The sequence below is a fragment of the Mycobacterium genavense ATCC 51234 genome (assembly GCF_000526915.1).
GTDB lineage: Bacteria > Actinomycetota > Actinomycetes > Mycobacteriales > Mycobacteriaceae > Mycobacterium > Mycobacterium genavense.
On record NZ_JAGZ01000002.1, the window covers coordinates 57,422 to 172,764 of the forward strand.

General features: G+C 64.9%; 91 protein-coding genes, 1 other RNA gene and 34 pseudogenes (1 of these 126 cut by a window edge). 64 read left to right on the top strand and 62 right to left on the bottom strand.

The window, feature by feature from the left end:
* Positions 1-128 carry the 3' end of a fluoride efflux transporter CrcB gene (crcB, locus tag T428_RS0104885; RefSeq protein WP_025735602.1) on the top strand. 241 nt of this gene lie to the left of the window's left edge, so the window shows 128 of its 369 coding nt (coding positions 242-369); its start codon lies off the left edge, out of view; it ends in the stop codon at positions 126-128.
* Positions 125-1,222, top strand: a pseudogene (locus tag T428_RS25645) (DUF190 domain-containing protein). Before crcB ends, T428_RS25645 begins: the two are co-directional and overlap by 4 nt.
* Positions 1,223-1,248: 26 nt before the next feature.
* Here T428_RS25645 and T428_RS0104895 read toward each other — a convergent pair.
* The 4 genes and pseudogenes from T428_RS0104895 to T428_RS25660 all read right to left on the bottom strand — a co-directional run bounded on the left by T428_RS0104895 (position 1,249) and on the right by T428_RS25660 (position 4,228).
* Positions 1,249-2,262: a hypothetical protein gene (locus T428_RS0104895; RefSeq protein WP_169733614.1), complete on the bottom strand. Its 1,014-nt coding sequence runs from the start codon at positions 2,260-2,262 to the stop codon at positions 1,249-1,251.
* Between the two features lie 70 nt (positions 2,263-2,332).
* Positions 2,333-2,959, bottom strand: a pseudogene (locus T428_RS25650) (GNAT family N-acetyltransferase).
* 35 nt (positions 2,960-2,994) lie between these two features.
* Positions 2,995-3,865, bottom strand: a pseudogene (locus T428_RS25655) (LLM class F420-dependent oxidoreductase).
* A 24-nt stretch (positions 3,866-3,889) separates the two neighbouring features.
* Positions 3,890-4,228: a DUF488 domain-containing protein gene (locus T428_RS25660; RefSeq protein ID WP_036467195.1), complete on the bottom strand. Its 339-nt coding sequence runs from the start codon at positions 4,226-4,228 to the stop codon at positions 3,890-3,892.
* 156 nt (positions 4,229-4,384) lie between these two features.
* Between T428_RS25660 and T428_RS25665 the strand changes: the two are divergent.
* A pseudogene (locus T428_RS25665) lies at positions 4,385-4,968 on the top strand (hemerythrin domain-containing protein).
* A 24-nt stretch (positions 4,969-4,992) separates the two neighbouring features.
* On the top strand, positions 4,993-6,396 hold the full coding sequence (locus T428_RS25670; RefSeq protein WP_051465127.1) for a protein adenylyltransferase SelO: 1,404 nt from the start codon (positions 4,993-4,995) through the stop codon (positions 6,394-6,396).
* Between the two features lie 62 nt (positions 6,397-6,458).
* Here the strand turns inward: T428_RS25670 and T428_RS25675 are convergent.
* The 4 genes and pseudogenes from T428_RS25675 to T428_RS34010 all read right to left on the bottom strand — a co-directional run bounded on the left by T428_RS25675 (position 6,459) and on the right by T428_RS34010 (position 9,898).
* Positions 6,459-7,285, bottom strand: a pseudogene (locus T428_RS25675) (LLM class F420-dependent oxidoreductase).
* Between the two features lie 144 nt (positions 7,286-7,429).
* Positions 7,430-7,606 (bottom strand): annotated as a pseudogene (locus T428_RS0104930) (DUF4267 domain-containing protein); the annotation flags it as partial.
* Positions 7,607-7,626: 20 nt separating this feature from the next.
* Positions 7,627-8,886 (bottom strand): sulfotransferase, encoded by a 1,260-nt coding sequence (locus tag T428_RS25680; protein ID WP_051465128.1) that lies wholly within the window; start codon positions 8,884-8,886, stop codon positions 7,627-7,629.
* Complete coding sequence (locus T428_RS34010) at positions 8,876-9,898, bottom strand: SDR family oxidoreductase (protein WP_051465129.1); 1,023 nt, start codon at positions 9,896-9,898, stop codon at positions 8,876-8,878. The genes T428_RS25680 and T428_RS34010 overlap by 11 nt, the downstream gene beginning before the upstream one ends.
* Before the next feature lie 372 nt (positions 9,899-10,270).
* Between T428_RS34010 and T428_RS0104945 the strand changes: the two genes are divergently transcribed.
* Both T428_RS0104945 and T428_RS25690 read left to right on the top strand, forming a co-directional pair.
* On the top strand, positions 10,271-13,156 hold the full coding sequence (locus T428_RS0104945; RefSeq protein WP_025735606.1) for an MMPL/RND family transporter: 2,886 nt from the start codon (positions 10,271-10,273) through the stop codon (positions 13,154-13,156).
* A gap of 39 nt (positions 13,157-13,195) precedes the next feature.
* Complete coding sequence (locus tag T428_RS25690; RefSeq protein ID WP_245604785.1) at positions 13,196-13,822, top strand: DUF732 domain-containing protein; 627 nt, start codon at positions 13,196-13,198, stop codon at positions 13,820-13,822.
* On the opposite strand, the gene T428_RS0104955 is transcribed toward T428_RS25690, so the two are convergent.
* Positions 13,819-15,864, bottom strand: coding sequence for a glycoside hydrolase family 172 protein (locus tag T428_RS0104955; RefSeq protein WP_025735608.1), 2,046 nt, complete (start codon positions 15,862-15,864; stop codon positions 13,819-13,821). The genes T428_RS25690 and T428_RS0104955 overlap by 4 nt on opposite strands.
* A gap of 167 nt (positions 15,865-16,031) precedes the next feature.
* Positions 16,032-16,705, bottom strand: a pseudogene (gene trhA / locus T428_RS25695) (PAQR family membrane homeostasis protein TrhA).
* Between the two features lie 240 nt (positions 16,706-16,945).
* Here trhA and T428_RS25700 point away from each other — a divergent pair.
* Positions 16,946-18,313: pseudogene (locus tag T428_RS25700) on the top strand (cytochrome P450).
* On the opposite strand, the gene T428_RS31660 reads toward T428_RS25700, so the two are convergent.
* Entirely contained in the window at positions 18,256-18,435 is a 180-nt protein-coding gene (locus T428_RS31660; protein WP_211243892.1) for a DUF732 domain-containing protein, read from the bottom strand. The pseudogene T428_RS25700 and the gene T428_RS31660 overlap by 58 nt on opposite strands.
* A gap of 148 nt (positions 18,436-18,583) precedes the next feature.
* On the opposite strand from T428_RS31660, the gene T428_RS0104975 reads away from it, so the two are divergent.
* The 6 genes and pseudogenes from T428_RS0104975 (at position 18,584) to T428_RS0104990 (ending at position 22,483) form a co-directional block, all read left to right on the top strand.
* The gene (locus T428_RS0104975) at positions 18,584-19,291 is read left to right on the top strand and encodes a CDP-alcohol phosphatidyltransferase family protein (protein WP_025735609.1); all 708 of its coding nucleotides are present in this window, start codon (positions 18,584-18,586) and stop codon (positions 19,289-19,291) included.
* Between the two features lie 181 nt (positions 19,292-19,472).
* Positions 19,473-19,871 (top strand): lysophospholipid acyltransferase family protein, encoded by a 399-nt coding sequence (locus tag T428_RS25705; RefSeq protein WP_245604786.1) that lies wholly within the window; start codon positions 19,473-19,475, stop codon positions 19,869-19,871.
* Between the two features lies 1 nt (position 19,872).
* The gene (locus T428_RS25710) at positions 19,873-20,523 is read left to right on the top strand and encodes a phosphatidate cytidylyltransferase (RefSeq protein WP_342666157.1); all 651 of its coding nucleotides are present in this window, start codon (positions 19,873-19,875) and stop codon (positions 20,521-20,523) included.
* The gene (locus T428_RS35635; protein ID WP_342666158.1) at positions 20,520-20,780 is read left to right on the top strand and encodes a phosphatidate cytidylyltransferase; all 261 of its coding nucleotides are present in this window, start codon (positions 20,520-20,522) and stop codon (positions 20,778-20,780) included. The genes T428_RS25710 and T428_RS35635 overlap by 4 nt, the downstream gene beginning before the upstream one ends.
* 137 nt (positions 20,781-20,917) lie before the next feature.
* Positions 20,918-21,268: pseudogene (locus tag T428_RS35955) on the top strand (ATP-binding cassette domain-containing protein); the annotation flags it as partial.
* Between the two features lie 18 nt (positions 21,269-21,286).
* Positions 21,287-22,483 carry an ABC transporter permease gene (locus T428_RS0104990; RefSeq protein WP_425411994.1) on the top strand — a complete coding sequence of 399 codons (1,197 nt, stop codon included), beginning with the start codon at positions 21,287-21,289 and terminating at the stop codon, positions 22,481-22,483.
* 18 nt (positions 22,484-22,501) lie between these two features.
* Here T428_RS0104990 and glnA read toward each other — a convergent pair.
* A pseudogene (gene glnA / locus T428_RS25715) lies at positions 22,502-23,938 on the bottom strand (type I glutamate--ammonia ligase).
* Between the two features lie 197 nt (positions 23,939-24,135).
* On the opposite strand from glnA, the gene T428_RS0105000 reads away from it, so the two are divergent.
* Complete coding sequence (locus tag T428_RS0105000) at positions 24,136-25,923, top strand: NAD-binding protein (RefSeq protein WP_025735611.1); 1,788 nt, start codon at positions 24,136-24,138, stop codon at positions 25,921-25,923.
* Positions 25,924-25,936: 13 nt separating this feature from the next.
* On the opposite strand, the gene T428_RS0105005 is transcribed toward T428_RS0105000, so the two are convergent.
* Both T428_RS0105005 and T428_RS0105010 read right to left on the bottom strand, forming a co-directional pair.
* Complete coding sequence (locus T428_RS0105005; protein WP_025735612.1) at positions 25,937-26,770, bottom strand: LLM class F420-dependent oxidoreductase; 834 nt, start codon at positions 26,768-26,770, stop codon at positions 25,937-25,939.
* A gap of 431 nt (positions 26,771-27,201) precedes the next feature.
* Positions 27,202-27,471, bottom strand: a complete 270-nt coding sequence (locus tag T428_RS0105010; RefSeq protein ID WP_245604791.1) for a hypothetical protein — start codon at positions 27,469-27,471, stop codon at positions 27,202-27,204.
* A 504-nt stretch (positions 27,472-27,975) separates the two neighbouring features.
* Between T428_RS0105010 and T428_RS34015 the strand changes: the two genes are divergently transcribed.
* A complete protein-coding gene (locus T428_RS34015) occupies positions 27,976-28,143 on the top strand; it encodes a hypothetical protein (protein ID WP_245604792.1) in 168 nt (55 codons plus the stop codon).
* A gap of 60 nt (positions 28,144-28,203) precedes the next feature.
* Here T428_RS34015 and T428_RS34020 read toward each other — a convergent pair whose 3' ends face one another.
* Positions 28,204-29,268 carry a hypothetical protein gene (locus T428_RS34020; protein ID WP_245604793.1) on the bottom strand — a complete coding sequence of 355 codons (1,065 nt, stop codon included), beginning with the start codon at positions 29,266-29,268 and terminating at the stop codon, positions 28,204-28,206.
* A 133-nt stretch (positions 29,269-29,401) separates the two neighbouring features.
* The gene (locus T428_RS0105020) at positions 29,402-29,710 is read right to left on the bottom strand and encodes an RNA 2'-phosphotransferase (protein WP_245604794.1); all 309 of its coding nucleotides are present in this window, start codon (positions 29,708-29,710) and stop codon (positions 29,402-29,404) included.
* Positions 29,711-29,804: 94 nt separating this feature from the next.
* Between T428_RS0105020 and T428_RS25725 the strand changes: the two genes are divergently transcribed.
* Entirely contained in the window at positions 29,805-30,722 is a 918-nt protein-coding gene (locus tag T428_RS25725) for an SDR family NAD(P)-dependent oxidoreductase (protein WP_084298631.1), read from the top strand.
* A gap of 32 nt (positions 30,723-30,754) precedes the next feature.
* Here the strand turns inward: T428_RS25725 and T428_RS0105030 are convergent, their stop codons facing one another.
* From T428_RS0105030 to pstS, 3 genes and pseudogenes are all read right to left on the bottom strand, one after another.
* Positions 30,755-31,111: a hypothetical protein gene (locus T428_RS0105030; RefSeq protein WP_156942858.1), complete on the bottom strand. Its 357-nt coding sequence runs from the start codon at positions 31,109-31,111 to the stop codon at positions 30,755-30,757.
* A 64-nt stretch (positions 31,112-31,175) separates the two neighbouring features.
* Complete coding sequence (locus tag T428_RS0105035; RefSeq protein WP_025735617.1) at positions 31,176-31,466, bottom strand: hypothetical protein; 291 nt, start codon at positions 31,464-31,466, stop codon at positions 31,176-31,178.
* A 274-nt stretch (positions 31,467-31,740) separates the two neighbouring features.
* Positions 31,741-32,831, bottom strand: a pseudogene (pstS, locus tag T428_RS25730) (phosphate ABC transporter substrate-binding protein PstS).
* A 242-nt stretch (positions 32,832-33,073) separates the two neighbouring features.
* Here pstS and T428_RS30910 point away from each other — a divergent pair.
* Together T428_RS30910 and T428_RS0105050 are read left to right on the top strand one after the other, a co-directional pair.
* Positions 33,074-33,613 carry a restriction endonuclease gene (locus T428_RS30910; RefSeq protein ID WP_025735618.1) on the top strand — a complete coding sequence of 180 codons (540 nt, stop codon included), beginning with the start codon at positions 33,074-33,076 and terminating at the stop codon, positions 33,611-33,613.
* Between the two features lie 188 nt (positions 33,614-33,801).
* A complete protein-coding gene (locus T428_RS0105050) occupies positions 33,802-33,963 on the top strand; it encodes a hypothetical protein (protein WP_156942859.1) in 162 nt (53 codons plus the stop codon).
* 1 nt (position 33,964) lies between these two features.
* Here T428_RS0105050 and T428_RS0105055 read toward each other — a convergent pair whose 3' ends face one another.
* The 4 genes and pseudogenes from T428_RS0105055 to T428_RS0105070 form a co-directional block, all read right to left on the bottom strand.
* On the bottom strand, positions 33,965-34,468 hold the full coding sequence (locus tag T428_RS0105055) for an N-acetylmuramoyl-L-alanine amidase (protein ID WP_025735620.1): 504 nt from the start codon (positions 34,466-34,468) through the stop codon (positions 33,965-33,967).
* A gap of 253 nt (positions 34,469-34,721) precedes the next feature.
* Positions 34,722-35,475: pseudogene (locus T428_RS25740) on the bottom strand (SDR family oxidoreductase).
* A 282-nt stretch (positions 35,476-35,757) separates the two neighbouring features.
* Complete coding sequence (locus T428_RS34025; protein WP_245604795.1) at positions 35,758-36,141, bottom strand: cupin domain-containing protein; 384 nt, start codon at positions 36,139-36,141, stop codon at positions 35,758-35,760.
* A 272-nt stretch (positions 36,142-36,413) separates the two neighbouring features.
* Positions 36,414-37,013, bottom strand: a complete 600-nt coding sequence (locus T428_RS0105070) for a GNAT family N-acetyltransferase (protein WP_025735621.1) — start codon at positions 37,011-37,013, stop codon at positions 36,414-36,416.
* A gap of 180 nt (positions 37,014-37,193) precedes the next feature.
* On the opposite strand from T428_RS0105070, the gene T428_RS0105075 reads away from it, so the two are divergent.
* Positions 37,194-37,424: a hypothetical protein gene (locus T428_RS0105075; protein ID WP_025735622.1), complete on the top strand. Its 231-nt coding sequence runs from the start codon at positions 37,194-37,196 to the stop codon at positions 37,422-37,424.
* 23 nt (positions 37,425-37,447) lie between these two features.
* Here the strand turns inward: T428_RS0105075 and T428_RS25750 are convergent.
* From T428_RS25750 to T428_RS0105150, 16 genes and pseudogenes are all read right to left on the bottom strand, one after another.
* Positions 37,448-40,370: pseudogene (locus tag T428_RS25750) on the bottom strand (MMPL/RND family transporter).
* Positions 40,367-40,792 carry an MmpS family transport accessory protein gene (locus T428_RS0105085; RefSeq protein ID WP_025735623.1) on the bottom strand — a complete coding sequence of 142 codons (426 nt, stop codon included), beginning with the start codon at positions 40,790-40,792 and terminating at the stop codon, positions 40,367-40,369. The pseudogene T428_RS25750 and the gene T428_RS0105085 overlap by 4 nt, the downstream one beginning before the upstream one ends.
* A gap of 266 nt (positions 40,793-41,058) precedes the next feature.
* Complete coding sequence (locus T428_RS25755; RefSeq protein ID WP_245604796.1) at positions 41,059-42,396, bottom strand: MFS transporter; 1,338 nt, start codon at positions 42,394-42,396, stop codon at positions 41,059-41,061.
* A gap of 72 nt (positions 42,397-42,468) precedes the next feature.
* A complete protein-coding gene (locus T428_RS32575; protein ID WP_156942861.1) occupies positions 42,469-42,627 on the bottom strand; it encodes a hypothetical protein in 159 nt (52 codons plus the stop codon).
* A 144-nt stretch (positions 42,628-42,771) separates the two neighbouring features.
* The gene (locus T428_RS35270) at positions 42,772-42,903 is read right to left on the bottom strand and encodes a hypothetical protein (protein WP_281173688.1); all 132 of its coding nucleotides are present in this window, start codon (positions 42,901-42,903) and stop codon (positions 42,772-42,774) included.
* Positions 42,882-43,163 (bottom strand): Rid family hydrolase, encoded by a 282-nt coding sequence (locus T428_RS25760; RefSeq protein ID WP_245604798.1) that lies wholly within the window; start codon positions 43,161-43,163, stop codon positions 42,882-42,884. Before T428_RS25760 ends, T428_RS35270 begins: the two co-directional genes overlap by 22 nt.
* 36 nt (positions 43,164-43,199) lie before the next feature.
* Entirely contained in the window at positions 43,200-44,087 is an 888-nt protein-coding gene (locus tag T428_RS0105110) for an aldo/keto reductase (RefSeq protein WP_025735624.1), read from the bottom strand.
* Positions 44,084-44,407 carry a hypothetical protein gene (locus T428_RS34030; protein WP_025735625.1) on the bottom strand — a complete coding sequence of 108 codons (324 nt, stop codon included), beginning with the start codon at positions 44,405-44,407 and terminating at the stop codon, positions 44,084-44,086. The genes T428_RS0105110 and T428_RS34030 overlap by 4 nt, the downstream gene beginning before the upstream one ends.
* Positions 44,408-44,873: 466 nt before the next feature.
* Positions 44,874-45,080 (bottom strand): annotated as a pseudogene (locus T428_RS34035) (alcohol dehydrogenase catalytic domain-containing protein); the annotation flags it as partial.
* A gap of 60 nt (positions 45,081-45,140) precedes the next feature.
* A complete protein-coding gene (locus T428_RS34040) occupies positions 45,141-45,530 on the bottom strand; it encodes a hypothetical protein (RefSeq protein ID WP_245604799.1) in 390 nt (129 codons plus the stop codon).
* A pseudogene (locus T428_RS25770) lies at positions 45,476-46,642 on the bottom strand (FAD-dependent oxidoreductase). The gene T428_RS34040 and the pseudogene T428_RS25770 overlap by 55 nt, the downstream one beginning before the upstream one ends.
* 101 nt (positions 46,643-46,743) lie before the next feature.
* A complete protein-coding gene (locus T428_RS0105130) occupies positions 46,744-47,178 on the bottom strand; it encodes a cupin domain-containing protein (protein ID WP_025735627.1) in 435 nt (144 codons plus the stop codon).
* Positions 47,179-47,291: 113 nt separating this feature from the next.
* Positions 47,292-48,212 carry an NADP-dependent oxidoreductase gene (locus T428_RS0105135; protein WP_025735628.1) on the bottom strand — a complete coding sequence of 307 codons (921 nt, stop codon included), beginning with the start codon at positions 48,210-48,212 and terminating at the stop codon, positions 47,292-47,294.
* On the bottom strand, positions 48,212-48,457 hold the full coding sequence (locus tag T428_RS0105140) for a hypothetical protein (protein WP_025735629.1): 246 nt from the start codon (positions 48,455-48,457) through the stop codon (positions 48,212-48,214). Before T428_RS0105140 ends, T428_RS0105135 begins: the two co-directional genes overlap by 1 nt.
* Before the next feature lie 174 nt (positions 48,458-48,631).
* On the bottom strand, positions 48,632-49,684 hold the full coding sequence (locus T428_RS0105145; protein WP_025735630.1) for an alpha/beta hydrolase: 1,053 nt from the start codon (positions 49,682-49,684) through the stop codon (positions 48,632-48,634).
* Between the two features lie 196 nt (positions 49,685-49,880).
* On the bottom strand, positions 49,881-50,234 hold the full coding sequence (locus T428_RS0105150; protein WP_025735631.1) for a hypothetical protein: 354 nt from the start codon (positions 50,232-50,234) through the stop codon (positions 49,881-49,883).
* Here T428_RS0105150 and T428_RS32580 point away from each other — a divergent pair.
* Complete coding sequence (locus T428_RS32580; protein ID WP_156942862.1) at positions 50,224-50,403, top strand: hypothetical protein; 180 nt, start codon at positions 50,224-50,226, stop codon at positions 50,401-50,403. The genes T428_RS0105150 and T428_RS32580 overlap by 11 nt on opposite strands.
* A 723-nt stretch (positions 50,404-51,126) precedes the next feature.
* Here the strand turns inward: T428_RS32580 and T428_RS35960 are convergent.
* Positions 51,127-51,936: pseudogene (locus tag T428_RS35960) on the bottom strand (3'-5' exonuclease); the annotation flags it as partial.
* Here T428_RS35960 and T428_RS32585 point away from each other — a divergent pair.
* The 3 genes from T428_RS32585 (at position 51,881) to T428_RS0105175 (ending at position 54,623) form a co-directional block, all read left to right on the top strand.
* The gene (locus T428_RS32585; protein WP_156942863.1) at positions 51,881-52,345 is read left to right on the top strand and encodes a hypothetical protein; all 465 of its coding nucleotides are present in this window, start codon (positions 51,881-51,883) and stop codon (positions 52,343-52,345) included. The pseudogene T428_RS35960 and the gene T428_RS32585 sit on opposite strands and share 56 nt — an antisense overlap.
* 479 nt (positions 52,346-52,824) lie before the next feature.
* On the top strand, positions 52,825-53,124 hold the full coding sequence (locus T428_RS0105170; RefSeq protein WP_025735633.1) for a hypothetical protein: 300 nt from the start codon (positions 52,825-52,827) through the stop codon (positions 53,122-53,124).
* Positions 53,091-54,623, top strand: a complete 1,533-nt coding sequence (locus T428_RS0105175; RefSeq protein WP_084298632.1) for a serine hydrolase domain-containing protein — start codon at positions 53,091-53,093, stop codon at positions 54,621-54,623. Before T428_RS0105170 ends, T428_RS0105175 begins: the two co-directional genes overlap by 34 nt.
* Before the next feature lie 10 nt (positions 54,624-54,633).
* Here T428_RS0105175 and T428_RS31670 read toward each other — a convergent pair.
* A pseudogene (locus tag T428_RS31670) lies at positions 54,634-55,299 on the bottom strand (M15 family metallopeptidase); the annotation flags it as partial.
* A gap of 322 nt (positions 55,300-55,621) precedes the next feature.
* Between T428_RS31670 and T428_RS25775 the strand changes: the two are divergent.
* From T428_RS25775 to T428_RS25785, 3 genes and pseudogenes are all read left to right on the top strand, one after another.
* Positions 55,622-56,344: an SDR family NAD(P)-dependent oxidoreductase gene (locus T428_RS25775; protein WP_051465130.1), complete on the top strand. Its 723-nt coding sequence runs from the start codon at positions 55,622-55,624 to the stop codon at positions 56,342-56,344.
* A gap of 17 nt (positions 56,345-56,361) precedes the next feature.
* Positions 56,362-56,849 (top strand): annotated as a pseudogene (gene msrB / locus T428_RS25780) (peptide-methionine (R)-S-oxide reductase MsrB).
* A pseudogene (locus T428_RS25785) lies at positions 56,846-57,085 on the top strand (peptide-methionine (S)-S-oxide reductase); the annotation flags it as partial. The pseudogenes msrB and T428_RS25785, both read left to right, overlap by 4 nt.
* A gap of 654 nt (positions 57,086-57,739) precedes the next feature.
* Here the strand turns inward: T428_RS25785 and ssrA are convergent.
* The 9 genes and pseudogenes from ssrA to prfB all read right to left on the bottom strand — a co-directional run bounded on the left by ssrA (position 57,740) and on the right by prfB (position 64,913).
* Positions 57,740-58,105, bottom strand: a transfer-messenger RNA (tmRNA) gene (gene ssrA / locus T428_RS31675).
* Between the two features lie 156 nt (positions 58,106-58,261).
* Positions 58,262-59,108 (bottom strand): annotated as a pseudogene (locus tag T428_RS25790) (maleylpyruvate isomerase family mycothiol-dependent enzyme).
* A 316-nt stretch (positions 59,109-59,424) separates the two neighbouring features.
* Positions 59,425-60,237, bottom strand: a pseudogene (locus tag T428_RS25795) (EamA family transporter); the annotation flags it as partial.
* Positions 60,234-60,743 carry an SsrA-binding protein SmpB gene (smpB, locus tag T428_RS0105210; protein WP_025735638.1) on the bottom strand — a complete coding sequence of 170 codons (510 nt, stop codon included), beginning with the start codon at positions 60,741-60,743 and terminating at the stop codon, positions 60,234-60,236. The gene smpB and the pseudogene T428_RS25795, both read right to left, overlap by 4 nt.
* 2 nt (positions 60,744-60,745) lie before the next feature.
* The gene (gene ftsX, locus T428_RS0105215) at positions 60,746-61,639 is read right to left on the bottom strand and encodes a permease-like cell division protein FtsX (protein WP_025735639.1); all 894 of its coding nucleotides are present in this window, start codon (positions 61,637-61,639) and stop codon (positions 60,746-60,748) included.
* Positions 61,639-62,328: a cell division ATP-binding protein FtsE gene (gene ftsE, locus T428_RS0105220; RefSeq protein ID WP_025735640.1), complete on the bottom strand. Its 690-nt coding sequence runs from the start codon at positions 62,326-62,328 to the stop codon at positions 61,639-61,641. The genes ftsX and ftsE overlap by 1 nt, the downstream gene beginning before the upstream one ends.
* Positions 62,329-62,372: 44 nt before the next feature.
* The gene (locus tag T428_RS0105225; RefSeq protein ID WP_025735641.1) at positions 62,373-62,846 is read right to left on the bottom strand and encodes an Rv3103c family proline-rich protein; all 474 of its coding nucleotides are present in this window, start codon (positions 62,844-62,846) and stop codon (positions 62,373-62,375) included.
* A complete protein-coding gene (locus T428_RS0105230; protein WP_025735642.1) occupies positions 62,843-63,817 on the bottom strand; it encodes a mechanosensitive ion channel family protein in 975 nt (324 codons plus the stop codon). The genes T428_RS0105225 and T428_RS0105230 overlap by 4 nt, the downstream gene beginning before the upstream one ends.
* On the bottom strand, positions 63,807-64,913 hold the full coding sequence (gene prfB, locus T428_RS0105235) for a peptide chain release factor 2 (protein WP_025735643.1): 1,107 nt from the start codon (positions 64,911-64,913) through the stop codon (positions 63,807-63,809). The genes T428_RS0105230 and prfB overlap by 11 nt, the downstream gene beginning before the upstream one ends.
* A gap of 183 nt (positions 64,914-65,096) precedes the next feature.
* Between prfB and T428_RS0105240 the strand changes: the two genes are divergently transcribed.
* On the top strand, positions 65,097-66,458 hold the full coding sequence (locus T428_RS0105240) for an FAD-dependent oxidoreductase (RefSeq protein ID WP_025735644.1): 1,362 nt from the start codon (positions 65,097-65,099) through the stop codon (positions 66,456-66,458).
* Between the two features lie 6 nt (positions 66,459-66,464).
* Here the strand turns inward: T428_RS0105240 and T428_RS25800 are convergent.
* A pseudogene (locus T428_RS25800) lies at positions 66,465-66,667 on the bottom strand (hypothetical protein).
* Positions 66,668-67,127: 460 nt separating this feature from the next.
* Here T428_RS25800 and T428_RS25805 point away from each other — a divergent pair.
* Both T428_RS25805 and T428_RS25810 read left to right on the top strand, forming a co-directional pair.
* A pseudogene (locus T428_RS25805) lies at positions 67,128-68,270 on the top strand (PPE family protein).
* Between the two features lie 43 nt (positions 68,271-68,313).
* Positions 68,314-69,407: pseudogene (locus tag T428_RS25810) on the top strand (PPE family protein).
* Positions 69,408-69,484: 77 nt separating this feature from the next.
* Here the strand turns inward: T428_RS25810 and T428_RS0105260 are convergent.
* Positions 69,485-69,805 (bottom strand): hypothetical protein, encoded by a 321-nt coding sequence (locus T428_RS0105260; protein WP_025735645.1) that lies wholly within the window; start codon positions 69,803-69,805, stop codon positions 69,485-69,487.
* Between the two features lie 118 nt (positions 69,806-69,923).
* On the opposite strand from T428_RS0105260, the gene T428_RS0105265 reads away from it, so the two are divergent.
* Positions 69,924-70,352 (top strand): pyridoxamine 5'-phosphate oxidase family protein, encoded by a 429-nt coding sequence (locus tag T428_RS0105265; RefSeq protein WP_025735646.1) that lies wholly within the window; start codon positions 69,924-69,926, stop codon positions 70,350-70,352.
* A gap of 5 nt (positions 70,353-70,357) precedes the next feature.
* Here T428_RS0105265 and T428_RS0105270 read toward each other — a convergent pair whose 3' ends face one another.
* Together T428_RS0105270 and T428_RS0105275 are read right to left on the bottom strand one after the other, a co-directional pair.
* The gene (locus T428_RS0105270) at positions 70,358-70,762 is read right to left on the bottom strand and encodes a group III truncated hemoglobin (protein ID WP_025735647.1); all 405 of its coding nucleotides are present in this window, start codon (positions 70,760-70,762) and stop codon (positions 70,358-70,360) included.
* Positions 70,763-70,764: 2 nt separating this feature from the next.
* Positions 70,765-72,153: a WS/DGAT/MGAT family O-acyltransferase gene (locus T428_RS0105275; RefSeq protein WP_025735648.1), complete on the bottom strand. Its 1,389-nt coding sequence runs from the start codon at positions 72,151-72,153 to the stop codon at positions 70,765-70,767.
* 305 nt (positions 72,154-72,458) lie between these two features.
* Here T428_RS0105275 and T428_RS25815 point away from each other — a divergent pair.
* The 6 genes and pseudogenes from T428_RS25815 (at position 72,459) to T428_RS0105310 (ending at position 79,703) form a co-directional block, all read left to right on the top strand.
* Positions 72,459-74,767 (top strand): annotated as a pseudogene (locus T428_RS25815) (nitric-oxide reductase large subunit).
* A 2-nt stretch (positions 74,768-74,769) separates the two neighbouring features.
* Complete coding sequence (locus T428_RS0105285; protein ID WP_025735649.1) at positions 74,770-75,393, top strand: hypothetical protein; 624 nt, start codon at positions 74,770-74,772, stop codon at positions 75,391-75,393.
* Entirely contained in the window at positions 75,390-76,187 is a 798-nt protein-coding gene (locus T428_RS0105290) for a slipin family protein (protein WP_025735650.1), read from the top strand. The genes T428_RS0105285 and T428_RS0105290 overlap by 4 nt, the downstream gene beginning before the upstream one ends.
* Positions 76,188-76,218: 31 nt before the next feature.
* A complete protein-coding gene (gene hisN, locus T428_RS0105295; RefSeq protein ID WP_025735651.1) occupies positions 76,219-77,001 on the top strand; it encodes a histidinol-phosphatase in 783 nt (260 codons plus the stop codon).
* Between the two features lie 77 nt (positions 77,002-77,078).
* A pseudogene (locus tag T428_RS25820) lies at positions 77,079-78,472 on the top strand (acyl-CoA dehydrogenase family protein).
* A 22-nt stretch (positions 78,473-78,494) separates the two neighbouring features.
* Complete coding sequence (locus tag T428_RS0105310) at positions 78,495-79,703, top strand: acyl-CoA dehydrogenase family protein (protein ID WP_025735654.1); 1,209 nt, start codon at positions 78,495-78,497, stop codon at positions 79,701-79,703.
* 104 nt (positions 79,704-79,807) lie between these two features.
* Here the strand turns inward: T428_RS0105310 and T428_RS25825 are convergent.
* The 3 genes and pseudogenes from T428_RS25825 to T428_RS35275 form a co-directional block, all read right to left on the bottom strand.
* Positions 79,808-80,666, bottom strand: a pseudogene (locus T428_RS25825) (oxidoreductase).
* A 28-nt stretch (positions 80,667-80,694) separates the two neighbouring features.
* On the bottom strand, positions 80,695-81,966 hold the full coding sequence (locus T428_RS0105320) for a PPE domain-containing protein (RefSeq protein ID WP_025735655.1): 1,272 nt from the start codon (positions 81,964-81,966) through the stop codon (positions 80,695-80,697).
* A 94-nt stretch (positions 81,967-82,060) separates the two neighbouring features.
* On the bottom strand, positions 82,061-82,192 hold the full coding sequence (locus T428_RS35275) for a hypothetical protein (protein ID WP_281173689.1): 132 nt from the start codon (positions 82,190-82,192) through the stop codon (positions 82,061-82,063).
* Between the two features lie 296 nt (positions 82,193-82,488).
* Between T428_RS35275 and T428_RS31685 the strand changes: the two are divergent.
* A pseudogene (locus T428_RS31685) lies at positions 82,489-83,137 on the top strand (response regulator transcription factor).
* 2 nt (positions 83,138-83,139) lie between these two features.
* On the opposite strand, the gene T428_RS0105330 reads toward T428_RS31685, so the two are convergent.
* Positions 83,140-84,384 (bottom strand): sensor histidine kinase, encoded by a 1,245-nt coding sequence (locus T428_RS0105330; RefSeq protein WP_245604800.1) that lies wholly within the window; start codon positions 84,382-84,384, stop codon positions 83,140-83,142.
* 122 nt (positions 84,385-84,506) lie between these two features.
* Here T428_RS0105330 and T428_RS0105335 point away from each other — a divergent pair, with 122 nt between their 5' ends.
* The 27 genes and pseudogenes from T428_RS0105335 to nuoN all read left to right on the top strand — a co-directional run bounded on the left by T428_RS0105335 (position 84,507) and on the right by nuoN (position 111,097).
* Positions 84,507-85,505, top strand: coding sequence for an acrylyl-CoA reductase family protein (locus T428_RS0105335; protein ID WP_025735657.1), 999 nt, complete (start codon positions 84,507-84,509; stop codon positions 85,503-85,505).
* A 22-nt stretch (positions 85,506-85,527) separates the two neighbouring features.
* Positions 85,528-86,493 (top strand): NADPH:quinone oxidoreductase family protein, encoded by a 966-nt coding sequence (locus tag T428_RS0105340; RefSeq protein WP_025735658.1) that lies wholly within the window; start codon positions 85,528-85,530, stop codon positions 86,491-86,493.
* A gap of 173 nt (positions 86,494-86,666) precedes the next feature.
* Positions 86,667-87,759, top strand: a pseudogene (locus T428_RS25830) (homogentisate 1,2-dioxygenase).
* Positions 87,756-88,941, top strand: a pseudogene (locus T428_RS25835) (alpha/beta hydrolase family protein). Before T428_RS25830 ends, T428_RS25835 begins: the two co-directional pseudogenes overlap by 4 nt.
* Positions 88,938-90,143, top strand: coding sequence for a CaiB/BaiF CoA transferase family protein (locus T428_RS0105360; RefSeq protein ID WP_025735661.1), 1,206 nt, complete (start codon positions 88,938-88,940; stop codon positions 90,141-90,143). Before T428_RS25835 ends, T428_RS0105360 begins: the two are co-directional and overlap by 4 nt.
* A pseudogene (locus tag T428_RS25840) lies at positions 90,140-91,036 on the top strand (hydroxymethylglutaryl-CoA lyase). Before T428_RS0105360 ends, T428_RS25840 begins: the two are co-directional and overlap by 4 nt.
* Positions 91,036-91,657, top strand: a pseudogene (locus T428_RS25845) (TetR/AcrR family transcriptional regulator). The pseudogenes T428_RS25840 and T428_RS25845 overlap by 1 nt, the downstream one beginning before the upstream one ends.
* 10 nt (positions 91,658-91,667) lie before the next feature.
* Positions 91,668-92,905, top strand: a pseudogene (locus T428_RS25850) (acyl-CoA dehydrogenase family protein).
* The gene (locus T428_RS0105380) at positions 92,902-93,882 is read left to right on the top strand and encodes a phosphotransferase family protein (RefSeq protein WP_025735662.1); all 981 of its coding nucleotides are present in this window, start codon (positions 92,902-92,904) and stop codon (positions 93,880-93,882) included. Before T428_RS25850 ends, T428_RS0105380 begins: the two are co-directional and overlap by 4 nt.
* Entirely contained in the window at positions 93,879-94,217 is a 339-nt protein-coding gene (locus T428_RS0105385) for a DUF6285 domain-containing protein (RefSeq protein ID WP_025735663.1), read from the top strand. The genes T428_RS0105380 and T428_RS0105385 overlap by 4 nt, the downstream gene beginning before the upstream one ends.
* Before the next feature lie 9 nt (positions 94,218-94,226).
* Complete coding sequence (locus T428_RS0105390; protein WP_025735664.1) at positions 94,227-94,646, top strand: nuclear transport factor 2 family protein; 420 nt, start codon at positions 94,227-94,229, stop codon at positions 94,644-94,646.
* A gap of 37 nt (positions 94,647-94,683) precedes the next feature.
* Positions 94,684-94,923, top strand: a complete 240-nt coding sequence (locus tag T428_RS34050; RefSeq protein ID WP_342666185.1) for a YceI family protein — start codon at positions 94,684-94,686, stop codon at positions 94,921-94,923.
* An 86-nt stretch (positions 94,924-95,009) separates the two neighbouring features.
* The gene (locus T428_RS0105400) at positions 95,010-95,411 is read left to right on the top strand and encodes an Rv3143 family two-component system response regulator (protein ID WP_025735665.1); all 402 of its coding nucleotides are present in this window, start codon (positions 95,010-95,012) and stop codon (positions 95,409-95,411) included.
* Positions 95,412-95,647: 236 nt separating this feature from the next.
* Positions 95,648-96,025: an NADH-quinone oxidoreductase subunit A gene (locus T428_RS0105405; protein ID WP_025735666.1), complete on the top strand. Its 378-nt coding sequence runs from the start codon at positions 95,648-95,650 to the stop codon at positions 96,023-96,025.
* A gap of 8 nt (positions 96,026-96,033) precedes the next feature.
* Entirely contained in the window at positions 96,034-96,588 is a 555-nt protein-coding gene (locus T428_RS0105410) for a NuoB/complex I 20 kDa subunit family protein (protein WP_025735667.1), read from the top strand.
* Complete coding sequence (locus T428_RS0105415; protein WP_025735668.1) at positions 96,585-97,313, top strand: NADH-quinone oxidoreductase subunit C; 729 nt, start codon at positions 96,585-96,587, stop codon at positions 97,311-97,313. Before T428_RS0105410 ends, T428_RS0105415 begins: the two co-directional genes overlap by 4 nt.
* On the top strand, positions 97,313-98,638 hold the full coding sequence (gene nuoD / locus T428_RS0105420) for an NADH dehydrogenase (quinone) subunit D (protein ID WP_025735669.1): 1,326 nt from the start codon (positions 97,313-97,315) through the stop codon (positions 98,636-98,638). Before T428_RS0105415 ends, nuoD begins: the two co-directional genes overlap by 1 nt.
* Entirely contained in the window at positions 98,635-99,417 is a 783-nt protein-coding gene (gene nuoE, locus T428_RS0105425; protein ID WP_051465132.1) for an NADH-quinone oxidoreductase subunit NuoE, read from the top strand. Before nuoD ends, nuoE begins: the two co-directional genes overlap by 4 nt.
* The gene (nuoF, locus tag T428_RS0105430) at positions 99,414-100,748 is read left to right on the top strand and encodes an NADH-quinone oxidoreductase subunit NuoF (protein ID WP_025735671.1); all 1,335 of its coding nucleotides are present in this window, start codon (positions 99,414-99,416) and stop codon (positions 100,746-100,748) included. Before nuoE ends, nuoF begins: the two co-directional genes overlap by 4 nt.
* Complete coding sequence (locus tag T428_RS0105435; protein WP_025735672.1) at positions 100,748-103,165, top strand: NADH-quinone oxidoreductase subunit G; 2,418 nt, start codon at positions 100,748-100,750, stop codon at positions 103,163-103,165. The genes nuoF and T428_RS0105435 overlap by 1 nt, the downstream gene beginning before the upstream one ends.
* A gap of 8 nt (positions 103,166-103,173) precedes the next feature.
* Positions 103,174-104,433: an NADH-quinone oxidoreductase subunit NuoH gene (nuoH, locus tag T428_RS0105440; protein WP_025735673.1), complete on the top strand. Its 1,260-nt coding sequence runs from the start codon at positions 103,174-103,176 to the stop codon at positions 104,431-104,433.
* Positions 104,426-104,971, top strand: coding sequence for an NADH-quinone oxidoreductase subunit NuoI (gene nuoI, locus T428_RS0105445; RefSeq protein WP_025735674.1), 546 nt, complete (start codon positions 104,426-104,428; stop codon positions 104,969-104,971). Before nuoH ends, nuoI begins: the two co-directional genes overlap by 8 nt.
* Complete coding sequence (locus T428_RS0105450) at positions 104,968-105,744, top strand: NADH-quinone oxidoreductase subunit J (protein WP_025735675.1); 777 nt, start codon at positions 104,968-104,970, stop codon at positions 105,742-105,744. Before nuoI ends, T428_RS0105450 begins: the two co-directional genes overlap by 4 nt.
* Positions 105,741-106,040, top strand: coding sequence for an NADH-quinone oxidoreductase subunit NuoK (gene nuoK / locus T428_RS0105455; RefSeq protein ID WP_025735676.1), 300 nt, complete (start codon positions 105,741-105,743; stop codon positions 106,038-106,040). Before T428_RS0105450 ends, nuoK begins: the two co-directional genes overlap by 4 nt.
* Positions 106,041-106,050: 10 nt before the next feature.
* The gene (gene nuoL / locus T428_RS0105460) at positions 106,051-107,937 is read left to right on the top strand and encodes an NADH-quinone oxidoreductase subunit L (protein WP_025735677.1); all 1,887 of its coding nucleotides are present in this window, start codon (positions 106,051-106,053) and stop codon (positions 107,935-107,937) included.
* The gene (locus T428_RS0105465) at positions 107,934-109,505 is read left to right on the top strand and encodes an NADH-quinone oxidoreductase subunit M (protein ID WP_169733617.1); all 1,572 of its coding nucleotides are present in this window, start codon (positions 107,934-107,936) and stop codon (positions 109,503-109,505) included. The genes nuoL and T428_RS0105465 overlap by 4 nt, the downstream gene beginning before the upstream one ends.
* Positions 109,502-111,097 (top strand): NADH-quinone oxidoreductase subunit NuoN, encoded by a 1,596-nt coding sequence (gene nuoN / locus T428_RS0105470; RefSeq protein ID WP_025735679.1) that lies wholly within the window; start codon positions 109,502-109,504, stop codon positions 111,095-111,097. Before T428_RS0105465 ends, nuoN begins: the two co-directional genes overlap by 4 nt.
* A gap of 287 nt (positions 111,098-111,384) precedes the next feature.
* Here the strand turns inward: nuoN and T428_RS35965 are convergent.
* The 4 genes and pseudogenes from T428_RS35965 to T428_RS35970 form a co-directional block, all read right to left on the bottom strand.
* Positions 111,385-111,810 (bottom strand): annotated as a pseudogene (locus T428_RS35965) (hypothetical protein); the annotation flags it as partial.
* A gap of 336 nt (positions 111,811-112,146) precedes the next feature.
* Positions 112,147-112,644 (bottom strand): hypothetical protein, encoded by a 498-nt coding sequence (locus tag T428_RS0105480; protein ID WP_025735681.1) that lies wholly within the window; start codon positions 112,642-112,644, stop codon positions 112,147-112,149.
* Positions 112,631-113,023 carry a helix-turn-helix domain-containing protein gene (locus tag T428_RS0105485; protein WP_156942884.1) on the bottom strand — a complete coding sequence of 131 codons (393 nt, stop codon included), beginning with the start codon at positions 113,021-113,023 and terminating at the stop codon, positions 112,631-112,633. The genes T428_RS0105480 and T428_RS0105485 overlap by 14 nt, the downstream gene beginning before the upstream one ends.
* Positions 113,024-113,561: 538 nt before the next feature.
* Entirely contained in the window at positions 113,562-115,037 is a 1,476-nt protein-coding gene (locus T428_RS35970) for a PPE family protein (protein ID WP_211243893.1), read from the bottom strand.
* Positions 115,038-115,343: the final 306 nt, after the last annotated feature.

Below are 115,343 nucleotides of genomic sequence, written 5' to 3' on the forward strand. Positions count from 1 at the left end.
GGATGCTGGAAACTCAGCGCCTCGGCGAGGAGCGACGGACGTGGGCGGCGGCGGCCAACATCGTGGTCAGCGTCGTGCTAGGCGTGGCCGGCGCACTGCTCGGACAATGGTTGGCAGAACAGCTATGAACCAGCCGTGCCTGAAGTTGACCGCGTACTTCGGCGAGCGCCAACGCATCGTCGGCGACGGCCGGCGCTTTCTGGCCGACGCGATGTTCGATGTGTTCGGCGCCAACGATGTTGCGACCAGCGTGATGCTGCGCGGTATCGCCAGTTTCGGGGCAAGCCATGAGCTGCGCACCGACGTGTCGTTGAGCCTCTCCGAGGACCCTGCGGTGGCGATCGCCGCGGTCGACGTCGAGCCCAAGATTCGCTCCCTGGTCGACGAAGTCGCCGCACTGACCGGCCGCGGGCTGCTGACGCTGGAACGCGCGCGGCTGGTGACCCGGCAACGGGGTACCGACGCGCTCGGGGACTTCGGCGCGCACAACGGCGACGCCGCGAAACTGGCCGCGTACGTCGGCCGATAGGAACGCGTCGCCGGAAAGGCCGCCTACTACGCGGTCTGCGACCTGATGTATCGGCACGGGATCGCCGGTCCCATAGCGCTTCTCGGTGTCGACGGCACCGCACATGGGCAGCGCCGGCGAGCCCATTTCTTCGGTCGCAACGTCAACGTCCCGATGATGGTCATCGGTGTCGGGTCCACCGAGCAGGTTTGTGCCGCCGCGACGGAATTGGCCGACGTGTTGGCCGAGCCGCTGCTGACGGTCGAACGGGCGCGATTGTGCAAACGCGACGGCCAGATGTTCGCGCGCCCACAGAAGCTGCCGACAACCGACGACCAGGGCCGCACCCTGTGGCAAAAGTTGATGGTGTACACCGCCGAGGCGACTTGGCACGACGCGCTGCCGATCCACCGTGCACTGGTGCACCGCCTGATCCGGTCGGGAACGGCACGCGGCGCAACGTTGCTGCGCGGCATGTGGGGATTTCACGGTGACCATAAACCGCACGGAGACAGGCTATTTCAGGTCGCCAGGCGCGTTCCGGTGATGACCATCATCGTCGACACACCGGAGTCGATCGCGCGCAGTTTCGATATCGTCGACGAGCTGACCGGGCGCCACGGACTGGTGACGAGCGAAATGGTTCCGGCGGTGCTGTCGCTCGACGAGACACGACGCCTCGGCGACATCTCACTGGCACAGCACGACTACTAAAGCCAAACCCGTTCGCGGGCAACCTCTTAACGGTGGGGATGACACGGTGGAATGAGTGCGTTGTCCTCGTCGATGAGATGGCCGACGAGGGTGTGGTAGGTGGTTTGTCGCCTAAGCATCTCCTCGGTGGAGGGGCTTGCGAACGAGTCGCCGCGCGCCGCGGTCACCACCGATACCGCGTCGGTGGAGATCTCGGCGATGCGTTGCAGGTGCGGTGCGAGGTCGGGCGCTGACGCCTGCCGCGAGTAGCCGACAAGCCGATCTGACCAGTCCCGGTACCTGTTCAGGCCGGGGCCGCCTGGAGCGATCAGCAAGGCGTCGAGCATCTCGGGATTCGCATGGATGTAGTTCACGACCGCCTCGGCGGTGCGACAGTCACGGCTCGGCTGAGCCTGCTGATACACCGCGAAAACTCCGGCGAGCACGGCGACGATGACGACCGCCGTAAGGGCCAGGCGTAACCGCAGACCTGGCGGCGGGGCGGCGGTGTCATGCGCCTGGGCCAGCACCGCGAGTGCCTGCGGGCTGGAATCGGCCGCGGCACGCAGCAGTTCGAGGCGTCCCGGTAGCCGGCGCGCTTTATCGACCGCCCAAGCCATTCGAGCCGCCACCAGCAGGGCCAATCCGCTCCAGGTCAGTCCGGCGCGCATGTCGTTGCCGACGAACTCCAGCACCGCGGCCACCACCCACAGGGCCGGCACGGCCCATGCCACCCGTCGCTGCCAGACCGGCACCCGGCGCCGGTATGCCATCGAAAGGTCACCGATGCGGATGGCGGCCGCCAACACGGCCGGGTCCGCCGGCGCCTCACCACCCCGCAGCGCCTTGACCGCTTGGGAGCGTTGCGCCAGGTCCAGCCCGGTCACGGCCCGCGCGTAGCTTTGCCGAATCGGACACCGGGCGCGGGTTATCAACGCGGTCACGACCACGCTGAACACCAGCACCGACAGCAGCGGCCAGACCCATCCGGAGGCGGCAAAGCCGGGCAGCCCCAGCCCGCAGATCACCGAAAGTGCGATCGTGAACGTCGCGGCGTTCACCAACCACAGCACCCACTACGGTGCCACCACCAGCCGAGCCCACATGACCACTCACTGTCGCAGAGACAGCTTAGCTTTCGCGAGCCCGGGGCACGTCGTCTGGCGCACGCGGCAGGACGTACAAAGCCATCCGCCGGTTGGACATGTCGTGCTCGCCCAGAAAGACGCAGCCGCCTCGCTCACAGAACTTGCGCGCCAACACGTTGCGGTGGTCGGGATCGAACATGATTCGGCGACACTGCGGTTCAAGGTTGAATATGCTGACCAGCAAGTGCGGCAGCAGGTAGCTGACGTGTCCTTGACTCAGGTAATCCAAATCGGCCACGGCGACGTGTAGACCCAAATCGTGGGGGTCGTACTCGTATCGGGTCGCGATGGAATCCTTTGCTGCCCGGTACAGTTCGAGGTAGCCGCGGTCAATCCCGTCCAGGCTCGCCACCAACGGGCGAGAGAAGCTGCTGTCGAGTTGCGCACGCAGGTACTGACGCCACCGCTCCGCCGGCCAGGGGTACTCTCACGATTCGGCCAGATGCGGTCGGTTCATCCACTCGGAGATCATCTCGGCGTCGGTGTCCGGATCCGCCAGCCGCAAGCCGTACGGCTCGGGCAGTTGCGGCACCGGCGGCGGCGCGACATCCCGGACCTCGGCGCTGATGTCGGTCAGCTGCCGGGGCAGGATCACTTCAGAGTCTGTCATGTCTTCCGTGCAGCCTACCCCGAATCGTCGCAGGCCTAACGGCGATTCGCGATCCACCGATCGGCAAGCGCGGCAACCCAGTCGGTGACCGCATCGGCGCGCTCCGGCGGAGTGGCGACCAGGACCAGTTCGTCGACGCCCAATTCGGCCAACGCGTCGGCGTCGCTTTCGCGCGGGTTACGAAGCGCCACAGCCAACCGCAGCTCGGCACGGTCGCGACCTGCCTCGTCGCGCAGCCGATCCAGCTTGGCGAGGCACTCGCGCACCGCCGCCACATCGTCGAGGTTGAACCTGTACCAGCCGTCTCCCCAGGCCGCCACCCGCCGTAGCGCAGGATCACTGTTGCCGCCCAACATGATTGGGATGCGGCGCTCGCGAACCGGTTTGGGATTCACTCGAATCGAATCGAAGCCGACGAACGTGCCGTGGAAGGACGCGACGTCGTCGCGCCACAGCGTACGCATCGCGGCAACGTATTCGGCCGTGCGCGCCGCACGTTCTCGAATGGCACTCCAAGGGCGGCGAATTCCTCCTTGGACCATCCGACGCCCACGCCAAGCGTCAGCCGCCCGCCGCTCAGCCGATCCAGGCTCGCGGCCTGCTTGGCCACCACCACCGGATTGTGCTCGGGCAGCAGTAAGACGCCGGTAGCAATCGTGATCCGAGACGACGCGGCCGCGGCGAATGCCAGCGTGACCACCGGATCAAGCCAATCCGCTTGTGGGGGAACGGCAATGACACCGTCATCGGAGTACGGATAACGTGAGGCGGATCGATCGGCCATGACGACGTGCTCGCCCGCCCAGAGTGTGGCGAGGCCGCATTCGTCCGCACATGAGGCGACGGCGTCGATCACCGCCCGATCGGCGACGGACCCATTCCTAATGCGTGCAATCCGATTTGCATCGCACGATCGTCTCACGCCGAGTTTCAGCGGCCTTTGAGCAACTTCGCCAGGACCGCCGCGTGGCTTCCATCCAGGTCGCGGGTGGCGCTGACCAGGGTTACCACACCGCGGTTGGCCAGCTTGCGCAGCTCGTCGAGCGCGGTGTTGCCGGCCAGTTCGGCCCGGTAGCGCGACGCGAATTCGTCGAAACGTTCGGGCCGGTGGTGGTACCACTCGCGGAGTTCTTTCGACGGCGCGACGTCCTTGCACCAGATGCCCACGCGGGGGTCGTCCCTGCGGATACCCCGCGGCCAGATGCGATCGACCAGGACGCGCTGACCGTCGTCGGGGCCGACGTCTTCATAGATGCGCTCGACCCGGATGCGGCTTTGGCGCCCATTCCACCAGGGTAGCTATTGCGAAAAAGGGTGGTGATCAGCGTACCGGCGTTTATGTACACCTCACCCGGGTACGCATCAATGGACGTCGCCCAGCCCGGCGCCGACGGCCTTTCCCTCATCTTGATTCCGGAGGTACCCGTGACCGACATGATCATCGAATCCCCCGACGAAGTGGTCGCATTCCTCAAAGCGCAGCACAATCTGATCGAGGACATGTTCGACGAGGTGTTGTTTGCGTCGGACCCCGCGGCGCGCGAGGAACCATTCACGGCTTTGCGTCAGCTGCTGGCCGTCCATGAGACGGCCGAGGAAATGGTGGTGCATCCGCGGGTGCGGCGCGACGCCGATGCTGGGGACGCGGTCGTCGACGCGCGGCTCGAGGAGGAGCACGAAGCCAAACAACTGCTGTCAAAGATCGAAGAGCTGGACATCACTTCGGACGAGTTCATCGACGAACTCGCGAAGTTGCGCGAGGCCGTTCTCGATCACGCCGAAAACGAGGAAAACAACGAATTTCCGTATCTGGAGAATTTCCGTATCTGGAAAAGGTGCTCGATGCGGACGATCTCAAGCGCATGACGATAGCGGTGAAGGCGGCCCAGGCGATTGCCCCGACGCATCCTCATCCCGGGGTGGAGTCGGCGAAGCTGAATTTCGCACTAGGGCCGTTCGCGTCGATGCTCGACCGCGCCCGCGATGCGCTCCGCCACGTCATCGGCTGACGGGATGCTCGTAGTCTCGATGGGGTGAGCGTTGCTTCGGAGATCCGCGTCCCCCTGCAAGACCGCTTCGCCCGTGAACTGCCCGAGCTGGGCATACGTTGGCGATCCGAGACCACCCCGAACCCGCAGCTGCTCGTCCTCAACGAGCCGCTGGCCGCCAGCCTCGAGCTCGACGCGGCGTGGCTGCGCAGCACCGACGGCCTGCGATTCCTCGTCGGCAATCTACTGCCGCCCGGCGCGGCTCCGGTGGCGCAGGCCTACGCCGGGCATCAGTTCGGCGGTCTTGCGCCCCGGCTGGGCGACGGGCGCGCGCTGCTGCTGGGTGAGCTGACCGACGAGCACGGACGGGTTCGCGACATCCACCTGAAAGGCTCGGGCCCGACCCCGTTCGCCCGCGGTGGCGACGGCCTCGCGGCGGTAGGCCCGATGCTGCGCGAATACGTGATCAGCGAGGCGATGCACGCGCTGAACGTGCCGACGACACGCGCGTTGGCCGTGGTCGCCACCGGGCGGCCGGTGCAGTGCGAGACGGCTCTGCCCGGCGCCGTGCTGGTGCGCGTCGCCAGTAGTCACCTACGGGTCGGTACCTTCCAATACGCCGCCCTGACCCGCGACCACGACTTGTTGCGGCGCCTCGCCGACCATGCGATCGCCCGCCACCATCCCGCGGCAGCACAGGCCGAGCACCCCTACCGCGCGCTGTTCGAAGCAGTGGTCCGGGTCCAGGCTTCGCTGATCGCGCGATGGATGCTGATCGGGTTCGTCCACGGCGTGATGAACACCGACAACACGACGATCTCCGGCGAGACGATCGACTACGGTCCGTGCGCGTTCATGGAGGCCTACGACAGCGACACGGTCTTCAGCTCGATCGACCACTGGGGGCGTTACGCCTACGGCAACCAGCCCACGATCGCCGGATGGAATCTGGCCCGGTTCGCCGAGGCCCTGCTTCCGCTGCTGGCCGACACGATCGAGGAGGGAATCGCGTTCGCCGAGCAGACATTCGGCGTTTCCCAAACCGAGTACGACGCCACCTGGTCGTCGGGCATGCGCGCCAAGCTCGGCTTACCTACGACCGTCGAAGCCGGGACGCTGACGTCATTGGTCGTCGAGTTGCTGGCCCTGCTCACGGAAAGCCGTGTCGACTACACCTCGTTCTTCCGCCAGCTCGGCCAGGCGGCGCGCGGGGATGCCGAATCCGCGCGTGGTCTTTTCATCAACCTCGCCGGGTTCGACGAGTGGATGTCGCGCTGGCGGGCGTGGGGTCCCGACGCCGAGTCGATGGATCGCGTCAACCCGATCTACATTCCGCGCAACCACCTGGTCGAGGAAGCCCTGGCCGCCGCGACGGCCGGCGAGTTGGGTCCGGTTCAGCAGCTGCTGGGCGCGGTGCGGGCTCCCTATGACGAACGACCCGGACTCTAGCGCTATGCGAGTCCGGCGCCAAAAGCCTTCGGCAAATACCAAACCTTCTGCGGCACTTAGCTTTACGCTAACTTGGCGGTCTCGGCCTGTAGCGCGTCCAAGTGGCGGAGCGTCTCGTCGCGGGGTGCGGTCGGCAGGTCCAACAAGACGTGTTCCAACCCCAAATCGCGACAGCACGTCAACTCTTCGGCGGAGGGTTCGCCCCCGTGGAAGTGGACGATTGGTACGTCCTGGCCGGCCACCTCGCGCAACTGGTCAATCTGCGGCGCGAGTTCCTTCGGTGACGGCGTCATCGAGAGCCAGCCCGCGTTGAGCCGGGCGATAGGTTTGAAGCCGGCCGGCCCTCCGCCCAGATATAGCGGTGGATACGGTTGCTGTATCGGCTTGGGCCAGCTATAGATCGGGTCGAAGTCGACGAATTTTCCGTGGTATTCCGCTTTCTCCTGTGTCCAGATTTGGATCATCGCATCCAGTCGTTCGTCGACAACCCGTCCGCGCACCGAGGGATCGACCCCGTGGTCCGCAATTTCTTCGCGCAGCCAGCCCACGCCCACCCCGAAGCGAAATCGCCCCTGCGACACCGCATCTAGCGATGCGACCTCTTTAGCGGTGTGAATGGGATCGCGCTGCACAACCAGCGCGATCCCGGTGCCCAACAGCAGATCGTGGCGCTGACCGCCGCGGCGGTCAGCGCCACGAATGGATCCAGCGTGTGATAGTACTTTCGCGGAATCGGGCCACCGCTGGGGTAGGGGGTTTTGGCATCGACCGGGATGTGCGAATGCTCGGCCAGATAAAGCGACTCGAATCCGCGCTCCTCGAGCGCGCGGGCCAGCTCGACCGGGCCGATGCCCTCATCGGTCACGAAAGTTAGGACACCGAAACCCATTGTTTACTCCCCTCGTCGCGGTCATCAGTCAACCGCATTAAGGCCCGCGTGTCACTTGATCGGATCCCGAGTGGGCCGAAGTCGTGCGAGGTTCGATGCCGGGTGGGCAATGGGCGGGCCTACCGGGGTGAAGTGGGGGGTGCTCAGCCCGCCGATCAGGGCGTCGCGGTAACCCATCGATCGCAGCAACAGTCGCGCGGTCGGGATCGGCTCCCCCGGGTCACCCCACAGCTTGTTCGCCCCGAGGGGATCGACGAGGAAATGGACACCTGAGGCGAGTCGGATGCTGCCCGCTATAAGTGCGGCACGGTCGATCGGCATGGCCGCAGCCTATCTCTGTCTCACTGGGCCGCGGAAACCCCGCCCGTTTCCGCGCCGACGGCGTGTTTGGCAAGGCAGGCCGTACCGGGAGCACAGCTTTCGACGACCGCTTGCAGTTCCTCGGCGGACAGCCGCGCAGAGGCGCCGGTGTACTTCGAGTCGATGACGCCGGCGCCGCATTCCAGCCACTTCGGGTCAACCTCGACATCCAGAAAGCTCGCCAGCTGCGCCAGCGACGAGTGGGTGTCCGCTACCAGATCCGCGTAAGACAGCGGAAGGTAGCGGTCCGCGGACAGGTGGGCGAGCTCGGCCTCGCCGGTGACGATCAGCTCGCTCCACATCCGGCCGAAGCGGGCGATGGGCAGGTTCTGACCCATCAAGGTGTCGACCTCGCAGGTGTCGCCGACCAGAGACGCGAGCTCGATCGGTATCGCCGTGGGATCCAGCCGCAGGCCGGAGTGTCGACGCTCCGGGTCGAGATCGAGAAGGTCCAGCGCGTCTTGGATCAGCGCCATCAAACGGAATCCGGTGTGCTCGCTCATCGAGACCGCGGTGTCGGGACCGTTGCGAAACAGGTGCACGAACTTCGCGTCCGGGAAGGTCTCGCGCAGCCACGGGACACTGCTCAGCGACATGGCTGACCGTTCCACGACGACAGTCCCGCCGAAATGCTTTGCAAGCCAAGAGAAGAGCTGTTCATAGTGCATCCGCGACGTCTGCCCCGGCCACGTCGGAACCTCCGCCGCGAGCGCGTCGAACACACCATCGGGGTCCGAGGACAGATGCGGCAGCGTCATCATCGAGATCGCGGGAATCCCGGTGGTGTTCGCGTCGAACCGGGTTCCCTGCAGTCGCGGATAAATGAACTCCGGCATGGCCGAACCACCGCGGACCATGGAGTCGAAAATCGGGTGCGGTTCGGCCAGCATCCGCCAGAACTGTTCGCCCGACAGCGGCTGGTCGGCCACCGACGAGGCGCGCATCGATAGGTAGAACTCGTTGAGGCTGAGCACATCTGGGTGAGCGGTGAGGATCCGCGACAGTGCGGTCGATCCGCTTCGTCCCACCGTGACTATGAAAGTCAAACCCCGAATCGGGCGCGCCGCGTCGGCGCTGTGCACGCTGACGTCGAATGGACTCCCGACCGACACTAGGGGCGCCACCGCCTCCCGGGGTTGGTGCTTCTCGCGTTTGAACGTGAGGTAGCGCTTGTACCGGCCCACGCTGCCCAGCAGATAGTCGAAGTCGACGATGGTCTCGCGGTGCGGCTCACCGATCACGGCTCGGGCATTGGTCGTGTCGTAAGTCCGACTGTGCGCCAGGTAGGGAAAGAAGCCGCTGGCCCACCGCAGGCGTCGTTCCAGCAGATTGGGGTCCTCGATCGGGCCGTCGACCAACGTCAGCGGTATCGGTGAGAGCGTTGAACAAGTCCACCAGCGTTTGCACCCTGACGTCGTGGTGGTGGACGACGTGGTAGGTGCTCAGGCCGTCGGGGGCCAGCCGCATCAGGCGGACCATCTCGTCGGCGGCTTCGTCAGCAGGCATGTAGTTCAGATGGCCGTTGAGATCGCCCCTAAGCCTGATCGACATCTTGGTGCGCATTGGCCGCCCAGACACGGAGAACAGGCGCATACCGCTGTCCGCGGACGTCGATAGAAAGGACAGCGGATGCAGGGGGAAGTCCGGATGCGGCGGCCGGTCGACGATCAGAGCGCTCGGCCGCAGCACCACGACGCGGCGCCCGGTGCGCTGCGCCCAATCCCGCACCAGCGACTCGACCTCGAATTTGGACTGCTCGTAGTTGTTCTCGATGCCTTCGTCGTCCGCCAGCTCCGACTCGCAGATCAGACCCGAGCGGCGCTTCCCGACGACGAAGGCGGTCGACACGTGGAACAGATCTGGTGCCCGTGATCCGGCCTCGGCCAGTTCGAGGATCCGGGTCGTTCCGCCGACGTTGGTTCGGCGCAGGTCGGCGAGATCGGCGTCCAGCTCTATGCTGCCGGCGCAGTGCAGGATGGCATCGGCGCTGTCGGCCAGCTCCCGGAATCGCTCGTCGGAGAGCCCCAGTTTGGGCGCAGCGAGGTCCACCGCCACGACGGTGAACCGGTCGCGCAACTCCTCCTCGGTCCACACCTGCCCATCGGTGACCGCGAGCGGTAGCGCCTTGCCGATCCGGGCGATAGGGTCCGACGGCGGCCGGGACAGCAGGGTGAACGTGTCGTCCCCGCGGAGGAGTTCACCCAGGATGTGAATACCGAGAAACCCGGTCGCGCCAGTGATCGCCCAATGCATTGACACCCGTCCTTGCGCGAAACTCCGCGCGGAAACAGCCCGATTGCCCCCCTCGTGAACTTACTGGCACATCAGAAATGCCGCCATCTGACACCGAGCTGGAAGCTATTGCCGCAGGTCATGGGCCTTGTGGGTGGGTTCGAGCGGTGCCGGTGGCCGCAGCCTGTAATACGTTTCCTGTCGCCGTCGATTCATCAATGAGAGACTTTGGAAGCGTTGCCTGGACGCCACCCGCTCTCGCGGCGGGTCGACGCACCACCAGAGGAGACGAAAACTAGTGACAGCAGCTGCTGGCGCACCCGGGGGGACGGCGCGCTTCAGCGGGAACACGCCTGATGTGAACGCCGACAACATCTGCTGGCTGAGGGCCGCATGAGCCATCCACGCGTGGACGGCGAACGCCGCACCCCCTTCGTCGCGCGGACGATCCATCGGTTGTCTGTGGCCATCGTCTTGGCGTGGCTGGCTCTTACCGTCGTCGTGACGATGGGCGTCCCCTCGCTCGAGAAGGTGGAGCAACAGCGTTCGGTATCGTTGAGCCCCAAAGATGCGCCGTCGATCCAGGCCATGCAGCGCCTGGGCCAGGACTTCAAGGAATCCAATTCCGACGCATTGGCAATGATCGTCCTGGAGAGCCAGCAGCCGCTGCGCGACGACGCTCACCACTACTACAACCAATTGCTGCAGCAATTGGCCAGCGACCCGGAGCATATCCAGCACATCCAGGACTTGTGGGGAAACCCCGTCACGGCCAGCGGCGCGCAAAGCGACGACGGCAAAGCCGCATACGTGCAGCTGAAACTCGCCGGCAATCAAGGCACGCGCCTGGCGAACGAATCAGCTGACGCGGTGCGCGACATCGTCAACAAGATTCCGCCCCCGGCAGGGGTCAAGGTCTATGTCACCGGACCCGCACCGCTGATTTCCGACCTGAACCACAGCGGTCAGAAGACGCTGCTCAAAGTCACCCTGGTGAGTCTCGCGGTGATCTTCATCATGCTGCTGCTGATCTACCGCTCACTCACCACCGTCATTGTGTTGTCGCTGATGGTCGGAATCGAACTGCAAGTGGCCCGGCAAATCGTCGCCTTCCTGGGCAGCATCGACGCCATCAGTCTTTCCACGTTCGCCGTTAATCTGCTGGTCACACTCGCGCTGGCGGCCGGGACCGATTACGGAATCTTCTTCGTCGGCCGCTATCAAGAGGCGCGGCAGGCCGGCGAAGATCCGGAGACGGCTTATTTCACCACGTACCGCAGTACCGCCAAGGTCGTCCTGGCTTCCGGGTTGACGATCGCCGGCTCGGTGTTCTGCCTCAGCTTCACCCGAATGCCCTATTTCCAAACGATCGGTATCCCTTGCGCGGTCGGCATGTTGGTCGCGGTGGCGATCGCCCTCACGTTGGTTCCGGCCGTTCTTGCGATCGGTGGCCGGGTCGGCCTGCTGGAACCCCGGCGAAGGCTCACCGATCGGCGTTGGCGGCGCATCGGCACGGCAGTCGTCCGGTGGCCGGGGCCCATTTTTGCCGCGGCATGCGCGGTCACGCTGGTGGGCCTGCTCGCCCTGCCGGGATATACGACCAACTACCACGACCGGGTGTATCTCCCCGACGACCTCCCGACCAACCAGGGATACGCGGCCGCAAGTCGGCACTTCCCTCTGGGCCGGATGTTGCCCGAGTTCGTGTTGGTCGAGGCCGATCACGACATGCGCAATCCGTCGAACTTCCTGGTCTTGGAGCGATTGGCCAAGGGTGTTCTCGCGGTTCCGGGCGTGTCCCGGGTGCAATCTGTCACCCGTCCGTCGGGAACGGTGATGGCGCACACGACGATTCCGTTCCGGTTCGGCGTGATGAACGCAAGCCAGTTGGTGAATCTCGAGTATCAAAAAGCTCGCATGAACGACATGCTCAAGCAGGCCGACGAGCTGAATAAAACCATCGCAATCACGACGACGCTGTATCGCCTGATTCTGCAGCTCAACGTCGTCACTCACGACCTGGCACTCAGAACGCACGAAGTCCAGCAGATCACGGGTGAGCTACGCGATCAGATCTCGAATTTCGAGGACTTCCTGAGGCCGATCCGCAGCTATTTCTACTGGGAAAAGCATTGCTACGACATTCCCGTCTGCTTCGCGATCCGGTCTCTATTCGATTCGTTCGACGGCATCGACGCGATCAACGACAAGCTGGGCGAACTGGTGATCAACATCGACAAGATCGATGTGCTGATACCAAAACTGGCCGCCGAGTTGCCGATTCAGATCGAAACCATGAAAAGCATGCGCACGATGATGCTGACCATGCACTCCACCATGACCGGGATCATCGGCCAGGCGGACTCGCAGGGCAACATCTCGACGGAGATGGGCGAGGCGTTCGACGCGGCGAAGAACGACGACACGTTCTACCTCCCGCCGGAAGTTTTCAAGAACCCCACCTTCCAAAAGGTCATGGGACTGTTCCTCTCGCCGGACGGCAAGGCCGCGCGGATGACGATTTCGGACCGGGGTGATCCCGCCACGCCCGAAGGCATCGCGCGCGTCCAGGCGATCAAGACCGCCGCCGAGGAGGCGTTGAAGTCGACACCGCTGGAGAACACCAGCATCTATGTCGGTGGCGTCTCCGCGACCTACAAAGACCTGCACGACGGGTCCCGATATGACCTCATGATCGCCGGAATCGCTTCTCTCTGCCTCATTTTCGCGATCATGCTGATGATCACGCGGAGTTTTGTGGCGGCAATGGTGATCGTCGGTACGGTGGTGACTTCGCTGGGGGCATCCATCGGATTGTCGGTGCTGCTTTGGCAGCACATCATCGGGCTCGGGTTGGAATGGCTCGTATTGCCGATGTCGGTCATCATCCTGTTGGCGGTGGGATCCGATTACAACCTGCTGCTTGTCTCGCGAATGAAAGAAGAACTCGGCGCCGGAATCAACACCGGCATCATTCGGGCGATGGGCGGTACCGGAAAGGTCGTCACGGCCGCGGGCCTGGTATTCGCCGTCACGATGGCCTCCATGGTCGTCAGCGACCTGAAGGTGATCGGCCAGATCGGAACCACGATCGGTCTGGGCCTGCTGTTCGACACCCTGATCGTGCGCGCGTTCATGACGCCCTCCATCGCCGCGCTGTTGAAGCGCTGGTTCTGGTGGCCGCTGAAAGTGCGGCCGCGACCGGCCAGTTACCTGCTGCGGTCCGAAGGGACCCGTCCGCAGGTCCGCGAACTGCTTGGCACCCGGGCACCCGACTAGCACCCCGACTCGTCGCCGGCGGCCCGTACCATGGCCGTCATGTCCGAGCCGGTTCCTGGTACCGACAAGACCGTCGGGCTCGACGGCAGTGAGACCGTCGCCGCGCCCACGGCCGCGGAACCCGAGGCGGCCACTTCGGCGAACTCGGGCGGCTACGCGTGGTCACGCGACGACGCCGACGACGATGTCCCCAGCGACGCGGCCAACCCGCGCCAATCGTGGCGTGCCACCTGGCGCACGGCCGCTGCGCTGTTCGCGGCCGGGCTGGTAATCGCGGGGGCGATCGTGCTTGGGCGTTCGCTTTTGACCAGTCATCCCAAAGCCGCGGCGCCCCCACCAACGGCGGCACCGACATCCACGACGGCCCCGGCCCCCGCACCGGCATCGACGACCGCCCCGTCTTCGATCGTGTCGACACCGGCACAGGACAACAAGTACATCCAGATTCTCAACGACCAGGGAATCTCGTTCGCCAACCCGGACGCCGCCGTTTACAACGGAAAGATGGTGTGCGAGAACATCCGTCTGGGCATGACGGTGCAGCAGGTAATCGCCGATTTCCGAGCGAGCAATCCCGCGCTGAGCGGCCACGCCGAGGCGTACGTGACCACCTCGGTCCACGCTTACTGCCCGCAGCACAACAACCTAGTCGGCAGCGGGCCCTAACCCGCTCGCGGGCCAGTCATCGTGTCGATGTGATAGCGGCTGGCGGTCCACGGCGGGCTGTCCGGAGCGGGGGTAAGCGTGATCGTGATGAGAGCTTTGCCCGCGGTGAGAGTTTCCGGCACCAAATAGGTGTCGTCTAGCCAACGGTGTGAACCATTGCTGCGTGGCTGCAACCAGTTTCGTGCGGGAACGCCATCGATGGCGACGCCTGCTGACTGGTAGCCGGTCTCCTGATCCGAGGTGCGGCGCACCAGGACGTTGCGATTGTCCGGATCGATTTGGACGTGGAATGTGATTGCGGCGGTGGTCGCGCGAACCAATCCGGCGATGGTTCGAGTGTCCTCGCTCCCCTCGTATTGGCTGATCAGTCCACGGTCGTCAGCGTCAGTGTCGTTGTAGCCGTGCAGAAATCGTCCGACGGGATCGCCGGTATTGACGTCGTCACCGGCAGTAATGGTGTCGTTCGGCTGGGCGTAGAGGAATGCCGTTGAGCTGTACTCGGGTTGGACCATGTTGCGCTTGCCATGCTCAATGCCGAATCGAATCGCCGAGTGGTAGCTGACAGCGTCGGCGAGCATCAGCCGGTAGACGGCGACACAGTAGTCCGCGCATCCGCCGGTTGTCGTGCGTCGATCCGGTTGACCGGTGAGAGGGTCGCTGTAGCGGGTCCCGCCCTTGAAATACCAACCACCTTCGTAGAAATACTCGGTGCCGGTGCCGTACCACTGTGGCGATGCGGAGCCGTCTGTGTAGGCACGTTCGGCACCCTCGAGAAAGTATGGGGCGTCATCGCCGAACGACGTCCTAATCCTCGAGCCATGGATCGCCTGGCTGACACCGACGAATTTTCCGTGGCCGTGTTCATCGGCGAACAACCAATCCTGACCGATCGTCGTTGGCCCGGCCCGCGAGCGCGCGGTGAAGTAGCCCGCACGGCCGCTGGCCAACGCGGGCGCCCATTGCGGGTCCGGAGTAGTGACGACATCGGTGTCGATTCCGGACACGGGATCAGCCGTGGTGTTGACCAGGCTGATGTGTGCGTTGCGCGCAAAAGGCATTGGCCACCAACATGATAACGATATCGATCCGTTGGACTGTGGCGTCGCAGCGAACATCAGCGATCGCACATGGTTGGCGCCCAGTCCCGCGCCAAAGAATTCGCCTAGCGGGGAGTCGACCATAGTGAGTCCGTCGAACTCGATCTGAAGCCGCAACCCTGAAAGGATTTGATCGGTCGGTTCCGGCAGCCGCATGTGCAGTGCGGAGATCATTCCCGACCCGACCGTTTCGCCGACCGTTCGCCCAGCACCAGCTGGAACATCGAGGGACTGATTAGCGTGTTCCGCAGCGGGTTCTGCCGGTTTGGGGTCGCTGATACCCGCGGCGCGCAGGGTGGCTATCACATCCAGCGCGGGGTCCGTTCTCGAGAAAGTACGCACGCCGTCGGCGGTGGAGAACCGGCGATAGTCGACGTGGTAGTACTCCAAATGCGAAGCGACGCTGATCCGCATCGACTGCCGATACGGCATCGGCACTTTGATGTAGACGCCACCTGGCGACTGCGCGGCGTTGGCGACCAGCGGCCACACGAATGGCGCATCCAGCGCGCCGTCGACCAACGACTGCAGCGGGGCGTCGACGACTGTCTGACCGTCCAGTTCGATGCGGATCGCGCCGATTGCACGCACGTTGCCGCCGTCGCGGGTGAACCAGATCGAATCGACTTCTCCGGCACCGTGATCCTCGGCAACCACGCAACCGGCACCGCCGGACGTCAGACATCCACCGCTGCCGTTCTTGTTGCCCGTGGAGATGTCGAAATCCCCACAGATGCGGTCGAAGCTCGACATTTGCAGCGTTTGCGCGTCGGCGCTCAGATACGGCAGCAGATCCAATCGCCGATACGTGTCCCAGCCCACCACTTTGCCGCGCACTCCCGGCGTGACCGGCTCGGCATGTAACTTTCCTGCTGCCCCGACGCCGCTGATCGCCAGCAGCAATGCGCACATCGCGGACAACGCCGCCCGAGCAGCCACCGGCATAGCAACAGAGGCTACTGCCCTCGCAAACGTCCCGGCATTGGGTCTTTGAACATACCGGCCGCGCCAGTATTAAAAGGGTTGGGCTAGACCATATCTGAAATGCACTATTGCGTGTCTAACGACGTGGCCCCACACTTCGCGATGCCGATGTGGCGGGAGTGACGTTCTTAAAAGACAGCGAACCACATCGCAATGTATTGGCAGATCGCCGCGACCGCGGTGCACACGTGAAAAAACTCGTGATAACCGAATGTCCTTGGCCACGGGTCGGGCCAGCGCAGCCCATAGAAGACCGCACCGATGCTGTACAGCGCCCCGCCGACGGCCAGTAACACGGTCGCGGCGACTCCGGCGTTATGCAGGATCAGCGGGGTGTACCAGATCGCAACCCAGCCCAGTAGCAGGTACAACATCACCCCGAGTCACCGCGGCGCCGACGGCCAAAACAGCGTCAGCGCGATTCCGGCCACCGCCCCGCCCCACACGATGGCCAGCACCACGTACCCGGTCTCGCGCGGCATGTCCAACCTGGCAAACGGTGTGTAGCTGCCAGCGATGAATACGAAGATCATCGAATGGTCGAGCCGTCGCATCCACTTTCTGGCGGTCACCGACTCCCAGGAGACGCGGTGGTAAATAGCGCTGACCGCGAACATCGCCGCAATCGCCAAGGTGTAGGTCAACGTCGAGTGCCCGACCCGCTTGGATCCAGGACCCACGACAACGCCACGAGCATGGTACCCGCAAAGAAGGCCCCTACGGCGCAATAGAGGTGAATCCAACCGCGCAGCCGCGGCCTGGTACGGGCATCGGCAGCGGGTCGGACGCCGACGTCGGCCACTGCGCAGAGAGGTTCGCGGGTAGCAGGCGTAACGACCGAATTTCCTTGGTAACCCAATCATCCCCCTCACCAGCGGCTCGGGTGCCGCTACGCGCTATTCAATCCCCGTTCTGGTTACATCCTGGTGCCGTACCGTGAGGAATCGTTGTGTCCCGCCTAGGGATTACCTGTACCGCGCGCTACCAGGCCACGGTAATATGTTCCGGCCACGACGTCGCGTCCCGCCCAAGGAGGATCGTTATCCGGACGAGCATCTGGTTTCGCTGGGTGGCGAGGTACGGTGCGCCGCGCGCCTTCTTGGCGGTGCAGGCTCGCCGCGGACAACCGTTGGCCCGGTTTCTACTGGGCCCCGGGCCCGCGGAGACGAAATGTATCGTCTGGTGGAAGACATCAGGCAGCAGGGCCGCCTGGTACGACGGCCGTTCGTGTGGGTGAGCGCCGACCACGAGATTTGCCGAATGGTGTTGCGTGATGACCGGTTCGGGGTCACCAACATCGTGAATGCGCCTCTGCCGCAGCCGGTCCCGGCCTTGCTGGACCGAACGGATCCCGGCCTGCCCAATCCGGTCGAGCGTCCGGCGATAATGATGTCGAACCCCCCGGATCACACCCGTTACCGGCGCTTGTTCGCCCAGAGCTTCACGCCTCGGGCCATCGACAGGCTCGGCGCCCGCGTCGAAGAGATCACCGGTGAACTGCTCGACGGCTTGGGGCGAAACCCACGGCCCGACCTGGTCGCCGACTTCGCGGCCGAACTGCCGGTGGCCGTGATCACCGAGATCCTCGGGTTGCCAGTCGATGCGCGCCCGCAGGTGCGCGAATGGGGGTACAGCCTGGCTCCCCTGCTGGATTTCGGTACCAGCTGGAAAATGTTCCTCGACGCCGTCGAGCGGCTGCGCAAAGTCGACCGTTACGCCGCGCAATTCATCCAGCAGGCCCGCGCGGGTGATGCGCGCGACGATCCGTTCGGCCGGGTGGCCGCCGGTGGGGAGCTGACTCATCGCGAATTCGCGGCCAACGCAGCACTTCTGGTGGGCGCCGGCTTCGAAACGACGGTCAACCTGATCGGCAACGGAATCGTGCTGCTGCCGCAGCATCCCCGTCAACTGGCCCTGCTGCGCGACGACCCGTCGTTGTGGCCGGCGGCAGTCGAGGAGATGCTGCGATTCGAAAGCCCGGTGCAGATGCTCGTGCGCACCGCCCGCCGCGACGCCAAGATCGCCGGCGAGCACATTCGTGCCGGTTCGATGTTCGTGCTGTTGATTGGGTGGCGCCAACCGCGACCCACGCGTGTTCAGCGACCCCGGCCGGTTCGACATCACCCGGTCCAATGCGAAAGATCACGTGGCGTTCGGCTCAGGGATCCACGGTTGCCTCGGCGCGGCCCTGGCACGAATTGAGGGTGCCATCGCCCTGCGCAGCCTGTTCGACCGGTTCCCGGATCTGCGCCTGCTCGAACGGCCCGAACCACTCGAGCTGGTCACTCTGCACGGATTCAAACGCCTACCGGTCGAGTTGAGCGCCCGGCCGGCCGGAGTAGGCGCGGTCCGTCAGGTAGCGCCGGCCGGACAGCTCTTGCCGACCCCGATGGCGGCGCTCGGCGTCTGATAGGTGATGCCGGCGTTCTTCAGCTCGGTCAGAAAGTTCGAATTTGTACCCGGATCGGCCTGTGCCGGGGCGGCAACGGCGATGGCAGCGGCAAAACTCGCAAAAACCATGACCCCTCGCATCGGTTCATCCTCCTACAGGCACGCGCCCTTGTCCTGCCGACGGTTTTTGGGATCGGTAGTCGCTGCGGGTCGATGTACTCATCGCAATCGCAAGGCCACCCAGGCCGCGAATGTGCAACAAATCGGCACGACACGAAAGGAGCCGGCCGTGACCAGCCTCTACGCGCTCAAGCCGTGGTTCACCAGGCGCTTGAAGCCGTTTGTCGACGCCGCTGTGGCGCGGCGGGTCTCCCCGGATGTGTTCACCGTTGCCGGCGTCATCGCCGCCGCGGCCGGAGTAGCGGTCGCGTTCGGATGCTGGCCGCTCGCGGCGCTGTTCCTGGTGCTGCGGCTGGCCGGGGCCAACCTGGACGGCGCGGTGGCGCGTGCCCGCGGCGTGAGCCGGCCGTGGGGGTTCGTGGTCAACGAGCTCGGCGACCGCACGGCTGACCTGTTCGCCTTCGCCGGCCTGGCGGTGTGGGCGGCCCGGCAGCACGGTCCCGGACTACACTGGCTGTCCTGGCTCGTGCTGCAGGTGCTCGTTGCCGCGCTCGCGGCGACGCTTCCGACGTTCGCGTCCCTGGCCGCGGCCGCAGCGGGCGCAACGCGGCGCAACGGCGGCCCGCTCGGCAAGACCGAACGATGCCTGTTCGTGGTGCTGGCCACGGCGTTTCCGGTCGTCATGCCGGTGCTGCTGGCGCAGCTGGTGAACGGTTCACTGATCACCACGGTGCTGCGGCTGCGGGCGGCCCACCGCGAGCTGAAACTTCAGCGCGTCGTCTTGGTCGAGCACATCGATGCGGTCACGCAGCCGATCAACACGATCACCCAACCGCTGAACCTCGTCACGCAACCCTTGACGGCAGTGGCGGCATGACCGCGAACCGGATGCCAAGCATGCTTCGGCACTGGCTCTGGCGGACCGTGTGCGCCGCGTCGGGCGGCCTGAGGGTCACCGGGCGCTTTCGCGCCACCGGTGGTTGCGTGGTCGTGGCCAACCACAGCTCGCACGCCGACACCGCGGTGCTGCTCGCGGCGCTTCCGCCGTCGGCCGGCGCGTGCGGGTTGCGTCGGCTCCGCTGGCCGGGATCCTGCCGGTACGGCGGTCCGGCGACGGCAACTACGCCGCGCTGCTCGCGGCGGCCAAACCCGCGCTGAAGGCCGGACGCGCCGTCGTCATCTACCCCGAGGGGACCCGGTCGACTGACGGCACCATTGGTGAGTTTCGTTCCGGTGCAATACGATTGGCGCGCGATTGCGGCGTGCCGATCATACCCGTCGCGATCGCGGGGACCGCCGACGTGCTGCCCAAGGACGGCCATTACTCCCCCGCCCCGATGCACGTCCACGTCGGCGCGCCGCTGGACCCGCACACCACGTCGACCGCGCAGCTGTGGGCACACGTGCTGGCTTTGCGCGAGGACAGCGTGGCCGACCGCTATGCGCTCGCATCCTGACATGGCGATCGTCGAGAACTACCTGTCGTTCGTCCGCGGGGATCGGCGGATGCCGCTCAACGTCGACCTGGGTCCGCTGCGCATCCACCTCTACTCCCGGGCCGTGTTTCTGCTGTGGGTTACGGTGGCGATCCTGGCGTTGGCGGGCATCGTCGTACTCGTCTCCCGCAAGCCGGAACTGATCCAGAAGTGGCGCACCTGGGCGCTCATCGCGCCCGCGGTCGGCATCCCGGTGTGTATCGGTCGCGGCACCACCGCCGTGTTGGCGGCGGCGCTGGCCGTCGTCGCGGTGACCGAGTACGCGCGACTGGCAAGGCTGCGCCGCGCGGATACCTACCTGCTCATCGCGCTGGCCGTCCTCTCCCCGGTCGCCGCGTGGTTGCGCCCGTCGCTGCTGCAGCTCGCGCCCGTCGTCGCACTGCTGTGCGCGGCGCCCTCGGTCCTGGGCGGCGACGTCGAACACGGCTCCAAGAGAACGGCTTTTACCGGATTCGCGTCATTGTGGATCTGCTGGTCGCTGTCTCACCTCGTCATGGTGTGGCACGACACCTATCTGCTGTGCTTTGCCGTCGCGGCCACCGACGTCGCCGCATGGTGTGGCGGAAAGGGGCTTCGCCGGATGGCTTGGGCGCGTCGGCCGTTTCCCCGTTGAGCCCCAACAAGACGGTCGGCGGGATGGTCGGCGCGATCATCGGCGCATTCGTCATCCTCACGCTGTTAGGCACCATTTCGATCAGATTGCTTGTCGCGGTGTCCGTCGGTGGTGTCTTCGGTGGCCTCCTGGAATCGATGTTGAAGCGGCAGGCCCGGGTCAAGGACGCCGGATGCTGGCTTCCCGGGTTTGGAGGTCTGCTCGATCGGATCGACTCACTGCTGGTGGTGCTCCCGCTGGCCTACTTAATCGGGTGAGGACTCAGATGACCTGCGCTACGACAGTGATCACCCCGCGAATCCCACCGGCCGCCACGGTCGGCGGCCTTGACGTACGCGACGTGAGTCTCACTCTGGACGGCAATCTCGTTGCATTGGACCGAATTTCATTCACCGCTCGGCCGGGGACGCTGACGGCCGTAATCGGTCCGTCGGGAGCAGGCAAGTCCACTCTTGCCAAGGTGATCGCCGGAGCTGCGAGGCCGACGGCCGGGGCGGTGTCGCTGGACGGGACAGCATGCGTGTTGTCGCACAACCGGATCGGGATGGTACCCCAGGACGACGTCGTGCACGGTCGGTTGACCGTCGGGCAGGCGCTGGAGTTCGCCGCGGAACTGCGGATGCCTGCCGCAACCGCGGCTTGCGACCGCCGTCAGGTGATCGCGGCAGTACTCGACGAACTCGAGCTCACACCGCACGCCGCGACCCGCATCGAAAAGTTGTCGGGCGGGCAACGCAAACGCGTTTCAATCGCCTTGGAGCTGTTGATACGTCCCTCGCTGCTGGTGCTCGACGAGCCGACGACGGGGCTGGATCCGGCGCTGGACCGCACCGTCATGGCGATGTTGCGTCGGCTTGCCGACGCGGGTCGCGTGATCGTGGTGGTGACGCATTCGCTGACCTTCCTTGACGTGTGCGACCAGGTGTTGCTGCTGGCGCCGGGTGGCAAGACCGCGTTCTGCGGTCGCCCTGACGAGATCGGGTCGGTCATCGGAGCCGTCGACTGGGCCGACATCTTCAGCATCGTCTGCGCCGACCCCGCCGGCGTTCAGCGTCGCTTCGTGGCAAGTGCCGGATCACAAGCTGAGATGACGATGGTTCGGCTCATCCGGCCCGCGGAGCCGACGCAACCCACACGCGCCGGCCGATGGCGCCAGCTGTGGACGCTCGCGCGCGGACAGGTCCGCCTCCTCGTGGCCAACCGCGGCTACTTCGTATTTCTCACCGTACTGCCGTTCATCGTCGGGCTGCTGCCACTGACCGTGGCCGGTCACGCCGGACTCGGTCGCGCGGATACCTCCGTGCCGTTCGAGGCCAAGCACGTGATCGCCTTGACGAGCTTCGCCGCGATCCTGATGGGCATCACACTCACCGCGCGCGATCTCGTCGGTGAGCGTGCGATCTTCCGCCGCGAGCAGGCAGCCGGATTATCTTCCACCGCATATCTTCTCGCGAAGATCGCGGTCTTCGGCGGAGTCGCGATGACACAGTCGGCGATCCTGGTCCTGATCGTTACGGCGCCCGGGATCGGCAAGCCCGGGCCGACGGGCACGGCGATCCTGGGTCGCCCGACGTTGGAACTTTTTGTCGGCGTCGCGGCAACATCGGTGACGGAAGTGGTTGCGGGGCTTTCGATTTCGACGCTGGCGCGTACCAGTGATCAGGTGATCGTGCTGCTGGCGATGACACTGATGGCGCAACTGGTGCTGGCCGGCGGGTTCATCCCGGTGACGAATCGACCGTTGTTCGAAACCCTGGCCTGGTTCACGCCCGGGCGCTGGGGCTTCGCGGCCACCGCGTCGACGGCGGATCTGACTCACCTCGTGGCGGGAATTGCCGACGACACCCACTGGCATCGCACCGCGTCGACATGGCTTTTCGACATGACCATGTTGGCGATGCTGGCCGTGCTCTTCGCCGGCGTCGCGTGGTGGCGGATCCGGCGCGAAGAGCGCGCCTGAGCCAGCAGCTCCGCTGGTTTAAACGTCGTAGTAAAGCTCGAACTCGTGCGGGGTCGGCCGGAGGTTGAAAGGGGCAAGCTCGTAGTCGCGCTTGTAGTGGATCCACGTCTCGATCAGGTTCGGCGTGAAAACGCCTCCCTCGGTCAGGTATTCACTATCCTCCTCAAGCCGGTCGATCACCGCTGCCAACTGGGTGGGAGCCTGCGGAATCTCCGCGGCTTCCTCGGGCGGCAGCTCGTAGAGGTCCTTGTCGACCGGCGGCGGGGGCTCGATCTTGTGTCTGATCCCGTCCAAGCCCGCCATCAACTGAGCCGCGAACGACAGGTACGGGTTACCCGACGAGTCGGGGCAGCGGAATTCCAGCCTCTTGGTCTTCGGGTTGCTCCCGGTGATCGGGATGCGTACACACGCTGAACGGTTGCGCTGGCTGTAGACCAGGTTGATCGGGGCCTCGTAGCCGGGCACCAGCCGTTTGTAGGAGTTGACGGTCGGGTTGGTGAACGCCAGCAACGAGGGGGCGTGGTACAGCAGTCCGCCGATGTAGTGGCGGGCCAGGTCCGATAGGCCGGCATATCCGGTGTCGTCGTACATCAAGGGGATGCCGTCGCGTCACAGCGACTGGTGGCAGTGCATGCCGGAGTCGTTGTCACCGAAGAGCGGCTTGGGCATGAATGTCACGGTCTTGCCTGCGTGCCAAGCGGTTTGCTTGACAATGTACTTGAACATCTGGTGGTCGTCGGCCGCGTGGAGCAAGGTGTTGAATTTGTAGTTGATCTCGGCCTGGCCACCGCTGCCCACCTCGTAATGGCCCTTCTCGAGAGCAAAACCGGCGTTGGTCAGGTGGGTGAGAATCTCATCGCGTAAATCGACGTAATGGTCGGTCGGCGCAACCGGGAAGTACCCACCCTTGGGGCGGACCTTGTAGCCGAGGTTGGGGGTGCCGTCGGACTCGTTGGCTTCTCCGGTGTTCCACCATCCTGACGTCGCGTCCACCTTGTAAAACGAGCCGTTGGTGCGTGAGTCGAAGCTCACCGAGTCGAAGATGTAGAACTCGGCTTCCGGGCCGAAGTAGGCGACGTCCGCAATGCCCGAGCTGATCAGGTAGTTCTCCGCCTTGCGGGCGACGTTGCGCGGATCACGCGAGTAGACCTCGAAAGTGAAGGGGTCGTGCACAAAGAAGTTGACGTTGAGGGTGGTGCGGGCACGAAACGGGTCGATGGTCGCGGTCTCCGGATCGGGCAGCAACAGCATGTCGGACTCGTGGATCGATTGAAACCCGCGAATCGAGGAACCGTCGAAGGCCAGGCCCTCCTCAAACACGTTCTCGTCGAAGGCGTAGATCGGAATCGTAAAGTGCTGCATGGTTTCTGCCAGGTCGCAGAAGCGGACGTCGACGTATTCTACGTTGCGGTCCTTGGCGAGCTTGAAGATGTCATCGGGTGTCTTTTCGGACAAGAATGCTCCTTTTGCGTAGTGGCGCGACAGCGCTTTTTACGCCTCAACTATTGCGTCCGCGTGACGCATTCGAGTCGAACCTGTTGCGCCTCATAAAGATCGGGAGTTGACATCCTGGCTTCTCCGGTGGCGCTATCAAGCGTTGTGCCCGATAGTCATATGAACCAGCGGGTGCTGGTGTCAGCACAGGTCGGAATATGGGCGAGATATTTCAATTCCATCGCGAAATCATCGTCAGCGGCGACGACCGACTGTCGAAGACGATCGCCGATGAGCTACGGGGCGCGGGCGCGCGGATCATCAAGATCAACACCGCGGCCGATCTTCTCGGCGCCGGGGTGCATCGCGCACGAGCCGTCGTCTGCGCTGGGCCGAACGACGCCGTCAACCTCGAAATCGCCTTGTTGGCACGAGAATACAGCCCCAATGTCCGTGTGGTGGCTCGTCTGGCCAACGATGTGCTGCGTGAAGCGGTGACCGCCGTCAACGGTCCCGGCGCGATCTTGGACGTCGCCGACCTCGCGGCACCATCGCTCGTAGAGGCAGTTCTGTCACGCAATGCGCACCAGTTCGACACGGCCGGTATCGAATTCGTCGTCTGGGGTTCCGAGGCGCCCCACAACGCGGCGCTACGCGAGATCTACGCCGACCTGGCTCCGGTGGCGGTGGTGCATGGCAAGAACTCACCCACCCCGGGCGAGGTGGTGCCGTGTCCCGGACGGGATCTGCGGGTCTATGCCGGCGACTGGACTTCGATGATCGGCGTCAAAGATGAATTGGAAGCTCGGGGGATTACGGTGCCACCGTCTACCGCGACGCGTTCGCATCATTCCCGGGTCCGACGCGCCATCGATGCCGCACGAGCCATGCGCGACGATGTGAACCCGCTGCTTTTTCCCTCGTTGGCTTTTGCGTTGTTCCTCACTTGCGGCTCCACAGCCGTGGAGCACTTTGCGTATCAGCATCAGCAGATGTCGTGGATGGATGCCCTGTACTTCACCTCCGAGACCATCACGACCGTCCGATATGGCGAATTCGGTTTCGGACAGGAGTCCCTTTTCCTGCGACTGTTCAATGTCGGGTTGATGTTCGGTGGGGCGATCGTCACCGCAATCCTCGTCGCATTTCTCGCAGACCTGATGCTGTCGCGGCGCTTCGTCCAGACGGTCGGGTTGCGCCGGGTCCGCCATATGCGCGACCACATCGTGGTGATCGGCCTGGGCTCGATTGGCGTCCGTGTCGTAAGCGACCTGACGGCCGCCGGATACGACGTCCTCGTCATCGAGCCGAATACGAACAACCGATTTCTGTCGACCGTGGCCGAACTGGACGTGCCGGTGATTTTCGGAGACTCGGCGATGCGTCAGACGCTGGAAGCGGCCCGCGTCGATCGCGCCCGCGGGGTGGCGGTGGTGACGCAGGACGACATGGAAAACATCGAGACCGGGATCGTCTTGCTGGAGATCCTGGGATCCGACACCAAGGTGCCAATCGTCATGCGTGTGCACGGGCGCGCGCTGAGCACTGCGGTGAATCGGCGGTTCGGCTTCGAGAACGTGCGGTCGATCGTCGACTTGGCGGCCCCGTGGTTCATTGGCGCGGCGATGGGTCTGCAAGTGCTGGGCACGTTTTGGGTAGGGCAGCGCTCCTTCATGGTCGGTGGAATGCTGGTGGCGCCAGGCAGCGAGCTCGATGGCCTACGAATGGTGGATTTGTCCACCCAGACTCGGGTCATCGCAATTACGCGGCCGGAAGGACCGGTGCGGCTACGTCCCCGCCGCGACGCCCTACTGAAAGCCGGCGACACCGTCTATATCATCATCATCATCGGCCCTTACCGCGAGTTGATCGCGACGCTGCGCAAGGGCCAGCCGCCACCGGTAACCGCTGTCAACGGTGAGCGCGCGGCAAGGTTGGCCGCCGCGCGTTCGGCGCACCGGCCGGAAGTGCGCCCGCCACGATGGGCACCCGACCTGCAGGCTTGAGTCGTGCGGCTCCCTAGCCGCGGTAGCTACTTACCTTTGCGGCGTAGTCGTCCAGCAACCGCAGCGATTCGTCGAGCGGCCGGGTGGGCAACAGCAGTGCCAGCCGCTCAAAGCCCAACCCCTCGGCGCCATGCCAATAGTCGGGGTCGTCCGCTGGTGTACCGAACATCGCCAGCGGGACATCGTGACCGCTGCCCTCGCGTAGTTGATCGATGCGCTTCGCCAGATGCTCGATAGGCAGGGCATTGGATATCCACCCGGCGTCATGGCGAATCACCCGCTTAACGGTGGCGTCCGAGTTGCCGCCGATGAAGATCGGCGGGTGCGGTTTCTGCACCGGCTTGGGGCGACTGTACGCGGCGTCGAAATCGACGAACTTGCCGTGGTACTCGGCCGGTTCGTTCGTCCACAGCGCCTTGATCGCTTCGATGCGTTCGTCGAGCAACTTGCCCCGGGTCTTGGGGTCGGTGCCGTGATCGCGTAACTCCTCAATGTTCCAGCCGGCACCCACGCCAAATATGAAGCGCCCGTTGGAGATCAAGTCGATGCTGGCGGCTTCCTTCGCCGTGATGATCGGATCGCGCTGGATCAATAGGGCGATGCCGGTAAACAACTCGATGGACGAGGTCACCGCCGCGGCCGCGGCCAGCGTCACAAACGGGTCCAGGGTGCGGTAGTACATCGCAGGCAGCTCGCCACCCATTGGGTAGGCAAATTCGCGGCTGGCGGGGATGTGCGTGTGTTCGGCGATGACCAGCGAGGCAAAGCCGCGCTCCTCGATCGCTCGTGCCAGCGAAACCGTGTCGATGGTGTTGTCATTGACGAACGTCGAGATCCCGATCTTCATACTCTCCCTTAGTTACCGTCGTTGATCTGCCGTCTCCCGCGTTACCAAGGCCCGCGCGCACGGTGCTAATTCCTATGGGGCGGCACAGGTTGGTCTGTTGTTGTCACAGGAGCCACACTGGCCTCCAGCCGGGGGGACGTTCGTTATGCCCACCTCCGAGCGACAGAATCCGGCGACGTCCCAGTTGTCGCTATGAGGCGGGCATCTTGGGTATCAGGCGAGAACGACTCAGGCGGAGGCTACAGCGGCTCACCGATGCCGGGAAGCACACCGCAATGTCCTCGGTTGGCCAGAAAGTAAACCACCCAAGCCGCAAGACCCCCATAAACCTCAGCATCTTGCACTTGGTCCAGCTCGAAACCGGCCGGGGACAACGCCGGTCCCAAAACCGTTCCAGCTCGGTTAGTTTCATGGTTAGCCGCGGTGACAACCTAGCGCATCAAGAAAGTGTAGTAATTACCGATTGCTTCCAGCGCATTCGAGGTAAGCTCCGGATGCCGATCGTGCATGACAGATTCCACGTAATCGCCGACTTCATTTAACGAAAGACGATCCCAGTCAGGTTCAATCTGCATTGCTTCATCGAGTACCGCGCGTACCCGCTCTCGCACAGTCCCACTTGCCGACTCGTAATATGAGTCGAACTTTTCCTGATTTTTTCCGGGATACCGCTTCAAGTAGAGCACAATAGCGTCGCTCATGTCAAAGTCGTCATCCGACAACATAATGCGTGACCTCACTTATCTCTCAAAAATTGTGACTAATTGTCCAGTGTCTGGATCAATCTGCACAATACGAGTTACGTTCGGATTTTCCACGAGACGTGGTATCTCAACAGATTGCGAGACATTTCCTGGGCGCAAGTTGGAGCCGATAATTGCAGTAACTTTACCCCGTGAACCTTCCGCATATGCTGCCGAGGCATCCTCCCAGAATTTTACCGACACTGGATCATGACGATTCCACACGGGCAGAGGATCAACGCCCCTCTCTGCGAGGATCATCTCCAACGTTTTCCCACCAGACCCGTGGGCGATAAGTTCCGCTATGCCTGAATCATTAGGACCGACTCCAATCCCCGCAGCGTTTCGCCCTGACCAGTAGTATGTGCTATTTGGCTCGGTCGACGTAATTTCTCGAAGCTGTTCATATGACGGTAAAGCCCCGGGCATATAATGGCCCGCGCTGTCCATGGGATATGGATCATGAGCAGGAATCTCATCCGGGATTGGGTGCCCCGTCGCCAAGGGAGGGTGGTGTTCACCAATTTCGGTGCGCAGGGGATTTCCCGTACTCAGCGGTGGGTGCCCGCCGGGAATTTCATGTGGAAGACCGGCGGCGGCATCGAGGTCGGCTACCTCGGCTGCGCGTGAAACGACGGCCCCCTCGCCGCCGAACTGCATCGTCGGTAAGGTCACGGCTGCATCGGCGGATTAACCTCCCAGGTAGTAAGCCGGGCCGTGCGAATTCTGCACTTCGCCGATCGCCGCTCCCGCTGGGTTTTGGACGGCCTCGACGGTGCCTTGGATCATTTGCTTCCACGCGTCGAGCGCGCCCGGTAATCCGCGATTCCCTACCCCGAGAAGGTTGTGAACGCTCTCCTCGGTTGCAAACCAGCGGTCGGCGAAGCCCTCGCCAAATCCCGGCGGTGGCATTGGCTTTGGCTCAGGAGGCATGTACGGAGGAATGCCGCCCTGGTCGATCCAGCGCTGCGCGCCCGCTACCACTTCGTTCACCCGCGCCTCGATCTGATCCGGCGGCACGCCATCACCGATCATCACCTTGCGCAACAGCGCCTTGGCGCTCTCCAACTCTGCCGGGCTCGGCTGAGGCAGCGGGACGGGGCCCCTGGGCAACAGCATCTCCTGCAGCGACCGCGGCTTGCAGCCGGCCACGGGAGCAGGAACCTTCGGCGGTGTGCCGCCCGGCGCCACCGCCGCGGGAGCCGGCGTACCGCCCGGCGCCGCGGCCGCCGGAGCCGGGGACCCACTCGACGGAGCACCACCTGGCGGGGCGTCGGCGGTAGCGGGTGGCATCAACATGTCCTGCCAGGTCTTCGGCTTGGCGCCTGATGCGGGTGGGCCTTGTGGCGTTGGCGGACCACCCGGCCCGGGTCCTCCCGCATCAAGAGGCACCGCACCGACGGCAGCGCTGATCGCGCTGGCCAGCTCGTGATCGGCGGTGTGGGCATGCACCTTGCAGGCGTCGAGCTCGCCCTGCAGCATCTGCAGCTTGTACGCCAGGTCGAGTCGGTTCGCCGGAATCCCCTTGGGTCCGGAGTCAATTCGCCAGTCCGGCGTGACCGACCACCCGTTCGCCGCAGCGGCCTGTTCGATGTTGTCCAGCTCGCGCTTACATGCGCTCACGTCCGCCTCAGCGTGCGACACCGCCGCCGCCACCTGCCTGGATTCCGCACCGTCCGCCTCGATGTCGCGGCGAATCTTGCCGATGTCGACGCGAAAAGCGTCGCCTGCTTCACCCTGGCACTCGGCGAGCACGCTGTGGGCCTGTTACAGGCTTTCCCCCCAAGCGTTGCGACGTATTAGCGCGTCCGGTAGCCGTCTCGAACACCGCGCGAATGGCGTTCAAATCCCAGCGCTTGACATCTGCAGGAGTTAGCGACCCCACCCACTACCCCTGTTCCCGCACCGACCTAATCATGGCAGCCGATTCATCCTCATTCGTCGAGTAACCGACCGATGCTTCGGCGACGTGTGTCCCCAACCCGCCTACCTGGAGCCTGTGTTGGCTATGCCGGGCCTCCCACCGAGCCGCGAGCTGAGCCAACGCGAGCTGCGAGGTTCCGACCCAACCCGGCGCCGCATTGGCCAAGCCGTCTTCATAGCCGACGAAGTCCACGGCGGCCTCGCCGATCCCGTTGAGCACATGGTTGCTCCCGACGTGCAGCGCGACGAGATCGACATCCAACTCATCAGCCACGATGACCCCCTTCCCGTCCCCGGCACGGTGCCGTGAAGCTTAGCTGGTTTCAGCAGATCACACCCTTCACCCGGACCGAGCTGGGTTCGTCGCCATGGCGCTCCGCGCCGCGACCGTGACGGCCGTCCCCACACGTGGCGTTGACACTGCTCCACGTACTATTCGCACGCTGGACAAAAGCGCTATGGGAGTTTTCGTGAGTCAAGATCATCCCCTCGACCGATACGTGGGTTCCTGGGCACTGGTCACCGGCAGCGCCGGCGAACGCGGACTGGGCTTTGCCTATGCACGCGAAATTGCCAGTCGCCGTGTCAATCTCGTACTGGTGGACATACTGGCTGAGGAGCTCGAGGCCCGGGCCACGGCGCTTCGAACCGAGTACGGCGTCGAAGTCCGCACCATCGCTGCCGATCTCGGCGACTTGTCGGTCTATCCGAAAATCGTCGACCAGCTGGCTGACGTCACCGTCGACGTCCTCGTCTGCAATCACATGTACACCCCGAAGGACACACCGAAGATTCTGGACATGGCGTTGGAGGTCCACAACGCCATGATCGACATCAATGCCCGTGCCTACGTGAACCTCATCTACCCCTTCGCACATCAGATGACGAAGCGGGGACGAGGTGCCATCGTGATCGTTTCGTCGGGGGCAGGCCTGATACCGGCGCCGTACACCGGCGCGTACGCGGCCAACAAGGCTTTTCAGATCGTTTTCGGTGAGGTGCTGTGGTACGAAACCCGCGACACCGGCGTCGACGTACTGGTCATGTCCGCTGGACTGATGGACACCCAGGGGGATGCATTGTCGAAGTATCCCCGGTGGCAGATCGCAGACCCGCGTGACGCCGCGGCGGAAACGCTAAGGGCCATCGGCCGCAAGCACCTTGTCATGCCCGGACGGCCGAATCGCCTCGTCACCCTGCTCTCCACCCGGTTGATGCCGCGTCGCCGCGCCGTGCTGACCATGGGGCGCTTCATGGAACGTGGACTGGGTAAAGACCCCGGATAGCTGGAACGCCGTTGTGGCGTGGGCAATTCCAACTACCCAATCTTGTGAATGGCACCGCCCGCTAAGTGCACCTCAGCAGCCGCGTGGGCGCCGTGACTGGGACGAGTATTCGAAGAGCTCGATGCCAGGCGCGTCACCTGGACGCGCTGGACTGGGGCCATCGAGCCGTCCAGCTGGTTGAACTTCTCGTAGAAATCTCTTAGCTGAGTGGCGATTTGCGCACGCACGTCGATGAGTTCGTCCAACTTGGCCTGCGCCTGCGTCAACTGGTCGTCGATATCACGCTGCACGCTGGTTAACATTTCCTCGGCGGCTTCTTCGGCCTCCCGCACGACGTCCGCGGCATTGAGACCGGCCTGCTCCCTGAGCCTGGCAATATCAACCCGCATTTGCTTGCTCTGCGTCTCCAAATCGGCTCGCAGCGAGGTCGCCGAATCATACTCCAGTCGGGCTTCACTGATAATCCTGGCGGCACGCTTCGGCTTCGATCTGAACGGTCGCCGCAAACTGACGCGCCTCCGCCCGAGTCTCCTCTGCCTCGGCGGCTGCAGCATTGAGAATCCGGGACAGTCGATCGCTGAGGCCCGCGATGTCGTTAGGGATCTCGCCGGCCAACTCGGTGAAGTGCGCTGAGGTCGATTTCAGTTCGGCCTGAGAACTGCACAGCTGTTGGCTGAGCGCACCGACGTGCGAGCGCCTTCGCTGGGCGGACACATGCAATTCGTCATACTCCTCGTCGTGCATTTCGACATGGCAACTCGAACCGTCCAAGTCCGGATTTCGGCCCAATTTCCGGGCATAACCGTCGGGGTCAACCTCAATCGACGTCACGGGCGGGAGTGTATGGCGCACCGAGACGCGTTCATTAGCCGATGCAACAAATATTTGCCGCCCGTTAGAACACTTGTCATAATTTACAGTCACGTAAGCGTCGGCTAGGTTTCGCCGAACCGGTTGCCACTTGAGCTCAAACCTGTTCTGCGTCTTTAAATTTCGATACTTTCGCGCACAAAAATGGTTAGCTGGGAATCTTGGCGATCTGGGCGTCGGACAACTTCGCGACGCCACCCGGCAGGGGCCAAACGTAGGCATGAACGGATCCCAGGAACGAGGGGCTGCTCCCCTCGGTCACCGCCCAGTGGAGGGACGCCTGGAGCGTCCGCGCCGTGGCGGGTCCTTCTGGTTGCTGTAGACGATCGCGTATAAGTAGTTCACGATCGGGTACCCGTCGCCGGCGGGCCCGTTGATCAGCGAGATCGATTGGTTCGGCGGGGTCTGCGAGGCAAGACTGGCGGCCTCGGCCGCAACGCTCTGGGCGTCGGCCAGCAGGAAATTACCGGCAGCGTTGCCCAATTGGGCCTCACCCAATCCCTTCTGGTGGGCCACGTCGATGTAACCGGTCCCGTGGTAGGTGACACAGCCGGGGCTCGCGGCGCAGCCGTTCAGCATGCCGGCCCTGCCGTCGGCGTCGTCTTGAGCCTGCGCGCCTGGTACCGCCGGAAACTCGACGGTGGTGCCGACGCCCGGCGACTTGCCCCAACCGTCCGGATCTTGCTTCGCCAGGTACTGGGTGAACAGGAACGTATCGCCGGATCCGTCGGAACGGTGTAGCGGAATCACCGGGGTAGCAGGCAAGTTCACGCCGGGGTTGAGGGCGGCGATCTGCGGATCGTTCCAGGTCTTGACGGTGCCCCGGTACATCGCCGACAGCACTTTGCCATCCAGCTTGAGGTGCTCGGTGACGCCGGGCAGGTTGTAGCTGACGTGCAGCGACGAGACGGCCACGGCGATGTTCATCAGCCCCGGGTGCGCGGCTAGATCATCCTCGGATAGGTAGGCGCCGGAGGCGCCAATGTTGACCGCCCCCATAGCCGCTTGCGAGATTCCGAAATCGGATACGGTGCCGTCCGTGGTGATGGTGATGTTCGGATATTTCAGGTAATAGGCCGCGGCCCACGCGTCCATCAAGGGGTAAAGATCCTTGGATCCGGTCTCCCACAACGTCACGCTTGATGTCGGGGGTGCCGTAGCGATCGTCCGGGTGGGAGCACCCGACGTACCGTCGGGCTTGCCTGACGCGCAGGCCGCCACGACCAAGACTGCCGACATCACAACCAACACCGTGCGAATTTTCACACCCTCACCATCGTTTTCAACTCGTTGCGGGACACCTAGATTCTGCTCCGCCGGAGTCCGGAATGCGTCGCGAACCAGGGTGACTGCGCGACACGGCCGGAATCGCCAACCACCTTGTTTGTCGTCGCTCGTCCCTATCATCGGCTCATGCATCGGGCGCCATCGATCATCGCTTCCGCCACGTACGACGGACGCCTACGAGATGTTTCCACGGCATGAAGACCGCGTTCGTTTTTCTCCCCCTGTACTTCGGCCTTCTCTTTGGTTTCTTCACACACCGCGTCGCTCTAGGCCTGGTGGGTGCGTGCTGTGGCCTGTTGCTGGCGGGCTTGATACAGCCCGCCTACCGTCGATCGCGGTGGCGGCTGGGCACCGTTGCGGGAATCGCCCAGATCGATGCGATGGACGGCGTGGAGTTCGAGGACTATGTCGCCACCCGCATGCAGCGCGCGGGCTGGGAGGTCAGCTTCACCCCTGCCGTCGGCGACTATGGCGTCGACCTGATCGCGCAAAAGGATGGCCAGTACGCGGCGGTCCAGTGCAAGCGGCACGGCAAAACAGTCGGCGTCGCCGCCGTCCAACAAGTGGTTGCCGGTGCGCGTCATCATGGATGCACGCGGAGCATTGTGGTGAGCAACCAGGAGTTTACTACTGCGGCAAAGCAATTGGCGTACACACACGGCTGCCAATTGATCGGCCGTAAGGCATTGCAAAGCTGGGTCCCCGCGCCCACCGGAAAAGACTTGCGCGACTGAGGATCTAGATCCCACGTCAAGGCTTTGTCACGCCGTGCATAGCCCCGATCCCCGGCATTATTGGGGCGAATGCCTCATGCGCCGCCATGACGGACGGCGGACGATCACTGCATCGAAGATTGCAGACCGCACGCGAAACCACCCTCGCAAACCGGCGGCTTCACCGCGAAATATCCTGGGAGGCAGTTGTGTTCACCATCGAGGAGTTGGCCACTATTCCGCTGTTATCGACGCTCGGGGAAAAGGAACTCGAGTATCTTGCCGGCACCGTGGAGGACGTGGCGGCCTCCGTGGGCGAAGGCGGCATGGCGATCGCCCACGTCCATCGCTACCTCCAGCTGACCCCCTGAATTAGCGCGCCTCGATGGCGGCAACGGTTGTCGCCGCATCGGGCCCACAGATGTGTTGGAGGTTGACGGGTCCTGCGGCCACCAGATCGTCGACGCGGCGCTTGAGGTCCCCCGACGCAAGATGGGCGTACAGGTTCGCGCCCGGGCATGAGGTTTGGGCAAGGTCACGGTGGCCGGCCAGGGTGTTGCTGGCGATGTGAAAGGTTTGGGCGGCCCAGGCGAAAGCGAGCGCGGCACTGTGAAGTTGGGCCTCGGAAACGACTTTCTGGTCGAAGTCTCCTTCGCACAGGACCAGGAAGTGTCCGGTCGTGTCGTAGTCGGTTGCCGTGTCGCCGGCGATCTGTGGGGTTTGCAATTCGTAGTTGTTGCCGTCACGGTCGATGCCGACATGGTAAGCGATGTCGACCCATCCCTGCTTGTCCTGGTGGTAGCGCTGATCTTGGCGAAGGTGGCCCGGGGCATTTCGGTTGTCTCCCGAGACAACTGCTTCGTGGTGAAGCGTCATGCGAGTGATCGTGTGGGGCCTGCCGCCGGCCCGGGCGGGGCGAGCGCCCCACGCATCTCGACACAACATGACGGCCGACGCCGAATTGGGCGGCAATGCTGAGGCAGTCGCCAATTGTCCGCAGCGCTCACGATTGCCGCTGCTCCTGCGCCGCCGGCCAGCTGGAGCAGCCGGCGACGACTGACGGGCGTGACATCGTCCATGGTCAACACCATACGAAACGTGCCCGCCACTCGGGGCCGAACATGCGGCGTTATGGGCCCGAGCGATGGGAATGCGCGTCGATCCAGTCGGAGTATCGGGTAGCGAAGATGTTGGCGTCCGAGCTCGGCGCCAGGGTGTGATCGTCGATCACCGCACCGAAATATGTAGCCTGCGCGTCAGTTACGACCCGACGTCGATCACCAACGGCGGCAAGGCCTCGGCGGACAAAATCGTCCATCCCCATTGCTTCGGGTTTGGCTACCTCAATTATTCCGTTGGTCGGGTGCCCGACAGCCGCGCCAGCCACGGCGGTCGCGACATCGTCGGCGGCGATGGGGCGGAACAACGCGTGCGGCAGCCTGACGATGTCCCCGTCTGTCGCCGAATCGGCCAAGCCAACCGCGAATTCGTAGAACGGAGTTGCCCGCACGATTGAATACGGCCGGCCCGAAGCTGTGATCAGATTTTCCTGAGCCGCTTTGGCGGTGTTGTAGCCGCTATCTGGCATGACCTGGGCGCCCACCACGGACATGGTGGTTGACTCCCGCCTTTTGTTCAGCAGACAGAAGATTCGTGGTCGTTGTCGTGAAGAAGTGCAGCACGGATTCATCGTCGAACAACGGCGAATCGGCCACGTCGACAAGGACATCCGCACCGGCGACGGCCGCGGCGAGACCTTCACCGGTAAGTGAATTGACACCCGACCGGCGGGATGCGGCGATCACCTCGTGCCCCTGCGCGCTGAGCTTGGACGCCACTTTCGAACCGATCAGCCCACGACCGCCAATGATTACGATCTTCATGATGAACCTTTCAGGGTCGCCGTTGACTGGGATCTAGAACGCCGCCAGGCATTCTCAAATCGGTTCACCGGGGAATTTCGCGTCGAAGCGTTCGCACAGCGCGGGGACGGTCTCGACATCCATCTCCAGCTGGTACCGCGCGCAGAGTTCAACTAGGTCCTGTGTCGCTATCTTGCCCACGCCGCCGAGATCAGCAAGCTCGTCGAAGAACCGCTCAAATCCTGCCGGGGAAATAATCTCGAGAATGCGGGCGGGCGCATCGCCCGCGTTCCAGAAGGTGTGCTATTGGCCTCGTGGCTTGAAGATGAAATCGCCGGGTTCCCCATAGAGGATCTCATCGCCAAGCAACGCACCCACGCGGCCTTCGATGATCCAGCTGTACTCGTCTTCGTTGTGGTGGCGATGAAGCGGGGCGGCTAACGCTCGGGGTGACACCGGATGCTCGAGGACCGAGAAGCACCCGTCCGCCGCAACGTTATCGACGATGTGGCGCACACCGATCGTCCCGAGGAACACCGACTTGCCTTCGGCGCGGCCGACAGACTCAGCTGGCGGGCCGCCCGGCCTCAAGATGTCGACTGCGGAGCCGGGTGCGACTCGGTTGCCGTTGCTGTATTCGTTTGGCACGGTTGCTCCTTCATTGAGTTCGCAATCATCGTCCAGCACGCCAGAATCTTTTGGTCCGCTCGCTACCGGTCCCGCCACGATCGACTATGTCGATCGCGACCTGCCGGCCCATGCCGGCGCTGCCACCGACGACAATGACCTTTTTGCCTCAAAGTGCATTCGGGGACCCTTCCTGGTTGTACTGAGCCTGCAGCAAGGCAGGGTGGGCTGTCATCGCCCAGACCACATATCACCCCGGGTGAGAAATACGCTGACGGATGTCATGCGTCGGATACGCTCTGCCCCAAACTAACTCGTGCTCGCGCGAAGTTTCACAGGCCGCGCACCCGAGGCCCGGCGGGTTCGGGGTAATCTAGGTCCGCGGCGGTAAGGCGGTAGACCTGCAGCGTCAGGCCGTAGTACTTGTCCGTCTCGCCCACCCATTCCATCCCGACCCGTCGAGCGGTTGCGACGCCACGTGTGTTACCCGGACGCACGACAGCGAACACTTCACTGACGCCCTGGTCGAACGCCTGGTGCGCGATTGCGCGACCCGCTTCTGCACCGTAGCCGTGGCCCCACGCCGCCGGGGCGATCTGCCACCCGATCTCCAGGTCGTTGTCGCCTGGAGGCAACGGCAGCAGCGACACCGCCCCAATCACCGTCTTGGCACGTTCGCTTTCGACGGCCCAACGCCCGATAGGCAGGCCTGTGTGATCGTGCTCGATGATCCAGCGCTCCAACACCTCCCCCATCGCGCCGCGATCGAGCACGGCGGCCAACGCGGGCGCCAGCCACCGCGTCACCTCTGGCTGGCCGAAAATTCCCAGCACGGCGTCGACGTCGCCGCGCGCCCACGGCCGCAGGCGCAGCCGCGCGGTGACCAATTCGCGGGTGCCGGTCACGTTGTGCACGTGCTCGTCGCCCCTCATCGCCTGGTCACCGCCTATTCGCTTGCCGCGCGCAGCCGCCCGTGGATCTCCTCGCATCGAGCCTGCGGCCAGGCGGAGTGAGCCGTCATCGCCCTACCGCGAATTCACCCAGGTGAGTCATGCGTTGTCGATGCGAAATCAGCAACGATTTCTGGGCCGAAGGCGCGTAGCCTGAGCGGTATGGCTAGAACCAAGGCCAAGACCAGGACCTGCGTACATTGCGGCCATACGTTCGATCCGGACGAGCCACAGCGTGACCTGTCCGATCCGGACTGGCAACCGGGCGCATCGGTCTATTGCTCGCACGAGTGCAGTGACCAGTTCCATTGCAACCTGGGGCATTCCTGCTCGACGCACGTCAAGGAGAAAGCCCGGCGCGAAGCCGCCAAAGCGGCGCAGCGCGAACCGTAGGGCAGTGCGACGCTAGGCCGCAGCTATGTCCGCGGCACCGCGTGCCGTGGCTGGTGCAACAGTGCGCGAACCAGCGGGCGGGGCCCGACGGACCGAAGCATTTGGCTGGCCGGACGGACCCGTACCCGCTTGGGCCACCAGAACCAGCGTCCCATCACCGCCATGATCGACGACGTGATCAGTGATCGCACGACGAAGGTGTCGAACATCAGGCCCAACCCAATCGTGCCGAACTGACCGATCGCCAGCAGATCGCTGGTGATCATCGTCGCCATGTTGACGGCGAACACCAAACCGGCCGCGGTCACCACCGGGCCGGTGAGACCCATCCCGCGGATGAGCCCCGTTTTCAGGCCGGCCCCAATCTCTTCTTCGATACGCGATACCAACATCAGGTTGTAGTCCGACCCCACGGCCAAGAGCACGATCAGCGCGAATTCGGTAGCCAACCAGTGCAACTGGAAGTGCAGAAGGTGCTGCCAGATCAGCGTCGAGAACCCGAAGGCGGCTCCCAGCGACATCACGATCGTGCCGACGATGACGCCCGCGGCGACCAATGCGCGGGTGACGATCACCATGATGATGATGAAGATCAGCACGATCGAGGCGACCGCGGCGATCAGCAGGTCGAACTTGGCGCCGTTGGCGATGTCGTAAAACGTTGCGGCCGTGCCACCGAAATAGATGTCGGCGTTTTGCAGCGAGGTCAGTTTGATCGCCTCTTTGGCCGCGTTGCGTTCCTTGTCGACGGACGCGATTCCTTCCGTCGTCGCCGGATCCACCCAATGAGTGATGATGAAGCGGGCAGCCTTGCCGTCCGGCGACACCATCAACCGCAACCCCAGTTGGAAGTCCGGGTTGGAGAAGATTTCGGGGGGCAGGTAGAAGAGGCTCTCAATCTGAGAGTCGTTGAAGGACTTGCCCATTACGGCATTGGTGTCGGTCAGCCGATCGAACTGATCGATCAGGCTGTCGAACGTGCTGTAGATCGTCAGCGTCGTATCGCGGATGGCTTTTGTGACGGCAATGTTCTCCGGAATGATCGCCAGCAATTCCCGCGTGGCCGTCGCCGTGTTCTTGAGGTCGCCGGTGAGGGAATGGAACTTCTCGGCCAGTTGATCGAATCCGTCCAAGGCGTCGAACAGGCTCCGTAGCGACCAGCAGATCGGGATGTCGTAGCAGTGCTTCTCCCAACAGAAGTAACTACGAATCGGTCTCCAGAAATCGTCGAAATCCGCGATATGGTCTCGGATCTCGTCCGTGATGGCAGCCGTCTCCCCCGTGGTTTTCGAGCTGTCGTCCGCGGCGTCCGCGAGCCGCTGGGTCACCGCGTACTGGCGCTCCGAGAGGCTGATCTGAGTGTCGAGGAAACCCGTGATCTTCTTGATATCGCCGACGCGAGCCTTGAGGTAGTTGAGGTTGTCGCGGATGGGCGCGGTCTGCACACTGAGCTGGAACGGAACGGATCCATCTTGAATCGGTGGTCCGAGAGGTCTGGTGATGCTCTGCACCCGTTCGATGCCGGGCACCCGGAAGATGGCCCCGGCGATCTTGTCCAGGACCAGCATGTCGGTGGTGTTGCGCAGATCGTGGTCCGATTCGATCATCAGCAGGTCCGGGTTCAGCCGGGCCTGGGTGAAGTGTCGATCGGCAGCGTCGTAGGCCTGAACCGAGGACGCGCTCTTCGGTAGGTAGTACAGGTCGTTGTAGCGCGGGTTGAAGCCGGACAATCCCACGGCGCCGACGATCGCCAAGATGACGGAAGTGGCGAGGATGGGTGCCGGCCACCGCACGATGGCCGTCGCCAGCCGGCGCCACCGGGTGTAGTTGAACTTTCGCTTCGGATCGAACAGGCCGAAGCCGCTCGCGAACGCGATCAACGCCGGTGTCAGGGTCACCCCGGCGGCCACCACCACCAGCAGACCAATCGCGCAGGGAAACGCCAGCGAACTGAAGTAGGGCAGCCGAGTGAAATGCAGGCAGGCCAGCGCCCCGACGATCGTCAAACCCGAACCCAGCACCACCTTGGTGACCCCGCGCAGGTGTCGTAGTAGGCGGCTTCGCGGTCCAGTCCCCGCTCGCGACCCTCCTGGTAGCGACCCACCATAAAAATCGCGTAGTCAGTCCCGGCCGCGATGGCCAGCGCCGTCAGCAGGTTGACGGCGAAGGTCGACAGTCCCATGATGCCGGTGTCGCCCAGCAGTGCAACCACGCCCCGACCGGTGGCCAGCCCGACTAACAGGATGACCATCGTCAGCAGCACGGTGCCGATGGAGCGATAGACGAACATCAGCATGATCGCGATGATGATGGTGATGATCGTCATCTTGAACAGGCTCGCGTTACCCACGACGATCGTGTCGTCGGTCAGGGCTCCCTGACCCGCGACGTAGGCCTTCACCCCCGGCGGCGGGTTCGAATCCGCGACGATCTGGCGAACCGCATCCACCGACTTGTCGCCGACGGCGCCGCCCTGGTCACCGCGCAGGTTGACCTGGACGTAGGCGGATTTATGGTCGTAGCTCTCGACACCCGAGGCGGTAAATCGCTGCCCCCAGAAGTCGAGCGCATGTTCGACGTGCTTGGTGTCTTGCTTCAGCTTTTTGACCAGCTCGTCGTAATAGTGGTGAGCGTCCTCGCCGAGAGGCTTGTCACCGACCAGGTCACCAGGACGAGGTTGTCGGAGTCGTACTCCTTGAATTTTTCTCCGATGTGCTTCATCCCGGTCACCGACGGCGCATCGGATGGCGACAGCGGCACCGAGACATCCTCGGCAACCTTCTCCAACTGTGGGACGAAGACGTTGACGACGACCGCGATCAGCAGCCAGACCACGACGATGGGCAGCGCCAGGACGCGGATGGTGCGCGCCAGCCGCGGCTTCCGCTCAAGCTCGTAGTGCGGCGCGACGGGGATTTCGTCCGTGTCGCTCGTGCTGTCGGTCACGCGGACTTGTCCAAACAGGAAACCTGCGCGTCACGGGTGTTCACCTGCTGTTGATCGACCAATTTCCCGTCGACGGTGATCCGGCAGCCTATCGTGGGGCTGTCCCCTCGGGCCACGACGTGGGCGAAGATGCCGGACATTTCCGCGACGATCGTCTGCGACCACGGCAGCGTGGTGAAGTTGGCCTTCTGCGGTTGCGCGTCGGCGTCCATCCAGTTGACGACGCCGGTCGTCCCGGCCGGTCCCAGGATTTCGTAGACGGCGGTCTTAGCCGCGTATGGCGGGGTCGCGTCCCGGGGATCGGGCTTGGCCAGACCTGGCCCTGGGAAGACGCCGTGGAGCCGCTGCACCGCAACGCCACCGACGATAAGTGCGACGATCACGACCAACGGAACCCATGCACGCTTGAACAGTCTCAGCACCGTGTCCCCCGTTCACGAGTTCTCGATCGGCTGATATTAAGACATCTCGTTGCGTCCGCCACCGCTAGCCGAACGCCATCGCGGCCGGATTGATTCCCGCGCTGGCCGCCGGATCGATTGTCGAGTGGGACACATTCACTCCGGAGGGAACGGTTCGGCCGCGGCCGAGGGGCTGCTGGCAAGGGCGGGTTGCACACCGGGCCGGTCGCGGCACACCGCCGCGATGTCACAGGGCACAAATTGGCACCCGGCAGCGGGATTGGTTATCAATAGCGCGGCGAACAATGCACCCAGACGAATAGCCCGGCGCACACCTCTAATACGTGAGTGAAGCCGGCGGCGCTCGGAACGCCGACGCCGATCAAACCGATGGATCCGATCGACACCAGCGCCGCGAGCCGCGAGACGGCATTGTTGATCGCCGACGCCAGGCCGCTGTGTTCGGTCGGTACCGAGGCCAACGTCACCGACGTCAGCGGTGTGATGGTGGCGGCCAACCCGATCGCCAGCACCGTTATCCCGGGGGCCAGATCGGTGATCGCGTGGAATCCGTTGGGTTTCGGGCGGATCAGGAGCAGGCCGATCCCCGCCAAGGCGGGCCCCGCGATCAGGAACACGCGTGGTCCTATCCGCTCGGCGGCGCGGCCGATGTGTCGGGCGAACACGAACGACACCACGGGAATCGGGAGGGTGGCCAGTCCGGTCGCGGTGGCCGAGTATCCGCCGATTTCTTGGGTGTAGAGGGCGATCGCCAGCGATCCCAGCGTCAACGCGCCGTAGACGAAGGCGGTGACGAGGTTAGCGGCAGCGAAGTTGCGAAAGGCGAACAGCGGCAACGGAAGCATGGGCGATGCGCTCCGGCGCTGCCAGCCCACGAAGCCGGCGAATGCGGCGATCCCGATCACCGATGGCACGATGACCGTTGGGTCGGTCCAGCCGTCGCGCTGCGATTCGATCAGCGCATATACGGTCGTGGCCAGCCCTACCGCCGACAGGCCCGCCCCGGCGGTATCGACACGGGCGCCTTCGATCCGCCCCGACATCGGGCACAGCCAAAAGGTGAGCACATACCCGAGCGCCATGGGGATCGCCGACAACACGAAAATCCAACGCCAGCCGAGTAAATCGACGCACACGCCACCCAACAGGGGGCCCAGGGCGAACGCCGTTCCCGTCCACCCGGTCCAGACGCCGATCGCCGCGGATTGGTGCGCCTTGTCGAACACGGTGTTGATCAGTGCCAGCGAGCCGGGCACGAGGAAGGCCGCACCGAGGCCCTGGGTCAGGCGCGCGGTGATCAGCATTGCCGGCGAGGCGGCCACCGCTGCCAAAACCGAGCCCACCCCGAATGCCAACAGCCCGAACCGCATTACAGGAACGCGCCCGAACTGGTCCGAGATGGATCCGCCGGGCAGATTTGCGGCCGCCATCGCCAGCAGGTAACCGTCGACGATCCATTGCTGCAGCGCCAATCCGCCGCCGAGGTCGTGCTCCGTGGCCGGCAAAGCCAGGTTGATCACGGTGGAGTCGAGGAAGGCGACCATCGACACCATCACCGCGACGACCATCGCGCGGCTGGTCGGCGCCGTGTCACGCAGCGTCACCGCCGGGCCTTTCGGGCGCGTGACGGTGGCTGAGCGCCAGACCTGTTGCGTGCGTCGGTCATCGGCGTTGTCTCAGAGCGCCTTTCGCAAAGCCTTGAGCTGCACCAACGCATCAATGTCGCGGCTGGTGATCGCTTTCTGGCCGTTGTCATTGCGCCCGTCATCGGAATCTCGGGATCCGCTGCGACCCAGGGTATTACCGGGCCACGATTCGCCGTAATCGCCGTTCATGATTGTCCTTCTGGAAATTTCGGTCGCGCTTGGGGTGACCGGCACCACCTCGGCGTGGCGGGCCCACTCGCCGCCGGTCGAAATGCAACACGCAGTCGAGCGGAATCCGTTCGGCGCGGCGGAATGTTCGCGCGCTCCAACCGTTTAGGCCGCCAAGATGGCGATAACTTCAACTTCCACGCGCAGGTTGGGCCACACCAGTCCGTCGATGATGCTGAGCATCGCGGCGGGTTCGTGGTGGATGATCTCTTTGCTTACCGCCAGGTAGGCGGCCACATTGTCGCGGCTGGGAGCCATTGGCGCATGTACACAATGTCGGTGAGCTTGGCACCGGCCTTGGCGAGCGCGCTTTCGACGTTGCCCCAGCACTGTCGGGCTTCGTCGGTGAAGTCCTCAGGCGTGGAGCCGTCTGCGCGCAGCCCGGGTGTTCCAGAGACGAAAATCTGTGTGCCACCGCCGGACACGACAATAGCGTCGGCGTATCCCGGAGCGATGTGAGCGCCCACTCCGGTAAGGATGCGAGTACTGGTAGTCATCTCAAGACTCCTTCGTGTTGTTAGGCGGTGGCGGAACTAGAGGGCGCTGAGTGCTTTGAGGTCGTCATCGGCGAGGGCCACCGACGCGGCAGCGATGTTTTCGTCGAGATGCTCCACCGAGGACGTGCCCGGGATCGGCAGCATGATCGGTGAGCGCGCGAGCAGCCAGGCCAGTGCCAACTGCGATGGGCTGGCCTGGTGTGCGGCTGCGATCTTCCGCAACGGACCGTCGCTAGCAGCCAGCGGGCCGGCAGCTAGTGGAAACCACGGGATAAACGCAATGCCGTGCTGGGTGCAGGCGTTCACGAGAGGCTCGGCGTCGCGTGCGGTGAGGTTGTACATGTTCTGCACGGAGGCGATCGCGGTGATGTTCAGTGCCGCCTCGAGCTGATCGACGCTGACCTCGGACAGACCGATCAGCCCGATCTTGCCTTCGGCCTTCAAGTCGGCGAGTTCGCCGACCTGGTCTTCCAGGGGATAGTCGGGATCGACGCGGTGCAGCTGGAACAGGTGGATGCAGTCGGTGTCGCGCCTGCGCAAGCTCATCTCGACCTGTTGGCGCAGATACTCGGGTTTGCCTAGCGGAGTCCAGGATTCCGGTGACGGTGTGTTCGTCGGGTCGGGGCGGGTCCGCAAGAATCCGGCCTTGGTGGCCACGACGAGGTCGGCGGGGTAGGGGTGCAGGGCGGTGCGAATCAACTCCTCAGCGATGAACGGGCCGAAAGAGTCTGCGGTGTCAATGAATGTGACGCCCCGCTCGACCGCGCGGCGCAAAACCGCGTGCGCCTGAGCGCGGTCACGGGGCGGCCCCCAGTTACCGGGCCCGGTTAGTCGCATCGTTCCAAAACCCAGGCGGTTGACGGTGAGGCGGCCACCGAGTTCCAGAGTGCCCGCGGACGCGGCGGTGGGGTAATCGCTTCTCATGCATCGACCTCTCTCGATGGAATCGGGGCCGCGTCGATGCCAGCAGTGACGCGGTCATCGCGAGACTCCTTGGGCGTGATGACTACTCCGTTGGACTCGTGTCCTGCGACGACGTCCGTGAGGGCGTGGACGGCCTGATCCAGGTTGCAGCTGCGCGGGGTTGGCATGCGCAATCGATGGGAGTCCCGAAGCGCGGTCAGGCGGTTGAGTTGGGCGCCGTCGGAACGGACGTAGACCGCGGTCACGCTGATACCGCGAGTGGATGCGGGTGGGTCGGGGGTGATGGTGGCCAGCCGGCCGCCGTCGGCAAGCGCAGTCATCGCCGCGGCAGCACCCCCGGGGGGCCGCGTTGGCGAGGGCTTGGATTGAGTCCTTCGCCAACTTCCTTGCGAGTCGTGGCCGAACTGGGTCGCGGTAGTCGATCACCTCGCGGGCGCCATACCCGCGGACCCGGTTCCTGCTGCGCGGGCTTACGGTGGCGAGCACATCGAGTCCGCGCAGGGCGGCCAACTGGACTATGAGCCCGCCGGTGATTCCGCCCGCGCCGTGAACGAGCAACGTTTCTCCAACACGAAGCGCCAACGCCTCGCCGATCACCTGCTCGGCGGTCAACGCCGGCACCGGAAAGATCGCTGCGGTCTCCCACAGAATCGCGGGCGGTTTGTGGGCAAGCGATCCCACGGGTGCGATCAGTCGCGGTGCCCACGTGCCTTGGTCGCGCAGCGGCACAGGGTGGCACAGCACCGCATCGTTCACACTGAATCCGCCCGGCCGGTCACCGACCGCCTTGATGATCCCGGCAGCCTCGACGCCGAGCGTCATCGGCGGCTTCGCGCCAACGTCCCAACCTCCGGCGCGAATGATATTGTCCCAGTTGCCAATCCCAGCGCTACGAACCTCGATGAGCACCTCTTCGGCCGCCAACGGGCGCGGATCGTCGACGCCGAGCATCTCCACTTTGCCGCCGAGCGTGCGCACACCCGCTACCACCATGGTCACAGCGAGACGACCGGCCAGTCGTAGGTCATTGAGAGTCCTCTCAAAGGTCGAGTTTCAACGAGGCTGATAGACAAGGCAATTCGCCCGAGCGCCCTGTTCCCCACTTTTCAGTAGTGGGGCGAGTTCGGATTCTTCCGCGAGAAGCGGATCCCAGACTTGATTGACGGTTGGTTGTGGCGCGACAGCATGGCGTAGCAGACTCACTGGGATTTTTGCGACGATAGCCAGGGTGGCGGCTTGAACCCATTCGGAGAACTCCGGCCCGACAAAGGTTGCTCCCAGCAGTGTGTTGGTCTCGGCGTCAATGACCAATTTCGCCCATCCATCGAAGCCATCCCGGTAAAGCGCGAGGTGTGACACCGTGTCGGGGTAACGAGCAGTTCGCGTTCTTACTGCGAAACCTTCTGCGCGGGCCTGACTTTCCGTGCGTCCCGCCCGGGCCACTTGAGGCTCGGTGAAGATAACTTGCGCAAGACTGCCGACGTCGCGGGCGGCCAGCTCGGTGCCGCACAGTTACACCCCTCGGCCCGAGCCGCGATGATCTCGGCCACGAGACGACCGTGGTACGTGGAGATATGAGACAGCCGCGCCCGTCCGGTGGTATCTCCCAGGGCGTAGAGCCAACCGCCCGTCACACCGATCGCCTGGAGATGATCGTTCACAGAAATGACCCGGCCCGGCAGCTCAACGGTTTCCAGTCCGAGGTTGTCGGTATTCGTGCACCACCCGGCGGCCAGGACGATCTCGTCAACCTCGATGGTCTGGCGATGGAACGTCGCGGTAACGGGCCCGCCCGGCACGGGGCGGGCTACCGCCAACAGCTCCGTCTCAAAGTGAATCGTCACGCCTTTGCTTCGCAGTGACTGCGCCACCAGGTCACGTGCTTCGGGTTCGAAGTTGGGAAGCAGGGCGTTCCCACGCACCAGCAGCGTTACCGCGGATCCCAAACCGGCGAGTATGGTCGCGAACTCGACACCGACCGGGCCACCACCCAGCACCAGTGCGCGAGATGGCACTTGAGTCATCGTTGTCAAGTCCCGATTGGTTTACGGGCGTGCGTGCAACAACCCAGGTATGGCCAGCACGTTAGGACGAGTGCCGGACGCCACAACAACCGCGTGTCGTGCAGTCAAGACCGCCTCGGTGGTACCTCCCGAGGCATAGGCCACCCGCACTGTTCGTTCGCCGGCCAACCGGGCGCGTCCGTGAAACACTGCTACACCGGCTTGCCGTAGTGATGCTGTTCGGTCTTCGTCGGAGAGGTGTTCTATGATCGCGTCCCGTTTCGCGAAGACGGCCGCAACGTCTATTGCGCCACCCGAAATAGCTTCTCGCACAACGGGGACCGCCTTCGCGAGATTGCACACCGCGATCGGCCGAATCAGTGTCTTGCTCGGGTTGCAGGCGAAGTAGTGGCATTCCCCGCCGACTAGACGATCCTCCACGAGCGCTACCGAAAAGCCTGCGGACGCAAGCTTTCGCACGGTGGCCACACCACCCACCCCGCCGCCTACGACGACCACGACAAACTCTTTGCCGGTCACGTCTCCCCTCATTTCCGATGATCGGTACGTCCAGGTGTGGTTGAGTGCGCGTCACCCGTCACAACAAGCCGACTCGCGTCGGATCGTCAGGGGCCGCACCGGCTTGCGACAGATCATTTTCTTGGGTTGTCGTCCGTGGTAAGCGGCCCGTCTCCGGTATCGAGCAGGAAAACGGCGAGCAATTCAGCGGGTTCGGTGATGCTGGCATTCTCACTGATCGTGTGGTGCGCGCCGGGGGCTTCACTCCATGTCTCGCCGGCGTGATAGACCCGTTCCGGCTCAGCGTCGACTTGGCTTCGGATTGCTCCGGAGATCACGTACGCCATGATGAAGGCTGATTTCGCATGATGGTGGGCTCCGCTCTTAGCTCCGGGCGCGTAGCTGACGGTCACTGCTTCAAGTGATTTGCCCGGAAGATTGGCAGGTTGATTGAAAACCTCGCGGACAACCGGGTTTTGATCCGAATTCTTTGGAGCTGACTCGGCGTGTGCCGCAGCTGCGAGCATCACCGCAACTGTCAGTGCGGCGAGTGGCATCTTCAAGGCCATGTTTAGCCGCCTTCCCTTGGGGTGTTTGACGACTAGTGGCTGTGATAGCGCGATCCGGAATGACCGCACAGACCCGAGCCACGTTGTACGCCAGCAGGTTCGACGGATCGTTTTCAGTCTTCGGCTACGCGCAGGATCGTCTTGCCGGGGATGCGCTTGCCTGGCGCGAATGCGGCGGCAGCCTCGGCGAGTGGCAGCACGGCACCCACCACCGGTTTGAGGCACCCATCGCGTACTCGCGCGACGAGGTCGGCGAGCCGAGCGCGATCGGGCTCGACGAGGAAGAAAAGTGCCCGCCCGTCGTGCGGCTGGTGCTTCGGTGGCTCGGCGATGGTGACAAGTGTTTCGCCGGGCCGCACCAGGTCGGCCGACCGATCGAGGACCTCGTTGCCGATCACATCGAACACCAGGTCGACTTCGCCTGCGTCCTCCAGCTTTTCGGTGTCCAGATCGACAAACGTGTGGGTGCCCAGTTCCAGCGCGCGGTCTCGATCCGCGGCTCGGCCGGTGCCGATGGCGCGCGCACCGACCTCGCGAGCCAGCTGCACCGCGATCGACCCGACCCCGCCCGCGACGCCGTGGATCAGGACTATCTGTCCGGCGGCGAGGCGGCCGTGGTCGAACAGGGCTTGCCAGGCGGTCAATCCGGAGATTGGTAACGCCGCGGCCACCGTGTGATCAACATCGATCGGCAACGGTGCGAGATTGCGGGCGTCCACAGCGGTGTACTCCGCCAGTGAGCCGTTGCGAGCCCAGTCGGCGAGCCCGAACACCCGCTGACCCACGGTCAAACTCGTGGTGCCATAGCCCAACTCGGCCACGACCCCGGACAGCTCGTGGCCGGGGACGCTCGGAGTGCGGTCACGACCTGCGTGGTCGATCCAGGTGTGCGGCCAGTCGAGCTCTCCGCTGGTGAAACCCGCGGCGTGTACGCGGACGATGACGTCGTTGTCGGCCGCTTGCGGGTAAGGAAGCTCCGTCAGCGAGAAGCCGGCGACGCCGGCGTCATGATCCGAAACGGTGATGGCTCGCATTACAGGTCCTTTCTAATGTGGGTTGTGGTCGTCGGCTCGACCGCGGGCTGCGGTTGTACGCTGACGAGTTCGAGGCCTAGCTCGCGGACCCGGTCGAGAAGTCCGTAAAGCTGTGACTGGTCGCGGATTTCACCGGTGAACACGGTTTCGTTCGCGCCAGCCTCGAAGCGCATCCCTTCAAACGCGCATCCGAGCCGGTCGGTCAAGCGGCCTTGAATGCACATCCGGTACGTCGTCGGCTGCATTTGTCCTCCGCTCGCGAACTGCGCAACCAGCATTTATCGTCGCGAGATGAGTCGTCATCACCCGGCGAGCTAATTCACCCGGGTGAGTACGACGCATTGCTGGGCGGATCGGCGGCAGCAGGGGTGGACCGGCAACACCGAGAAATCCAGCTTCGAAAGCCTTCGGGTTCTTGGTTATCCGGTTGCTTCGCGGATGTAGCGGCCAATTTGTCGCAGCGAGCGGATGGCTTCGGGGATCAGCGGCGCGGCGAATTGGAACACGTGGATTTGGCCCGGCCACACCTGCACTTCGACTGGCACGCCGGCGGTGGCCAGTCGTTGGGCCGCCAACTGTGCATCGTGGAGCAGTACCTCACTACCGGACACATGGATCATCGTGGGTGGAAGGCCGGGTTCGATGTGATCGAGTGGCTCGTAGAGCGCATCAGGATGCCCAGTGGCGTCGCGGTGGGCTGCGGCGCGGGTGATCAAGCCGTGGAAAGCGGCGGAGGCTCTGGGCCCAAACATCGCATCAGAGTCGATGTTGGGGTGGGTCGTCTTGGGTCGTGTGGCCAGTTGCAGCAGCGGTGACATTGCCACCAGCGCCGCCGGTTGCTCATCGCACTCGAGCAGACGCTGGGCCAGCGCCAGCGCCAGGTAGCCGCCCGCGGAATCGCCGGCCAGCACGATCTGGTCGGGTTGGTAACCTCTTTGGCGCAACCATCGGTAGCCGTCGTAGCAGTCGTCGATCGCGTCGCTGATCGAATGTTGCGTAATCTTACGGTAATTGGGTACCAGTACAGAGCTGTCTGCGAACCTGGACAGCGTGCTCACCAGCCGGCCGTGTGAGTAGGCGCCGCAGGTGAGGAAGGCCCCGCCATGCAGATACAGCACGACCCGGCGGGTGCCGTCGACCGGTAGCACTCCGGCGGCGCGGATTAGCTGCGCGGTGCAATGCGCCAGCGCGATGCCGGTGCGTTCCGTGCCCGGCGGCGGCGTGACGGCGCGGGCGGCGATCTCGACGACGCCCCAGGGCCACGGCGCCGAGGGCAAGTAGCTTCCCACACTCAAGGTGGGCCGGATCATCAGCCGGGCGCTCAGCCAGGCGATGCGACCGGCCATGCTCGGACCGTCCTGGACGACGTCAACGACGGCGCCCGCGCGGCGTGCGTGCCGTCGACTTTTTCGTGCCCTGGCTGCTCTTAGACCGGGGCGCGGTGAACCCCACACCGTGGCGGGTGCGCTCATGTCAATACTTCCGGACCGGGCTCATCGTGCACTCTGTTAGTTGAGGGACGGCCTGTGTGCCCCGCAGAAGCGGGCGCTCCGCGGGTCAATGAATCTAGGTGATCACTAGGAGTTAGGCAGACGCCGACGCATAAACGACACTGTTGGTCGGCGGCGGCGGCTGCCTGCCGGTCACGGGCGCTCACCCGTATTCGGGTCATGATTTCGGCGCCTCGGTCCCGATCGGCCGCACAGCGAAGCTGCGCAAGTATCCAGTGGGGCGCCCGCAGGTGGTGCACACCGGACGAGTGCCCCATCTGGACGCCACAGCGCGCTTGTCGCCCACGTAGGTCGCCATCGCCCATTGCACGGTAGCCAGACAGTCTTGACAGAGCGCCTCGACGAGGTCGCCGTCTGGGCTTAGCCCCATCTGGTCGCATCCGTCGATGGCGTGGATCTCGGCGACCGCCACCGCCGGCGCACCGCATGTACTGCCGCTCGGCACCCGCTGGGCGCTGCAGGCGGGCTGTAGCGCATGAAATTGATCCTCGATCGCCGGGATGGCGTCCATCGCGGCCTCTCCTTTCCAATGCGTCCAATCGCTGGCGGCGCATCGCGGCGAACTCGTCTATCTCGCGTTGGCGCTCATAGGCTTTCAGCTCGGCATCTTGGATCGCTTCGTTGAGGCGAGCCTGGGCGAGCGCAGGGGTCAGCATCGGAATGCCCAGTTTGCGCGCTGACTCATGCCGAGAGTCGAGGGCGTCTGGCGTCGTTGTGGCGAGCCATTGAACGGTTTTCGTGACGTTCACCGCCAGCTTTGCTCCATAGAATTCGGCGCGTTCACGTAACGCAATGATCTCCGTGTCCTCGCCCACGACGGCGATTCGAAGCCCGCGCAGGTACCTGGCCTCGGGTCGTGGCTCTGGCTCTGAGCAATCGGCAATAACCGCGTTGACCCTGCCCGCTACGTCTGTGAGACCAAGAGCATCGGCCAATAGGAACATTTCTCGCCGCCGCACCGGTGTCAAAGCGGTCCATGGCACGTCCTTCTCGTTGTTGAAGGCAGTGTCCCAGGCCCGCCGGTGAAGCTGCCGGAGTTGCGTGCCGGTCAGACCTGTGGCCATGGCTATGCGAGTTAAATCGGACGCTTCTTGCATCGTGAGGCGGCTGTCGTCGACCGATGTGTCTAGGAGCCGCCGGTAGTCTTGGACGACTTGCGGATTGCCCTTGCGGGGCCTAGGTGATTGTGGAAACGAAGCCAGAAGATTGTCCATCGAGGCGCGTACGAGAGGTACTGGGCGACAGCGGATCTGACAGGTCTCAGATACGGCGGAAGGCGGACCGCCGTGTGGGTCCTGGGTGAAGTACATAGCAGAGGGGGCCTTGCGTAGAAGCCATAGCAGAACCTCCTTCACAGCCCGTGCGTCACCTAGCGCCGCGTGTCTGTCATGAGCCCATTCACCCGTCGCAGTTTTGTACATCACCGGCAAGCTGAAGGCCCTGCCGTCGAGGTGATTGCGGCAAGCATCTAGCGTACAGACACCGACGACACGGGGTAAGGGAATTGCTGCTCGTAAGGCGGCCGCCGACAAAAATTCGTTTTCGAACGAGAAGTTATGGCCGACAACGACTGTGTCAGACATGAACGCGAATACTTCGGGGAGCACATCTTCGATGCACGGTGCACCCACCAGATCGCTATCACGGATGTGGTGGATGGCGACGGCGTCAGTGCTCGAGCCAGGATTGTTTACCAGCGTCGCGAACTCATGGATTGTTTTCCCATCTGCGGAGAACTTGACCAGGCCGACCTCAACAATCCGGTCAGTGTCTGAATCCAGCCCCGTTGTTTCCAGGTCCACTTCTGTGAACGTGACGTTGGTGGTGGGAAAAGGTGTGATCTTGCGAGTAAGGCCGACGTATGGAATGGATGGTCGTCGGCGCCTGCTCACAGCCGCAGGCGGGATACCTTGAGGGGGACACACGGGTGGGTGCGGCCAGGTAACGTCGATGTTGGACTTCGGGCTGTTGCGCCGAGACTTGGTGACGATCCAGCCGATAAGCATCGCGGCCAGGAATCCAAGCCATAGGACTTCGAAAACCCATCCCACGACTGAGCGAGTAGTGGACGGGTTTTCAGCACCCATGCGCACGGCGAGATAGGTACCGCCCCAGTAAGGCCACGCCAATGCGCACACCCCTAGGCCCAAAAGCAAGATGACAGCGCCACCTCCCGAGGATGGCGAGCTGTTCTTTCGTCGTGATGAGCCCATCGCGACCTCCCGCTGCCTCCAGCCATACCTGTTTCGGGGCAACACGGTAATCCGTGAAAACGCAGGCGGCGGGAATTTGGCGAAAGATAGTTCACATGGCGGGTTGGCTGCCGAACGGCAGAAGCGTGGTACCGGTTTCCTATGGGGGCCGCCTTCGGCAGGTGCCTGGCGACTTCTCGGCAGCCTGTCCGGACCCGGTCTTGCCGCCGTTAAACCTGAACCGAAACCTCAGGCGGTAGAGGGGAACGTTCGCCTCAGAAGGGAAGTGTCGTCCATCTCAATGAACAGCTCGATGAATTCCGCGGCAAACAGCCGAATCGAGCCGCCACACGACCGTGCCCACGCCGAACTCGAGATCTGCGGCACCCCGCTGGATGCAGATTTGGTGAATCGTCGTTTTGTGGTCTAGCTGCGCCGACTCCTGCCGAACCGCCTACTTCATATCTGTCTGCAAGGACCGTCTGTTCAAAGCGATGTGCTAGGTACGCACCGGAGCTTCGCCAAGGCAATGGGTTGGATCGTGCCGGGGCGAGCGGCTCTATCGTCACGCGACGGCCATGTCACGGTATGCGAGCCCGGCACCGCATCACGGTCACGTGAATCGGGTTTGCTTGGATTACCACCGGTCAAATCCAGTGACGAACTTTCGCAGCCAGAGTGAGGACTGATGACAAATCGCCGTCTCGTTTGGGCGCTCGCCGCGGTGGTGGCGGCGGCCGTCGTTCCCGGCCAGGCCCATGGCCAACCGCCGACGAAGTGTCTGACCAACACGCAAACGGGCAAGCAGGTCTACGTGCCCTGCGATCTGCTCAACGCCGGCGCCAATTTCCCGCCGGGGCACCGGTGTCCGCCGCCGCTCGAGCAGTACCCGAAAGACGTTGCGGACTGGTGTGGCGTCGGGCCCGGCCTTGCGACCAGCACGCCCACGACCCCTCCGACTCCGACAAGCCCCACGAGCCCGACGAGTCCTACCAGCTCCGTGCGACCGACGACGTCGACGGGCCCGGTGAGCACAACGAGCCCCACGACCACCACGAGTCGTGCGACCACAACGAGTCCCACGACGCCGACGAGTTCCGCAACCCCGGCGGCGCCGGGCGATACCGAGTGACGACGCCGCGCATCCGGCTAGCAGCCATGATTCCGGTGGACCGATGCGAAAGACCTTCCGAAAAGCCGCTGCCGTAACAGCCGTGTTCCTTGCACTCATTGCGGGTTGCTCGCGCGGTGATGCGGCGCACTCTGCAGTAAGCCAAACCCAGGGTGCAACGCAGACATCGGCAGCGGCTCAAACACCGTACTCCGCAACACTTTCCGAGCTGCCCGACGCGGCCACCGCGCCCGCTTTCGCACCTGTGTCCAAGCTGATCAATGATGCGATCGGCGCGAACAAGCTGCCGGGGGTGGTGGTTGTGATCGGCCACGACGGCAACGTCGTCTTCCGCCATGCGTATGGCTGGCGCAAGCTTGCCGGCGAACCCGGGCTGGACGGACTGCCTGCACCCGCCAAGCCGATGACCGAGGACACGATTTTCGACTTGGCGTCGTTGACCAAGAGCCTCGCCACGGCGACCGCGGTCATGCAGCTATACGAACAAGGCAAGGTCGGATTCGACGACCCCGTCCAGCGCTACCTGCCCGACTTCACCACGGTGGACGACCCGCGGCGCGCAAAGGTGACCGTTCGCATGTTGCTCACCCACACGTCGGGCGAACCGGGGGATGTCAATCTGGGAGATCCGTGGGGGCTCGACGGCGCCGACAAGACCGAAGGCATTCGTCGCGCGCTCACCACGCCGCTGGAGTCGGGCCCCGGTGCGGGTTTTCGCTACTCGGATATCAATTACATTCTGCTTGGCGCGTTGGTCGAGAAGATCACGGGTGAGGCACTTGACATCTACGCTCAGCGACACGTATTCGAGCCGCTCGGCATGGCCGACACCCACTTCCTTCCCCCCGCCAAGGCGTGTGGTCCGCACACCACGATCGGGTCTGCGATCGCCTGGGCCCACGCGCCGACGGGTGGCGCGCCGGACGCGTGTCCCGCGGGTACCTGGAGCACCGGCTTGTTGCCCCGCATCGCGCCGACGGCGCGCGACGAAGAGGGCAGAGCCGATCCGGGCAAGAATCCCGATCTCGATCATCTGCTGCGGGGCACCGTGCAGGACACGACGGCGCGGCACATGGGTGGCGTGGCCGGGCATGCCGGCGTGTTCTCGACGGCCCACGATGTCGGTGTCTTTGCCCAAGCCTTGCTGGACCGGCTCGCGGGTCGTCCGAGCGAATTCCCGTTGGCGCAACCAACTTTGGAGTTGATGACGGCTCCGCAGCAGCCGGGACACACCCCTGGCCAACTCGAGGCAGCCAACGAAGCCACCCGAGAAGCCGTCGCGAAGAGACCGAATACCCGGGATCCGCTGCTAGCGCCGCGCTATCCGGCGATCCCTGGGCAGAACCTGTGCGGCTTTGGCTGGGACATCGATACGGTCCTTTCCCCGCGGGGCATGGTTTTCCCGATCGGTAGCTTCGGCCACACCGGATTCACCGGAACGTCGATCTGGATAGACCCGGGCTCGGATACGTACCTAGTTCTGCTCTCGAACTCGAGCTACACCCGGGGCAGCCCACCGATATCGGATCTGCGAGGTGAGGTTGCGACGGCGGCGGCCCGGGCTCTGGGCCCTTGAGGGCTCGGGTCCGCTCGAAGTGTTGGTAGTCAAGGGGAGCCGCCCACTCGCCACCCCACCGCCAGCCACGTTCCGTGAAGGCGTGCACCGCTGGGTCGCCGCTGTGCAAGAGACCAGGGTCGGTGCGGCTGCGGTCCAAGTAAGCCGCGGCGTTCACCGGTTCGAAATACTCGCTGGCGTAGAGGCACGGGTTGACAAGCGTGTTGATATCGATGGCCCGGCCGTAAGCATGGGGAGACCATTCGTCGGTACCTGGGATGCGTCGGCAGTTGAACGCCGACGTGTTGTTGTCCTCCATGGATAGCTCGTCGTCGGCGTCCGGGTAGTGATCGACCGTGCGGATCTTCTCGACGGGATAGCGTAGCTGGTAAAGCTTTTCGAAGATCGCGATCACGTCGGGCACCAGGTCTTCGTGCACGATCAGGTCGCCGCGATGGGTCTGGCCGTCGAAACCGATGTAGGCGGCGTCGACCCGTCGCAGTTGTCCCGGCGCGACGGGACATTCCGGCCGCCGGGTCGCGCCGAGTTCGGCGGCGGTGACCGGCGCTACGGTCGCGGGGGCAGGTGCCGACGACACGCTGGCCGCCGCCGAAGATGTGGCAGACGACGATGGTGGGTTCGGGGGCCGTGGCGGCGCGGAGGCGCACTGCACCAGCACGACGACCGCTGCAAGCATTTCCGCCAGCAGGTCGCCCCTACGCTTCACTGGGATCAGTCCTCACCGCTTACTTCCATCATTAACACCGTATGCGACTAGGACTGCGCCTGCCCAATCCCACACCGCACGTTCGCAACTCAGCGAAGTGGCGGAACTCTGACCTTGCCGCGGAGCTCACCCGGGTGAAACAACGTGGGCGTGATGACACCCCGCCCCGTCGCCCAGCAGACTGGCCGCAGTTCAGCGACCGAGATGTCGCCAGCACGCAACGACCAGCAGAAGGGTGTCACCATGCACTTCGGTTCCAAGTAAAGCCATCGTCGTCGGGGGCAGCGCCGGTATGGGCCAACAGGTCGCCGCCGACCTCGTGCGCCACGGCGGCAGCGCGGTGATTGTCGGCCGGTCGAAGGGCCGTGTTGATGACACCGTGGCCGAATTGACCGCCGGGGGTGGCCAGGCCTGGGGGATCACCGCCGAGTTGACGGATCGAAGCGCGGTCGCCGATGTGCAGCGCGTGCTTTCCGAACAGCACGCCGACGCGACGCTGTTGGTCAACGCGGCCGGATTCTTCGTTCCCAAGCCGTTTCTCGAGTACGACGCGCAGGTCTACGACTCCTATATGGAACTCAACTACGCCCTGTTTTTCCTGACGCAGACCGTCGTCGCGGGCATGGTCGCCAAGGGTGAGGGCGGGGCTACCGTCAACATCGGCAGCATGTGGGCGCATCAGGCGATCGGTCTGACCCCCTCGTCGGTGTACTCGATGCAAAAGGCTGGGCTGCATGCGCTGACCCACAATCTGGCGATCGAGCTTGCCGGGCATCAGATTCGGGTCAACGCGGTAGCGCCGGCCGTCGTCAAGACCCCGCTCTACGAGGGCTTCATCGCGAAGGACGAGATTGACGCCACGCTTGCCACTTTCGCGCCACTTCATCCCCTGGGACGAGTGGTCACCCCCGCCGACGTCGCCAACGCCGTGACGTATCTGCTGTCTGATGAGGCCAGCTGGGTCACCGGCGCCATTCTCAACGTCGACGGCGGCATCATGGCCGGCCGCAACTAGCCCGCTGGAGGATTTCCATGTCACACCAATACAGCAAGAGCCCTGCCGCGGTTGAGGCGCTGAGCCCCGAGCGTACCACGTCACGCAGGAGAACGGCACGGAGCTTCCGCTCACCGGCGAGTATTGCAACAACCACGAGCCCGGCATCTACGTCGACATTGTTTCTGGCGAACCGCTTTTCGCCTCGGTGAACAAATTCGACAGCGGAAGCGGCTGGCCCAGTTTCACCCAGCCGATCGATGCCGACAGCCTTGTCGAGCGGCGCGACCGCAGCCACTTCATGAATCGGGTCGAGGTGCGGTCCGCCCACGCCGATAGCCATCTGGGGCACGTATTCCCGGACGGGCCCACCGAAGCCGGCGGGCTGCGCTACTGCATCAACTCAGCATCGCTGCGATTCATCCACCGCGACGACTTGGAAGCCCAGGGTTATGGGCAATATCTGGGCTTGTTCGCCAAAGATGCGTTGGAGCAACACGATCGCGTCGGCGAGGAGAGATCATGACCGGCCACAACAAAATCGCCGTTCTCGCCGGTGCGTGCTTTTGGGGCATGGAGGACCTGTTCCGCAGGCGGCCCGGTGTGGTCTCCACCCGTGTCGGCTACACCGGCGGCAGCAACAGACACCCCACCTACCGCAATCACCCCGGCCACGCCGAGGCACTCGAAATCACCTACGACCCAGACGAGACCGATTACCGGGCACTGCTGGAATTCTTCGTCCAGATCCACGACCCATCGTGGTGTGGCGAGGGATCAGATCGGTCACTGTCACCTTTGGAGTGTCTCTGGCCGAACTTTATACTCTCGCCGGCCAGACGTTTGCGATCGACCAATTCTTCGCCACATCAGTAGACCGCAGAGTGGCCGTGAAGGAATTCACCGAGCCAGCACCCGCGCCAGCGCTGTACCGCGTCAGGGTGGAAGCCGGAACTGAGGCCGTTTGGATACCCCCGCTTGGCGCTGCGGAGGAGGCGCGCCAGATGGAGTTACTCCTGCTGCCTGGTCTAGAGGCGCGTATTCTCGCGGTAGACGACAGCGGCACGCCGCCAATCGTGGAGATGGAGGTGAGCGATGGGTAGGTTCTCCGACGACATTCCGCTCAGGCCGCGAGGCAGTGTTGCGCCAACGACTGTTCCCGTATTGCTTCGCAAGCTCCACGTCAAGGACGCGCCGTTTGAGAAGCAGAGCGAAGCAATTCGCGAATGGCTAGCGACCAATAAACCAGGTCTCACCATGCGTTATAGCCTCGAGCGACATGGATTCGGCGAATTGCTCCGCAACCAGATACGGCTGTCTTAGAAGCTCGGCGGCGCGCTAACGGCATTCTACGTTTGACGTGGTGTTGACGTGGCGGCTACGTGAGCAGTTTACGCGATTTGAACTGCTGTTAAGTGGTGGAGCTGCCGGGAGTCGAACCCGGGTCCTACGGCATTCCCTCAAGGCTTCTCCGTGCGCAGTTCGCTATGCCCCTGCTCGGATCTCCTGGTCACGCGAACTAGCCAGGATGACGATCCCAGTCGCTGTTGGTGTCCCGATGAGTCCCGCGACCGGATTCATCGGTGGATCCCTCTAGCTGATGCCGGGGTCCGGGTCGAGGGCGGCCCGGTCCGACAGACTAGCTTCGCTTAGGCAGCGAGAGCGTAGTCGCGCTGATGTGAATCGGCGCTTATATGGTTACAACGACGCTTACGGTGGTCTCTTGCCTGCACCGGCACGCTTCCCTTGATTCGATGCGCGAAGTCGAAACCGCTCAGCCCCTCGCACCCTGCCGACTTTCGGCAGACACTCCATTCTACGGCAGCATTAACCAGCGGCAACGGGATTATGTTCCGTTGTCCGACGAGCGTCGACTTGTTGGGCGCACAGCGCCACATCAGCCCAACAACTCGACGTTCGCGCGGAAGTCGACCGCGGTCAGATCACGAAGTTGAGCCGCTCGACGATCCGCGCCGCGACGTCCCGGTCGCCGCCGAGTTCGACGTCCTGCGGACGCGCCGGGCACATCGGGCGCCCGCCGGCGAGCCTGGTGAGCTGCAACGCGTCCACCTGGACCGTCGCCGTCGGTTCCTGCCCCCCGAAGTCCGGTACCACCTGCGCGCGCCCGTCGACGCTGACCCGGATGCTGCGCGCCAGCGGACCAGTCAGGTCGAAAAGGATCCGGGACCCCTCGGCGCTTTCGCGAGTTTGCCGACGACGAAGCCCAGAGTGGCCGCGACCTCATCCAGAGACAGCCGCGACGCCGCCCCCTCCAGCTCCGCATCCGACGACGGCCGCACGATCGCCACGCGGATGTCTTGCTCGTGCATCCAGCAGTCGAAGACCCGGATCCGCATGAACCGTCCATAACTTTCCGGACCCGCGGGCGTGAACGTCTCGGCGTTCCAGTCTGCCTGCGACATCGCCTGCAGGACCTTGCGACGATCTTCGGTCACCGCACGGTATCGGTCCAGCACAGCGCCGCTGGATTGGGTGCCGAGGTGGCGCACCCAGCACTCGTTCATCGCCCCGATGTCGTTGCGCACATGATCGAGCGCCTTGACGTCGATGTCGGGTTCGGGCGCCGCGACGCCCTGCAAGAACGACTCGGTGTCGATGATGTGCGCGACACCACGCCCTGCACGTCCCAGCCCGGCAGCGGCGTCGCGGCCCGCCACTGCGCCTCGGGCAACCCGGCCAGCAGTGCATCGATCGAGTCCCACACCGCGAACAATCCGTTCAGCACATCGGACTTGTCGAGAATGGTGACAGCACGCGTAGTCATGGTCGGATGCTAGGCCGATTAGCGCCCGATCGTTAGCCGCTCGCGTCAGAACCAGACCGACGATCCACAGAATGCCCGACGCCCCGATCGTCCAGATCAATCCGCCGAAGGCGGTGACAAACGCTCCGAGCCCGATCACCAGCACCGCATGCACCAGGCGGGCAACGACAAAGCCCCGCTCTCGCAGGACCGACACCAGAACCGTGCGGGGTATGGCATGCAGGAGTCGGCCGAGAATGACGATCAGCGCCGCGGTGAGCACTCCGGTCGCCACGCGTAGCGCCACCGTCGGATGACCGCCGTCGTGGTTGAACCCAGCCATCACCATGCCGACGCTCTGGCAGCGACTCACTCGATCGCGCAACACCATCATTGCCAGGACGACGGTGGCGGCGGGATACAGCGAGATCATGATGCTGGCCAGTGACAGCAGCCAGGACTGCAGCGCGATCAACTGGGCGACCAGGGCGCAGATGTCCAGCAGCGCGATGGCCAGCGCGAGCTTCATCGATTCGCCGCGCGGCAGCCGCAAGGTACGCCTCGAGGCGGCCAGCGCGGTGATCACCACGGTCGCCGACAGCCGCGCGAACATCAACGGCCACAGCTTGGAATCGTGCGGCGACTGGTGCAGGAACACCAGGTCCAGTCCGAACGCACACCCGGCCAATATGGTGAGCCACGCCACTTTGGGCGTGAACCGGAACTGGGTCTTGCCCTCGGCGCCGGCCTCCCGGCTGACCAGCAGCACCGCGATGATGGCCAGCACGACGCCTATCGAGGCCGCGGAGCCGGGTCTCTCCCCGAAGGCGACACCGACGGCCACGGGCACGGCCGCGTTGAGCACCCCCGCCAACGGCGCGACCACCGAGATGGGTCCGGAGCCCAGCGCCGCGTAGAACGCCCACATGCCGAATGCCTGACCGATGCCGTACAAGCAGCCCCAGAAGATCGCACCGGAATGAATCGGCCCACCCACGCACAGTGCGATCAGCCCGAGCAGCACGGCCTCGACCGGGTATGCCGCCACCATCACGCGCAGCGCGACCACCCGCCGCGCTGCTACGCCGCCCACAAAGTCGCTGACGCCGTAGGACACGGCAGACAGCTGGGCGTAGGCGGCTCCGATCAGTTCATACCCTTTGCTCGTCGTCCCAGTTCGCGAACCACTTCACGCTGGGCATCACGGCGGGCGAGGTCCTGACGTTTGTCGTACGCTCGCTTACCTCGTGCCAGTGCGAGCTCGACCTTGACCTTGCCCTCGGAAAAATACAACGACAGCGGCACCAAGGCGAGGTTACCATCGCGAATTTTTCCGATCAGTGTGTCGATCTGTCGCCTGTGTAACAACAACTTCCGATTGCGACGAGGATCATGGTTTGTCCAGCTACCGTGCTCGTACTCGGGAATGTGCAAGTTACGCAACCACACTTCGCCGTCGTCGACGGTTGCGAACGCATCAGCGAGCGAAGCCTGGCCCAGCCGTAGGCTTTTGACTTCGGTGCCGACCAAAGCCACTCCTGCCTCGAACAACTCCTCGATCGCGTAGTTGTGCCTGACCTTGCGATTGGTGGCCACGATCTTTTTGTCGTCGCGCTTGCCACCACTGGCCTTACCCCCACCGGACTTTGCGGCCACAGCTAACGCCGCACGTAGAGGCGCAGCGTCGCGTACGCCGTCAGCCCGGCCATCGATACGCCGAGCAGGAACAGGATCGGAGAGATGTAAAGGATGTCGGCGTAGTCCACGCGGGCGATCAAATTGGCTTGGTAGAACTGGTTTAACGCGTTGTCCAGGAACAGGGCGCGCACCACGATCAGGCCGCCGACCGCAATCGCCACACCGAGAGCGGCCGCGAGCATCGCCTCCACCAGGAACGGCAGCTGGGTATACCAGCGACTGGCCCCCACCAGCCGCATGATCCCGATTTCGGTGCGCCGTGTGTAGGCCGCCACCTGAACCATGTTGGCAATCAACAGGATCGCGCCGACCGCCTGCACCAATGCGACGGCGAACGCGACATTGCTCAGACCGTCCAAGACCGCGAACAGCCGATCGATCAGATCTTTCTGGTTGAGCACCGAGAGCACTCCCGGCTGCCCCTGCATCGCCACGTCAAAGTCCTTGTGCTGCTCGGGATTGTTCAACTTGACGATGAACGAGGCCGGAAACGAATCCTTGCCCGCAACGTCCTTGTACTGCGGGAACTTTCGGATGGCGTCGTCGTAGGCGTCCTGACGATTGAGAAAGCGAACCGATTTGACGTCGTCGCGGCCCTCGATCTTCGTGTGCAATCCCTTACACGGATTGGTGCTGCACGCCGGATCGTTGGCCGAGACGTCTTCGGTGAGGAACACCTGCGTCTCGACGCGGTCGAGGTAGATTGCGCGGGAATGCTCGGCCAGTCGCACCACCAGCAGACCGCCGCCGAACAGGCCGACGGAGATCGCGGTCGTCAGGATCATCGCAACCGTCATCGTCACATTGCGACGAATACCGGTCAGGACCTCGTTGAGCAGGAAGCCAAAGCGCACTAGCGGTCCATCCCGTAGACGCCGCGCTGCTCGTCGCGAACCAACCGGCCCAGCGACAATTCCACGACGCGCTGCCGCATCGAGTCCACGATGTGGTGATCGTGCGTGGCCATCAGCACCGTCGTCCCGGTGCGGTTGATCCGATCCAGCAGGTCCATGATGTCGTTGCTGGTGTCGGGGTCCAGGTTCCCGGTGGGCTCATCGGCCAGCAGGACCAGCGGCCGGTTGACGAACGCGCGCGCGATCGCCACCCGCTGCTGCTCACCGCCCGACAGTTCGTGTGGCAGCCGGTTGGCTTTGCCGGACAGGCCGACCGTCTCCAGCACGTCGGGCACCACCCGGTTGATCTGGTCGGCACGCTTGCCGATGACCTCCAGCGCGAAGGCCACGTTCTCATACACCGTCTTTTGCTGTAGCAGCCGGAAGTCCTGGAAAACGCAGCCGATCACCTGGCGCAGCTTGGGCACATGCCGCCCGGGCAGCTTGTTGACGTGGAACTTCGACACCCGCACATCGCCGGTGGTCGGCGTCTCTGCGGCCAGCAGCAACCGCATGAACGTCGATTTTCCCGAGCCCGACGGACCGATCAGGAAGACGAATTCACCCTTGTCGATTTTAACGTTGACGTCGTCTAACGCCGGACGCGCCGACGCTTTGTACTTCTTGCTGACATGGTCAAGGGTGATCATCACGGCACGCCAGTGTAGCGGTGAATTTCGCTGGACCGCGGAGATCAGCCCGCGGGTGGCGCCGATGTGGGAACCGGCCCCGGGCCCGGCATCGGTTGCTGTTGAGGTGTGGGCGTGGGGCTTGGGCTGGGCGGACAGAAGGGCGGCGGCAGCAGGCAGGGCAGCTGGAACGGCGGCGGCGGCGTGGTCGTCGTCGGCGGCGGCGGTGTGGTGGTCGTCGGGCTCGGCGGCAGCGTGCTGGTCGGCGTCGGAACGTAGGTGTTGGCCGGCGGCTGCACCCTGGTGCGCGGCACCCAGGTGTAGTTCGGGTCGGGCACGAAGCCCGGCGGCACCACCTGCGAAGGCGGTGGTTTGGGGGCCGGCTCGAGGCGGTTGGCGTCGTACAACCACCATGTTGCGAGGAACGCGCCGATCAATAGCAGGGTCGACGTGCGGATCCGGCCCCCGAACATGTGGCCGGGCCAGCTTTTGTCCGAGTCGTCGCGGTGCTTCTCGAGGACGTTGAAGGTGAGTTTCACCGTTTCACCGACTCGTGCGCGGCGTCATCGGGCTGCGCTGAGGGGGAGGCGAGGTCGTCTTCCACCACGCTCACCCTCGCGTCGGCCGTGGTGACGATGCCGGCCCGGCCCAATGCCCGAACGACCAGTACGCGCAACTGCCGGCCCGCCTCGAACTGCTTGCCGGGCAGCGTGCGGGCCACCATGCGCAACGTGACGCTGTCGACCTCGATGCTTTCCAAACCCATCAACGTGGGTGCGTCGAGCAGCAACTCGGCCAGCAACGGGTTGTCCATGGCATGTTCACACGCTTCGTGCAAGACCTCGTTGACGCGGTTGAGATCGGCACTGGTCGAGACCGGGATGTCCACCACCGCCCGCGCCCAGTCCTTGGACAGGTTGACCGTTTTGACGATCTGGCCGTTGGGGATGGTGAACAGCTCGCCGTCCGACGAGCGCAGCCGGGTCACCCGCAACGTCACGTTCTCCACCGTGCCCCGTGCCGGATTCGAGATACCGCTGATCGTCAACTCGACCAGATCGCCGAAGCCGTACTGCTTCTCGACGATGATGAAGAAACCCGAGAGCAGATCCTTGACCAGCTGCTGAGCACCGAAACCCAGCGCCGCTCCGATCACGGTGGCAGGCGCGACCAGACCGCCGACGGAGAAGTTGAGCACGTCGGCGATCTGGACAACGCCCCAGATCGCGATCATTACGATCGACACCCACTGGATCACCGACGCCACGGCCTGGCGGTGCTTGGTCGCTTCCGAGCGCACCAGGGCATCGCTTTCGGCGAAGCCGACGTCGAGCTGCCGGGTGACCTGCTGAGCCACCCAGGTCACGAAGCGGACCGCGAGCACCGCCGCGATCAGCACCATGACGATGCGCAGACCCTGGTCGAGGATCCAGCCGCCGATATGGCCGCGCCAGAAGTTATGCCACGGCTGCGTCATCGCGGTAGCAACAATGGTCGTGTTAATCGTCATCTTTTCGGTTGCGCCACCGGATCCCCGCTTCGAGGAACCCGTCGATGTCCCCGTCCAGAACGGCCGCAGGATTGCCGACCTCGTACTCGGTCCGCAGATCCTTGACCATTTGATACGGATGCAAGACGTAGGAGCGCATCTGGTTGCCCCAGGAGCTGCCGCCGTCACCTTTGAGCGCGTCCAGCTCGGCTCGTTCTTCTAAACGCTTGCGCTCCAACAACTTTGCTTGAAGAACCCGCATCGCCGCAACCTTGTTCTGCAGTTGCGACTTTTCGTTCTGGCAAGTCACGACGATACCGGTCGGGATATGGGTGAGTCGAACCGCCGAGTCGGTGGTGTTCACCGATTGGCCGCCCGGACCGCTGGATCGGTACACGTCGACCCGCAGATCACCTTCCGGAATGTCGATGTGGTCGGTGGTCTCCACCACCGGCAGCACCTCGACTTCGGCGAACGACGTCTGGCGGCGACTCTGGTTGTCGAACGGGCTGATGCGCACCAACCGATGGGTGCCCTGCTCCACCGACAACGTGCCGTAGGCAAACGGGGCGTGCACGGCGAAGGTGGCGCTTTTGATCCCGGCCTCTTCGGCGTAAGACGTGTCGAACACCTCGACGCCGTAGTTGTGTTGCTCGGCCCACCGGATGTACATCCGCATCAACATCTCGGCCCAGTCCGCGGCGTCCACCCCACCGGCGCCGGAGCGGATGGTGACCAGCGCCTCGCGCTCGTCGTACTCCCCCGACAGCAGGGTGCGCACCTCGGCGGCCTCGATGTCGGCGCGCAGGGCCTTCAGCTCGGCGTCGGCCTCGGCCAGCGCGTCCGCGGCGCCTTCCTCGGCGGCCAGCTCGTAGAGCACCGGCAGATCGTCTACTCGCTGCCGCAACTGCTCGATGCGGCGCAGCTCACCCTGGGTATGCGACAACTCGCTGGTCACCCGCTGCGCGTTGGCCTGGTCGTCCCACAGTTTGGGATCGGACGCCTCGTGTTCGAGCTTCTCGATGCGGCTGCGCAGACCATCCACATCGAGCACCCTCTCCACCGTGGTCAGGGCGGAGTCGAGGGCGGCGATATCGGCTTGACGGTCGGGTTCCACAGCCGACCACGTTACCGGCGTGCTGGTCGCCGGCGAATGCTCAGGTCGCGACGCGCGGCACTTCGACCACCGGTGTGGCCACACCGACTACCATCGAATCACCATCATGTGCGCCTGCGACTGCGACGCCCAACTCGTTCCCAGCCCTTGCGTCGCAGCCGGGCATGAACAGAAGGCTTGAGTATGCGTCGATTCCATGTCGCCATCGTCGGCTCCGGACCGTCGGGGTTCTTCGCTGCGGCCTCTTTGCTGAAGGCCGCCGGTACCTCTGACGAGATCGACGTCGCGATCGACATGCTCGAGATGTTGCCGACGCCGTGGGGGCTGGTGCGCTCCGGTGTGGCGCCCGACCACCCCAAGATCAAATCGATCAGCAAGCAGTTCGAAAAGACGGCCGCTGATCCGCGCTTCCGGTTCTTCGGCAACGTGGTGGTCGGCGATCACGTCGAGGCCGCCGAACTCGCCGAGCGCTACGACGCCGTGATCTATGCGGTCGGCGCGCAGTCCGATCGTGTTCTCAACATCCCCGGCGAGGAGCTGCCCGGCAGCGTCGCCGCCGTCGATTTCGTCGGCTGGTACAACGCCCACCCGAACTTCGAGCAGATCTCGCCCGATTTGAGCGGCCGTCGCGCCGTTGTCATCGGCAACGGCAACGTCGCACTCGACGTCGCCCGCATACTGGTCACCGCGCCCGACGCACTGGAGGCCACCGACATCGCCGATCACGCCCTGGAATCGCTGCGTCCCTGCGCCGTGGAAGAAGTGGTGATTCTCGGCCGGCGCGGGCCGCTGCAGACCGCGTTCACCACGCTGGAGTTGCGCGAGCTCGCCGACCTCGAAGGCGTCGACGTCATCGTCGATCCCGCACAGCTGGAAGGCATCACCGACGAGGAAGCCGAAGCCGCCGGCAAGACCACCAAACAGAACATCAAGGTGCTGCGCGACTACGCCGACCGCGAGCCGCGCCCGGGACATCGTCGCATGGTGTTTCGCTTCCTGACCTCCCCGATCGAGATCAAGGGCAACGAGCGGGTCGAGGCGATCGTGCTCGGCCGCAACGAGCTGGTCACCGACGAGAGCGGGCGGGTATCGGCCAAGGACACCGGGGAACGCGAGGAGCTACCGGCGCAGCTGGTGGTGCGCTCCGTCGGTTATCGCGGCCTGCCCACCCCGGGCCTGCCCTTCGACGACAAGAGCGCGACCATCCCCAACACCGACGGCCGGGTCCAGGGCCGTCGCAACGAATACGTGGTCGGGTGGATCAAGCGCGGGCCGACCGGAGTGATCGGCACCAATAAGAAGGACTCCCAGGACACCGTCGACACCCTGATCAGCGATTTGACCGGCACGCAGGAGCTGGCCGAATCCCCGGCCGATCGTGCCGATCAGTTGGCCGACTGGCTGGCCTCGCGCCAGCCGAAACTGGTCACCTCGGCACACTGGGACGTCATCGACGCCTATGAGCGTGCGGCTGGCGAGCCGCACGGGCGCCCCCGCGTCAAACTGCCGAACCTCGCCGAGCTGTTGCGCATCGGCCACGGCTGACTCGCTTCAGCGTCGCAGCACAATCAGGCCGGCCCCGGCCAGCAGCCCGACGATGGCTGCCGCGATAGCCCACCCGGCGCCGGCGAGCCACCAGATGACCCCCAGTACCGCGAGCGCCGGCGACACCGCGGACAGCGACAGCACCGGGTGCTGCCGGATCACCGCAAGCGCACTTTTGCCCGGACCGGGTCGATCTCTTTGCCCGCCATGGCTAAAGAATGCCACCCGGCAACCGCAATGCAAGCAATTGCGCGGTTTTGCCCGGCCCTCGGCGCAGCGGCATTCGCGATACAGGCTATTGATCAAGCTAACGGTAATGGGCCGAATAGGGCCTCGCCACCAGCCGGTAATTGCCCGTTTTCCGGCATCGGAAATTCACTCGACAGCTCCGAGAAATTCACTCCAAACCGCGATGGGCCGCTGCACGGCTTGGGATTTTTATGGCGTTCAGTTAGCAAAGGTGGCCCCGAATGCCATGTGCGCACGCCCCACCGACGATTCGGTGACTGCGACGCTAGCTTAGCGTCCCGCGCCGGTCACCCAAACAACTGCCGCACAGACCGTTTGCTTCTGAATCCGCAAATCGACTGTCCCAGAACACGACAACGGCATCGACCGCCGATTGCCGTGCGATTCGTCGCGGTTTACCAACGAAGGAGCTGGCACACAATGGATTTCGCGTTTCTGCCGCCGGAAGTCAACTCGGCGAGGATGTACTGCGGCCCGGAGTCGGGCCCGCTGCTGGCCGCTGCGGCCGGATGGGATTCGCTGGCTGTCGAGTTGACCACGGCCGCCGACAGCTATGAATCGGTGCTGTCGAACCTGACCAGTTTGGACTGGCAGGGTCCTGCGGCGGCTGCGATGGCGGCCACGGCCACGCCCTATGCGGATTGGCTCAGGCAGACCGCCCGGCTGGCGAAGCAGGCGGCCAGGCAAGCCTGGGCGGTCGCGGCGGCGTACGAACAGGCGTGGACGTCCACGGTGCCCCCGGCAGCGATCGACGCCAATCGCACGCGGCAGAGGTCGTTGATCGCAACGAATTACGCCGGACAAAATACCGCCGCGATCGCGGCGACCGAAGCCCAGTACGCCGATTTCTGGGCCCAGGACACCGCCGCGATGTCGGGCTATGAAACTTCCTGCGCCGCGGCCACGGCGCAGTTGACGCCGTTCCCGTCCCCCGACCCGACCACCAACGCCGAGGCGCCAGCCGTGCAGAAGCCCGCGGTGGCCCGAGCCGTCACCGACGCCGCCGCAACGAATTTCGACTCAACAGGCGCTGTCTGCGGTCGGCCAGACGGGATGGTTGACCGAGAATGGATTCGTCCCCAGCGATTTCACCGCGCTCGACGGCATCCTGGCGGGCTACGGCGCGATCAACTCGACCTACAACTTGGAAAGCTTCGCCACCGGAATTATCGCGGCCGAGAGCAATTTGGGTCTGCTGCCCGGCGTCGGCGCTGCGGCGGCGGCGCCGGTCGTGGCCCCCGCCGCACTCAGTGGGGCCACCGAAGGAACCGCCGTCGCCGCGAGCCTTGCCGGCGGCGCGGGGCTGGGTAACGTCAGCGCGTCCCTTGGCGGCGCCGGCTCGATCAAGCCGATGTCAGTGCCGGCGAGCTGGTGCCCACCGTCGACCGCCCCGGTCCCGCGATTTGAACCACTGGGCATGGTGGCGATCCCGGGAACCGAAGAAGCCGCCGAGTATCCGGGCTATCCCGGGATGCCGGGGCGGCCGTCTCCAAGGGCTCGGCCCCCGGGCCGAAATACGGCATGCGGCCCACCGTGATGTCGCGCCCACTCGCGGGCGGGTGATGCCCGCCGCTGCCGACGTTGCGTGCATCGGGCCTGTGAGATGGTGGATTTCGTTCTTTTGCCGCCAGAGATCAACTCTGCGCGGATGTACAGCGGGCCGGGCGCGGGCCCGCTCCTCGCCGCCGCCGCAAGCTGGGAGGCGCTGTCCGCGGAGCTGCACAACACCGCCGAGAGCTGCGGGTCGGTGCTGTCCGGTCTGACCAGGCTGCACTGGCGAGGTCCTGCGGCACAATCGATGTCGACCACGGCCGCACGCTATGCGACATGGCTGGCATGCACCGCCGAGCAGGCAAGGCAGACGGCCGGGCAGGCGCGAGCCGCGGCCGCGGCCTACGAACTGGCCCGTGCGATGACGGTGCCCCCGGCGGCGGTGACGGCCAATCGCGCCCAGCTGGCTGTGTTGGTAGCAACCAACTTCTTCGGCCAGAACACCGCGGCGATCGCGGCCACCGAGGCACAGTACGCCGAGTATTGGCCCAGGACGCCACCGCGATGTATGGCTACGCGACGTCATCGGCGGCCACGACGCGGTTGACGCCGTTTTCTTCGCCGCGTCCGACCACCAACCAAGACGCGGCGGCCAGTCAAGACGCGGCGGTTAGCGGCGCAGCGTCAAACCTGTTGGCGCAGAACACTTCTGGCGCTGACGCGTCAACGAACAGCGTGTCCGCTCCGGCCGGCTTCGACTTCACTGACGGCGCCCTGGCCCTCTTTGCCTCGACGGACAACATGGCGAGCCTGGAGTCCTTCCCTCAGGACATCATCGCAGCCTGCCGCTGCGCGGGCGTGTTGCCCGGCTCGTGCGCGCTGCCCGCCGTGAGCGCTCCACTGCCCGCAACCGCCACGGCCGCGCCTAACGTCGGCCGCGGGCTGGGCAGTGTATCCGCGACTCTCGGCGGCGCCGGTTCGATCGGCTCGATGTCCGTGCCGACCGGCTGGGCCGGGGCGGCAACCGGTCCCGCCGCCGTGCTGCCAAGCCCGGGTTCGCCGACCCTCGCGGCCACCGGCGAACTGGTCAGTAGCGGTTACGGGCTGCCGGGCGTCCCGGGAATGCGGCCGGCCCACCGCGCCACGCTGTTGGTCCCGCGGTACGGCGTTCGGGTCAGGGTGCTGCCACCCGCGCCGGCGACATGGTGACCCGAACGTCGTTACGCGTTACGCAAGCGACGGACGGCGCCGTCACGTTTCCCCGCCGACGAGGACCCGAACATCGGTCAGACCGCGGGCGGAGTGAACTTCCAGTTGTCGGGATTCTTCGAGGAATACACCACCTCGTGCAGTTCGCCCATGCGCGGCCACTGCTCGACGTCGACCGCCATCCGCCAGTAGACCGGGTACTCGTTGACGGTCGGTCCGTTGATCACACCGGCGATGGTGACGTATTGCTCGCCCGTGGTGTCCGGTCGCGGGCTCACCCCGGTCACCAACAGTGTGCCGCTCAGCAGCTCGCCGCGCGGGCCGCGCGGGATGAACCGCTGGGCAATCAATCCGCCCAACACCGCGACGAGCAGAAGTAACAGAGCGAATTCCCACACGTCGCCATCGTAGGACGGCCGGCGCAGTGTTCGGCCGAATTGACCTAGGACCCTACAGTCGTACTCGAATTCACCGTAGCGTCGTGGATACTGGTGCACCGACGGAAAGGTGAGGTCGATGACGGATGAGCCCGCGGTCGTCTTGTCGGAAGACGAGAGCTGGCGCAGGTTGGGTGGCGTCGCCCTGGGCCGGCTGGTGACCAGTTTCGCGGGTGAGCCGGAGATCTTCCCGGTGAACTACGCGGTGCAGAACCGCACGGTGCTGTTTCGGACCGCCGAGGGCACCAAGCTGTTTTCCGCCGTGGGTCACAGCGTCGTGCTGTTCGAGGCCGACGACCACGACGTCGCGCAGGGCTGGAGCGTGATCGTCCGCGGCCGCGCAAAGCTGCTGCAGACGGCGGCGGAGATCGAAGAAGCCGAGCGCGCCGAGCTGATGCCGTGGACCGCGACGGTCAAGAAGCATTACGTCCGGGTGATCCCCATCGATATCACCGGTCGCCACTTCACCTTCGGCCCGGAACCCGACCCGAACGCGAGCTTTGCCTGACCCGGTCAGCTCGCGAGCAGCGCGTCGAGTTCGTCGGCGTCCACCCCGGTCAGGCGCCGGTGCATCGCCCACGCGATCCGGGCGGCCTGCACTTTGGCCCGCTCGGCCGCCGGCCCGCGATACATCTCGTCGACGGTGGCGCGCCAGATGGTCAGCCAACGCACGAAGTGCTTGCTGGACAACGGGGTTCGTTGGTGTATGACGCGGTGTACCGTGAGCGCGCTGCCTCGGTAGCGGCCGGCGCGGAAGAGTACGGTCTCCCAGAAGTCGCACATGATCGGGATGTGGTTGTCCAACCCTTCGGACCGCAACTCGGCGAAGGGCTCGATCAAAACGTCGTCGGTCAGCGCCCGGTTGTAGAAGCGTCGCAACAGCGCCTCGACGTCGGCGCAGTCGACCAGATCGTTCATCGTCACACGACCAGGGATAAGGGTCCGCGAGCGTAATGATCCTTTCGCCGTTTGCTGATGGCCACCAGGCGAGCCACCGCGGCTTCGATCCCGCGCGCCAGCTCGTCAACGTCGGCAACCCGGTCGTAGTCCGCAAGGATTCCGATGAACAGATCGTCGGCATAGCTGAGCATTGCGACGCCGGTTCGCAATTGCATCGCGATCGGCGGAACCGGGAACAAGGCCAGCACCTTTTTGCCCATCACTCGCAGGGCCCGGCGTGGCCCGGGAACATTCGTCGCCACCGTCACCACGCCGCGCTGCGGCAGCCGCGTCAGCAACCCGAGCGCCCACGCGGTGAACGCGAACGGGATGTGATTTGCCATGCACACCAACGCATTTCCGGCCTGTGCTTGTCCGCCGGCCTTCGACCTGTCCAGTCGCGAATGCACGATCCGCAGCCGCTGCACCGGGTTGTCTTCGTCGATCGGCAACTGCGGCAGCATCACCGAAACCCGGTTGTCGGTCTTGTCGAACGCATCGGCAGACCGCATCGACACCGGCACCAAGGTGCGCAACGAACCCGGCTGCAACCGTTCGCCGCGTTTGACCAACAGATTGCGATAGCTTTCCGTAATCGCCGTCAGCGCAACGTCGTTGATGGTCACGTCGAACGTCGCGCACACGTGCTCGACATCGGCCAGGGAGACCCGTGCGCCGCTGTATCGACGCAATCCGCCGATCGGCCCGTTCAGCGAAGACGCCGCCGGACGCAGCAGGCCCAGCGCGATTTCCGTGGCGCCCTGAGCAACTCGCGCGGCAGCCGCGGCCACGGAGGTCGACATGTTCCACAGCCCGCCCACTATCGCGAGCGGATTCATCTCCGCTACAGGACGTTTTGCTTCCTTGCCAGCGCTGACGTGCCGGGCGAAACTGTCTCCGACGCCGTCGTCGGACAAGCCGGCAAGCATATGGGCGGCCGCGATCCCGTCGGCCATGCAGTGGTGGATCTTGGTCAGGATCGCCCATCGCCCCTCGGCGAGACCCTCGATGACCCAGATCTCCCATAGCGGTCGGGCCCGGTCCAGCCGCCTCGCCATCGAATCGGCGACCACCCCGAACAACTCCTGGTCGTCGCCGGGTTGCGGCAGTGCCACCCGCCGGATATGCCGGCCGATGTCGAAGTCGAGGTCATCCACCCATTGCGGAGCACCGAGGTCGAACGGCCGCGACCGCAACCGCTGTCCAAACCGCGGGCAGGCGCGTATCCGCTCGGCGAATGCAGACATCAACGCGCTGTGCTCGGGGGCGGGGCCCTCGATGACCGCGAGGCCGCGGATGGCCAGGCTGACCCGTGGATCGGCGTTTTCGGCTTTGAGGAAACCGGCATCTAGCGTGGTCAAGCGGTTCATGATGTGCGACCTTCCGAGCTACCGAGGATTATCTGCAACCCACAGTTACATGATCCTGCCGGGCGCCCCTGCCGCGTTAGGGCCGAAAGTCCCTTCATCACCGCGCCTCGATTCCGTACGGTGTGGCCCCGAAGCCCGTGTCCCCCACTGGTATTGGCAACGCGTGGGTGCCATTGCTCCCCGTCATTCAAATTCGGCGGCCAATACTGTTGCCTCCGCGAAAGAAGGCGCATTGGATGTTCATGTGGCGTCGCCACGCGATCGAAGCCGGAACACAGCCCTCGTCCGACAGGAAGGTCGTCGAAATGGCCATTGACCAAAGCGTCCAACAGAGCTCGCCGCAACCCCTGATCGGAAAGGGCTGGCTGCAGGGCGTTGCATTGGTCATGATCTTCGGTTTTCTCGTGATGGGCATCCTGGCCTATCGCACCTACACCGCGGCAATGCCCATGCCGGACAAAGTGGTCAGCGAATCGGGCCAGTTGTTGTTCACCGGTGACGACATCACCCGGGGCCAGGAACTGTTTCAGTCCCGCGGCCTGATGCAGTACGGGTCGATGCTGGGGCATGGCGCCTACCTGGGGCCCGACTACACCGCCGAATACCTGCGCATGGCAACCAATGACGTCGCCGACCAACTGCGCGGGCAGGGGGTAACCGATCCGCGCGATCGAGTGGTCACCGAATTCCGAACGAACCGCTACAACGCCGACACCAGGACATTGGTGTTCACCGACCGTCAGGCCGCGGCGTTCGAGCATATCCAGAGCCACTACGCCGCCTACTTCAGCGAGAACTCAACGAAATACGGGCTGCTGCCGCAGTTCATCACCGACAAGGCACAGATCCGCGACCTGACCGCATTCTATGCCTGGACGGCGTGGGCGGCGGCCGCCGAACGCCCCGGCCACAAGTACAGCTACACCAACAACTGGCCGGCCGAACCCCGGGTCGACAACGGTCCCACCGCCCCGGTGATCGTCTGGTCGGCGTTGTCGCTGATCGCGCTGTTGGGCGGCATCGGCGTGATGTTCGCCGTCTACGGGCGGTGGAGTCAGCAGATCGGCTGGCACAGCGCCGAGGCGTCCAATCTGTCCTTCCGCCAGCCCGGTGAGGTGAGCCTGACGTCCGCGCAGCGGGCCTGCATCTGGTTTTTCGCGGTGGTGTCGGTGCTGTTCCTGGCGCAGACCCTGCTGGGCGCGGCCGCCGAGCACTATCGCGCCGACTTGTCGACGTTCTTCGGTCTGGATCTGGCCCGGGTGCTGCCCTACAACCTGGCCCGCACCTGGCATCTCCAGCTGGCGTTGTTCTGGACCGCCGCGGCATTTCTCGCCGGCGGCATCTTCCTGGTGCCGTTCATCGCCCGTCGTGAACCGAAACGTCAGGGGCTGTTGGCGTATGTGCTGCTGGGTGCGGTCGCCGTGGTCGTGTTCGGCTCGCTGATCTGCGAGGCGCTGTCGATCTACGGGGTGATCCCCCGCGGCGGGCTGTTCTCGCAGCAATGGGAGTACCTCGATCTGCCGCGGCTCTGGCAGATCCTGTTGGTCCTCGGGTTGTTCGTGTGGATCGCGATTATCTGGCGTGGCATGCGTGCCCGACTCAAAGGCGAATCGAAGATGAACATGCCGTGGCTGTTCTTCTTCTCGGGGCTGGCGATCCCGGCGTTCTATGCCGTGGGGCTGCTGGCTGGCGTGAAACGCATTTCACGGTCGCCGACTTCTGGCGGTTCTGGGTGGTGCACCTGTGGGTCGAAGACTTTCTCGAGTTGTTCACCACGGTGATGGTGGCTTACATGTTCGTGCTGCTGGGCGTGGTGCGTGAACGAATTGCGTTGGGCGTGATCTTCCTTGACGTCATCTTGTACTCGGCCGGTGGCGTCATCGGCACCATGCATCACCTCTACTTCTCGGGCACGCCGGTCGAGCACATGGCGCTGGGCGCATTCTTCTCGGCGGCCGAGGTGATCCCGCTGACCTTCCTGACGGTCGAGGCGTGGGCGTTCCTGCAGCTGGGCGCGCGCCAGCAGTCGGGTGACGCGAACCCCTTCCCGCACCGCTGGGCGGTGATGTTCCTCGTCGCCGTCGGCTTCTGGAACTTCTTGAGGGCGGGCATCTTTGGGTTCTTGATCAACCTGCCGGTGGTGTCCTACTACCAGATCGGGACCGCCCTGACCGCCAACCACGCGCACGCGGCGATGATGGGGGTTTACGGCATGCTCGCCGTCGGCCTGACGATGTTCGCGTTCCGCTATGTGATCCCGCCGGACAATTGGCCGGAGCGGCTGGCCCGAATCTCGTTCTGGTGCATGAACATCGGTCTGGCATGGATGGTGTTCGCCACCCTGTTGCCGCTCGGTGTGCTGCAGCTTTATCACTCGGTCGGCGACGGGTACTTCGAGGCGCGGTCGCTGGGCTACATCACCAAGCCCGGCAACGCGGTCCTCGAATGGCTGCGCTTGCCCGGTGACGTCATCATGATCGTCGGCGGAGTTCTGCCCTTTGTCTGGATCGCGTGGACCGCGTTGCGCCACTTCCGTTCCGGTACGACGGCCGAGGAGTTGCCGGAGCACTCGCTCTACGCCGAGGTCGGTTCCATCGCGCCGGCGAAGGACTGACGATGCCACCGCCGGCCACGTCGGTGTGGCTGATCGCCGGGTATTCGCTGGCACTGGTGGCCATCGGATGGGGCTTCGACACCATGGCCCGGCACGCGTCGGCACGTGCGGCGCGATGGCGCACAGGCCAATTCGTGTATCGGCCCGACCATGACGCGTGGGTGTGCCCGCAGGATCATTGGCTGTGGCCGAGCTCGTTCGATCCGAAACACCGGGTGATGCGGTATCGCGCGTTGCCCGTCGTGTGCAACAGCTGCCCGGTCAAGGCAAGCTGCACGACATCGGAGCACGGTGAGATCAGTCGCGACGTCGACCCCTGGCCGCATTCGGATGCCGGGCGCTTCCATCGCGGGATCGCTTGTTGCGTAGCCGCGTTGGGGGTGATCCTGCCGCTGGCAACCTTGGTCGCCAACCATTCCCCGAGCGACCTGCTGGTCCTGACGGGAGCGATGCTGGTGGTGGTGGCGCTGGGTCTGCCCCTTGCCCGTCACCTGTGGAACACGCCGTCCAACGCACCCGAACACCTGCCGCACCGCACCGCGATCGAGGACCAGGTGGCCGTCGCGATCGACCGGTATTCCACCCGCTGGGGCAGCTGGGAAGTCAACAAGGAGAAGGCAAAGTGACTGGAGTAGCGATTGCGGTTCTCGTCGCGCTGACCGTGGTGCTGATCGTCGTTGCGTGGTGGTCCCTGACGGTACTGCGCGAATCCGCGCGTGGGGTGGTGTTCCGGATGGGCCACGTCCGCCCCCTGTACCGGCCCGGCCTTTGGCTACTGATTCCGCTGGTGGACAAGATGATTCGGGTCGACCAGCGGTTGGTGACGTTGACCATTCCACCGCAGGAGCTGATCACCCGCGACAACCTCCCGGCCCGGGTGAACGCGGTCGTCATGTTCCAGGTGGTGGATCCGCTGAAGGCGATCCTGGCGGTGGAGAACTATGCGGTCGCCACCTCGCAGATCGCCCAGACGACACTGCGCTCGCTGCTGGGGCGCGCCGATCTCGACACGCTGCTGGCGCACCGCGAGGACCTCAACAGTGATCTGCGCACGATCATCGAGAAGATGACCGAACCCTGGGGTGTCGAGGTTCGGGTGGTGGAGATCAAGGACGTCGAGATACCCGAGTCGATGCAGCGGGCGTTGACCCGCGAGGCCGAGGCCGAGCGTGAGCGCCGCGCGAAGGTCATCAACGCTCGCGGGGAACTGCAGGCCTCCGCGGAGCTGCGCGAGGCAGCCGAGACCCTGTCCAAGAGCCCCGCCTCATTGCAATTGCGGTATTTGCAAACGCTGTTGGAACTGGGCGCCGACCAGAACTCGACGGTGGTGTTTCCCCTGCCGGTCGACATCATCACGCCGTTTCTGCGCAACCCCGACGCGTTGAAGGGCGTCGTCGACAACTTCAATCACCGGGGATGACAGCCGCGGCACCGGCCGTAGGACTGCTGGCATGAGTCAGGACGATCTCGCGTTGGCGCTCACGCTGGCCGACCGCGCGGACCTGCTGACTCGCGAGCGCTTCGGCGCGCTGGACCTGCGCGTCGACACCAAGCCCGACCTGACCCCGGTGACCGACGCCGATCGGGCGGTCGAAGCGCAGGTGCGTGAGGTGCTGGGGCGCGAGCGGCCCGACGACAGCGTCGTCGGCGAGGAATTCGGCGGGACCACAACCTTCACCGGCCGGCAATGGATCATCGACCCGATCGACGGCACCAAGAACTTCGTGCGCGGGGTTCCGGTATGGGCCAGCTTGATCGCGTTGCTGCACGACGGCGTGCCGGTGGTCGGCGTCGTGAGTGCGCCGGCACTGCACCGGCGGTGGTGGGCGTCGCGCGGCCACGGTGCCTTCGTCTCGGTTGACCGCGGTTCGGCGCGCCAGCTGTCGGTTTCCTCAGTGGCGCAACTGGATTCGGCGAGCCTGTCGTTTTCCAGCCTGTCGGGGTGGGCCCAGCGCGGCCTGCGGGACCGTTTCATCGAGCTGACCGACGCGGTCTGGCGGGTACGCGCCTACGGCGACTTCTTCTCGTATTGCCTTCTCGCCGAGGGTGCCGTCGACATCGCGGCCGAACCGGAAGTGTCGGTGTGGGATCTGGCGGCGCTCGACATCCTGGTGCGGGAGGCGGGCGGAACGTTCACCGGCCTGGACGGCACCGCGGGCCCGCATCGCGGCGATGTCGTCGCGACAAACGGCCTGCTACACGAGCGCGTACTGCGCAGCCTGGGTCTGAAGTAGCTAACAAGCGCTCTTTATCTTACTCTGGAGTAAGATAGGCTCTTGACTGCATCGCCCCGACTACAGAGGCTGCTGAAATGACGGACACTGTCTCCGGGTCAAACACTTCACGGCACGCGCGGGAAACGGCGTGGCCGCAACACCGGCGTCGGGATGCAACCGCACCGCCGCACCGGGATCGACATCACCCTGGCGCTGCTGACTCCGCTGGTCGGCCAGGAATTCCTGGACAAATACCATCTGCGCGACCCGATGAACCGGGGCCTGCGCTACGGCACCAAGGCGATCTTTTCCACCGCGGGCGCGGCTTCCCGGCAGTTCAAGCGGGTCCAGAGCATCCGCAGCGGACCCACCCGGCACAAGTCCAGCGGCAAGGACTACTACGACCTGAGGCCCGACGACGAGCAGAAGATGATCGTCGAGACCCTCGAGGAATTCGCCGCAGAGGTGCTGCGGCCCGCGGCGCCCGACGCCGACGAGGCGGCGAGCTACCCGCCCGACCTGATCGCGAAGGCCGCCGAACTCGGCATCACCGCGATCAACATCCCCAAGGACTTCGACGGCATCGCCGCACACCGCTCGAGCGTGACCAACGTACTGGTGGCCGAGGCACTTGCCTACGGAGACATGGGCTTGGCGTTGCCCCTGCTGGCGCCGGGCGGTGTGGCCGCCGCGCTGACCCACTGGGGCAGCGCGGATCAGCAAGCCACCTATCTGCCCGAGTTCGCCGGCGAGAATGTCCCGCAGGCGTACGTGGCCATCGCCGAACCGCAACCGCTGTTCGACCCCACCCGGCTGAAGACCACCGCGGTACGCACGCCGAGCGGTTACCGGCTGAACGGTGTGAAGTCGTTGGTGCCGGCCGCGGCCGACGCCGAGCTGTTCGTCGTCGGAGCTCAACTCAACGGCAAGCCGACACTGTTCATCGTCGAATCGGGCGCCAAAGGCCTTACCGTCAAAGCAGATCCGAGCATGGGTATTCGGGCCGCTGCCCTGGGCCGGCTTGAGCTCTCCGGGGTCTCGGTGCCGCTGAACGCCCGGCTGGGCGAAGGCGAGGCCACCGACGAGGACTACTCCGAGGCGATCGCGCTGTCCCGGCTGGGCGGCGCTGGCCGTGGGCACCTCGCACGCCGTCCTCGACTACGTCGTCCCGTACGTGAAGGAACGCCAAGCATTCGGCGAGCCCATCGCCCGCCGTCAGGCCGTTGCGTTCATGTGCGCCAACATCGCCATCGAGCTAGACGGGCTGCGGCTGATCACCTGGCGCGGCGCGGCGCGTGCCGAACAAGGGCTTCGGTTCATCCGCGAAGCGGCCCTGGCCAAGCGCCTCGGCGCCGACAAGGGCATGCAGATCGGCCTCGACGGCGTCCAACTGCTCGGCGGCCACGGTTACACCAAGGAACACCCGGTCGAACGCTGGTACCGCGACCTGCGGGCCATCGGCATCGCCGAGGGTGTTGTCATCATCTAACTTCACAAGCGAAAGACCAATCATGGCAATCAATCTGGAACTGCCTCGCAAGATGCAGGCGGTGATCGACAAGGCGCACCAGGGCGCCGCGGAAATGATGCGCCCGATCGCCCGCAAGTACGACGTCCACGAGCACGCCTATCCGGTGGAGCTGGACACCTTGTCCAACCTGTTCTCCGGCGCCGCCAAATCCAACGCCATGGCGCTCACCGGCGCCGAGGCGTTCCGCAGCAGCGAAAGCAAGGAAGAAAACCGCAACGGCGCCAACATGGCTGCGGTACTGCAGACGCTGGAGGCCAGTTGGGGCGACGCGGCAATGATGCTGTCGATGCCCTATCAGGACCTGGGCAACGCGGCGATCAGTGGCGTGGCCACCGACGAGCAGCTGAACCGGCTGGGCCGGGTCTGGGCCGCGATGGCGATCACCGAACCGAGCTTCGGATCCGACTCGGCCGCGGTGTCCACGACCGCCAGGCTGGACGGCGACGAATACGTGATCAACGGCGAAAAGATCTTCGTCACAGCGGGTTCGCGGGCCACGCACATCGTGGTGTGGGCGACGTTGGACAAGTCGCTGGGCCGCCCGGCGATCAAGTCGTTCATCGTGCCGCGTGAACATCCCGGGGTCAGCGTCGAACGGCTCGAGAAGAAGTTGGGCATCAAGGGCTCCGACACCGCGGTGATCCGGTTCGACAACGTGCGGATCCCGAAGGACAACCTGCTGGGCAATCCCGAAATCGAGTCAGGCAAAGGGTTTTCCGGTGTCATGGAGACCTTCGACAACACCCGGCCGGTCGTCGCGGGCATGGCCATCGGCATCGCCCGGGCGGCCTTCGAGGAGCTGCGCAAGATCCTGACCGAGGCCGGCGTGGAGATCTCCTACGATAGGCCCGCACACGCCCAAAGCGCCGCCGCGGCGGAGTTCCTGCGCATGGAGGCCGACTGGGAGTCCAGCTACCAGCTGACCCTGCGCGCAGCCTGGCAGGCCGACAACAAGATCCCCAACTCCAAGGAAGCGTCCATGGCCAAGGCCAAGGCCGGCCGGGTGGGCACCGACATCACCCTCAAGGCCGTCGAATTGGGGGGCACCGCAGGCTATTCGGAGCAGACGCTGTTGGAGAAGTGGGCACGCGATTCGAAGATCATGGACATCTTCGAAGGCACCCAACAGATTCAGCAGCTGGTTGTCGCCCGCCGCCTGCTGGGCCTGTCGTCGGCCGAACTCAAATAGCGATCACGGCTTAACGCCGAACGTGCAACCATGGCGCATTTTTCGGCTCTTTTCCGCCATGAGTTAACGTTCGGCGAGGGTCGCGCGTCTGACGACCGACGGCATCAGGCACCGACGGCGTTTAGCTGCTCTCGAGTCTCGTCATCGAACTCGATGGACGCGACGTCCAGGTTCTCCTCGAGGTGCCGCACCGACGAGGTGCCCGGAATCAGCAGCACATTGGGCGCCACGCTCAGCGTCCACGCCAGCGCGACCTGAGCGGGCGTGTAACCGAGTTTCTCGGCGGCCGCCCGTACCAGCTCGTGACCGAGCACCGGGTTGGGCTGCACAAACGAAGCGCCCAGCGGAAAGAACGGGACGAAGGCGATCCCCCGCCTGGTGCACTCCTGAAGCACGGCGACCGAGTCCCGCTGAACGATGTTGAATGCATTTTGTACACAAGCGATTTGGGTGCGCTCCAGTGCGTGTAGCAGATGCTCGCGGTTGATGTTGCTCAGCCCGATTCCGCCGATCAATCCCTGATCCCGGGCATCGATCATCACCGACAGCTGGTCGTCGAACAGCTGGTCGGGCCCGTCGCTTTCGAAGATCCGCAGATTGACCGCGGCCAGCTGATCGACACCGAGCGTCCGCAAGTTCGTCTCGATGTCGCGGCGCAGGTCGGCCGGCTCGCTTACCGGCAGCCACGTACCGGCCTCATCGCGACGCCCGCCGACCTTGCTCACCAAGGCCAGGTTCTCCGGGTAGGGATGCAGCGCCTCGCGGATGAGCTCATTGGCCACATCCGGGCCGTAGAACTGCGCGGTGTCGATGTGGTCGACGCCGCGTTCGACGGCCCTGCGCAGCTACCGCCAGTGCCTCGTCACGATCCCGCGGCGGCCCCATCACGCCGGGACCGGGCAGCTGCATAGCTCCGAAACCGACGCGGGCAACCGAATAGCGACCAAGCGGAAAAGGATCCATATCGGTGAGGTTAGCGTCGTGCTCCGGGTCACGAGGCGCGGCGTCGGCCGATCACACCCTCGGTCCACGCCCGCTCTTCGGTGTAGAGCGCTTCACCTTCGGTCTGCACACGCTTGCCCTTGCCGGCACCTTGGCCCTGACCGCCGGCACCACCCATCGGCATGCCGCCGCCCATACCGCCGCCCGCCCCGTTCAGCTTGGCGTACGCGGCCGGGACCGGGATCCCACCACCCGCCCCCGCTGGTACGGCGGCGGGCCCGGCGCTGGCTCCGGTGTTCGCCCAGGGTTGCAGGGGCGTCTTCGGAAAAGCGCCTCCACCGATGCCACCAATGCCGCCGCCGAGTGACGCCGGCTTCACCGGAGCCCCTTTCGGCAGGCCCTTACCGGCCGTGGGCAGCGGCGGCACCACGGCACCCCTCGCCAGGGGTGCGTTCGGCATCGTCGGCATCCCGGCACCCGGCATCGCGGGCATCGCCGGCAGCCCGGAAAGGCTGTCGCCAGAAGGCAGCCCGTCGGGCAGGTCCCCGAAATCAATGCCACCCGAGCCACCGGAGCCACCGTCGACCGCTTCGGCGGCCGCGGCCGCGGTCGGGAACATCGGTGGGTTCAGCGGCGCCAATGCGGTGTTGTCGCGATAAAACTTCAGCGCCGTCTCCGACTTCTTCTGCAGAACGGCATACCACTCAATCGCCGTCTGAATAAGCGCCTCCATGTGGTCGTCCACACCAGCCTTGTAGGTGTTTTCGACGATCAAGATGTCACCGGGACCCGGGTACTCTTCGGGAATGAGGTAATTGCCGTTGGAATCTTGCGTCGCCGTCCCACTTGCGGGCCGGATCTTTACTTGCGCCTCGACGATGTCGTTGGCCTGGTCACGCAGCGTGCCGCACAATTGCACCATCGACGCGATCCACTGCCGGTGCAGTTCGAAGTTTTGCTCGACGGCCATCCGCGCCTCCCCCTCCCACGCGGTAAACGGGCGAAACCGGCTGGCGATCTGCTGCAGCGCAAACTGGAAGGTGTGCCATTCCTCGGCGAAAGCCTTGCAGGCCGCGCCCTGGTCGCCGGCCTCGATCGCCATCGACGCCTGCCTGACCTCGTAGTAAGGATCGTCGCCGATCGGCGGCGCAGGCAACGGCGCCGGAGGGTCCCACGGCATGTCCGAGTCGTCGAGCGCCGAAATTTGGCCATTGCCGTCCAACGCATTCGGCGTCTCGTTGGTTATGGCGTCCGCAGCTCCCTCGTCGACCTCTTCGAAGCTTTTGCCGCTTTCCGTAGGGACTTGGCGAGTGCTTTCCATTCCCGCTCGCAGCCCCTCAACTTTCCATTCCCGCTCGCAGCCCCTCAAGTAGAGCCGGATTGCGTCCGCAGAAATGCCCAGTTGCGTCACGGCGTCAGAAGCCCTCGCCAGGGCGGCACGGAGGCTGCGGGTTGGTGGCCGGAATAGGAGGAAGCAGTTCCTCGATCTCGTTGGCCCGGGCAATCAATTCGGCATATTCCACATTGAGCGTCTGCGGCTGAGTCATGGCGGATCATCTCCTCTGTGCGGTCTTTGAAATTGGCGTTTCGGCTTCTCGCCGCGATCGCCTATGACTATTCCGGCGCGACCGGTTGAGGTCTGGTCTCTCGAGCAAACGTCGGGTTCGGTGGATGAGGTGCCCTCCCCCAATAGGGGGAGAAGACCACCGTGCCCGACGGCCCGGCCCGCAGTGGTGAGGTTGGCGCAAACGCCCTCCGGGCCGATTCGGCCAAGAGAGAATAGGACGGCGCCGGTCCCGGGACGGGCGCGCCCGAGATACCCAACGGCCTGGAAGCGCAACCGATGTCGTCCCATTCAGAACGTGTCAAGGTCGTCGTCGACGACGATCACCCGGTAACCCGCGAAGGCGTCGTGCGGGCGCTGAAGTCCAGCGGGCGGATCGAGGTGATCGGTGAAGTGTCCGATGGTCGGGCGGCGCTGACGGCGATCCGCGAGCTAAAGTCCAGGGTGGCGTTGATCGATTACAAAATGCCCGAGCTCAACGGGCTCGACGTGGTCCGAGCGGTGGTGCGGGACGGCTTGGACACCTGTGTCCTGTTACTCAGCGCTTTCGAGGACAGTGCGGTGATCTACCAAGCCCTCGCCGAGGGCGCCGCGGGCTATTTGACGAAAGACTCCGACAGCGACGAGATCGTGACCGCCGTGCTCAAGTGCGAGAAGGGTGCGACGTATATGCCGACGCAGTTGGCCGGGGCGCTGGCGGGTGAGGTGAAACTTCGAGCCCGCGGCGAGGCGGCGTTGTTGACACCACGCGAGCTCGAGGTCGTCCGCATGATCGCCGAAGGCCTGTCGGTACCTCAGATCGCGGCACGGCTTTTCGTGGCGCCCAGCACGATCAAATCGCACGTGCAGAACCTGTACGAGAAGCTCGGTGTGTCCGACCGGGGCGCGGCCCGTCGCCGAGGCGATGCGGCGTTGGCTGCTGGAGTGACCTCAGCTCTGCAGTGGCCATTCCACGGATATGTGTGCCCCCGTGGGAACGTCGAGGATTGTCAAGCTGCCACCGGCGGCTTCCACCCGGGCCCGCTGCGAGGCCAGACCGATGTGCCCTTCGGCGAGGCGGCGCATCATCGCGTCGGCGGTGACCCCGATGCCGTCGTCGGCGACATCGAGTCGACATGTTCCGTCGCGGACCTTGAGTGTCACCGACGCCTGGGTCGCTTCGGAATGGCGGACCACGTTGGACAACAACTCGCGAACCACCCCGAACACCATCGGATCGATGGCGTTGTGGCCCGGGTAATCGACGTCGGTAGTGATCGTGATGCCCGCGCGTTCGGCGGTGAAGGCGGCCAACTTCTCGACCGCGGCACCCAAGCCGACTTGTTCGAGTACGGCCGGATGCAGCTCGAAGGTCGCCTCCCGCAGGCGCCGGGAGGCGTCGTCGAGGCTGGCGATGGCCCGCTGCAACGGCTCGGCGGGTGACTTCTTGGCGAAGTCCACCACGTCGCGTCGGGCCGCAAGCACATCCTGCAAAGGCCCGTCGTGGATGGCTTCGGAAATTTCTCGCCGTTCGCGCTCCGAAGCGGTCATCGTCTCGGCGAGCAACGCATCTCGTGACGCGGTGATTCGTGCTATCTCGTCGACATAGCGCTGTCGAAAGATGACCGCGAACAAGGCTGTGCCGCATAGGAATCCATAGATCAGCACGAGTAGCAAAGTCTTGGGCCAACCCAGTTGGCGAGGGATGACGGGGTCTTGCAGGATCGACGCGGTGAACGCGACGAACGCGCAGCTCAGGCCGACGGTGGCACGCCGTCCGGACAGATCCAGGGCAACCATGCGCGGCACCAGCACCATCAACAGCAGTGGGATGTGCCCGCCCGGCGACAAAAGTTTGAAACCGACGATCGCCAGCACGTCGACCATCGCCAGAACGAACAAGGCACGGTCGGGGACCATCACTCGACGCGCGGGCGAATACACGAGGACCACGACGCCCAATGCGATGAGCGCGTACACCACGACCACAGCGTCGTCCGGAGCCCACCTGGGGGCCCGGTAATCCGTGTGGACCAGGACAGCCCCGATCATGATGAAGACGACGACCAACCGCTGCACCGACGCGACCCGCAAGGAACGCCACCGGTGGACGCGGAAAACTGCGTCCAGCTCCGTGTTGGTGGTCTCGGTGATCCCGTTGCCGGGGGCTTCGCGACTGATCGCGGACTCTGACACGTGTGACGGCTGCGCTGCCATCCTTAGTTCTCCGCAGCGGTCCGACTCGGGTTGGGACTCGGCAAAGCCTATACGGGTGACCGAAAAGCGACCAAGCGCAAGCCCAGCGCTAACGTCGGTGCATGAACAGTTTTGCCGCGTTGGTGGCACGCCAAGATGGTGACCGGATCACCGCGTCGGTCGAAACGCTCCACCCGTCAGACCTGCCGCCCGGCGACGTGACGATCCGGGTGCTGTTTTCCAGTGTCAACTACAAGGACGCATTGGCGCTGACCCCCAACGGCGGCGTGGTGCACGACTACCCCATCGTGCCGGGCATCGACCGCACCGGCGAAGTCGTCGAGTCGCGGTCACCGGAATTCAGCGTCGGCGAGAAGGTGCTGGCCCACGGGTATCAGATCGGCACCGGCCACCACGGCGGCTACGCCGAATACGCGCGGCTGCCCGCCGATCAGGTGGTGGCCCTCGGTGCATTGACCCCGCACGAAGGTGCGGCCATCGGCACCGCCGGCTTCACCGCCGCGATGAGCGTGCAGGCGCTGATCGATTGGGGCATCACGCCCGAGTCGGGCCCCATCGTCGTCACCGGGGCCTCCGGCGGAGTCGGCTCGGTCAGCGTCGACCACCTGGCGGCCACTGGCCACCAGGTGGTCGCCTCCAGCGGTAAGGAATCGGCCGCCGAAATGCTGAAAGACCTTGGCGCCACAGAGGTTATCGGCCGACTGCCCGCCGATCCGGATGCCAAGCCGCGACCGCTGGCCAAGGCGCGCTGGGCGGGCGCGGTGGACTGCGTCGGAGGCGCGACGCTGGCCGATGTGCTCAGCACCGTCGACTACGGCGGTGCGGTCGCCGCCAGCGGCCTCACCGGCGGGCCCGCGCTGCACACCACCGTGATGCCGTTCATCCTGCGCGGGGTCGCGCTGCTCGGTATGGACTCGGTGTTGATGCCGATCGCCCGGCGCCGCGAGCTGTGGGCGCTACTCGGCGACTCGCTCAAGCCGCGGCACCTGGACGCGGTCAGCAACGACGTCGACGTCAAAGACGTCGTCGGGGTGCTGGATCAACTGCGCGCGGGTAGCCACTCGGGCCGCGCGGTGGTACGTGTCGCAGGCGGATTCTGAGGTGGCAGTAGGCTCTTCGACCATGCGCGCAGCACGGGTTACTCGGCTAGACGGTCCGGACGCGATCGAGGTGGGCGAGGTCGACGAGCCCACCGGCGACGGGATCGTCGTCGAGGTGCATGCCGCCGGTGCCGCCTTCCCGGACGCGCTGCTGACCCGCGGCCTCTACCAGTACCGGCCGGACCCACCGTTCGTGCTCGGCGCCGAAATCGCGGGCGTCGTTCGATCGGCACCGGACGGCTGTCATGTGGGGCCCGGCGACCGGGTCGTCGGCCTGACGATGCTGACCGGCGGCATGGCCGAGGTCGAGCTGCTCTCCCCCGAGCGTGCGTTCAAGCTGCCGGACAACGTCAGCTTTGAGGCGGGCGCCGGCCTGTTGTTCAACGATCTGACGGTCTACTTCGCGTTGACGGTGCGTGGCCGCCTGCAACAGGGCGAGACCGTGCTGGTGCACGCCGGCGGGATCGGCACCTCGACGCTGCGGCTGGCGCCGGCGCTCGGGGCATCGCGCACCATCGCGGTGGTCAGCACCGAGGAGAAGGCCCAGATCGCCACCGCCGCCGGCGCGACCGACGTGGTGCTGGCCGACGGCTTCAAGGACGCGGTCAAGGAATTGACCAGCGGCCGCGGCGTGGACATGGTCGTCGACCCGGTCGGCGCTGACCGGTTCACCGACTCGCTGCGCTCGCTTGTTCCGGGCGGACGGCTACTGGTCGTCGGGTTCACCGGTGGCGAGATACCCCCCGTGAAGGTGAACCGGTTGCTGCTCAACAACATTGACGTCGTCGGTGTGGGTTGGGGCGCCTGGACGGCGACGCATCCCGGCGCGCTGGACGAGCAGTGGGCCGGACTCGAGCGGCTGCTCGCCTCCGGGCAGCTCACCGCCCCGCAGCCGGAGGTGTATCCGCTGGAGCAGGCCGCCGCCGCGGTCGCGTCGATGGAGAATCGCACCGCCAAAGGCAAAGTCGTCCTGCGCGTGCGCGATTAGCTCGCCCTGTGTGTTGTTCGCGACACTGAAACGTCAGCGAAGACACGCCGTAGCGGGTCGCGATGGATTAAGTCTCGCGGAGACTCGTCCCCGGCGCCCTTGTGTGCGCCTAAAAGAGAAAGTAATGTCAATTTCAGTTTTGGCGCACTGACCACCCCTACTCGGGGGTCCCCATGGAATCCTTTGTTCACCTGCGCAAAGGCAAGACACCGCATCGCCTGCACGCCGACCTCGACGGCCTCAAGGACGACGAGCTGGGCCGGGGCGGCTTCACCGGGCGGACCGCCAACATCTACCGCCGCCACGACCCCACCGCCTACCGATCGTCGGGACCGCTGCGCCCGGTCGACGTGCTGTCCAGCGAGCTCAAGCCCGGCGACGCCACCGACGCCCACGGCGGACCGCTGCTGATGTTCAGCAACGACGACTGCCGCATTCTGCTCAGCCGTCGCCACGAGCCGATGCCCTACTTCACCCGCCACGTCGACGGCGATCTGCTGTCATTCGTCCACCAGGGCACCGGGCTGGTGGAGACCGAGTTCGGTCCGCTGCGCTACCGGGAGGGCGACTGGGTCTACCTCCCCAAGGCATGCACGTGGCGTCAGGTGCCGGATCGCGAAACCACATGGGTGATGATCGAGGCCACCGACGAGTTCCGGGTGCCATCGCCCCGCCCGCTGGGCCGGCACTTCCCGTTCGACCCGTCGCAGGCCACCATCCCCGAACCCGCGCCGATCGAGGATGACGGCCGTGACGAGTACGAGGTACGGCTGATCCACGAAGGTGGCCCGACAACGCTTGTCTACCAATATAATCCGCTCGACATCGAAGGATGGCGCGGCGACAACTTCGCGTTCACCTTCAACATCGACGACTACAACGTGATCACCTCCGACAGCGTCCACCTGCCGCCGACGGTGCATCTGTTCATGCAGGCCACCGGCGTCTACGTGATGAACTTCCTACCCAAACCCGCCGAGGGCGTTCCCGGCACCGAACGCACACCGTGGTCACCGCAACGTCGACTACGACGAAATCGCGTTCTTCCACGGCGGCTCGCTCTACGGCGTCCCGATGCCGCCGGGCCTGATTACCCATGCGCCGCAAGGGCTTCACCACGGCGCGCCGGAGAAAGCGCGCGAACGTGCCCGCCGCAAATTCGACGAGCATTCGCGGGTCGACTGGCAGGTCATCGCCGTCGACACCCGCAAGCGACTGACCCCGTCACCCGAAGTACTGGCCCACGACCTGGGGCAGCACTCATGACCACAGCCGTCAAGCACGACTACGAACGAATCCCGTATCTGGTTGCCTTCCAGAACGATTCCGGTGTCCGTGACGTCTACGACGGGCTGGCCGAGATCACCGTGCTGGAGAGCTACCTACTGAAGCCGAAGGACAAGCCGTCGGACACCGTGCTGGTGTTCATGCACCCGATCGGCGGTGGGGCGTACCTGCCGATGATCAACGCGCTGGCCCGGGCCGGCCACCACGTCATCTACTGCAACAGCCGCTTCCGCGGCACGGATTCGGCGCTGCTGATGGAGAAGGTCGTCGAGGACCTCGGCGAGTGCATCAAGGACGCCAAGAACCGGCTGGGCTACTCCAAGGTGGTGCTGGCCGGGTGGAGCGGCGGCGGCTCGCTGTCGGTGTTCTACCAGCAGCAGGCTCAGCACGCGACGATCACGTCGAGCCCGACCGGCGACGGCCCGGATCTGACGAAACTGGAACTGCCCGCCGCCGACGGCATCATGCTGCTGGCCGCCCACATCAGCCGGCACGGCACGCTGACCGAATGGCTCGACGCGTCCATCCTCGACGAATTCGATCCCACCAAGCGCGATCCGGAACTGGACCTGTACAACCCCGACAATCCCAACCGCCGCCCTATACGCAGGAATTCCTGGACCGGTACCGTCAAGCGCAGATCGACCGCAACCGCCGCATCACCGCATGGGTCAAAGAGAAGCTGGCTGAATTGAGCGCTCAGGGCCGCCCCGACGACGAGTTCGGATTCGTCGTGCATGACACGATGCAGACCCGCGCTGGCTGGACGCAGGCGTGGATCCCAATGAGCGCACGCCGGGCACCTGCTACCTGGGCGACCCGCAGGTGGTGAACATGAGCCCGGTCGGGCTGGCCCGCTTCTCGACATTGCGCGGCTGGCTGTCGCAATGGAGCTACGACGACGCCCGCGGCGACGGCGTGGCCTGCGGGCGAGACATCGCGATCCCCGCGCTGGTGATCGGCAACCTGGCCGACGACGCCTGCACACCCAGCCACACCCGGCGGCTGTTCGAGGCGATCGGGCACCCCGACAAGGAGATGTACGAAATCCGCGGCGCCACACACTATTACGCCGGCCCCGACCAGCGCGACAAGTTGCGCGAAGCGGTCAACGCTGTCACCGATTGGTTGATCCGCCACGATTTCGCGAGCGCCGAATGAACGTAAGTGGACCGCTGGACGGCATCCGGGTGCTCGAACTGGGCACCTTGATCGCGGGTCCGTTCGCCGCCCGCCTGCTCGGCGACATGGGCACGGAAGTCATCAAGGTGGAGCCGCCGGGCGCCCCGGACCCGCTGCGCAACTGGGGCCAGGCCGAACACCGGGGGCACCACGTGTTCTGGACCGTGGCCGCGCGGAACAAGAAAGCCATCACGCTCGACCTGCGCCGGCCGCACGGCCGCGAGTTGTTCCTCGAGCTCGTCGAGAAGTCCGACATCGTGGTGGAGAACTTCCGCCCGGGCACGCTGGAGAAGTGGGACCTGGGCTACGACGTGCTCAGCGCCCGCAACACCGGCATCATCCTGGTCCGGGTGTCCGGCTACGGGCAGACCGGGCCCGACGCGCACAAGGCCGGCTATGCCTCGGTGGCCGAGGCCGCCAGCGGACTGCGGCATCTCAACGGTTTTCCCGGTGGGCCGCCGCCCCGGCTTGCGCTCTCGCTAGGCGACAGCCTGGCCGGCATGTTCGGCGCTCAGGGCGCGATGGCGGCGCTGTATCGCCGCAGTGTGACCGGGCGCGGACAGGTCGTCGACGTCGCGCTGACCGAATCGTGCTTGGCCGTCCAGGAATCCACGATTCCCGATTACGACGTCGGTGGCGTGGTTCGCGGTCCGTCGGGCACCAGGCTGGAAGGCATCGCGCCGTCCAACATCTATCGCAGCGCCGACGATTCGTGGGTGGTGATCGCGGCCAATCAGGACACCGTGTTCGCCCGGTTGTGTGCCGCGATGGGACGCCCGGAGCTGGCCGGCGACGACCGCTTCGCCACGCACACCGCCCGCGGCCGCAACCAGGACGAACTCGACAAGATCATCGGCGCGTGGGCCGCCGAGCGCGAGCCGGCCGACATCGTCGAAATCCTCAGTGCCGCAGGCGTGATCGCGGGCCCGATCAACACCGTCGCGGAAGTGGTCGAAGACCCTCAGCTGCGGGCGCGCGGCATGCTGGTCGAGCACTACGACGAACGCATCGGGCGCAATGTGGTGGGACCCGGGGTGGTTCCGGTGCTGTCCGAATCGCCGGGCAGCGTGCGGCACGCTGGGCCGGCGCGCCCGGGACAACACAACGACGACGTCTACGCGGGGCTGCTGGGCAAGACCGCCGACGAGCTCGAGGCACTGCGCGGTGAGGGGGTGCTGTGAATACCCACGTCGATATCCGTGAGGTGTCGCTGCGCGACGGGTTGCAGATCGAAAAGCCAATCCCGTTGTCGGCCAAGCTGGAACTGCTCGCCGCGGTGGCCGCCACCGGGGTACGGGAAGTGGAGGCCACGCGTTCGTGTCCCCGACCAAGGTGCCGTCGATGGCCGACGCCGCCGAACTCGCCGCGCAGCTGCACAACTATCCCGACATCGAATTCTCCGCCCTGGTCGCCAGCCCGAACGGCGCCAAGCGCGCCGTCGCCGCCGGACTGCGCTCGATCGAATACGTGGTGGCCGCCGACGACACGTTTAGCAAGGCCAACGTCGGTCGCACCAGCACGCAGGCCACCGACCAGATCGACGACATCGTCGCGATCGCACACAGTAGCGACGTGACCGTCGAGGTCGTCATCGCCACCGCATGGGACTCGCCGTTCGAGGGCCCTACCCCACCGCAGCGCGTGCTGGAGATCGCCGCCGCCGCCCGCGACCGCGGGGCCGACCGCTTGTCGATCGCCGACACCATCGGCACCACCACTCCCGGACGAGTGAGTTCGCTGATCGCCCAACTGCGTCCGGTGATCGGCGACCTGCCGCTGGGCGCGCACTTCCACAACACCCGCGGCGCCGGGTTGGCCAGCGCCTACGCGGCCGTCAGCGCCGGCGTCACCCGGCTGGACGCCTCGGTCGGCGGGCTGGGCGGTTGCCCGTGTGCATCCGGGCGCCACCGGTAACATCGCCACCGAGGATCTGGTGTACCTGCTGACCGACAGCGGCATCGACGTCGACGTCGACCTGCAGGCCGCGATTGCCGCCGCCGACGTCGCGAAGTCGGCTGTGGGCCATGAACTGCCGAGCGCGTTGCTGCGCGCGGGCGACCGGATCCGGGACTGATGGGTGTGTCCGCCCCCGAACCGCTGACCTCCAAGGGCCGCCAGACCAGGGAGGCCATCGAGACCGCGGCGCGAAAACTGTTTGCCGAACGTGGCTTTCACGGCACCACGCTGGCCGACATCACGTCGGCTGCCGGCAAATCACCGGCGGTGTTCTACCGCTACTTCGCCGACAAGGAAGACCTGCTGGTTGCGCTGGCGGAGTCCTTATTTGCACGACGTCGTGGCCCCGTCCGGGTTGAGCGTGCACCTGCCCGACTCTCCCGACGACGACGCGTTCTTCACCTCGGTGGTGACCGGCTACTGGAACATCTTCAAGCAGAACATCGGCATCATGATCGCCGTCGCCCAGCTGGCCACCACCCAGCACCGATTTGCGGTCGTGCAGAATGAATTTCGGCGGTTCGGCATGGACATCGTGACCGCCTCGGTGCGGCGCGCCCAGGAGCAGGGCTACGGCCGCAAGCTCAACCCGCAACACACCGCGGCGGCCATCGCGCTGCTGTTCGAGAACTTCACCACCGTCTTCGTCGGGCAGTCCGGTATCGGCATGGAAATCAGCGACGAGGACGCCATCACCACTCTGTCGACGGTTTGGAAGAAAACTCTCTACGGCGGGTAAGGAGATCAACGTGGATTTCACTCTCCCGGAACATCTTCCGGGTGTGCTGGCCGAGATGGATGCGTTCATCGAGGCGGAGATCAAACCGTTGGAACGGGAGAACATCCAGTACTTCGACCAGCGCCGAGAGCATGCCCGCACCGATTGGGACCACGACGGCATCCCGACGCAAGAGTGGGAGGAACTACTCGCCGAGATGCGCCGGCGCGCCGACAAGGCCGGCTGGCTGCGCTACGGACTGCCGACGTCGCTGGGCGGGCGCGACGGCACCAACGTCGACATGGCCGTGATCCGGGAACACTTGGCGCACAAGGCCTTGTGCTGCACAATGACCTGCAGAACGGGTCGTCGATCGTCGGGAACTTTCCCCAGGTGATCATGATGGAGCGGTTCGGCACCGACCAGCAGCGCCGGGAGTGGTCCGAGGCGGTGATCACCGGGGAGCGGTCCATGGCGTTCGGGCTCACCGAGCCGCAGCACGGGTCCGACGCGACCTGGCTAGAAACCTACGCGCGCCTTGACGGTGACAGCTGGGTCATCGACGGCGCCAAGCGATTTAATATCGGCATGCATCGCGCCACGCATGACCTGGTCTTCGCCCGCACGTCCGGCGAGACGGGACAAGCCCGGGGCATCACCGCGTTCCTGGTCCCGACCGACACCCCCGGATTCACGGTCCCGTACTACTGGTGGACGTTCAACATGCCCACCGACTACGGCGAAGTCGAGCTAAAAGATGTCCGCATCCCCGCCGACGCGGTGCTCGGCGAGGTCGACCGCGGACTGGAGGTCGCGCAAACCTTTTTGCACGAGAACCGGATTCGCCAAGCAGCGAGCAGCCTGGGCGCCGCGCAGTACTGCATCGACCGTGCCGCCGAATACGCCGCCAAGCGCACGGTGTTCGGCAAGCCGCTGTCGGTCAACCAGGCCGTGCGATGGCCGCTGGCCGAGCTGCAGACCGAAGCCCAAATAGTACGGTTGCTGGTGCAATTCGCCGCGTGGCACCTGGACCGCGACCACCACATGGAGGTCTCGGACAAGGTGTCGATGGCGAACTATCGTGCCAACCGGCTGGTCTGCGATGCCGCCGACCGCGCCATGCAGGTGTACGGCGGACTCGGCTACAGCCGTCACGAGCAGTTCGAGCACATCTACCGCCACCATCGCCGTTACCGCATCACCGAGGGCGCCGAGGAAATCCAGATCCGCCGAGTGGCCCAGCGGCTGTTCAAGTTTGGCAAGCAGTGACCGAGGAGCTGAGCTCCAAACTCCAAGCGGTGCTGGTGCCGGTGCTGGGCGCGGGCACCACGATCGAGAACCTGCGCGCGCTCACCGGTGGCGCCAGCCGCACCACCTGGGCGTTCGACGCGGTTACCGGCGCGGGGCGCCGCGCGCTGATCCTGCGCACCGGCCCACCCGACGACGTGCACGCCGGCATGGAGCTGGAAGCCCGCGCGCAGGCCGCGGCCGCGGCGGCCGGGGCGCCGGTCTCCCACATCCTGGTCGCCGACGATTCGGTTGCCGCGCTTGGTAATCCGTTTCTGATCTGCGACGAGGTCAAGGGTGAGACCATCGTCCGACGCATCCAGCGCCGGCTCGATGCCGGCGGGCACACCCGCCGAACCGAGCTGCTGCGGCAATGCGCACAGGCGCTGGCCGCGATCCACCGGGCGGACCCGCAAATCGACGGCCTGGCTTACGAGGACCAGCTGGTGGAATACCGCGAGCGACTCGACGCGATGAACGACACCACCGCCACCTTCGAATGGGCGTTTCGTTGGCTGGCCGCCCACCGACCGCAACCGACGCCGATGGTGCTGGTGCACGGGGACTACCGGATGGGAAACCTCATCGTCGACGGATACAACTTGGCCGCGGTGCTCGACTGGGAGCTGGCTCACCTCGGCGAGGCCTACGAAGACCTAACCTGGTTCTGCATCCGCGCCTGGCGGTTCGGCGCTCCGGCCAGCCTGGGCGCCGGCGGCCTCGGCAGCATCGAGAGCTTCGTGCGCGACTACGAGCAGGCCAGCGGGACCACCGTCGACCGAGCGACGCTGCATTGGTGGATGGTGCTGGCCACCCTGCGCTGGGGTGTGATCTGCCGATACCAGGCGGAGCGGCATTTGAGCGGTCAGTCCCGGTCGGTAGAGCTGGCGACGATCGGTCGCCGGGTGAGCGAGACGGAGTGGGACATTCTCAATTTGCTCGAGGAGGTCCCGTCGTGATCGGTGCTTATGGGCGCCCACTGGCGGCCGAACTCGTGGCGGCGGTGGCCGAATTCCTGGAAACCGACGTCCGGGAGGCGACCAGCGGGCAGGTCAACTTCCACGCCCGGGTGGCCGCGAACGCCTTGCGCATCGTCGAACGCGAACTGCTCGACGAAAGCGAGGCGGAGTCTCGAGCCACGCTGGCCGGCTTGGGATTCGGCGACGAGGAACAGCTTGCCGCCGCCATCCGGGCCGGCGAGTTGGACGAGCGTGCCGGCGAGGTGCTCGCCGTCCTGAGAATCCTGGTGCGCAATCGGTTGGCGGTTGCCCACCCCAGATACGACAGCGAATAGGAGCCCGCCATGCCCGCAACCGCTGAGGTCGTCATCGACACCGCCGACCGGCTGTTCTCGGCGATCGTCGAGGGCGACAGGGCCGCGGTCGATCGGCTGTGGAGCGACGACATCGCGGTGTGGCGGGTGGGCGCTGGCCAGGATCCCTTCAGGACGGATGACAAGATCCGCGCGCTGAAGGTCATCGACTGGTTCATCGGTGCGACCACACAGCGCCGCTACGAGATCCTCGATCGCCGGCTCTTCGGGGATTTTTCAGACGGCTCGATCAGCGGCTTTGTCCAGCAGCACGTCCTGCACGCCACCGGTCATGCCGGCCAATCGATCTCCATGCGCGTTTGCATCGTGATCGGGGTGGGCACCAACGGTCTGATCGACCGCATCGACGAGTATTTCGACCCCACCGAAATTGCGCCGCTGATGAGATGAGACCGAGTTCTCCGGCATCGGCCGCCGCGACAAGCATCTGCGCTCGCCAGATTTCTTCGATGTCGACCGTTTTGCGCAGATCAGCGTCGTCGTCACCGCGGTCCAGCCGACCGTGGGCAACGCCACCGAGCTGCACGCCAGCTTCACGATCAAGGGCGTCACCGCGCCGGTCTTGGTGACACTGACCGGCAGCTCCACGGGCGACGGTTCGATCCAGATCTCGGGCGAAACCACGATCGATCCCGGTTCGACATCGGCTCGAACAAGTTCGGCATGATCGCGCCGACGGCCCACGCGGCGGCGCACGTCGTTTTCGTGCGGTCCGACCGATAAAGCCAGTCGCGCACCAGTAGCATCTGCACCGTGCCCGACGCCACCATCGCCCTGCGGATACTCGTCTACAGCGACAACCCCAACACCCGCGACGAAGTGAAGCGGGCGCTGGGCACGCGCCTGCACCCGGATCTACCCGAGTTGAACTACGTCGAGGTGGCTACCGGTCCGATGGTGATCCGCACCATGGATGAGGGCGGCATCGACCTGGCCATCCTCGACGGCGAAGCGACGCCGACCGGCGGCATGGGAATCGCCAAGCAACTCAAAGACGAACTCGAAAACTGCCCGCCGATCTTGGTGCTGACCGGTCGCCCGGACGACGCGTGGCTGGCGACGTGGTCGCGCGCCGAGGCCGCGGTACCGCATCCGATCGACCCGATAGTGCTGGGTCGCACCGTGCTCGGGTTGCTGCGCGCTCCCGCGATCTAGCCCGCCCACACCGCGCGCGGAGGCCGGCGAGCATGGCCAGGCTGCCCGCCGACGAGTTGTTGTCTAAACTCGGCGAAGATCACAGCCAAGTGATTACCATCACCCCGAGCACGCGTCCCAGCCACCTCAACGCTATGTTGAAGATCACTGTGATGGGCTACAGACCCGGCTCATCACAGCAGCCCGGTCGCCGCCTGGTCGCTTTATAGGCGGCCCACGACGGATCTTGGAGCGAGTTGAACGTCTACATACCCATCCTGGTGCTAGGCGGAATCGCCGCCGCCTTTGCTGTGGGCTCGGTGGTGATCGCCAGCCTGGCCGGCCCATCGCGGCACAACAAGTCGAAGATGGCGGCCTACGAATGTGGAATCGAGCCGACCGCAACGTCGGTGAGTGGTCCGCATGCGACGCCCGGGCAGCGGTTTCCGGTGAAGTATTACCTGACCGCAATGCTGTTCATCGTCTTCGACATCGAAATCGTATTCCTGTATCCGTGGGCGGTCAGCTACGACGCGCTGGGAACGTTCGCTCTGGTCGAGATGGTGGTGTTCATGCTGACGGTCTTCGTGGCCTACGCCTACGTGTGGCGCCGCGGCGGCCTGACCTGGGATTGAGGTAACTCATGGGCCTGGAAGAACAGCTACCCGCCGGCATCCTGCTCGGGACGGTCGAGAAGATCGCCGGCTACGTCCGCAAGAACTCGCTGTGGCCGGCAACGTTCGGGTTGGCGTGCTGCGCGATCGAGATGATGGCAACGGCCGGACCGCGGTTCGACATCGCACGGTTCGGGATGGAGCGGTTCTCGGCGACGCCGCGGCAGGCCGACCTGATGATCGTGGCCGGACGGGTGAGCCAGAAGATGGCCCCGGTGCTGCGGCAGATCTACGACCAGATGGCAGAGCCGAAATGGGTGCTGGCCATGGGTGTCTGCGCGTCGTCGGGCGGGATGTTCAACAACTATGCGATCGTCCAGGGCGTGGACCACGTGGTTCCGGTGGACATCTACCTCCCCGGCTGCCCACCCCGCCCGGAGATGCTGTTGTACGCAATTCTGAAGCTGCACGAGAAGATTCAGCAAATGCCGCTGGGCGTGAACCGCGAGCAGGCCATCGCCGAAGCCGAGCAGGCGGCGCTGGGCGCCCGGCCCACCATCGAGATGCGTGGACTGCTGCGATGAGCTCACCGGAACACGACCCGAAGGTAGCCGCCAGCGAAGTGGGCGGACTGGTGCCCTCCCGCGACGAAGAAGTGATCAACGTGCGCCGTGGCATGTTCGGCGTTTCCGGCTCGGGTGATACGTCCGGATACGGGCGGCTGGTGCGCGAGATCACGCTGCCGGGCAGCAGTCCCCGGCCCTACGGCGGCTATTTCGACGATGTGGTCGACCGGCTGGCCGACTCGCTGAAGGCCGGCGGCATCGAATTCGAAAACGCCATAGAGAAAGTCGTCGTCGACCGCAACGAGCTGACGTTGCACGTCCGCCGCGAGGCACTGCCACACGTGGCTCAACGGCTGCGCGACGAACCCGGACTGCGCTTCGAGATGTGCCTCGGGGTCAGCGGCGTGCACTACCCGCACGAGACCGGCCGCGAACTGCACGCCGTCTACCCACTGCAGTCGATCACGCACAACCGCCGCGTCCGGTTGGAAGTGTCTGCGCCCGACGGGGATCCGCACGTCCCGTCGCTGTATGGCATCTACCCGACCAACGATTGGCACGAGCGCGAGACGTATGACTTCTTCGGCATCATCTTCGACGGGCATCCCTCGCTGACCCGCATCGAGATGCCGGACGACTGGCACGGCCATCCACAGCGCAAGGACTACCCGCTCGGCGGTGTTCCCGTCGAGTACAAGGGAGCACAGATACCCCCGCCCGACGAGCGGAGAGCGTACAACTAATGAGCACAATCACCGACTCGACGCACGATGGTGGCGCCGAAACTGTCGTTGTCGCCGGCGGACAGGACTGGGGGCAGGTCGTCGAGGCCGCCCGCGCCGCGGATCCCGGCGAACGCATCGTCGTCAACATGGGGCCCCAGCACCCGTCCACGCACGGGGTGTTGCGGCTGATCCTCGAGATCGAAGGCGAGACCGTCACCGAGGTCCGATGCGGAATCGGCTACCTGCACACCGGAATCGAGAAGAATCTCGAATACCGGTACTGGGCGCAGGGTGTCACCTTCGTGACCCGAATGGATTACCTGTCACCGTTTTTCAACGAGACCGCGTACTGTCTCGGTGTCGAGAAGCTGCTCGGCATCACCGACGAGATTCCGGAGCGGGTCAGCGTCATCCGCGTCCTGATGATGGAGCTCAACCGGATCTCCTCGCATCTGGTCGCACTGGCCACCGGCGGCATGGAACTGGGCGCGATGACGCCGATGTTCGTCGGCTTCCGGGGACGCGAGATCGTCTTGACCCTGTTCGAGAAGATCAGTGGTCTGCGGATGAACAGCGCCTACATCCGCCCGGGCGGGTTGGCGCAGGACTTGCCGCCGGGCGCCGAAACCGACATCGTCGAAAGCCTCAAGGAACTCAAGCAAGTGCTGCGCGAGATGGGCGATCTGCTCAACGAAAACGCCATCTGGAAAGCGCGCACCGAGGACGTCGGCTATCTCGACTTGGCGGGCTGCATGGCGCTGGGTATCACCGGGCCGATCCTGCGTGCCACCAGCCTACCGCACGACCTGCGCAAGAGCGAGCCCTACTGCGGGTACGAGAACTACGAGTTCGACGTGATTACCGCCGACACGTGTGATGCGTACGGGCGCTACATGATTCGCGTCAAGGAGATGTGGGAGTCGATCAAGATCGTGGAGCAGTGCCTGGACAAGCTCAAGCCCGGGCCGTACATGGTCGAGGACCGCAAGATTGCCTGGCCCGCCGACCTCAAGGTAGGCCCCGACGGCATGGGTAACTCGCCCGAGCACATCGCCAAGATCATGGGCGGGTCGATGGAAGCGCTGATCCACCACTTCAAGTTGGTGACCGAGGGCATCCGGGTGCCGGCCGGTCAGGTGTACAGCGCGGTGGAATCACCGCGCGGAGAACTCGGCGTGCACATGGTCAGCGACGGCGGAACCCGGCCTTACCGAGTGCATTATCGCGATCCTTCCTTCACCAATCTGCAGTCGGTCGCCGCGATGTGCGAGGGCGGGATGGTCGCCGATTTGATCACCGCGGTCGCCAGCATCGACCCGGTCATGGGCGGAGTCGACCGATGACGGTACCCAATGGTGACTCAAAAAAGGTGAGCAGCGGCGAACGGGTGTTCCTGCGCCTCGGGCCGCCGCCCGAAGAACCCAACCAGTTCGTGGTTGAGGGTGCGCCGCAGTCGTATTCGCCGGAGGCCCGGGCTCGGCTGGAGGTCGACGCCAAGGAGATCATCAGCCGCTACCCCAACAAGCGCTCCGCGTTGTTGCCGTTGCTGCACCTGGTCCAAGCGGAGGATTCCTACCTGACCCCGGCGGGCCTGGAGTTCTGCGGCGAGCAGCTCGGGCTGACCGGCGCCGAGGTATCGGCGGTGGGCAGCTTCTACACGATGTACCGCCGCGGCCCCACCGGCGATTACGTGGTCGGCGTCTGCACCAACACACTGTGCGCGGTGATGGGCGGCGACGCGATATTCGATTCGCTCAAAGAGCATCTCGGTATCGGCAACGACGAAACCACCGCCGACGAATCGGTCACCCTGCAGCACATCGAATGCAACGCGGCATGCGATTTCGCGCCGGTGGTGATGGTCAACTGGGAGTTCTACGACAACCAGACGGTCGAGTCCGCGATCGAACTGGTCGACTCGCTGCGGGCCGGCCAGCCCAAGGCGCCCACCCGCGGTGCACCCCTGTGCAAATTCCGCGAGACGTCCCGCATCCTGGCCGGCCTCCCCGACGAGCGCCCCGACGAAGGCCAGGGTGGCGCTGGCGCAGCCACTTTGGCGGGGCTGCGGGTCGCGAAGGAGAAGGGCATGGAACCCCCGCCGGCTCCCGGAGGCAAGTCATGACCACCCCGCTGACCCCAGTCATCAGCCGCTACTGGGACGACCCGAAGTCGTTCACGCTGGAGACCTACCAACGTCACGACGGCTACCAGGCGCTGAAGAAGGCGCTGGCGATGGATCCCGACGCGGTGATCGGGGCCGTGAAGGACTCGGGCCTACGCGGTCGTGGCGGCGCCGGCTTCTCGACCGGAACCAAGTGGTCGTTCATCCCGCAGGGCGACTCCGGCCCGGCCGCCAAGCCGCACTACCTGGTGGTCAACGCCGACGAGTCGGAACCCGGTACGTGCAAAGACATTCCGCTGATGCTGGCGACGCCCCACCTGCTGGTGGAGGGTGCCATCATCGCCTCCTATGTGATCCGGGCCAGCCACGCCTTCATCTACGTACGCGGCGAGGTGGTGCCCGTGCTGCGCCGGCTGCAGAACGCGGTTGCTGAGGCGTACGCCGCCGGTTATTTGGGCCGCGACATCCTGGGCTCCGGTTTCAATTTGGAGTTGGTGGTGCACGCCGGTGCGGGCGCCTACATCTGCGGCGAGGAAACCGCGCTGTTGGAGGGGCTGGAGGGCCGGCGCGGCCAGCCCCGGCTGCGCCCGCCGTTCCCCGCCGTGGCAGGACTCTACGGCTGCCCCACGGTGATCAACAACGTCGAAACCATCGCCAGCGTACCGTCGATCATTCTCAACGGCGTCGAATGGTTCCGGTCGATGGGCAGCGAGAAATCGCCTGGCTTCACCCTGTATTCGCTGTCCGGGCACGTCACCCGCCCCGGCCAGTACGAAGCCCCGCTGGGCATCACGCTGCGCGAGTTGCTCGACTACGCCGGTGGGGTCCGCGCCGGACACCGGCTGAAGTTCTGGACACCGGGGGGATCGTCGACACCGCTGCTCACCGACGAACACCTCGACGTGCCACTGGATTACGAGGGGGTGGGCGCCGCCGGCTCGATGCTGGGCACCAAGGCGCTGGAGATCTTTGACGAGACCACCTGCGTAGTGCGCGCGGTGCAGCGCTGGTCCTACTTCTACAAGCACGAGTCGTGCGGCAAATGCACACCGTGCCGCGAGGGCACGTTCTGGCTCGACCAGATCTACACACGGCTCGAGACGGGTAAGGGCACGCACGAGGATCTGGACAAATTGCTGGACATCTCCGACGCAATCCTCGGAAAGTCGTTCTGCGCGTTAGGCGACGGTGCGGCCAGCCCGGTGATGTCGTCGATCAAGTATTTCCGCGACGAGTACATCGCCCACGTCGAAGGAGGCGGCTGCCCGTTCGACCCCCGAGAGTCCATGCTTACGGCAGGGCCGAATGGCCGGAAAGGGGCACAGTCCTGATGACCACCGCGGCCAAGACCCAGACCGGCGACGAGGTGACGCCGCCAGACATGGTGACGCTGACCATCGACGGCACCCAAATCTCGGTCCCCAAGGGAACTCTGGTGATCCGCGCGGCCGAGTTGATGGGTATCCAGATTCCGAGGTTCTGCGACCACCCGTTGCTCGACCCGGTCGGAGCGTGCCGCCAGTGCATGGTCGAGGTGGAGGGGCAGCGCAAGCCGATGGCGTCGTGCACCATCGTGTGCACCGACGACATGGTGGTGCGCACCCAGCTCACCTCCGAGGCCGCGGACAAGGCCCAGCACGGCGTGATGGAGCTGCTGCTGATCAACCACCCGCTGGACTGCCCGATGTGCGACAAGGGCGGCGAATGCCCCCTGCAAAACCAAGCAATGTCCAACGGCCGCACCGATTCTCGTTTCGAAGATGTCAAGCGCACCTTCGCCAAGCCCATCAACATCTCGTCGCAGGTGCTGCTGGACCGCGAACGGTGCATCCTGTGCGCGCGTTGCACCAGGTTCTCCGAGCAGATCGCCGGAGATCCGTTCATCGACATGCAGGAACGCGGCGCCCTGCAGCAGGTCGGCATCTACGCCAACGAACCATTCGACTCCTACTTCTCGGGCAACACCGTGCAGATCTGCCCGGTGGGCGCGCTGACCGGCACCGCCTACCGATTCCGGGCCCGCCCATTCGACCTGGTCTCCAGCCCCAGCGTGTGCGAGCACTGCGCCGGCGGCTGCGCCGAGCGCACCGACCACCGCCGCGGCAAGGTGCTGCGCCGGCTCGCCGGTGACGACCCCGAGGTCAACGAGGAGTGGAACTGCGACAAGGGCCGGTGGGCTTTCCGCTACGACACTCAGCCCGACGTGCTCACCACTCCCCTGGTCCGTGACGCCGACGGCACGCTGCAGCCCGCGTCGTGGGCCCACGCGATCGTGGCCGCGACGCAGGGCCTCGAATCAGCCCGCGGTCGCACCGGTGTGCTAGTCGGGGGCCGCGGTACTTGGGAAGACGCCTACGCTTACTCCAAGTTCGCGCGAATCGTGTTGGACACCAACGACATCGACTTCCGTGCCCGCCCATCCTCAGCCGAAGAAACGGAGTTTCTCGCGGCACGCATCGCGGGCCGACCGCTCACGGTCACCTTCTCCGATCTGGAATCGGCGCCGGTGGTCGTGCTGGTCGGTTTCGAGCCGGAGGACGAGGCACCGATCGTCTTCCTGCGGCTGCGCAAGGCCGCACGCAAGCGCGGCGTGCCGATCTACGCGGTCGCCCCGTTCGCCACTCGCGCGCTGACGAAGATGTCGGGTCGGCTGCTTCAAACCGTGCCCGGCGCGGAACCGTCCACACTGGACGGCCTGGCCACCGGCGAGGTGGGCGAGCTGCTGGCGAAGGCCGGAGCGGTCATCATGGTCGGCGAACGCCTGGCCACGGTGCCGGGCGGATTGTCCGCGGCGGCGCGTCTGGCCGATGCCACCGGGGCGCGACTGGCCTGGGTGCCGCGACGCGCCGGCGAACGTGGCGCGCTCGAAGCCGGCGCACTGCCCGGCCTGTTGCCAGGCGGTCGTTCGGTGGCCGACGATACCGCCCGTGCCGAGGTGGCGGCGGCCTGGAATGTCGACGAATTGCCTTCTGCCGCAGGGCGTGACGTCGACGGCATCCTGGCCGCCGCGACGGACGGAAGCCTGGGCGCGCTGCTGGTCGGCGGTATCGAGCCGGGCGACTTCGCCGATCCGGATGCGGTGCTGGCCGCGCTGGACGCCGCCAACTTCGTCGTCAGCCTGGAACTGCGGCACAGCGAGGTCACCGAACGCGCCGATGTCGTGTTCCCCGTCGCGTCCACCACACAGAAGGCGGGTGCATTCGTCAACTGGGAAGGCCGGTTCCGGCCGTTCGAGCCCGCGCTACACGGCACCACCCAGCGAGCCACCCAATCCGATCACCAGATCCTTGACACGCTGGCCGACGAAATGGGTGTCTACCTCGGGATGACCGGCGTCCAGGCGGCTCGCGAGCAAGTCTCGGCGCTGGGCAACTGGGAGGGCGAGCGCGCAAGCGGCGCAACCGTTCAAGCACCCGAGCCGCCGCGGCCCGGCCAGGGCGAGGCGGTGCTCACCGGCTGGCGAATGATGCTCGACAACGGTCGTGCGCAAGACGGCGAACCGTATCTGGCGGGCACGGCACGCAAACCCGTGGCCCGGCTGTCGGCCGGCACCGCGACCGAGATCGGCGCGTCCGAGGGCGACACGGTCACGGTCAGCACGTCGCGAGGATCAATCAGCTTGCCGCTGAACATCACTGACATGCCCGACCGAGTGGTGTGGCTACCGCTGAACTCGCCCGGCTCGGCGGTGCAGCGGGACCTGGGCGTCACCGTCGGCAGCGTGGTGAAGATCGGAGTGGGCTCATGACGAGCACCTTGACCGCCTTCGGACACGACACCTGGTGGCTGGTGCTGGGCAAGGCGCTGGCGATCTTCGTCTTCTTGATGCTGAACGTCTTGCTCGCGATCCTGCTCGAGCGCAAGATCCTCGGCTGGATGCAGCGCCGGCCCGGCCCCAACCGGGCGGGACCCTGGGGAGTCCTGCAGAGTCTGGCCGACGGAATCAAGCTGGCGCTCAAGGAGAGCATCACTCCCCGCGGCGTAGACTGGTTCGTCTACATGGCGGCGCCGGTCATCTCGACGATCCCCGCGTTCACCGCGTTCGCGTTCATCCCGTTCGGCCCCGAGGTGACGGTCTTCGGCCACCGCACGCCGCTGCAGTTGACCGACGTGCCGGCCGCGGTGCTGTTCATCCTGGGGCTCTCCGCGATCGGCGTCTACGGCATCGTGTTGGGCGGCTGGGCATCCGGCTCGACGTACCCGCTGCTGGGTGGGGTCCGGTCCACCGCGCAGGTCATCTCCTACGAGGTGTCGATGGGGCTGTCGTTCGCGGCGGTCTTCCTGTTCGCCGGCACCATGTCGACGTCCGGAATCATCAAGGCGCAGGACGGCGTCTGGTACATCTTTCTGTTGCTGCCGTCGTTCATCATCTACCTGATCTCGATGGTCGGCGAAACCAACCGCGCCCCATTCGATCTGCCGGAAGCCGAGGGTGAACTCGTCGCCGGCTTCCACACCGAGTACTCGTCGCTGAAATTCGCGATGTTCATGCTCGCCGAATACGTCAACATGATGACGGTTTCGTCGCTCGCCACGTTGATGTTCTTCGGCGGCTGGCACGCCCCGTGGCCGCTGAACATGTGGGACGGCGCCAACACCGGCTGGTGGCCGGTGCTCTGGTTCACCGCGAAGATGTGGGTGTTCCTGTTCATCTACATGTGGCTGCGGGCCAGTCTGCCCCGGCTGCGCTACGACCAGTTCATGGCCCTGGGCTGGAAACTCCTTATCCCCGCATCGCTGGTGTGGGTGCTGATCGCGGCGGTCATCCGCACGCTGCGCAACCAGGGGTACGCCCATTGGACTCCGCTGTTGGTGGTCTGCAGCCTGGTCTTCGCCGTGGCGCTGGTGATGTTGTTGCGCAAGCCATTCAGCACACCGGGCAATCGCGCACTGGCACGGGAGCTGCGCAAGCGCGCCGACGCTCTACCGCCCCCGCCGGCCTTCCCGACCCCACCGTTGCCGGGCAAAGTGCTGACGTCGGCAGTCAGTGCGAGCAAGGAGGAAGCACATGGCTAAATTCCTCGACGCCGTGGCCGGATTCGGCGTGACGTTCGCGGCAATGTTCAAAAAGACTGTCACCCAGGAGTATCCGGAGAAACCCGGCCCGGTCGCCCCGCGCTATCACGGCCGTCACCAACTCAACCGGTACCCCGACGGCCTGGAGAAATGCATCGGCTGCGAGCTGTGCGCCTGGGCCTGCCCAGCCGACGCGATCTACGTCGAGGGCGCCGACAACACCGATGAGGCACGGTTTTCGCCGGGAGAGCGGTACGGACGGGTGTACCAGATCAATTATCTACGGTGCATCGGCTGCGGTCTGTGCATCGAGGCCTGCCCGACCCGCGCGCTGACGATGACCAACAACTACGAGATGGCCGACGACAACCGCGCCGACCTGATCTACGAAAAAGACCGGCTGCTGGCGCCGTTGCTGCAAAACATGCTCGCGCCGCCGCACCCGAGGACCGAAGGCGCCACCGACAAGGACTACTACCTGGGCAACGTCACCGCGGATGGCTTGCGCCGCAATCAGAACGCAGGAGACGCCCGGTGATCACCAACCTGGCCAGCGACGTTATCACTCGCACCTCCACCGGCGAAGCGGTGGCCTTCTGGCTGCTGGGCGCTCTCGCCGTGATCGGCGCGATCGGGGTGGTCACGGCCGTCAATGCCGTGTACTCGGCGATGTTCCTGGCGATGACCATGATCATCCTGGCGATCTTCTACATGATCCAGGACGCACTGTTCTTGGGCGTGGTTCAAGTCGTGGTCTACACCGGCGCGGTGATGATGCTGTTCCTGTTCGTGCTGATGCTGATCGGCGTGGATTCCGCGGAGTCGCTGAAGGAAACGCTGCGCGGCCAGCGCGTCGCCGCGGTGATCACCGGAGTAGGGTTCGGCATCCTGCTGGTCGCCGCCATCGGCAAGGTGACAACCGGTGGCTTCGTCGGACTGACCACCGCGAACGCCAACGGCAACGTCGAAGGCCTGGCCGCACTGATCTTTTCGCGCTATCTGTGGGCATTCGAACTGACCAGCGCCCTGCTGATCGCCGCCGCGGTCGGGGCGATGGTGCTCGCGCACCGCGAACGTTTCGAACGCCGCAAGACCCAGCGCGAACTCTCCGAAGAGCGGTTCCGCTCCGGCGGTCGCCCGACCCCGCTGCCCAGCCCCGGCGTCTATGCCCGCCACAACGCGGTCGACGTGGCCGCGTTGCTGCCCGACGGTTCCTACTCGGATCTGTCGGTGTCGAGCATGTTGCAAACCCGCGGCGCGGACGGCAAGCAAACACCCCGCGCCCAAGCCATCAAAGGCGGTACGTCGTGAATCCGGCCAACTACCTCTACCTTTCGGCGCTGCTCTTCACGATCGGGGCCTCGGGTGTGCTGCTGCGCCGCAACGCCATCGTCATGTTCATGTGCGTCGAGCTGATGCTCAACGCCGTGAACCTGGCGTTCGTCACCTTCGCGCGCATGCACGGCCACCTGGACGGGCAGATGATCGCGTTCTTCACGATGGTGGTGGCCGCGTGCGAGGTCGTCATCGGCCTGGCCATCATCATGACGATTTTCCGTGCCCGCAAATCGGCGTCGGTCGACGACGCGAACCTACTCAAAGGCTAAGAACGCCACGATGACTGACTACACCTGGCTGCTGGTGGTGCTCCCACTCGCGGTTGCCGCCATCTTGCTGTTCGGCGGCAGACGCACCGACGCATGGGGGCATTGGCTGGGCGTCCTCGCCGCCCTGGGAGTGTTCGGGGTGGGCGCCACACTGCTGACGGACTTGCTGCGCCGCGACAGTGAGCACCACGTCATCCACCAAACGGTGTTCACCTGGATCCCGGTCGACAAGTTCCAGGTCGACTTCGGGATGCAGATCGACCAGCTGTCAATCTGTTTCGTGCTGCTGATCTCCGGCGTGGGATCGCTGATTCACATCTACTCGGTCGCCTACATGGCCGAAGACCCGGACCGCCGCAGGTTTTTCGGATACCTCAACCTGTTCCTGGCCTCGATGCTGCTGCTGGTCGTCGCCGACAACTACCTGGTGCTCTACGTCGGCTGGGAAGGCGTGGGCCTGGCGTCCTACCTGCTGATCGGCTTCTGGTACCACAAGCCGTCGGCGGCCACCGCCGCGAAGAAGGCGTTCGTGATGAACCGGGTCGGCGACGCGGGCCTGGCCGTGGGCATGTTCCTGATGTTCAGCACGTTCGGAACCCTCTCGTATGCCGGGGTTTTCGCCGGCGCCCCGGCCGCCGGCAGCGGCGTACTGACCGCTATGGGGTTGTTGCTGCTGCTGGGCGCCTGCGCCAAGTCCGCACAGGTCCCGCTGCAGGCCTGGTTGGGTGACGCGATGGAGGGCCCCACCCCGGTGTCCGCGCTGATCCACGCCGCCACCATGGTGACCGCGGGTGTGTACCTGATCGTGCGGTCCAACCCGCTCTACAACCTCGCTCCCGGAGCGCAACTCGGCGTCGTCTTGGTCGGCGCCGTCACCCTGCTGTTCGGTGCATTCATCGGCTGCGCCAAGGACGACATCAAGCGTGCACTGGCGGCGTCGACGATGAGCCAGATCGGCTACATGGTGCTGGCGGCCGGACTCGGGCCCGCCGGTTACGCGTTCGCGATCATGCACCTGCTCACCCACGGCTTCTTCAAGGCCGGGCTGTTCCTCGGATCGGGCTCGATCATCCATGCGATGCACGAAGAGCAGGACATGCGTCGCTACGGCGGGCTGCGTGCCGCCCTGCCCATCACCTTCGTCACCTTCGGCCTGGGATACCTGGCCATCATCGGCGTGCCCCCGTTCGCCGGATTCTACTCCAAGGACGCCATCATCGAGGCGGCGCTGGGCGCCGGCGGCGTCCGCGGCTACACCCTCGGCGGGGCCGCGCTGCTGGGCGCGGGCATCACCGCCTTCTACATGACCCGGGTGATGCTGATGACCTTCTTCGGCGAAAAGCGTTGGGCGCCGGGCAGTCACCCGCACGAGGCGCCCGCCCTGATGACCGGTCCTATGATCCTGCTCGCGTTCGGCTCGGTGTTCGCCGGCGGCTTGTTCGCCATCGGGGGCACCCTGCCCCATTGGCTGGAGCCGGTCGTCGGCGCGCACGAGGAAAGCGCGCACGCCATTCCGGCCTGGGTCAACACCACGCTGGCACTCGGGGTGGTCGCGGTCGGAATCGCAGTGGCCTATCAAAAGTACGGCAGGGCCGAGATTCCCAGAGTTGCTCCCGTCCAGGTGTCGGCACTCACCACGGCCGCACGCAGAGACCTGTACGGCGATGCCTTCAACGAGGAGGTATTCATGCGCCCTGGCGCGCAGTTGACCGATGCGCTGGTCGAAGCCGACGACGCGGGTGTGGACGGCTCGGTGAACGCGCTGGCCGCGCTGGTCGGCCGGACCTCGAATCGCTTGCGGGGGCTGCAAACCGGCTTCGCCCGCTCCTACGCGCTGTCGATGCTGGCGGGTGCCACCCTACTGGTCGCGGCCATCCTGGCGGTGCAACTGTGGTGACTAACGTGCCCTGGCTGAGTGTGCTGTGGCTGGTGCCGCTGGCGGGTTCCATCCTCATCATCCTGATGCCGCCCGGCCTGCGTCAGCTCGCGAAGTGGACCGGCCTGGTCATCAGCATCCTGACGCTGGCGGTCGCACTCGGCGTCACGCTCGGCTTCAAGACCGGCGGCGCCCCTTACCAGTTCCTGGAAAAGCATCCCTGGATTCCGGCCGTCGGCGCCGGCTACAACCTCGGCGTCGACGGCATCGCGGTGATCCTCGTGCTGCTGACCGCGATCCTGGTTCCACTGCTGCTGGTGGCGGGCTGGAACGACGGCGGCGAGAGCCCCCGAGGACCGCAGGCATACGTCGCGCTGACGCTGGCCATCGAGTCGATGGTGCTGATCTCGGTGATCGCCCTGGACGTGCTGCTGTTCTACGTGTTCTTCGAGGCCATGCTGGTCCCGATGTACTTCCTGATCGGCGGCTTCGGCAAGGGCACCGCCCGCTCGCGTGCGGCGGTGAAGTTCTTGCTGTACAACCTGTTCGGCGGTCTGATCATGCTGGCCGCGGTCATCGAGCTGTATGCGGTGACCGAGCAGCACGGCGGGGGGACGTTCGACTTCCGCGAAATCGTGACCGGCATCTCCTCGGGCCGCTTCGCCGGCGTCGACCCCGCGGTGTTCAAGGCCCTGTTCGGCGGCTTCATGTTCGCGTTCGCCGTCAAGGCCCCGCTGTGGCCGTTCCACCGCTGGCTACCCGACGCCTGCGTCGAGGCCACCCCCGCGACCGCGGTCCTGATCACCGCCGTGATGGACAAGGTCGGCACTTTCGGGATGCTGCGCTACTGCCTGCAGCTGTTCCCCGATGCCTCAACGTATTTCCGGCCGCTGATCGTGACGTTGGCCATTATCGGGGTGATCTACGGCGCGATCGTGGCGATCGGGCAAAAGGACATGATGCGCCTGATCGCCTACACCTCGATCTCGCACTTCGGCTTCATCATCGCCGGCATCTTCGTGATGACCAGCCAGGGCCAGAGCGGGTCGACGTTGTACATGCTCAACCACGGCCTGTCCACGGCGGCGGTGTTCCTGATCGCCGGATTCCTGGTGACGCGGCGCGGCAGTCGCTTGATCGCCGATTACGGCGGTGTGCAGAATGTGGCACCGGTGCTGGCCGGCACCTTCCTGGTCTCGGCGATGGCCACCCTGTCATTGCCCGGGCTGGCGCCGTTCATCAGCGAATTCCTGGTGCTGCTGGGCACTTTCAACCGGTACTGGGTGGCGGGCGCGTTCGGAGTGACCGCGCTAGTGCTGGCCGCGATCTACATGCTGTGGCTCTACCAGCGGGTGATGACCAAACCGGTGGCCCAAGGCAACGAGGGAATCGGTGATCTACGGCTGCGCGAGCTGGCCGTCGTCGCACCGTTGATGGCGCTGCTGTTCGTCTTCGGCATCTATCCCAAGCCGGTGCTCGACATCATCAATCCCGCCGTGGACCACACCATGATCACCATCGGCCAGCATGACCCCGCGCCGAAAGTACTAGTGGGCGTACCCCGGACAGCCGAAGGACCGCACCAATGACCCTTCCCACCCCCAGCATCGAGTACTTCCTGCTATGCCCGATGCTCATCGTCTTCGGTGTCGCCGTGGTCGGGGTTCTCGCGGAAGCGTTCCTGCCCAGGAACATTCGCTATGTGTCCCAGGTAACCCTGGCCCTCGGTGGCTTGATCGCGGCGTTCGTCGCCGACATCGCGGTCAGCCGCTCCCTGCCGGCATCGGGTCGCAGCGGGGTGCTGGGCGCGATGGCCATCGACCGGCCGACGCTGTATTTGCAGGGCATCGTGGTGCTGGTGGCCGTGATGGCCGTCATCTTCATCGCCGAACGCAGCAACATCGCCGCAACCGCCAACAAGGTGAAGGTCGCGGCGGGTGTTTCCGGCGGTGCCTCCGGGTTGGACGCCTTTACCCCGCAGGCTTCCGCGGTGCCGGGCAGCGACGCCGAGCGTGAGGCCGAACGGGCCGGAGCCGCCCAGACCGAACTCTTCCCGCTGCTGATGCTGTCGGTCGGCGGCATGATGGTGTTCCCGGCGGCCAACGACCTGCTGACGATGTTCGTCGCGCTGGAAGTGCTGTCGCTGCCGCTGTACCTGATGTGCGGGCTGGCGCGACACCGCCGGCTGCTGTCGCAGGAGGCGGCGATGAAGTACTTCCTGCTGGGCGCGTTCTCGTCGGCGTTCTTCCTTTACGGCGTGGCACTGGTCTACGGCGCGACCGGAACATTGCTGCTGCCCGGCATCCGGGATGCGCTTGCCGCGCACGGCGATAGCTCGATGGCGTTGGTCGGGGTCACACTGTTGTCGGTCGGCCTGTTGTTCAAAGTCGGTGCGGTGCCGTTCCATTCGTGGATCCCGGACGTGTATCAGGGCGCCCCCACCCCGATCACCGGCTTCATGGCCGCGGCCACCAAGGTCGCGGCGTTCGGCGCGCTGCTGCGCGTGGTCTACGTCGCGTTGCCGCCGCTGCACGAGCAGTGGCGTCCCGTGCTGTGGGCGATTTCGATCCTCACCATGGCCGTCGGCACCGTGACCGCGGTCAACCAGGCCGACGTCAAACGCATGCTGGCCTATTCGTCGGTCGCCCATGTCGGTTTCATCCTCACCGGTGTGATCGCCGACAACCACTCGGGTCTGGCCGCCACGTTGTTCTATTTGGTCGCCTACAGCTTCAGCACGGTCGGCGCGTTCGCGATCGTCGGCCTGGTCCGCAACTCCGATGGTGTCGAGGATGCCGGGCTGTCGCACTGGGCCGGGCTCGGACAGCGTTCTCCCATTGTGGGCGTGATGCTTTCGATGTTCTTGCTGGCCTTCGCCGGAATCCCATTGACCAGTGGATTCATCAGCAAGCTGACGGTGTTCAAGGCCGCCGCGCAGGGCGGTGCCGTGCCGCTGGTCATCATCGGTGTGATCGCCAGCGGCGTCGCCGCCTACTTCTACGTCCGGGTGATCGTGCTGATGTTCTTCACCGAACCGACCGACGACACCCCTCAGGTCGTCGCCCCGAGCATCCTGAGCAAGATCGCGATCGCGGTGTGCGCCGCGATCACCGTGATTCTTGGGATCTTCCCGCAACCGCTGCTCGACCTCGCCGACCACGCCGCACAGTTGCTGCAGTAATTGCAGCCGCGGCGGGAAGCCACCACTTGGCCAGCTGCACCAATTCGTGGGTTTCCTCCTCGAGCGTTGTAGCCCGGGACGTGACATGCGGGTTGCATCGAGTCGTTGCGGGGCGCGTCCTGACGCTTTGACCGCGGCGGCGTGGGCCAATTGCAGGGCCAGGATCGCCATGTCGCGATCGGTCGAGGGGATGGAATGCGCCGCGACGAATCGGTCCACCTGTCCCGGGGGATGTCGCCCGCATACGGCCGTAACCGCAATATGAGATCCCGAATCTCGACGACGGTCTGATGGAGTTGCAGCGTGGTTTTACGGCGGAGGACACCGTCTTGCTGCACATCGAAACTGCATTCTGGCGAGGCCTGTCGCAGGCTGTTCCGCAGCGGCTGCAGTTTGCGCCATTGTCGACTAACGGGGTCCATCCCGCCACGGGCGACAATCGCCAGCAGACACGGGACTGCGGCGAGTGCGGTGCAACCGACGGCCTTCCAGAAAAAGTACACGCCGTGGACCTTGACCCGGTACGCGCCGGTGTGTAGCCACCCGAGCTGTTCAAACACCAGCAGTAGCAACGATTCCACGGTCACCCATCCGATCGCCACTGCCAATACCACCCCACAGGCGGCGATGGGGCGTTCGCGGCGCGGCGCACCCGGGCGAGTCAGCTCACGGATGCTCAGTCGCATCAGCTGAACGACCAACACGAGGAACATCGTCGAGTAGCAAACGTAGGCGAGCACTCCGTCCCAGCCGCCGACAACTTCGACGGGCTTTGCCGCGACTCGCGCTCGCGTTGCCGCGACGAGATAACCGATGGCCAATAGTGCTGCCGCACAACGGTAGTAGCGGTGGCGACGGTGATCAACCCAACGCCCGAAAGCAGTTGTTGGACAGCGTGTTCGCGCAGTAGCTGGGCCGTCAGCAACATCGCCAACGTGTTGTTGAGATGGGTTCAAAAAGATTGGTGTTGAACCCCACGTAGCACGTGACCACGACGAGCACCATGAACAGGATCAGTGGCCACGCCACCGCAGGGGGTACGGTGCTGGTCATCGGGAGCGGAAGAACACGCTGCGCATGACCGAACGCTGCGCACCGGCGTCGGCGACGGCGAGCATCAGGATCGAGGCGAATGTCTCGGCGTCGCGTTCCTGCGCGCTGGCGTAGTCGGTGCGACCCAACACGGCGCGCACGGCGGCCGGGTCGAGGTCGGGCAGCAGGGTGGCGCACATCTGGCTGTGGCTGGAGCCGACAGACTCGCTAATGTGGGGCTGGTCGTGGCCGAGCACCATGTGCCCGATCTCGTGGCAGACGATCTGGTCCATGTGGTACTCGGAGGTGCCGATGTCGTGGACGATGATGTCGTCGGTGTCGCGCTTCAACCACAACCCGCACGGGTTACCGGCCAGTGTCGGTGTTGGCGTCGGTACCAGCCGAATCGGTCGGCCCCGCATCCGGGCCACGCTGTCCACGAACTGGTGACGGTCCCACGGGACGGGGATCGGCATCCGGCGGGCCAATGCCACCAACTCGTCAGGAGTGGTCATCACCGCCCCCGGGGTCCGGCGCGAGCGGAGGAAGCTTCTCCAGCTCGCGGATGTGGTCAACCATCGCGACCAGATTGGTGAGCGCGGCACCGGTCAGCCCGGACGCACGCATGGCCAGATCGCGCACCCCGGCGTCGCGCAGGGCTTGCAGTAAGCCCAGCTGGGCGTCGAGGCGCTCATCAACCTCGGCATCGATTAGATACGAGGCAGACACCCCGAAAAACTCCGCGATCGCGCGTAGATGCGCCACCGTCGGATTGGTTTTCAGCCCACTGCGAAGTTGCCACAAGTACGCCGGACTGATCGAGACGCCAGTCTTTTCCGTAATGGCTTCAGCAGCAGCGGCATTCGACAGCGGCGACTCCGACGGGCTATGCATGACCTCAAACAGCTTGTTGAGCTTGTTCGCCAAATCCGTCGTGGACACTGGGCCGTCCGTGCTGGCTCGCCGCCGGGTCACCGTACCTCCGTTTGCGCCGGGCCTCCCGCATGTACACCTATATTAATGCAGGGTGTGCAACTATTAATGCAGGGTGTGCAACGTCGGCTGAGGAATTATCCACCGGTGCGCGGGTCGAAGCTCGGGTGTCCAGGGTCAGTCGGCACTGGATAAGAGCGCATCCAAGAGAGCGTCGACATTTAACTGCGGCGGGATTCCTGAAGTCTCGGATAGGCCTGGCGCAGCCACCAGGCTGAGGAGCTCAGGCTGCGGCGCGGGAGCCGGGGGCACCGGTTCGGTCCCGGGAGCCACGGTTACGGGGCCGATGAACCCGCTGTGGCCCGCATAGCCGCCCGGGCCGACGACGACGGTCTCGCCGGAGCCGATGACGACGGTGCCGCCAGGTTCCACCGGGACCGTGCCGCCGGCGTTAACGGTCAGGAAGCCGCCGGTGTTGATTGCGAGGGTGCCCTCGCTGTTAACGGTGAGTGTGCCGGCGTTCGTCAGCGTGGCCCCGTTGGTGATGGCGAGCGTGCCGTTGTTCGTCAGCGTGGCGTGGATGTCGATGGTGAAGATGCCGTTGTCGATGGTGAAGATGCCGTTGTCGATGAGGGTGCCGGTGTTGGTGAGGGTGGCCGGGTTGGATGGTCACGGAGCCGGCGTCGTTGAGGGTGCCACCGGCGTCGACGGTCAGTGTGCCGGCGTCACTGAGCGTGCCGCCGGGTTGGATGATGAGAGTGCCGGCATCGTTGAGGGTGCCGGTGGTGACGAGGGTGCCACCGTTGGTGAGGGTGCTTCCGGTGTCGACGGTGAGCGTGCCGCCGTTTGTGAGTTGCCCGGCGTTGGTGAGGACGCCGCCATCGGTGAGGGTGAGGCCACCGCTGTTGGTCAGGGTTCCGGTGTTGGTGATGATGCCGCCGCCGTTGGTTAGGGTACCGCCAGTGTTGACGGTCATTGTGCCGCTGTTGGCGAGGAAGCTGCCGACGGTGCCGTCGTGGGTGAGGATGAGGGTGCCGCCGGTGTTGACGGTGAGGGTGCCCGCGTTGGTGAGGGCGCCGGCGTTGGTGAGAGTGCCGGCGTTGGTAAGGAGGCCGCCGGAGTTGATGGTGAGCTCGCCGACGGAGTTGACGGTGAGGACGCCGGCGTTGGTGACGACGCCACCCGAGTTGACGGCGAGGCTGCCGCCGGAGTTGACGGTGAGGGTGCCGCCGGATTCGACGGTGACGGAGGTGTAGGTGCCGCCTTCGCCGATGGTGAGGGAGCCGTAATCTCCGCCGGCGCCGATGGTGACGGATTGACCATTGCCGATGGTAAGGGTGCCGCCATCGACACTCGAGCTGAGTTGCTGTGACAAAGGTTGGGTTTGACTACCAGTGGCATTACCGGCCGCCTGGGCAACCGCACGAGCCTGATCGGCCTGCCCCGACTGATTGGCCGTCTGCGGCGGATCGGCAAACGGCTGCAGAGCACCCGCGACCGACGAATCGGCGGCATAGCCATACATCGCCGTCGCTTCTTGAACCCACATCTCGGAGTACTCGGCCTCGGTCGCCGCGATCGCCGGAGTGTTCTGCCCCAAAAAATTCGTCGCAACCAACACCATCAACCGCGCCCGGTTGGCCGCGACCACCGGCGGGGGCACCGTCATAGCAAACGCCGCCTGATAAGCCGCCGCCGCCCCATTAGCCTGCGCGGCGGTCTGCGCGGCCTGCACCGCGCTCGCCTGCAGCCACTGCACATACGGCGTCGCCGCCCCCGCCATCGCCACCGACGCCGGACCCAACCACACCTGCCCCGTCAAGCCCGCGAGCTGCGCCGAGTAACCGGCCGCAGCAGATTCCAACTCGACAGCCAGCGCATCCCAACCCGCCGCACTCGACAGCAACGGCCCCGACCCAGGACCGGCATACATCAACCCCGAGTTGATCTCAGGCGGCAGCAACCCAAAATCCATGGCCCCGTATCCCTTTCAGCCATGTCCAGACACCTGCTCGACGAAATACCGCGCCAGCTCAGACGCCCGCCGGCGGGACGACAGCCTGAATATGCCGGCATACGTAGTTAGTAACAACATATACTTAAATAAGTGCGGCTGCCGGCGTGGAATCCGTCCACATCAATGACGGTCGCACCGGAGCGGTCACCCGTCGGGCCACTCAAACCCGTTGCTGCAGAAGGGAATTGTACCCAGTTAGTCAGCGGTGTATGAGAGCGCCTGTAAGAGTCTCGACGATCAGGGTGTCGCCGGAGCCGATGGTGT

Bases quoted from the DNA above. Each gene is read 5' to 3' on its own strand.
- T428_RS34010 (WP_051465129.1), bottom strand. From the start codon at position 9,898: ATGCATTGGGCGATCACTGGCGCGACCGGGTTTCTCGGTATTCACATC.
- T428_RS0104945 (WP_025735606.1), top strand. From the start codon at position 10,271: ATGAGCCATCCACGCGTGGACGGCGAACGCCGCACCCCCTTCGTCGCG.
- T428_RS25690 (WP_245604785.1), top strand. From the start codon at position 13,196: ATGTCCGAGCCGGTTCCTGGTACCGACAAGACCGTCGGGCTCGACGGC.
- T428_RS0104955 (WP_025735608.1), bottom strand. From the start codon at position 15,864: ATGCCGGTGGCTGCTCGGGCGGCGTTGTCCGCGATGTGCGCATTGCTG.
- T428_RS31660 (WP_211243892.1), bottom strand. From the start codon at position 18,435: ATGCGAGGGGTCATGGTTTTTGCGAGTTTTGCCGCTGCCATCGCCGTT.
- T428_RS25710 (WP_342666157.1), top strand. From the start codon at position 19,873: ATGGCGATCGTCGAGAACTACCTGTCGTTCGTCCGCGGGGATCGGCGG.
- T428_RS0105000 (WP_025735611.1), top strand. From the start codon at position 24,136: ATGGGCGAGATATTTCAATTCCATCGCGAAATCATCGTCAGCGGCGAC.
- T428_RS0105005 (WP_025735612.1), bottom strand. From the start codon at position 26,770: ATGAAGATCGGGATCTCGACGTTCGTCAATGACAACACCATCGACACG.
- T428_RS0105010 (WP_245604791.1), bottom strand. From the start codon at position 27,471: ATGAGCGACGCTATTGTGCTCTACTTGAAGCGGTATCCCGGAAAAAAT.
- T428_RS34015 (WP_245604792.1), top strand. From the start codon at position 27,976: ATGAGCAGGAATCTCATCCGGGATTGGGTGCCCCGTCGCCAAGGGAGG.
- T428_RS25725 (WP_084298631.1), top strand. From the start codon at position 29,805: ATGGCGCTCCGCGCCGCGACCGTGACGGCCGTCCCCACACGTGGCGTT.
- T428_RS0105030 (WP_156942858.1), bottom strand. From the start codon at position 31,111: ATGCGGGTTGATATTGCCAGGCTCAGGGAGCAGGCCGGTCTCAATGCC.
- T428_RS0105035 (WP_025735617.1), bottom strand. From the start codon at position 31,466: ATGCACGACGAGGAGTATGACGAATTGCATGTGTCCGCCCAGCGAAGG.
- T428_RS30910 (WP_025735618.1), top strand. From the start codon at position 33,074: ATGAAGACCGCGTTCGTTTTTCTCCCCCTGTACTTCGGCCTTCTCTTT.
- T428_RS0105055 (WP_025735620.1), bottom strand. From the start codon at position 34,468: ATGACGCTTCACCACGAAGCAGTTGTCTCGGGAGACAACCGAAATGCC.
- T428_RS0105070 (WP_025735621.1), bottom strand. From the start codon at position 37,013: ATGAGGGGCGACGAGCACGTGCACAACGTGACCGGCACCCGCGAATTG.
- T428_RS0105075 (WP_025735622.1), top strand. From the start codon at position 37,194: ATGGCTAGAACCAAGGCCAAGACCAGGACCTGCGTACATTGCGGCCAT.
- T428_RS32575 (WP_156942861.1), bottom strand. From the start codon at position 42,627: ATGAACGGCGATTACGGCGAATCGTGGCCCGGTAATACCCTGGGTCGC.
- T428_RS25760 (WP_245604798.1), bottom strand. From the start codon at position 43,163: ATGACTACCAGTACTCGCATCCTTACCGGAGTGGGCGCTCACATCGCT.
- T428_RS0105110 (WP_025735624.1), bottom strand. From the start codon at position 44,087: ATGAGAAGCGATTACCCCACCGCCGCGTCCGCGGGCACTCTGGAACTC.
- T428_RS34030 (WP_025735625.1), bottom strand. From the start codon at position 44,407: ATGACTGCGCTTGCCGACGGCGGCCGGCTGGCCACCATCACCCCCGAC.
- T428_RS0105130 (WP_025735627.1), bottom strand. From the start codon at position 47,178: ATGGCCTTGAAGATGCCACTCGCCGCACTGACAGTTGCGGTGATGCTC.
- T428_RS0105135 (WP_025735628.1), bottom strand. From the start codon at position 48,212: ATGCGAGCCATCACCGTTTCGGATCATGACGCCGGCGTCGCCGGCTTC.
- T428_RS0105140 (WP_025735629.1), bottom strand. From the start codon at position 48,457: ATGCAGCCGACGACGTACCGGATGTGCATTCAAGGCCGCTTGACCGAC.
- T428_RS0105145 (WP_025735630.1), bottom strand. From the start codon at position 49,684: ATGAGCGCACCCGCCACGGTGTGGGGTTCACCGCGCCCCGGTCTAAGA.
- T428_RS32580 (WP_156942862.1), top strand. From the start codon at position 50,224: ATGGCGTCCATCGCGGCCTCTCCTTTCCAATGCGTCCAATCGCTGGCG.
- T428_RS0105150 (WP_025735631.1), bottom strand. From the start codon at position 50,234: ATGGACGCCATCCCGGCGATCGAGGATCAATTTCATGCGCTACAGCCC.
- T428_RS32585 (WP_156942863.1), top strand. From the start codon at position 51,881: ATGACAGCGCCACCTCCCGAGGATGGCGAGCTGTTCTTTCGTCGTGAT.
- T428_RS0105175 (WP_084298632.1), top strand. From the start codon at position 53,091: ATGCGAAAGACCTTCCGAAAAGCCGCTGCCGTAACAGCCGTGTTCCTT.
- T428_RS25775 (WP_051465130.1), top strand. From the start codon at position 55,622: ATGGGCCAACAGGTCGCCGCCGACCTCGTGCGCCACGGCGGCAGCGCG.
- ftsE (WP_025735640.1), bottom strand. From the start codon at position 62,328: ATGATCACCCTTGACCATGTCAGCAAGAAGTACAAAGCGTCGGCGCGT.
- T428_RS0105230 (WP_025735642.1), bottom strand. From the start codon at position 63,817: ATGACGATTAACACGACCATTGTTGCTACCGCGATGACGCAGCCGTGG.
- T428_RS0105240 (WP_025735644.1), top strand. From the start codon at position 65,097: ATGCGTCGATTCCATGTCGCCATCGTCGGCTCCGGACCGTCGGGGTTC.
- T428_RS0105265 (WP_025735646.1), top strand. From the start codon at position 69,924: ATGACGGATGAGCCCGCGGTCGTCTTGTCGGAAGACGAGAGCTGGCGC.
- T428_RS0105270 (WP_025735647.1), bottom strand. From the start codon at position 70,762: ATGAACGATCTGGTCGACTGCGCCGACGTCGAGGCGCTGTTGCGACGC.
- T428_RS0105275 (WP_025735648.1), bottom strand. From the start codon at position 72,153: ATGAACCGCTTGACCACGCTAGATGCCGGTTTCCTCAAAGCCGAAAAC.
- T428_RS0105285 (WP_025735649.1), top strand. From the start codon at position 74,770: ATGCCACCGCCGGCCACGTCGGTGTGGCTGATCGCCGGGTATTCGCTG.
- hisN (WP_025735651.1), top strand. From the start codon at position 76,219: ATGAGTCAGGACGATCTCGCGTTGGCGCTCACGCTGGCCGACCGCGCG.
- T428_RS0105310 (WP_025735654.1), top strand. From the start codon at position 78,495: ATGGCAATCAATCTGGAACTGCCTCGCAAGATGCAGGCGGTGATCGAC.
- T428_RS0105320 (WP_025735655.1), bottom strand. From the start codon at position 81,966: ATGGAAAGCACTCGCCAAGTCCCTACGGAAAGCGGCAAAAGCTTCGAA.
- T428_RS35275 (WP_281173689.1), bottom strand. From the start codon at position 82,192: ATGACTCAGCCGCAGACGCTCAATGTGGAATATGCCGAATTGATTGCC.
- T428_RS0105335 (WP_025735657.1), top strand. From the start codon at position 84,507: ATGAACAGTTTTGCCGCGTTGGTGGCACGCCAAGATGGTGACCGGATC.
- T428_RS0105340 (WP_025735658.1), top strand. From the start codon at position 85,528: ATGCGCGCAGCACGGGTTACTCGGCTAGACGGTCCGGACGCGATCGAG.
- T428_RS0105360 (WP_025735661.1), top strand. From the start codon at position 88,938: ATGAACGTAAGTGGACCGCTGGACGGCATCCGGGTGCTCGAACTGGGC.
- T428_RS0105390 (WP_025735664.1), top strand. From the start codon at position 94,227: ATGCCCGCAACCGCTGAGGTCGTCATCGACACCGCCGACCGGCTGTTC.
- T428_RS0105410 (WP_025735667.1), top strand. From the start codon at position 96,034: ATGGGCCTGGAAGAACAGCTACCCGCCGGCATCCTGCTCGGGACGGTC.
- T428_RS0105415 (WP_025735668.1), top strand. From the start codon at position 96,585: ATGAGCTCACCGGAACACGACCCGAAGGTAGCCGCCAGCGAAGTGGGC.
- nuoD (WP_025735669.1), top strand. From the start codon at position 97,313: ATGAGCACAATCACCGACTCGACGCACGATGGTGGCGCCGAAACTGTC.
- nuoE (WP_051465132.1), top strand. From the start codon at position 98,635: ATGACGGTACCCAATGGTGACTCAAAAAAGGTGAGCAGCGGCGAACGG.
- nuoF (WP_025735671.1), top strand. From the start codon at position 99,414: ATGACCACCCCGCTGACCCCAGTCATCAGCCGCTACTGGGACGACCCG.
- T428_RS0105435 (WP_025735672.1), top strand. From the start codon at position 100,748: ATGACCACCGCGGCCAAGACCCAGACCGGCGACGAGGTGACGCCGCCA.
- nuoI (WP_025735674.1), top strand. From the start codon at position 104,426: ATGGCTAAATTCCTCGACGCCGTGGCCGGATTCGGCGTGACGTTCGCG.
- nuoL (WP_025735677.1), top strand. From the start codon at position 106,051: ATGACTGACTACACCTGGCTGCTGGTGGTGCTCCCACTCGCGGTTGCC.
- nuoN (WP_025735679.1), top strand. From the start codon at position 109,502: ATGACCCTTCCCACCCCCAGCATCGAGTACTTCCTGCTATGCCCGATG.
- T428_RS0105480 (WP_025735681.1), bottom strand. From the start codon at position 112,644: ATGACCACTCCTGACGAGTTGGTGGCATTGGCCCGCCGGATGCCGATC.
- T428_RS0105485 (WP_156942884.1), bottom strand. From the start codon at position 113,023: ATGCATAGCCCGTCGGAGTCGCCGCTGTCGAATGCCGCTGCTGCTGAA.
- T428_RS35970 (WP_211243893.1), bottom strand. From the start codon at position 115,037: ATGGATTTTGGGTTGCTGCCGCCTGAGATCAACTCGGGGTTGATGTAT.